We start from the raw sequence: 114,340 nt of genomic DNA, 5'->3' as shown, positions 1-114,340 counted from the left end.
AAAAAATCTGTAAAGCCAGCTAAATCAACTGAAAAGAAGAAAGAAATTAGAATTGCTATTGCTGGATTAGGTAACTGTGCAAGTTCTTTGGTTCAAGGTATTTATTATTACAAAGACATTAAAAATGATGATGAAGTGGTTCCAGGATTAATGCATAATGTTTTAGGAGGATACAAAATATCAGACATCAAGATAGTAGCTTGTTTTGATATTGATAAAAGAAAAGTTGGAAAAGATGTTGCTCAAGCTATTTTTGAAAAACCAAACTGTACTAAAACTTTTTGTCACGATGTTCCAAAAACAGGAGTCATTGTTAAAATGGGAAATATTTTAGATGGAGTTGCTACTCATATGAAAGACTATCCTGAAGATCAGACTTTTTTGCCTTCAGACAAAAAGGCAGTTGATGTAGTTGAAGAATTAAAAAAATCAAAAGCAGATGTTTTAGTTAACTATATGCCTGTTGGCTCACAGAAAGCAGTTGAATTCTATGCCCAAGCAGCTTTGGATGCTGGTGTAGCTCTTGTCAATTGTATGCCTGTATTTATTTGTTCTGATCCTAAATGGGAAAAGAAATTTAGAGACAAGGGAATTCCTTGTATTGGAGACGATATTAAATCACAAATCGGAGCAACTATTACTCACCGAGTTTTATCTCACTTATTTGCAGAAAGAGGAGTTACAATTGATCGTTCATATCAATTAAACGTTGGAGGAAATACAGACTTCTTAAATATGTATGGAGAAAGAGCTAGATTGAAAACTAAAAAGATTTCAAAGACCGAAGCAGTTGAATCTCAATTAGCTAAGAGATTGAGCTATGATAATTTACACGTTGGTCCATCAGACTGGGTTCCTTTCTTGAAGGATAACAAAGTTTGTTTCATTCGTATGGAAGGAAGGAAGTTTGGTAATGTGCCAGTAGAATTGGAGTTAAGATTATCAGTAGAAGATTCTCCTAACTCAGCTGGTTGTGTTATCGATGCTATCAGATTATTAAAGATTGGTTTGGATAGGGGAATTGGTGGAACACTATTATCTTCTTCTGCTTACTTCATGAAACACCCCATGACTCAATTCACTGATGAAAAAGCCAGAGAAATGATTGAAGAATTTATTGCTAATAAAAGAGAAAGGTAATATAATAAAATAAAAAACTATGGAACCAAACAAAAGATTCATCAATTCAGTTACTGAAGGCAATCTATGGACATTCATTCTTTCTTTAGGTAAGGAAGTTGAAGTTAAAGAAGAAGATGTTTCAAGATTGATTTTCGAGAAGTTCGGTTTTCTTCCTAATGAGTTAATGGTTAAAAGTGTTTTATTTAGATTAAAGAGTGATAAATATGTTAGTCGTGAAAGAAATGCTGGCAAGAAGGCCTACAAAACTACTGAAAAAGGATTGAAAGAATTAGAAGCAATGAAAGCCTATTCTTCAAATTTAATACAGAAACTATAACAGCTTTTTAGCTGTTTTAGTTTTAATAAATAATAAATAATTATTAAAAATATGTTAGATACAAAAAGACATTGGTTTAAAGATTTAGAAAAATTGGTTGGTAAGATTTTTGGTGCTTTACCATTGACTCCTAATCAATACACCTATCTTTCAGGAATTTTTGCTTTAGTTGGATTATGGTACATGATTAAGGAGAATCTAATTTGGGCAATTGTATTTTTCTTAGTTGCGGCTGGTTTGGATTTTATTGATGGAGCGGTAGCTAGAGCTAAAAATATGTCGAGTAAAGTTGGAGCATATTTGGATACTGTTTTTGATAGATATGTCGAAGGTATTATTTTCTTTGGAATGTTTTTCTTAGCTCTTCCAACATTTATAATCCCTGGACAGGCTTGGGTATATCTAGCAATCTTTGGTTCAGTGGTTACAACTTATGTTAAGGCAGCGGCTAAAGAAAAAGATTTAGTTAATCAGGAACTGAAAGGGGGATTATTATCAAGAGGGGAGAGATTAATTTTAATTTTCATTGCTTTGATTTTAGGAGTTATTTATCCTAACTATTTGTATATGACTTACGTTGTGGCGGTAATTGCCATTTTAGCAAACTTTACTGCGCTTCAAAGATTCCACTCAGCAATCTCGATAAATAAACAATAAAGAGAGCACCCTCGAAAGAGGGTGTTTTTTGTATAAAAAAAGAATGAACAAATAAAAGGCTGTTCATTCGAAGACCGAGAGATTGTTGAGGTCGACCAGAGTCGGACCACAAAATATTTCGGTATACGGGGCGGTTACTTGCTTGGTCAGCAATTTGATTGCCAACTCGGCAGCTTTTGCTCCTTGTTCGCGGGGATGCTGGATGAGAGCACAGATTATGTCTCTCGATCTGATGCCGGCTGCGGTCTCTGGGTTAAGATCCATGGCGACGATACCAAGGACTTTTTCAGGGAATTCCTTTTTTACTTTCTGGGCGAAGGAAGTTCCGACTGGACCGAGAGTGACGAAGACTGCAGATTCCATTGCTTGACAGATAACATGAGAATTTTTCTCATTGTTAATGTCAATTTCGCAGACAGTGATATTGACCGGCTTGGCTATATCCTTGATGCCCGCAATTCTCAGGTCGTATCCGTAGTGCATAGGCTTATCGCGTGGCACGTAAATGCAGCTGGGCTTTGAGTAGCGAGACAGTAACGCTTTTGCTGCCATTTTGCCAGCGTCGACTTCATTCATGCCTACGTATCCACGTAGGTTTTTGAGTCGCTCCTTTGCATTGATATCCGGAGGGACGTTTATTGCAACGATGAACCCTTCATATGCTTCGAGCATTTTGAGAAGTCGTTCTTCGTATTCTCCCTGCTGAGGGGTCAGAGGAAGAACCATCGCTCCTGGATTTTTTGCTTTTGATTTCGGTACCGTCTGTAGGTATTCCTCAATGTCGCTGTAATTCTCGTGAAGAGAGTGAATAAGACAGGAAATTGAAGAATTATACTCGACATAATTTCCAAATCCTTCGGCAATTTGCCTCCAGACTGAAGAATGTTTTTGGGCCGGATCAATTCGGCTGTGCGTAGTCAGTATGATCAAGTCTTCTCTGAGTTTCATGACTCACCTCAGCAAACTTTTAGTTGAAGGTTGCTGGTTATAATATGGTATAAATTGGGGATTACGTCAATATTGACAAATAGTATAGATATATTGTATAATAATATTATGTTTCTTAGCTAAATTACTAGGAAACGTAACAGTATTTTGAGATTACTATTGGAGTTGATTATGATGCAAAATGTCAACAACGCAAAGAAAAAGATTAAGATCGCGGTTATCGGAGTCGGAAACTGTTTTTCATCCCTTTTTCAGGGAATTCACTATTACAAAACAGTGAAAGATGATAGCCGAGTAGTGGATGGCTTGATGCACAACACCATTGGTGGATACACGATTTCAGACATTGAAGTTGTGACTGCCTTTGATGTAGACAAGAGAAAAGTCGGCAAAGATGTGAGTCAGGCTATTTTCGAAAAGCCTAACTGCACAAAAGTTTTTTGCCCGAATATTCCATTGTCAGGAGTAACCGTCAAAATGGGCCCAGTGCTCGATGGCGTTGCTCCTCATATGGTTAATTATCCACCGGACCAAACTTTCGTCGTCTCAGACGAAGAGTCGGTTGATGTGGCTGCAGAGCTTATCAAATCGGGTGCGCAAATATTGATTTGTTACCTCCCGGTTGGCAGTCAGAAAGCTGTCGAGTATTATGCGGAAGCCGCACTCAAGGCAAATTGTGCTTTCATCAACTGCATGCCTATATTCATTGTTTCTGACAATGTCTGGGAAAGCAGATTCAAGGAAGCCGGACTGCCTTGTATCGGTGACGATGTAAAATCCCAAGTGGGATCGACTATTGTCCACCGTTCTCTCGTCGATCTTTTTGTAAAGAGAGGGATTCGTATTACGGAGACCTATCAGGATAATATCGGTGGCAACACAGATTTCTTAAATATGTTGCTAAAAATAAGAAACATCACAAAGGTAATTTCCAAGGGAGAGGCCATTCAATGTCTCTTAAGAGAGAGGTTGTCTAAAAGCAAGTTTTATGCTGGACCAAGTGGATATAACTATGCTCTGAAGGACAACAAGATTGCCGATATCAGCATCAAGGGGAATCAATTCGGAGATGTTCCGATGAGCCTTGAACTCAAACTGTCGGTAGAAGACTCTCCTAATTCAGCCGGATGTATCATTGATGCTATCAGGATTCTGCGGATTGCTCTTGATCGAGGTCTGAGCGGAGCCATTTTGCCCGCCTGTTCCTACTTCATGAAGCATCCACCCCAGCAAGTGAATGATGACAAGGCTCGCGAAGAGATGGAGAAATTCATTTCCGATGGTTGCCGAAACATCATGATTGCTCCTTCCCGAACAAAAGACTTTGCCAATTCTGGCGAAGACTATTCCGAAGTATGGACTTCGATTTGTCAGGAAGCCAAGCAGCAAGCAAACGATGCGGGAATTCATCTGGAAGTAACATCTCTGGAAGACAGCTACGATGATACCAATGAGCTTATCAAACTCATCGAGAAGGCAACTGCCAGACTGCACAGCTTTGGTCCCGGATACGAGAAGAATCTATTCCTTTCCTTCTGTATAACAGAACGGAATTTCAAAGGAAAGATAATCAACATTCTCAAAGCTTACCCAGAGATCAATCTCTACGGAATCAATGTTCCTCCGGACAAGGAATACGCGTCTGCACTGCCCAACATTTGTGGCTATGTAGGAATGGACGAATTTGTTCTGGGCCAGGAACTTTTCCAGGAGTTGGTATCAAGAGTGGACATTTCCCGAGTGGTCGTTTTACGACAAAAGGAATCCCACTATGGATACGATTTGAGAATTGAGGGAATCAAAAAACTTGCTTGTCAGAAAGACATTGAAGTAGTGGTTTGCAAACACACGGATCATGAAACAATGAAGAAGGCAATTCTTTCAGGAAGCACCGGAGTAATTACTTTCGGTAACCGTGGAACAGAACAAGTTTTTGCTCTTGATATCAATGACATTATCGTTCCGGTAGTGACCGTTGATTCAAACAAGAAGATCAAAAAATCTTCAGTCAATAGCAATAAGCACATTCTAGCCAGCTATCTACAGGAAGGACTCTATGGTCATTTCCTTTGCGGAGAAAATTATACAATAAGTCCTATAAAATCAACAGCATAGGCAGGAGACACCAAGTTCTCCTTTTTTTATTGCCTTAAAATAAAACATAATGTATTATTGGAGTATAATATTAAAATTAAGAAAATGAACAAAGAAGATATAAAGGGAATAATATTTGATTTAGATGGTGTGTTGTTTGATAGTGAATACTATCAATGGCAAGGTTGGGTTGAACCATTAAGAGAATATGGGATAGAATTAACCAAAGAGATGTATTTTAAGTACGCAGGAAAGAATGGAAAACAGATTGATGAAGAATTAATCAAAGATTTTAATTTGAATATTGAAATTGGAACGCTTTTAAAGGCAAAACAACCTTTAATCGGAAAATGGTTTAGCGAAGCAGCTATGCCTTTAATGCCTTATGCCAAAGAGGCAGCTGAATATTTTGCAAACAATTCTCGATTTAAAGTCGCATTGTGTTCAGGAGGAGATACAGAAGAAATCATCACAAAACTAGAAAAGAATGATTTTATTAAGTATTTCTCAGTTATTGCTGCGGGAAGTGATGTCGCAAGAAGTAAGCCATGGCCCGATATTTATTTATATGCAGCAGAAAAGTTAGGATTGAAACCAGAAGAGTGTTTAGCCTTCGAAGATACTCAATATGGATTGCAATCTGCTAAATCAGCTGGCGTTAATTGTTTTGTTATCCCTAATGAATATTCAGAAAAACAAGACTTTTCAAAAGCCGATAAGGTTGTTTCTTCATTAAAAGAGGTGGTTGAATTTTTTAATAATTAAATTAATAAAAATATGCCAACATGGTTAATTTACGGCTTGATTAGTTCTCTTTTTTTTGGAACCTACGCCGTTATTTCAAAAGTAGTCACTTCAGAAAAATATTTAAAGATTCAACCTGCTAATGCTTCATTGTTAATGTTTGCGGGAATAATGTTGGTGTTTCTTTTATTTTTTTTAATTAAAACAGAAAATCTAAGTTTCTTAATGAAGACTGCTGGTTTTGTAATAATGGGAATTATAATCATTTACGTTATTTTAGCTTTAAAAGAAACAGGAGTTATGATTACTCCTGCAGTTTTAATATTAGGATTTTTATCGGGTGCCCTTTGGGCAATAGGCATGATTTTTACCTTTTTGGCTTTTTCTACTGGAGTAGAAGCAGCCAAATTAGTTCCTATTTATAATACAAATACATTGATTGCAGTCTTTTTGGGAATAGCAATATTGCATGAGCTTCCAGCTCCTGACGCAAGAATTAAGGTGGTCACTGGAGCGGCTTTAATTGTTATTGGTAGTATATTGGTGAGTAAATAATATCGGTATTGACGGAGAATAATCGAATATCACGTTTCTCAATAAAAAAAGAGCCGGATAATGGTTTATCCATGTCCGGTTTTTATGAAATACTTTCGAAAGCATCAAATGCTGGGATAAAAATGAGTAGCACTACCATAAATAAAAGAAGATAATTCTTTGTGGTGAGTCCTGTTATCGTCAATATCCCTGCTATGATTACTAATGGGATAAATATAGCATCTGAACGATCCATAACATTCCTCCTACATTTATTATAATAATATTTGGTAAAATGTCAAGGGTTAGTAGTTTGACAAAACACTATAATTGTTTATATTAGTCTTATTCTGGTTTAATGATTAATTGTAATCAGAACATTATTGTTGTTTGAAAAGGAGAATCATGATGAAAGAAGACATTATTGGTCTTATCGTTGACCTTGATGGTGTGCTCTTTGACAGTGAGTATTACCAATGGCAAGGATGGGTTATACCACTACGAGAGTTTGGTATTGAACTCACCAAGGAAATTTATTTCGGATACGCTGGTAAAAGCGGTAAACAAATCGATCAGGAATTGATCAGGGATTTCAATCTCAATGTTGAGATAGGATATCTCTGGGAGAAAAAGAAAAAGCTACTCGAAAAATGGTTTAGCGAAAAAGCTATGCCTCTACTGCCATATGCTCGGGAGATAGTCGAGCACTTTATTGCTAACCATCAGTTCAGGGTGATGCTTTGTTCGGGCGGAGACAGGGAAGAAGTCGCAATGAAATTAATGATGAACGACTTCTTAAAGTATTTCCCAAACTTCGTAGCTGGCAATGATGTTGCAAGAAGTAAGCCTTGGCCAGATACATATATTCTTGCCACAGAGAAGCTCGGGCTTAGGCCTGATCAATGCTGGGCAATTGAAGATACTGAGTACGGGTTAGAAGCAGCAAAGGGTGCTGGAATACATTGTTTCGCTATTCCGAACGAGTATTCAGTCAAACAAAACTTTTCCAAGGCCGATGGAATATTTTCTTCCTTAAAAGACGTTATCGACTTTTTCGATAATTAAATGATTCAAGGTAAATAAATGACGTAATCCGCACAGGGTTACGTCTATTTTTTTAGAATTCCTATTTTAGATAGTAAAGGAGTAATGATATAAATCAATGGAGATTTTTTCCCATTGATTTTTGTTTGCTTATTTAATATAGATTGCTTTAAATCTTCTTCTGTGGTTCCATTGAATTCAGTGTATGTATAGCCAATAGCTTTATAATAATGGGAATCACCGCCAGCAGTCATTCCTAGATTGTATTGTTTTGCAAATTCCATTGCTTTGGTGTCAGGACTAGTTCCTGGCTTTCTTCCGTTGAAGACTTCAATCGCATCAACCAAATCAAGATATTTAGTAATATCGTCTTTGAATCCTTCAGCTCCATGAAAAGGATGGGGAATAATTACTAATCCTCCTTGCTTCTTTATCTCTTCCATGACCCATCTTGGGTCTTTTTTGTATCCGTCAATTTGTTGTTTTAAGAATAATCCCAAAACATCTCCTTTGGTTGTTTTCATTTCTTCTCCAAGAATAATAAGGAAATTGTGTTTTTTTCCTAGTTTGATTGCTTCGGCCCAGCCTTTAGTGTTTTCATGGTCGGTAATCGCTATTCCATCAAGGCCGACTTCTTTAGCATAGGTGATTATTTTTTCTAAACTCGAAGAAGCATCGTAGGAATATTTAGTATGGCAGTGTAAATCTATTTTCATGGTTTTATTATACACAATATACTTATTTTGACAAAGAGTTTAAATTTAGATACGATGCTTTTATAACAGTTATTTTCAAACATTCTTGGGAGATCGTTTGATGACAAGAGATCAAGAAAAAAAGAAAGGAACTTTCTCCAAGCTGGTTTATCCAGATTGGGCATTTCGAGCACTGAAGGATGACCCCCTTTTCATTGAAATAGGAAGGAATCAAATCAAACATCGGTACAAACGTATTGAGGTTTGTTGCACGACTGCTGATCAGCAAGAAAGATTAATCACATTACTCGGAAAGAGTATCTCTTCCGAAACACTTAAGGAGGTGAGTCAGCTTGCTTCCTCCTGATCTCGTAGTAGATAATTTTCCTTTGGGCATGTATCAAAAAATGTCTAAAGACGAAGAGCGGTGTCTCAGAGACAACAGAGTGGAAATTTCATTCTGTGGAGATCATGTTCGATTCACTTTCCCGAATCAAGAAGTTCTTAATCGTTTCCGTCGGAGAAATCTTGAGATTTCTCCTTCTTTTTTTATATATTGCCCACTAATGCATAAAGTGATATTCTTTAAATATGCAAAAGAGAATATTCATCAGTATCGGATTACCAGAAAAAGTTAAAAATAAGCTTGTAGAATATCAAGAAGAGCTTGCCCATTCTTTTACTAATTTTAACGATTTTTGTCCGATTAAATGGAGTAAGAAGTACAATCTACATATTACTTTGTTTTTTATAGGATATATTGAAATAGAGGAATTGGTTCCGATGTTTAATACAATTGAAAAGATAGCTGAAAATCATGGTTCTTTCGTGGTTGACTTAAAGAGTATTTCTTATGGACCCAAAGAAGATTCTCCGAAAATGATTTGGGCAAGAGGAGAAAAATCAATAGAATTGGAAAATTTACAAGCCGATTTAGAAAAAGAATTATTTAATGTTAGAAAGCCAGAAAATGGATTTACTCCACACATCACTTTGGGCAAAGTAATCCAGTGGCAGTTTAATAGAATCGAACCAGAAGAGAGACCAGATATTTTTAAAGACATTTCCTTGTCTTTTCCTGTAAATTCAATTGAGATTATGGAAAGTAATTTAGGAAGAGGAGGAGCTGATTATGCAATATTAAAATCAATTCCATTAAAATAATATGAAAATACATTTTATTGGCATCGGAGGAATAGGAGTTTCTGCATTAGCACAATACTATTTGGAAAAAGGAAACGAGGTTTCTGGTTCTGACGTTGCTTCGTCTTCAATTACCGATGACCTTATCAAAAAAGGAGCAAAGATTGTTATTGGTCCCAACGTAGCAGAAAATATCAAAGAGTATGATTTGGTTATTCATAGTCCAGCTGTAAAAGAAAGCAATCCAGAAATAGTTGAGGCGGAATTAAAAGGGATTAAGATTTTAAGCTATCCTCAAGCCCTAGGAGAATTAACTAAAAATTATTTTACCATCGCTGTTTCTGGAACTCATGGAAAAAGCACTACGACCGCAATGATTGCGTTAATTTTGATTGAAGCCGGATTTGATCCGACTGTTGTTGTCGGAACTAAATTGAAAGAATTTGGAGATTCTAATTTCAGAATGGGCAAATCTAATTATTTAGTAATAGAGGCTTGCGAGCACGAAGAATCTTTTTTAAACTATTGGCCAAAGATAGCCGTTGTATTAAATATTGAAGAAGACCATCTTGATTACTATACGAATATAGAGAATATTAAAAAAGCTTTTAATGAATTTGTTTCTCACTTGGGTGATAATGGTATTTTAGTTAAGCAAAAAGAAACGGAAATACAATTTGATAAAAATACAATTGAATTTTCTTTAAAGGAAGAAAGATGTGTCAGAAAATTAAGAGAAATAATCAAGATTCCAGGCGATCACAATATATTAGATGCTTTAGCGGCTCTAAAGGTAGCTAGAATATTAAAAATACCAGACGAAATATCTTTTAGTGCTTTATCTAAATATATGGGTGCGTGGAGGAGATTTGAAGAAACACAGTTTCCTGGTTTTGTTTTGATTGATGACTATGGACACCATCCAACAGAGATACTAGCGACCCTAAAAGGAGCGAGACAGAAATATCCGAATAAAATTATCTATTGTGTTTTTCAACCGCATCAATATCAGAGAACCTTTTTACTATTCGATGATTTTGTTAAAGTTTTCAAAGAAATCATTAATACAAAACTAGTTGATAAGCTGTTCTTGATTGACATTTATGATGTAGCAGGAAGGGAAGGAGGTGATTTAAAAGAAAAGGTTAGTTCAGAGAAATTAGCAGCTGCTGTGCCGAATGCCATCTATACTTCTAATGAAGAATTATTTGATAAACTTAAAGGAGGAGAAGTAATAATATTTATGGGAGCAGGGAACATCTATGATTTAAGTCAGGACTTTAAGGATAAGAATAGAATTTGTTCTTAATATGGAATTAAATAGTATTAAAGAAAATCTTATCAGCGTCATATTAGAAGCAGGAGAAATCCTTAAAAAATATTTCTATTCTAATGATTTAGTTTCTTATCAAAAAGAAGGAGTTGATTTTACCACCGAAGCAGATAGGGAAGTGGATTCTTTTTTGATTAAGAAATTAAAAGAAATATATCCGCAAATAGAATTTTTAACAGAAGAAACTGCTCCGAATGATTATGTTTTATTCAAAAATAAAGATAATCTTTGGGTTATAGATCCCTTAGACGGGACAACTAATTTTTCCAGAAAAAATTCTAATTTTGCTATTTCAATAGCATTAGTAAGTAAAGGTCAGCCAGTATTAGGAGTTGTTTATCTTCCTATCTCAGATAAATTGTATTCTGCTCAAATAGACGAAGACGGAGCATTTTTAAATAAGAAACCTATTTCTGTTTCTTCTATTAGTAAGTTAAAAGAAGCAACGATTGCTTGTGATTGGTCTTGGGACTTAGAAAAAAGAAAAGATGTTGTTAAATGGTTAAACAATATTAATGCTTCTTTTAGACAAATCAAATCACTGGGTAGTGCTTCATCTGATTTAGCGAGCCTTGCGGAAGGAAAAATAGATGCCTATATTCATTCTGGAGTTAAGCCTTGGGATGTTACTGCTGTGGTTTTAATAATAGAAAAAGCCGGTGGGGTAATCACTGATGCTAAAGGAAACAAATGGAATATTTTTAATCCAGAAATAATTGCAACAAATAAAATTATACACGGAGAAGTTATTAAATTAATAAATAAGTAGTTTTCTCTTGAAAATAATGCCATATCAAGTATAATATATGTATATGGAAACACTTTGGACAATATTTATAGTTTTATCTGTTATTACACTTATTTTATGGTGTGTTTTAGGTGGAGACAAAGAAGAGTAATCTTCTTTTTATTTTATAAAAGGTAAAAAAGAAAAAAATGAAAAGGATTCTTATTATTGAGGACGAGAAAATTCTTTCTGACATGTATAAGTTCAAACTTAGCAAAGAGGGATTTGAAGTTATTTCAGCAATTGAGGTTGATGAAGCTATTGAATTGGCAAAAAAGCAAATACCAGACTTAGTTGTTTTAGATATGCTTCTACCCAAAGAAAGCGGAGTCAATTATTTAATTAAAATTAAAAAGATAGATAATTTAAAATTAATTCCCGTCTTAGTCCTTACTAATTTTGATGATAATCAGACTAGAGCTCAGGCTTTCGAAAATGGAGCTAAGGATTATTTAATAAAATCTAATCACGATCCCAAGGAAATAGTAACAAGAATAAAAGAATTGTTAAATCAATGATAGACACACCACTTTCAATATATTTAATTATTCCAAGTAGTATTTTTATTTTATTAGTTGGAACTTTTATATTTTTTAAAAATAGAGGAAAAGTAAATTTTTTATTCTTCCTTATGAGTTTAGCTCAATTTATGTGGGCTTTCGGAACTTTTATTGTTTGGCAGGGAAATGCTTGGGGTATAGTAAATCAAAGCGTATTATTAAATAAAGTATTTGTTTTGGCTGTATTTTTAATTCCAACTTTTTTGTATCATTTTACAATTGAATTTTGTAAAATAAAAAGTCAGAAGATTATATTGTATTTCTCTTATGCATTTTCTTTATTTTTAATCTTTGTAGTCGATGTTAATTCAGTTATTAATGGAGTATTTTTTTACAAATGGGGTAATTGGAGTATAGCGAGTATTATCCATTACGCCTTTTCTTTTTTTATAATTTTCTTGTTGTCGATGTCCTTGTATAATCTTTTTAAGGCTTGGCAAGATAGAACCGATGAAAGCATTAAAAAAGACACGATTCTCTATCTTCTTTTAGGGATTGCTATTTTTGGCCTTGTTTTTATTGACTTTCTTCCCATTTATGGAATTAATATCTATCCTTTATTTTATTTGACTATTCCTATTTATGCTCTTATAATGGCATATGTCCTGATAGAAAAGAATCCTCTAGCTTCAATGATTACAACCGATATATTAGTAGCAACACTTTTGACCTTACTTTCATCATTGTTAATTTTTCCAGATTTAGAGGTAACTTTTATTGAAAAGTCTGTTATTTTTATTTTAATTTGTGTTTTGTCTTTCCTTACTTTAAAGTATACTCATCAATTAAATGAGGAGAAGATTATTTTTAAAGAAACAATAGAAGATAGGACTAAGGAGTTAGAAAAGACCAATGCTCAATTAAGAGAAGCGAAAGAATCATCTGAAGAGGCTAATATTATCTTGGAAAGAAGAGTAAAAGAAAGAACGCGCGAATTGCAAGGACTAAACGATAGTTTGGAAAAAGTAGTAAGTGATAGAACTAGGGAATTAGAAAGAAAAACCAAGCAGTTAGAAGAAAAGTTAGTTGAATTAGAGCAGTTTAGCGATGTTTTTGTAAATAGAGAAAATAAAATGGTTGAATTAAAGGATAGAATAAGAGAATTAGAAGAAAAATTAAATAAATAAACATGGAAAGAGCTTTAATAGGAAAAATATCTGAATACGAGAATAAACAGGCGGTGATTAAGGGCCGAGTTTTTAATATTAGAAATCTAGGGAATATAGTATTTTTAATAGTTCAAGATTACACTGGAACAATACAGGTTGTTGTTGATAAAAGCATTGAAGTTAAAACAGGAGATGCGGTTGTAATTACAGGGTTAGTTAAAAAAGATGTTAGAGCTAAGAGTGGATTTGAAATTAAAGGAGAAAAATTAGAAGTTGTTTCTGAAAACATTGAAGATTTACCAATTGACTTGAGTAAAGAAGATATTAATTTAAACTTAACAACACTATTAGACTATCGTCCCTTGTCATTAAGGCACCCTAAAGTTCAAGCTATTTTTAAATTATATGATCTTTTATTAAAGAGTTATGAGAGAGTGATGAGAGAAGACGACTTTACCGAAATTAAAACTCCAAAAATATTAGGAACAGCCACCGAAGGAGGTGCTAATTTTTTTAAAGTAAAGTATTTTGATAAAGAAGCAACATTGGCTCAAAGTCCTCAATTTTATAAACAAATCATGGTTGGAGTACTAGAAAGAGTTTTTGAGGTTGGTTCTGTCTTTAGAGCTGAGCCTCACTTTACAACCAGACACGTTAATGAATATATCGGACTTGATGCTGAAATGGGTTTCATTTCCAACTTTTACGATGTTGCAAAAACATTGAATAAAGTTTTAAAACAAATGTTTTTGGAATTAGAAAAAGAAGGAAAGCCTTATTTAGATTTATACAATATTGAATTGTCAAAAGTTCCTGATGAAATTCCTTGTATTAAACTTTCAGAAATCAAGAAGATAATTAAAGAAGAATACGGGCATGAAGTTTCCGAAGGAACAGATATTGATCCTAAAGGCGAAGAATTGGCAGGGAAGTATGCTAAAGAAAAATTCAATTCAGATTTTATTTTTATAACTCACTATCCTTGGAGCGATCGACCTTTTTATACTATGCCTGACCCAATAAATCCAGAAGAGACTTGCGGTTTCGATTTACTTTATAAGGGACTTGAAATTGCGACAGGAGGGCAGAGAATACACAAATACGAGGATTTGATGGCTAATATGAAGAAGAAGGGCATTAAGCCCAAAGGAATGGAATTTTATTTAGATGTTTTTAAATATGCTATTCCTCCGCACGGAGGATGGGGAATGGGCTCAGAAAGAATTATAAAACAGATGTTAAATTTAGAAAGTATAAAAGAAGCCATTTTATTCCCTAGAGACGTTAAAAGATTAATTCCTTAAAGTGCATGAAGAGAGAAAATATATTCTTTTTATTAAGTCTTTTTTTTCTATTTTTATTGTTTTTTATAATCAATTATTATTCTAAAGATGTTTTGAACAAAACGTCTAATTTGTTTTTTTTAAAACAAACCGATAGTTCTTTATTGAGACCATTAAGTAAAGAAAAGATTGCTGATTTGTATTTGAATTCCAATAATTTTTTGTCAGTTTTTTTTAATTTAGATGAAAACAAAGAAATTGTTTTAGCAGAAAAGAAGAGTAGCGAAGTGATACCAATAGCTTCTTTAACTAAATTAATGACCGCGGTTGTTTCTTTAGAGAATTATAATTTAGATGATTTAGTAGATATCAGTTCTTTTGCTGTTTCAACTAATGGGACTATGGGGGGATTAAAGGTTAATGAAAAAATAACAGTTAGAGATTTATTATATGTTACCTTGATTGAATCAAGTAATGATGGGGCTGAGGCTTTAGCTGAAAAAATGGGTCGTACAGAATTTATTTACAGAATGAATAAAAAAGCCAGTGAGATAGGTATGACAAATACCAGATTTTATAATCCAACCGGACTAGATATCTTTACTGATGATTCAGCGAAGGAATTATTAGAAACCAATGTTTCAACCCCGGAAGATTTAGAGAAATTAGTCGTATATATTCTCAAGAATCAATCTTTGATACCTCAAATATTATCTTTATCGGAAAAAAAGATTGTTAGTAGTAGCGGAGTTGTTCATAACTTAGAAAACACCAATATTCTTTTGAAAGAAAATGCAGGATATCTTTGGGGTAAAACAGGATATACAAAAGAGGCTAACGGGTGTATTATATTAATATTGAACAACTATTCAGCTGTTAATTCGGGTTACATTATTAATGTAATTACTGGGGCAGATGATAGGTTTAAAGAAGCTAGAAAATTAGAAGAATGGCTTCATACTTCATTTATTTGGTAAACTATGTCTTTATTTACTTTTAATGCGATAAAAATAATGTCTCTAGCTTTCACGGCTTCGATTATTGCCGTAATCGTAGCTGGATTTTTGATTACTTTTTTATACAAAATAGAATTTTGGAAAAAGAAACCGAGAGAAAAAACAATTGATGGACAAGAGGCATCAGTTTTTTTAGCTTTTCACAAGGAAAAAGAAGTAAATACTCCTCGTGGGGGTGGAATAATCATTTGGGCAACAGTATTAATATTGTTAGGAATTGTTTTTTTAGCTGGTAAAATTTTTGATGTTTGGTGGATAGATAAATTTAATTTTTTGTCTCGTGAAGAAACTTGGATTCCTTTATTTGCTTTAGTTACTGCCTCTTTGATTGGATTAATAGATGATATCTCTGTTGTTTACGGAAAAGGAAAGTATATTGGTGGGGGATTAAAATTTAAGACAAGATTATTGTTAGTAACTATTATTGGTTTAGTGGGAGGATCTTGGATGTATTATAAGCTAGGATGGGACTTTATACATATTCCTTTATTGGGAGATTTTCCGCATGGATTTGATTGGCATATTGGTGTTTATTTTATTCTTTTGTACGTTATTGTCAGTTTGGCTTCTTGGGCTTCGGGAGTAGTTGATGGATTAGATGGATTAGCTGGAGGAGTTTATAGCTCTATTTTTGGAGCTTTTGCCGTTATTGCATTCTCTGAAGGTTTAGTTGATTTATCAGCCTTTTGTATGGTGATTCTCGGGACTTTATTTGCTTTTTTATGGTTTAATATTCCTCCGGCTAAATTCTATATGGGTGAAACTGGAATTTTAGGATTAGCTATGACTTTGACGGCGATTGCTTTTTTGACTGATTCGGTAGCTGTTTTGCCAATTATTTGTGGAGTATTAGTGATTGAAACGGGTTCAGTTATTATTCAGCTACTTTCTAAAAAATTTAGAGGAAAAAAGATTTGGCAATCAACGCCGATCCATCATCATTTGGAAGCAATTGGCTGGAAATCTTATCAAATTACGATGAGGTTTTGGATTATTAGTATTATTTGTGCAGTATTAGGAGTTTCAATTCAATTATTAAAATGACATTTAAAGAATTAAGAAAAAAATATCCAGAATTCGTATACGAAAGTTATGCTTGGGAATTAAGGGGAAATGATTTTCACCTTTCTTTTTGTTTTAAGAATGGAGAAATAGAATTTAATCCGTCAGTTGTTATTAAAGATATTTCAGTGAGGAAGATTGATAAGCATGTTTTGGATAATTTAGTTTTCAATTTGGGAATGATTGAAATGTTTTCCTATTGGAAAGCAACTTGTTCAAAAAAGATAATTGTTAAAGCTGGTAAGTTAGACAAAAAGCAGATTGATTGGTTTAAGGATATTTTATTAAATGGAATGGGTCAGTTTTTCTATGAAAACAAAATTGATTTTACTGTTCCTGATTTTATAGAAATTGTTTCCGAGGGAAAACTTTTAACCAAAAAAGGAAAGGTAACTAAGAATGGAATTTTGATTCCGATTGGGGGAGGTAAAGATTCAGCGGTAACTTTAGAATTAATGAAGAAATTTAAAAAAGAAGTTGATTGTTTTGCGTTGAATCCTAATTCTAATATTCAAGAAATGTTTAAGGCTTCTGGGTATAGCAAGATGATCGTTTGCGAAAGAAAGATTGAAGACAGACTATTGGAATTAAATAGGCAGGGATATTTGAATGGACACACTCCTTTTATAGCTTATTTGTCCTTTTTGACTGTTTTAGTTTCTGTTTTATTTAATAAAAAGTATATTGTTTTTTCCAATGAAGATAGTTCTAATGAAGGAAATGTTAAATGGCTGGGACGAGAGATAAATCATCAGTATTCTAAAACTTATGATTTTGAAAAGAAATTCAGGAAATATTATTCTGATTATTTAGTTGAGAGTTTGGAGTATTTCAGCATTTTAAGACTAATGTATGAGTTGCAGATTGCTCGCATCTTTTCATATATGAAGAATTACTTTCCAATATTTTTGAGTTGCAATGAATCGCAGAAAACATATTCAGGAACAAAAAAGAAAACAGGGAAGTGGTGCGGTGAGTGTTCTAAATGCTTGTTTGTCTATATGATTCTTTATCCTTTTCTTCCCGAAGAAGAATTACTTTCTATCTTCAATGAAGATTTGTTTGGAAAAAAAGAATTAATACCAATCTTAAAAGAATTAATAGGGGAAAAGGAGGTTAAGCCTTTTGAATGTGTGGGAACTAGAAAAGAAGCCTTGGTTGCAATGTATTTGGCATACAAAAAAAATCCTGAGAGACCAACCTTGTTGAAATATTTTGAAAAAGAAATTTTACCCAAACACAAAGACTGGGAGACTATGTCTTTAGAGGTAATGGATTATTGGAATAAAAAGAACTTTATTCCGGAGTATTTTAAAGATCAAACAGGTCTCTAGGTTGGAAATACGGGGATAATTGTATTTGACATATAGACAATAACATTGTATAGTATTAATATACATTGAAATTTTTTTGGGAGTCAGTTGTGGTTTAAATGACAAAAAGAAAGGCTGTTGTTATAGAGGGTTTTTCTGGAAGAAACATTGAAGATGTCGCCGGAAAGCTTTTTGCCAAACTCGAAGAGTTAAATCTTGAGGTGGTTCCTGTAGAGCATATGCCCTATAAAGGAATTGCCAAAAGATTATGGCATGCGCAGACAATTGAAAGATTTGCCGAACAAGCTTATTCAACAATCAAGACTCTTACTAATGAAGATTTTCTCATTCTGTACAGCATGGGGAATCTTGTTGGTAGATATGCCATCGAAAAGATTGGCATAAAAGGAAGTCCGACTGTTATTCTTGCCGGAGGTCCTCATCTTGGATGTAGTTGGAGATACGCGCCACTATTCATGGTGCCGTGCATTCGGCAAATGCTACCGGGAAGCTCATTTTTGAAGAAGATTGGTCTTCCAAAGAATGATTTTTATTACTACCTTGTTGCCACAAAAGACAAAAAGGTATCAGTAAAATCAGCTTGTCCAGTAGAGACGGACCGGGTTCGTCATTTTACTTGCGGTCATAGATTATTCGATCATCGTCCTTGTCTCGAGTACTTTGATGAGATCGTAGACTATGAAACAATTCAGATCGCAATAAAATAACAAACAGGTCTTTTTTTTATACTTTAAATATGTTAAATTATATCTAATGAAAATTAACTCTTTAGAAAAGAAAAAGGTTTTAATTTTAGGAATAGGCAGGGAAGGTGCCGATTCTTTTGTTTTTCTAAGGAAAAAGTTTCCTAAAAAGAAATTATTTGTTGCGGATAAGAAAAAGTGTGAAGAAATGGATTTGAAAACAAGGAAATTATTGAATGATAAAAATATTGAATTATTTTTGGGAGATGATTATTTAAAAAGTATTAAAGGTTTTGATATTATTTTAAAATCTCCAGGAATATCGTTATCTAGTATCAAGAAATATCTAAGTAAAAAAACTAAAGTAACGGGACAGACAGAATTATTTTTTGATAATTGTCCAGGGATGATTATCGGAGTAACTGGAACCAAAGGCAAAAGTACCACCTCTTCCTTAATATATTCAGTTTTAAAGGAGGCAGGATTCAAAGCTTATCTAGTGGGAAATATTGAAACTCCATCATTATCATTTCTTTTGAGTGCTAAAAAGAATGATATTTTTGTCTATGAATTATCTTCTCATCAGTTGCAGAACCTAGAAGCAAGTCCACATATAGCAGTATTTTTAAATATCTATCCTGAGCACTTAGATTATTATAAGAATTTTAAAGAATACTTTTTAGCAAAAACAAATATTGTTAAATACCAGAAGAAAAACGATTATTTTATTTTTAATTCTAAGATTAAGGAAATAAAAGATTTGTCTGCTAAAGCTAAATCAAAAAAGATTGAAATTAACCCAATTGATTTTTCTAAATTTTTAAAAGACAATCAAGGATTTTTAGAGATTACTCATATTGATAATTTGATAGCAGTTTTAAACGTAGCGAAAATATTAAAAATTAAAGAAGAAAAAATTATCAAGGCTTTTAAAAAGTTTAAAAGACCAGAACATAGATTAGAGTTTGTTTGTGAAAAGAAGGGAATTAGATTCTATGACGATTCGATTGCTACAATTCCTGAAGCAACAATTTTTGCTTTAGATTCTTTGGGATATGATGTTGAGACTTTAATTGTTGGAGGTTTTGATCGGGGAATTAAATTTGATAAATTAGCTGATAGGATTATCAAAAGTAATGTTAAGAATTTAATTTTACTTCCTGGTTCAGGAGAAAAGATTTTGAAAGAAATTAAAAAAAAGAAAAAAAAGGTAAGACATTTTATTTTCGATAACATGAAAGATGTGGTCAATAAATGTTTTCAAATAACATCTAAGAATAAGATATGTCTTTTATCTCCTGCTTCGCCTAGTTTCGGAATATTTAGAGATTACAAAGAAAGAGGAGATTTATTTAAAAAATACATTAAAGACTTTAAATGATAAAAGAAAAAAAGAAATTTGATTTAAGTCTTTTGGTGATAATAATCCTTTTGATTGTGATGGGAATTTTAGCTTTGGCTACCTCTTCGACTCCTTTGTCTTTAAAATTAACTAACAATCCCAATTTTTATTTATTTCACCAATTATTGTGGGGATTATTGCCAGGATTGATTCTGGCTTTTGTTGCTTTTAAGATTCCTCTATACGGAATTAAAAAATGGAGTTTTCTTATTTTTATCGTTTCTTTCATTTTAACGCTTTTAGTTTTTGTTCCAGGACTAAGCACAACTCAATTGGGTGCCACTAGATGGCTTAATTTGGGTTTTACGAGCATTCAACCATCAGAGTTAATGAAGTTAGCCTGTATAATCTACTTGGCCGTTATATTGAATAGTGAGAAGGCGAGAAATAAGTTTACTGCTTTTATTATTCTTTTGATTTTAGTTTGTGGAGTTTTATTTTTTCAAAAAGATATGGGAACCTTAATTGTTCTTTTTTCCACCATGATGATAATGTTTTTCTGTTCAAGAACTCCATTTAAGCAAACATTAATAATTGGTTTTAGTGCAATTTTAGGATTTATCGGTTTAATAATTTCTGAACCCTATAGATTGCAAAGAATTACATCTTTTCTCCATCCAGAAAATGATACATTAGGAGCAGGATATCATATTAACCAGGCTTTGATCTCGGTTGGTTCGGGGGGGATAACTGGTTCTGGTTTAGGATTAAGTGTCCAAAAATTTGGTTTTGTTCCTCAATCAATTTCTGATTCTATCTTTGCTATTTTTGCCGAAGAAACTGGTTTTATTGGTTGCGCTGTTTTAATTGCTTTATTTTTTGCTTTTTTTGTTGCTTCTTCTTCTTTAGGAAAAAAACTTAATGACGAATATTTAAGATTAATGGCAATTGGCATTGGATCGTGGTTTATAATCCAAACCTTACTTAATATTGGAGCAATGATAGGGGTAGTTCCTTTAACAGGGATTCCTTTACCATTTATTAGTTATGGTGGTTCTCATTTAATAATAGAATTAATAGCTTGTGGATTTTTGTTAAATATTTCTAAATACGTTAAGAATTAATTTTTGTTTTACAAAGAAACGCTAAATTGTTATAATAGTTTTATATAAAAATTAAAAGACCGATATATGCATAATAAAGATTCCGTTAAGATAGAGATCGCAACTGTTCCTAAAGTTTCAGAAATAGAAATTGTCAAAAAACCAAATCTTCCAGTTAGGTGTGATAGATATGAAAATTGTTCATGGCCTTATGTTTTATCTCTGCCATTCATGTGGCTCATTACTATCTATGTGATGATTAAGAAATGGGTTTATAAAATACTTGGACTTGGTTTGCCAAAAACAAATTCTATTTTCTTTGATGGATTAGGAAAGGAAAGTAGAAAAGTAAAAGATTATGCAACAACCTGGAGGGCAATGGATATAGTATACAATCATCCATTTACTCAAAAATGGACTTTCAGGGGTGCTATCGATGAGTTTTATTGGTTTGGATTGAACTGTCAGGGTCTTCGTAATAGGCTTAAGCTTATTAAAGACGAACTAAGAAAAGCTATTTTAAAAGTAGATGACGGTGGAGAGATAAGGCTTGTATCGTTAGCTTGCGGTTCAGCAGAATCAGTAATTGAAATTATAGCTGAAGCTAAAGCTAAAAATAAAATCATTAAAGCAAAATTTGTAGATATAGATGGTGACGCTCTTGAAAGAGCTAAAAACCTAGCTAAGCATTATGGAGTAGAAAACCAGATAGAAATGCACAAAGGAAGCATATACGACGTAATTGAATCATCTCGTGAATTTAAACCGCAAATAGTTGAAATGATGGGATTTTTAGATTATATTAGCCAAGAAGAAGCTATTTCTTTATTAACTAAAATTAGATCGATATTAGAGTTAAATGGTTATTTGATAACCTGTAATATCTGTCCGAATATAGAGCAACATTTCTTGAAATGGGTTATAAACTGGCCAATGGTCTACCGTAATCCAAAAGATTTGAGTGATATTGCCGAAAAATCAGGATTTAAAGATTATCGATTAATTTATGAACCGTTGAAAGTTCACGAGTTATTAATCGCTAAGAAAAATTAAACAATAAGTAAAAATGGTAAAGGTGTTATTTTATAAAATTAAAGAGATATGACTTTTTATGCCGTAGCAGCTTTAATTAATGCCATTACGAGTTTAACGCTCGGGTCTTTGATATTTTTCAAAAATCGTAAAAATATAACTAACTATACATTCGTTTTATTAAGTGGGGCCGTATTCTTTTGGTCAATTTTTTATTTTTTATGGCAGATATCAACTGATTATAATACCGCTTTACTCTATACAAGATTGCTTTCTGTTGGTTCAATATTTATTCCCGTGTTTTATTTGCACTGGGTTTTATCGTTTTTAGAGATTAAAGAACTCAAAGCTAAAATAGTTTTATGGTTTGGCTATGCAATAACTTTTGTATTTCTAGTTTTTTCTTTTTCTCCAATATTCATAAAAGATGTAGAAAAAATATTGGTTTTCAATTTTTGGCCTAAAGCTGGTTGGCTCTATACAGTATACCTTTTAGTTGCATATGGAGGATTGGTGGGTTATGGATTAATTGAACTAATCAGAAGTTATTCACGCTCAAATAGTCTTAGGCAATATCAAATAAAATATATAATAACGGGAACCATTATTGGTTTTTTGGGTGGAGCAACTAATTTTTTCCTTTGGTATGATGTAAAAATATTACCATTTGGAAACATCGTTACCTCTCTTTATGTTTTTATTTTATTTTATGCCATGATCAGATATCGTTTAATGGATATTAGAATTGTTATTCAGAAAATATTTATTTATTTCGTAGTTGCTGTTTTTACCTATATTGCTTTTTACGCTATTATTGGTTTTTATGGATATACTTTTGGCGGGGTTTTTAATGGTGCTTCATATGCTTTTGGTATTATATTGGCTCCATTATTTGCTTGGTTTTTTTATGCTGTAGATAGGGGAGTAAGAGTTTTTGCCAATAAATATCTTTTTGTTTCATTATATAATTATCAGGAAACAATAAATAAATTAATTGACGAATTAAATAATTACATTGATTTGGATAAGATTGTTGGGTTAATAGTAGATACTATTAAAAACACCATGCAACTAGATAGGGCTGGTGTTTTGTTGGTAAATAAAGAAACATTACCGATAAAATATCAAATTGCTAAGGTTATTGGATTTAACGAAAAAAATGGAATTTCTTTAGTGCAGGACAATTTTTTAACTAAGTATCTTACAAAAATTCAAAAACCATTAGTAAGCGATGAATTAATAATGCTTTCTAGTGAAATGGATGAAAAAAACAAAAAAAGTTTTCTTAGACTCTATGACCACATGGAAAAAATAGAAGCTGCATTGTGTCTGCCTCTTATGGCTAATAAAAAATTAATCGGTATTATTGTTCTCGGATCAAAGATTTCTGGTGATGCTTATACTAATGAAGATTTAAGGCTGTTGGATATTTTATCAAAACAAGCTGGTGTTGCGATAGAAAATGCTAGACAATACAAACAAATTCAAGAGTTTGGAGAGACATTAAAAAATAAAGTTGATGAACAAACAAAAGACATTGAAACAAAAAATGAATATTTGCAAGAGTTGCTCAATATGAAATCTGATTTTCTAAGAGTAGTTAATCATCAATTGAATACCCCGTTATCAATAATGAGAGGCTATTTTTCAATGATGAAAGATGGCGATTATACGCCAGAGAAAGCTCTTCCTGTTATTGAAACTGGATTAGATAGGATTATTAACACCGTATCTGCTTTTTGGGATGCTTACAAACTAGAGGGAGAGAAGATGAAAATGGAGCCGCAAAAAACCGATATTGCGGCTTTGATAGACAATATGGTAAAGGAAAAGAGGAAACTGAAAAATGCTAAAGACAGAAAATTAAAATTAGAAATTGAAAAGCCTAATTTTGAAATTCCTGAAGTTTGGTGTGATTTCCAAAAAATAACCCATGTTATTTCTAATCTTTTAGACAACGCTGTCAATTATACATACGAAGGCAAAATCACGGTTTCTTATGAACTAGATGATAATTTTTTAAAGATAAACGTAAAAGATACTGGATCTGGAATATCCGAAGAAGACCGTAATAAAGTTTTCCAGAAGTTTTCAAGAGGAGCTAACGCTTTAAAAATGAACCCTAATGGGTCAGGAATCGGATTATATATTGCTAAAAAGATTGTTGAGGGAAATGGAGGAGAATTGTCTTTTTACAGTGAAGGAGAAAATAAAGGAACTACTTTTAGCTTTACGATTCCAATACATGAAGACAAAACAAAGGTTGAAGAAGAATTGGTTAGTAAGCCAAATAAAATAGAAATATTTTAAAAATATGAACAAGATACTTTTTATCGATGACGAAAAAGCATTAATAGATATGTATCATTATATTTTTGAAAAAAATGGATATAAATTTATAACAACTTTTGATATACAGGAAGCTTTAAAGATGACTGAATTAGAAAAACCAGATATTATATTATTAGATATAATTATTCCAAAGTCAGGAAATGCTGTGGCGGAACAAGGATATGATTATTTGAAGAAAGTTAAAAGCAATTCAAAAACTAAAGATATTCCAGTTATAGTCTTTAGCAACCTTGACACTCCTCAAGATCGTAAAAGATATAAAGAAATGGGAGCGTTTGCTTTCATATTTAAACGTGATTGTAGTCCCAAAGAAGTTTTAGATTTTATAAATCAAATTTTAGGACAATTGAATAAAAAATAAAATAGCTAAAATTAGAATAGACAGGCACTTGTTAAAAAGTCCAAAAATGATATATTTAATGTATGAAAAGAATATTATTTACAGGCGGAGGGACAGGTGGACACATTTTTCCCATTATTGCTATTGCTGAAGAAATGAGGAAAAGAGGTTCTAATTTTAAATTGGAATATATTGGGCCATCTGATTTTACTTCTAAGACCTTTTTACCCCAAGCAAAGATTGAAGCACATTATATTTCTTCTGGAAAACTAAGAAGGTATTTTTCTATTAAGTCTTTTTTTTCTAATCTGTTTGATTTATTTATCGGTATTCCTTTTGGAATTTTTCAGGCTTTTATAATAATGTTTTTTATAGCTCCCGATGTTATTGTAAGCAAGGGAGGATTTGGTTCTATTCCTGTTGTTATTGCGGGATTTATTTTAAGAATTCCAATTTTTATGCACGAATCGGATGTTGTGGGTGGCTTAGCTAATAAAATAGGAGGTAAACTTTCAGAAAAAATATTTGTTTCTTTTCCTGCCTCAGAAATTGAAGATTTTCCTAAAGACAAAATGATTGAAAGTGGTAATCCCGTAAGGAGCACTTTAGTTCTTGGGAATAAAGAAGAGGCTAAAGTTAAATTCAATTTGATAGGTGAAAAACCAGTAGTGTTGATTTTGGGGGGATCGCAGGGAAGCGAAAAAATAAATGAAGTTATTTTGGGCGTTTTAGTTGATGTACTTCAGGATTTTGAAATTATTCATCAGACGGGGATGACAGGCTACAAAAGAGTAAAAAATGAAGCCATGGCAATGATTGATGAAAAATTATTGAAATATTATCATCCATATTTTTTTCTGGACGAGAGAGAGTTAGCTCTTGCATATGCTGTTTCTGAATGTGTGGTAGCAAGATCAGGAGCAGGAACAATTTTTGAAATAGCTTTATTAAAAAAACCTAGCATTTTAATACCTCTTCCTGGTTCAGCTCAAAATCATCAAGTTAGAAATGCCTATTCTTACGCTAAAAACGGAGCTTGCTTGGTTTTAGAAGAGGGAAATTTTACTCCTCATTTCTTTTTTGAAAAATTAAAAGAAGTTCTCAAAGAAGACAAAGAATTAATGTCAAAAGCAGCAGAATTATTTTCTAAACCATATGCGGCGGTTATTGTAGCTAGATATGTATTAGATTTCATAGAATAAGTATGATAGCTAAAAAAGAAGAAAAAAGAATAAGAACAAGATTTGCTCCGTCTCCAACTGGACATCTTCACATTGGAACAATTAGAACTGCTTTATTTCCTTTTCTTTTTGCAAGAAAAAATAAAGGAACATTTATTTTGAGAATAGAAGATACTGATTTAGAGAGGTCAAAAAAAGAATGGGAAGATGAATTATTAATGGGTCTAAATTGGATGGGAATTAATTGGGATGAGGGTCCAGTTGTTAATTCTTTAGATTACATTGGAGGGCATTCTCCATATAGACAGAGCGAAAGGACAAAGATATATAGAAAGTATTTAGAACAAATGTTGAAAGATGGTCACGCTTATTATTGTTTTTGTTCAAAAGAAGAAGTAGAGGCCCAAAAACAATATTTAATGTCTATTGGTGAATCTCCAGTTTACAGAGGAGCTTGTAGAGATTTACCTAAAGAAACAGTTGAAAAGTATTTAAAAGAAGGGAAACCATCAGTTATTCGTTTTAGAACTCCTGTCGACACTAAGGTTTCTTTTAATGATTTAATTAGAGGAGAAATTGAAGTGAGCACAGAAACGATGGGTGACTTTGTTTTAGCTAAAGATTTAGATACAGCTTTATTTAATTTTACCTGTGCGGTCGATGATGTTGAAATGGAAATTACTCATGTTATTCGTGGGGAAGACCATATTCCCAATACTCCTAAGCAGATTTTAATTATTCGTGCTTTAGGATTTGAAGAGCCTAAGTATGCCCACCTATCATTAATATTAGGAACAGATAAAAAGAAACTTTCTAAGAGAACTAGCAAAACGTCATTGATTGATTATAAAGATGATGGTTATTTACCAGAGGCGATATTAAATTTCATTGCTTTTCTAGGATGGAATCCAGGAACAGAAAAAGAAATTTATTCACTTAACGAATTGATTGCTGATTTTTCAATAGAAAAAATACAAAAGTCAGCTGCTATTTTTAATGTTGATAAGCTGGATTGGCTTAATGGTTTCTATATTCGCAAAAAGTCTCTTTACGACTTGACCAGAGAATGTATTCCTTATTTAATTAAAGCCAACTTAATCAAAGAAATTGCTGTTGAAAAGTATTTAGTTGTTGAAACTAATGAAGAGACACACCTTGAAGAAATTGAAAAGATGGTTGCTCTATATCATGAGAGACTTAAAAAACTTTCAGAAATTGTAGAATTAATCGATTTTTGTTTTTTAAAAGAATTAGATTATTCCGCTGAATTATTAAAATGGAAAGAAATGAGCAATCAAGAAATCATTGACTCATTAAATAAGTCAAAAGAAATTATTACTGCGCTTGAGTTTAATCAAGAAAATTTAGAAAAAGAACTAATGGAAGAGGCGAATAAGCTTACAAATAGGGGTAATTTATTGTGGCCATTAAGAGTGGCTCTATCTGGGAAAAATAATTCAGCTGGACCGATGGAAATAGCTTTTGTTTTGGGAAAAGAGAAGACAATTATGAGAATAGAACAAGCAATTAAAAAATTAAAATAATATGTTTAAAAGAATTTTTTCTCTTGTTTTAATAATATCTTTTTTTTCAATAGGATTTTGTTTTGCTTTTGATAAAGATTCAGTAAAGAATATTTGGAATGATTGTGTTCCTAAAATATCTGAATATTGGGGCATAACTTTAAATTGGATTAATAATGATATGGAACCGTGGGTAGAAAAAAATATTGGAGTAAAAACAAAAGAAGAATTTAAAAAAGAATTTAGCGAAGCAATAAAAGAGGTTCCTGCTACTATTAATGCTATTTGGAATAAAGCAAAAGAGCTGTTTTGATTATTTGCTCAAAAGCAAAGAGTGGTATATATTTAAACATATGATATCAGAAGAAGAAATAAGAAAAATTGCCAAACTTTCATACTTAGAAATAAAAGATGAAGAAATAGATGAAATCAGAGAAAAATTTTCTTCTATTTTAGAATACGTAAAAAAGCTTCAAGAGCTTGATGTTTCAGACATTACTGAAACCGCTAATCTTTCTAAAAATGAAAATGTATTTAGAGGAGACATTGCAAAAGAAAAAGATGTTGAAGACTTATTAAAAGCTTTATCAAGAAAGAAAGATAATTATATGCAAGTTAAGAAGATTCTTTATAATGAAGATTGATTTAACAAAACTAACAATAATAGAAGCGAGTAAGGGACTAAAGAATGGAGATTTTACTTCAGTTGAATTAACGAAGGCTTTTTTGAATAAAATTAAGGAGAAAAATGAGGAGGTTAAGGCTTTTATCACTATTACCGAAGAAATGGCCTTAAAACAAGCAGAAAAGGCTGATAAAATGATTAAGATTGGGGAAATATACCCCTTAACTGGCATTCCTTGCGCTATTAAAGATAATATTTTAATTAAAAATATTAAATGCACAGCAGGTTCTAAATTCTTAGAAGATTATATCGCAACATATAATGCTACGGTAATTGAAAAATTGGAAAAGATGGGCGTAGTGTTTTTAGGAAAAACCAATCTTGATGAATTTGCTATGGGTTCTTCTTGTGAGAATTCAGCGTTTTTTCCTACTAAAAATCCTCGTGACTTAGAAAGAGTTCCTGGAGGCTCTTCTGGTGGTTCGGCGGCGGCAGTAGCTGCTGATCTGTGTGTCTATGCTTTGGGCTCGGATACAGGTGGTTCAATCAGGCAACCAGCTTCTTTTTGTGGCATTACTGGGTTAAAACCAACTTACGGAACTGTTTCAAGATATGGATTAATTGCCTATGCCTCTTCTTTAGATCAAATCGGACCGCTAACCAAGAACGTTGATGACGCAAAAATTGTTTTTGATGCAATAAAAGGAAGTGATCCGATGGATTCAACTAGTATTAATTCAGATAAAGAAAATAATTTGGCTAAATTAAAAATTGGAGTTCCTAAAGAATATTTTGCTAAAGGATTAGATGGGGAAGTAGAGAAAGCAATTAAAGAAGCTATTGATATTTATAAAGAGTTGGGAGCGGAAATTATAGAGATTAGTTTACCGATGAGTGAATATGCTTTAGCCTGTTATTATATTATTGCTCCAGCAGAAGCTAGTGCAAACTTAGCTCGTTTTGATGGATTAAGATACGGAAAGACAATTAAAGATGAAGAAGCAGAAAAGATAATCGATATTTATTTAAAAAATAGGACTGAAGGATTTGGAAAGGAAGTTAAGAAAAGAATCATGCTTGGAACCTATACGTTATCTTCTGGATATTATGACGCCTATTACAAAAGAGCTTTAAAGGTTAGAACATTAATCAGACAAGATTTTGAAAAAGCTTTTGAAAAAGTTGATGCAATTATCGGACCAACATCTCCTTGTTTGCCCTTTAAAATAGGGGAAAAATCAGATGATCCAATGTCGATGTATTTAGCAGACATTTATACTGTTTCTGTTAATTTAGCTGGACTTCCAGCAATATCTATTCCTTGCGGAAAATCTCAGTCAGGATTACCAATAGGGATGCATTTAATTGGAGTTCCATTTCAAGAAGAAAAATTATTAAGCATTGCTTCGTTATTTGAGAAAAAATATGACAATAAATGATATTACTTTATTTTTTGAGTCAACAGATTTGTCACAATTCTTACTTCCTTTTAAGATAGTTGCCTTAACTCTTTCTGCTATTTTTATATATTTTATTGCATATTATAATATTAAAGATGGAACACTTATTAATGATACGAAAAGAAGGATGATGGATTTTTTAAGTTTTCAGAAATTTGCTCCGCCAAAATCATTTTCAAATAGAGCAAAAGAAATATCTGCTCTTTTGGATAATAAAAATTACAAGAGAGCTATTTTACAAACGGAAGTTTTATTCTACGAGTTATTAAAAAGATTTGGATATAAAGGAAAAAATCTTTTGGAAATGGTTGAAGACGAGGATACTCCCAATAGAGAAAGTCTAAAAAGATTAGCAGAAATAGCCGAAGAGGTAAGAAAAAAAACTAGATATGTGCCTGATATTGATGAATTGGATAGACTATATTCAACCTTTGAAGATTCTTTAATTAAATTAGGTGTTATAACCGAAGAGGTTGAGGATTAATTGACTAATATTTATTTTTTGCTAATATTCAACCACCACTATTATGTGGGAGGTGAATTGTGAATACGGTAATGGTAAAAAGGATTCCAAGCCATTTATCTTTTTCCGACGTTGGTCATGTCATCGTCGTTGATTATAATGTTTCGATTAAAGCTCTTTTGAAAAAAGGAAACTACACTCAAGTTCATCCAGAAATTAACGAGGAGAATTTTCCTACTCTAAAGGGAGGGAAAAAAGAAATCATTGTTAAAATTATCAAATTAAACCGGAGGCCAGAAATTGGCTATTCAGAATTTGAAAAGGAAATGGCTGTTATTTACGAAAACGGATACGAAGCTGTTAATTTACAGGAACTTCTTACTGCGTTTCGTTATATCGAAAACCGATCATCAATTTTAGCTCTCGGGTCAATAATCGATATTGACGACAGTCTAATGTCTCCATTCGTTAGAAAGGGGGGATATCAAGGAAATATTATTGGACTTGAACCAGTCTAAAATTTTTTAAACCGAAAAGTATTTTACTGAATAGGTTTTTTTATTTTGCTTCCTCTTGATTTTATCCTACTTTTTGGTAGTATACTTTATATAGCGGTTTAGAGGAGTAGTACCTCGCCAGTCTCATAAGCTGGAGACCCTAGTGCAATTCTAGGAACCGCAACATTTTTGTTTGAAACGCATGGAGCCAGGCCAGAGTAGCTCAGTGGTAGAGCACTCGTTTCATAAGCGAGTTGTCATGGGTTCGATCCCCATCCCTGGCACAAAAATAAATATATGGGCCCGTAGCGAAATTGGTTATCGCGCCTCCCTGTCACGGAGGAGACTGCCGGTTCGAGTCCGGTCGAGCCCGCAAATTTAACTTTATTTTTAAGGTTCGAATCCTATCACCCGAGCAAATTCAAGACCGACTTTTGTCGGTTTTTCGTTTGCATGATATAATAAATTTAATAAAATAATATTTTAAAATATGAAAATAAAAGAGCCAAGATTTTTAATATTAGGATTAGTATCTTTTGCAACCGGTGCTTTTGTTATGCATATTATAGAAACTTTTTTTCGCTAGAGTCTAAAAATAAAAAGGTTCCAAGTTCGTTCCACCTCCCGAGCTGTTATGAAACCGACTTTTGTCGGTTTTTTGTTTTGTGGTATAATCTTTTTAAGATAGATAAATAACAAAATATGAATAATTTTGAGACAATACCCGACTTTGAAAACTTAGACTCAAATGGTAATCCTTTAAAGGAAAATATTGAAGATAAAAAAGAAACGATTGAGAGGGCGTCGGAAGAAAAAACAGATACGAAAAAAGAAAATAGTGATTATTTAGAAAAGAGAGAAAACCTACAGGAAGGACGTGCTTATGAAAAACGGGCACTTGATTTGTCTTTCTTCCACTCTACACATTTTCCTAATTTTTTAAAAATTTTAGATAAAGGTGCCATTTCTTCTGGCTATAGTTTAATAAAGGAGGGATTAAAGCCTGGAAGTGATTTTGAAGCAAAAACAGGTGGAATGTCTGGCGCATTAGAGAAATTAAAAAAAGATGATAAAGAGATTTCTTATAATGGGATTTTTTTTGCCGTGGGAGGAATACCCGAAGAAGGATCAGGTCTTTATTATTCGGACGCTTGTCCTGTTAGCTTTCTTCTTGATCGTAAAGGTCTAAAGCATTATGCTTTCGGGACAACCCATGAGGGAGCTGGCGATGCTATTATTAGCAACAAAAATCCGGAACGACCCACAAAAATTAATTTGTCGCATCTGTCAGCCGTGTTTCTTCCTGAAGATGTTTATTTTAATAATGAAGGAAAAATAATTAAACCGCCTTCGGAAAGATTTTCGCACATATCTTTTGCAGAAAATTTTAATAATAATTTTAAAAGAATTGAAAAAGATGTGGAAAAATATCAAGATCTTGTTAAAAAAATTAAAGATTTAGGATTTAAAAAAGACGTCGAAGATGAAATAAAAAATATTTATCTTACTGCTTTAAAAAATGCTCATCATACTTTAGATGAGGAATTATTAAAATATAACGATTCTAGTACTTCGACATCACAAGATGTTAAGTCTCTAGAACGTTATAAAAATCAGATAGAATGGGGAGGATTTTCTGGACTTTTATCTTTAGATAGTAGCTCTATCCAAGCAATTAATAGACACGATCAACATAGATTATCATCCGATGGAATTAATGCCAATCTTGGTAACTGGATTATATTATTAGAGGATATGCAAAAATATGCAAAGTTACAAAATCGAAAAATTGTCGCAAAAGATTTTGCTGTAACTTTAATTGAAAACCTTCCTTCTCTATTGGTTGGTTTTTGTAAAGAGGACCAAGATAGAAGTAAAAGATATTATGAGCAAAATAAAGAAAAAGTTAACGCGCTAGTGGAAGATATTAATAAACGTTTAAATCTTAAGGGCTCTGATGCAATAAATCCTTTAGATTTCGAAACTATTAAAGGAAGATTTTTTTATTCTGGACGAAGCGGTTTGTATGATTTTATAGATCGACAGAATGATTGGGAGGAATATGAAAAAAAAGGAAAAGATAACGGATATCAAACTTCTAGAGATTTTATAATTAATCTTATTTCAAAAAAAGGAGGAATTATTAAGGAAAATAATGGAGAATTGTTAATAGATAATTATGAAAAAGAAAATCTTCCTCCCAAAATAGTATTTTTTAGCGGCGATTTAGCAGACACGGTCAATAAATATACTTCTGATAATTATAGGTTAAAACTTCCAAGTCATAAATTACCATACGATGAGAGTCCAACTTCAAGCAACAAAACCAGAATAGATGCAGCCAAAGCTATAAATAAAATGTTAGAAAATTTGACCAAAAAGGAACGGGCTAATTATCACTATATTGGTAATGTTCCTACAACATTTTGGAATACAGAAGTTTATTCACGCACTATTGGTCATTCAAAACTAAAAAAGATTCATAAAAATAGACAAGGATAATTAATGGTAGTTATGTTTAAAAAGGTTCCAAGTTCGTTCCACTTACCGATGAAATGGCTAAAAATAGAAAAAAGATATATTCTAATTCAAGGTTTTGGTTCCAATTCTATCTAGAGTCAAATATTTGAATAAAAAAAGATGTTAATTTAATATAACATCATCAGCCTTTTAGGCCTTCAAAACGAGCAGTACAATTACCTGAATGCTTTGGTCGGAAGATTGCAATATATCCAAAGGTTTGTCCATAACCAGCTGTATGTGGCACCAGAGACACGTATTCCATGTCTGGGTGCTCTGTGATAATCGTAGAGATGCTTTGCGCTACATACAACTCATCATCAAAAGAAGACCCGAAAGATACATAAGAATGGATTACAAAAACTCCATTTCCAACCTCAACCACCTCTCCGTTAGAACTTTCAGCCGCCTGTACACAGACTGTAATTGAAATAATTACAAGCATGCAAATTAATATAGCTCTGGCATTAATTTTCAAAGAGTATCCCTCCTGGGATTAAGAATAACGTATAATAACATAAGGATTATGTCAAATAAATTCTAGACTTAAAAAGGTTTCAAGTTCGTCCCACTTACCGAGCAAATTTTTTATATTTTAATTAGATTTTTTGGTTAAAATTTTAAATTTGACAATTTTCAATACTAGATATATCTTTTAAGAAATCGCCATATCTGGCGAGAAAGAACCTTTAATTTTAAATATGTGAGGAGAGTTTAATGAAAAAGACAGATTTATTTGAAGAGGACATGGAAAGATTTATGACCATTGACCAGATAAGAGATCTGACTGGTTACGATATCACAGCAATTACTAATGGTATGCCTGAATCATTATACAAAAACCCAAAAGGAGATGTCGTAGTAGTTCAACTGTGCGAGCTTAAAAATTATCTACTTAATATCAAAAGAATTGCAGATAATCTTTTAGGATTTTCTCCTCCAAGGGATAAACCTAAAGGTACACGTTATGATGGTTGGTTTAACGCAAAAGAGGCTGCAAAATTATTGAATTGCGACGATTGGAGAGCTGTCGTTGATTTGGTTAAGAAAAAGAAAATCAACGGAATATTATCTGGAAGGGGTTGTTACGTCGATCCCAAAAGTATCGGAGAATTTTTAACCAAAAAATCGACAGAAACAATACCCGATATTGGTGTGTCGATTTCTCCGCCCGTCATTGCTTTTCAAAACAAAGGTGGAAACGATGAAGCTAAAAAAACACATCTAATTGTCAAAAATGATGAAGTTAAGAACAATTTGATTAATGATGAAAATCCCATTGAAACATCTAACAATCTACCAGTAGAAGTATTCGAAAAACCTGCGCAACAGGCCGAAACCGAAATCAGAACTTCTCTTGAAGAACCTAATCCCTCGATAAGTCGTGAAACCGTAACGATAAAAAAGAAACGCGAGGGATGCCTTATTGGCGATGTAGCAGAAGCTCTGAAGGTAAGTCCGATTACCGTAAGGAAATGGATTACAGACACTAAGAATACTGGATTAAAATGTGTACACATAGAAAGAGATGATTTTATTTCTCCCGAAAGCTTATCGGCCTTCCTACTTAAACAAAGAAATACAACAGTACTTTATGAAGAAAAAAGATTACCGAATGCGAATCGCATCAAGTCTCCGGTATAATTAAAAAAGGATATATCCTTTTTTTATTTATGTTTATATTTAAGAAATAATAATATTTTCTTGTTTGTTCCGTAGTTTCTGTTAAATTATTGGCACTTTTTGTTTTTAGAAGTATAATAAAAACATGAAAGAATGGATAAAAATATTAATCATTATGGTCTGTCTTATTACTGGACCATTTCTATTTTCTTTGTTGATTGAAGAAGAACCAAAAGTTGTGTCTGTTAATAATGGTCTAGTTGCCAAAATAAAAAGAACCATTGATACTTCTAATTGGGGAGAATACATTAATGCTCAGTTGGGATTTTCAATAAAAATTCCTCCCGAAACTCAATGCATTGATAGATGCGGAGGTAGTAAAGATCCACTTGTTCCTGTTAAAGTTTTTCAAGACAATAATAACAACGCGGTATATATTACACCCGAATATTATTATGATTACAGAAAAGAAAAATGTGAAAAAATAGAAGCATCTCTTGCCTCGTTGCAAGCTCAAGGCAAAACCGTTAAACCTTTCCTTGCTTGGAAAATCGATGTAATAAAAGTGGATAATCTTGAGGATATTAAAAAATTCATTAAAGATTATTATCCAGAAAATTGTATTTTCGGAGATCAAAAAATAAACGATAACGGTACTTACGATATTAGTATTATTGGAAATGATTGGGCGAACGGTGAAATAGTCAATTCAACCTGTCCCTATGAAATGCATTATAAAATATTATATTCTCCTGAAAAGAAAAAACTAATATCAGTAAAACTTCCTATCGATTATGATTTTTTCATATACAATGATTCTCCTGGAGGTTTAGATGACTATGGTCAAGAAATGATAAAAAGTCTAAAATTCGAATAATTATATTTTAATATATACAAGTATGATGTTAATAAAAAAAGAAGAAGCAAATAAGAAAAAAAACTCTAATCTTTGCACTGTTTGGGAGTATGAATATCCTGATAAAAACTCTAGTTTTGCTACAGCATTAATAAATGGACGCTATCCTGAAGAAAAAAGATCAGTTAACTTGAAATGCGATCAAGTTTATTATGTTATCTCTGGCAACGGAACAATTCACTCGGAGGGAGGAGATTTTAATATTAATCCAGGAGATTTATATTATTTTGATAAAGGAGAAAAATACTGGATTCAAGGAACAAATCTTTTTGTAGTTATATCTAATACGCCTAAGTGGGAGTATGAACAATATGCAACTGTTGATTAATTTATTTTAAAATATTTTTATGAAAAGTAAAAAAATTTTGATAAGTATTTTATTCGTTCTAGTCGTTATAGTCTGTTATTTTTTTTATCAATTTTATTTTTTACCAAAAACGATAAAATCAGCGGTTCCTACCGAGATACCTTTTTATAATATTTATTATGTTTATTCAATTAATTCTAAGTCGCCAGTTAGTGTTTTGTGGGGGACAAAAGAATTAGGAGCATCAAGTCTTGGCCCTGAAATTGTCAAAGACATGAAAAAAATTAAAGAAATGGGGTTTGACGGAGTAAAAATTTCCTATCATTTTAAAGAAAATAACTATATTTCCGATAGAATTGTTTTAAAGATTACTGAACAAGGACTTCAGCCAATCGGTATTCTAATGGGCCATAACACTAAACCAACCGATAGAGCCTTTACTTATGAAGAAATGGAAGAATGGGAAACATTTGTTCAAGAAACAGTGAGAAATAATAAAGATAGGGTTTATTATTGGGAAGTTTGGAATGAACCTGATATTGATATGTTCCGTTATGGCACACCAGAAGAATACCTGAATCTTCTCAAAACAACATATACTATTATTAAAAAAGAAAATCCTCAAGCTAAGATTATAGCCACTCTAGATGCTGTCGGTCTTGACCAAAGTGTTGGTGATTTTACAGAAAAATTATTAGCTTTGGGAGGAGGTGATTATTTTGATATTATGAGTTTTTATCCATATAATGGTAATCCTTATATAAAAGAAGATCTTTTTTATAATAGAATTCAAAAACAAAAAGAATTAGTGGGTAGATATAATAATCGTTGGCCATTAATGATTTCGGAAATTGGTCAGCCAGCTAGTCAGGTTAGCGAAGAAGAGCAGTCGAGACTTGCTAAAATTGTTTTTGAAGAATGTTCCAAAGATAAAATTCCTCTTGTCTGGCTTTATTATTCGGATGCTCTACTATTTAAAGGAGCTCAGCTGGGCGATGGTTCTGGGTGGGGATTAATCAGAGATGATGATACGATTCGTCCTATATTTGATACCATAACCAATCTTATAAAATAGGCACTAACGAAGTTTTAAAAAACAAAAAATTCCTTGCCTTTTGTTAATATTTTTGGTATTAAATATATATCACGTCCTCGTAGCTCAATAGGACAGAGCGACAGACTTCTAATCTGTAGGTTGTGCGTTCGATTCGCACCGAGGACACACATTTTCAGTGGTATGGGTAGCAATGGACTCCATATGGGCCCGCACATTGACATTATCAATATTCCGATTTAAAATAAATTAATGCCAATTGTCCAATGTAAAATTTGTAAAAAAGATTTTTACTCAAAACCAAACTGGTTAAAACGCGGATGGGGTAAATTTTGCTCTCCTGAGTGTCAACACGAAGCACAACGAAAAGGAGAATTTGTTCATTGTGAAATTTGTGGAAAAGAGGTTTGGAGAAAGCCACAAAAAATTAAACATTCTAAGAGCGGAAAATATTTTTGTTGTAAGGCGCATCAAACTCTTTGGAGAAATCAGTTATTTTCAGGAGAAAAGCATTGGAATTGGAAAAATGGAGAAAACATAAAATACAAATCGTTATTAATAAAAAATGGAGTAAAACCTATTTGTGAAATATGTAAATGTGAAGATGTGAGAATACTCGCAGTTCATCATTTAGATAAAAATCATAAAAATAATAATTTTGATAATCTGGTATTTCTATGCCACAATTGTCATCATTTGGTTCATCATCATAAAGTTAAGATTCCGTAATATTTCATGGTGGCTATGGTGTAATAGTAGCACAACATCCTGTGGAGATGTTTGCACGGGTGCAAATCCCGTTAGTCACCCACTAAATTAGTAATCAAATGTTGTTGCTTTTTCTTCTATTTTAAGGTAAAATAAGACATATAAAAGATAGGTTTTTCTATACAAAAAACATGGCAAAAGAAAAAGAAAGCTCATATAGCGCTAAAGATATTTACGTTTTAGAGGGACTTGATCCAGTAAGAAAAAGACCAGGAATGTATATCGGGTCAACTGGTCCGCAGGGTCTTCATCATTTAATCTACGAAGTTGTAGATAATTCTTTGGATGAAGCAATGGGAGGATATTGTAATAAAATCGAAGTCTATCTTTTACCGAATAACCAAGTTAAGGTTATTGATAATGGAAGAGGTATTCCGGTTGATATTCATGAAAAGACTAAGAAATCAGCTCTAGAAACCATTATGACTACTTTGCATGCCGGAGGTAAGTTTGGAGGAGACGCTTACAAGATTTCTGGAGGTTTGCACGGAGTAGGTGTTTCTGTGGTTTGTGCTTTATCAATTAAGATGCGTGCTGAAGTTTGTCGTGAAGGAAAAAAATATGCTCAAGATTACAAACAAGGAAAACCAGTTGTTGCAGTCAAGAAAATTGGTGACTGCAGAAAGAATGGAACAACAATTATCTTTGAACCAGATCCAGAAATATTCAAAGAAATTGTTTTTGATAGGAAAAAACTATTAGCTCACTTTAGACAGCAAGCATATTTGACTAAAGGAATTAGAATTGATTTTTATGATGAAAGGGAAAAGGATAATCCTTTTGAATACCACTTCTTTTTTGAGGGAGGAATTGTTTCTTATTTGAAATACATGAATAAGGGAACAAAAGCTGTTCATGCAAATCCCTTTTATGGCTCAGGAGAAAAAGAAGGAGTCGCAGTGGAAGCATCTTTTCAATATTCTGATGATTACGAAATCAAAGAAGAGAGTTTTGCTAATAATATATTTACGACAGAAGGAGGAACTCATTTAACTGGTTTTAGGGCAGCTCTAACAAGATTAATAAATGATTATGCTAGAAAAGGAGGTTTTTTAAAAGAGTCTGAACCTAATTTAAGTGGAGATGATATTAGAGAAGGATTAACAGCCGTTGTTTCTGTTAAAATTCGTGAGACTCAATTTGAAGGACAAACCAAGACTAAATTAGGCAATCCTGAAGGAAGAACTGCTACCGAAGCAGTTGTGGCTGAAGCTTTACAAGATTATTTAGAGAGATATCCTCAAGATGCAAAAATTATTATTGAAAAAGCTGTTTTGTCGTTTAAGGCTAGAAAAGCAGCCAAAGCAGCTAAAGAGACTATTTTAAGAAAAGGTGTTTTAGATGGAATGTCATTGCCAGGAAAATTATCTGATTGTACTTCTAGGAATCCTGAAGAATCAGAAATATATATTGTCGAGGGAGAATCTGCTGGAGGTTCATCCCGACAAGCTAGAAACAGAAAGAATCAAGCCATTCTTCCATTGAGAGGAAAGATTTTGAATATTGAGAGAGTAAGATTAGATAAAATGTTAGCTTCAGAAGAAGTTAAAAATTTGATTATTGCTCTAGGAACTGCTATTGCTGATGATTTTGATATTGAAAAATTAAGATATCACCGTATTATTCTTATGTGTGATGCTGATTCTGATGGAAATCACATCAATACTCTTTTGATGACTTTGTTTTTCAGACACTTCAGACCAATTATTGATCGAGGATTTTTGTATTTAGCTCAACCTCCTTTATTTAAAATACAAATAGGAAAGGAGTCTAAATATTATTATACCGATGAAGACAAAGAGGATGCATTGAAGAAGTTAAAACCAGATACAAAATATAGTATTCAAAGATATAAAGGTTTGGGAGAAATGAATCCAGAACAGTTATGGGAAACAACTATGGATCCAGAAAAGAGAATATTATTAAGGATAACTATAGAAGATGCTGTTGAGGCAGATAGAACCTTTGATATGTTAATGGGTAAAGAAGTTGCTCCAAGAAAGAGATTCATCCAAACTTCAGCTAGGAGTGTGAAAAACTTAGATGTATAATTAAAAGCAGGGCATTGTCCCTGTTTTTGGTTATATTGACATTCTATTATTTTGTATTATATTCATTATTGGAGTAAAAATGTCATCGATAGTTGGTTTGCTTATTTCGTTAACAATTGGAATTGTGCTTGCATTCATTGGATCAGCCGTGATGGCATTAAGTTTAATTACTGACCATCCTGTAAAATCCATTGGAGAAATTGTGACAAGAGCCATAGTATTTGTCTTCGGACTTGCTATTACCTTAATTGGAGTTCTTGCCATTCTTGTTCATTGATCCTGAACGACCCACCAAGCGGTCGTTTTTTATACTCTAATTGACAATTATGTCTCTTTTTGGTAATCTAACCATATATGAAATCTGAAAATAAAGTATCAAATTTCTTTGGTAGTACTTGGTCTGAAACGAAAAAAATTACTTGGCCAACCAGACAAGAAACTATTAAATACACAATAACAGTTATCGGTATTTGTATAATCGTAGCTGGATTTTTGGGTTTGTGCGATTTATTATACATCTATTTAATGGAGCATTTCATATTTTAATATATTATGTCAAAACAACAAATTACAAATGAAAGAAGATGGTATGTCTTGCATACATATTCTGGATATGAAGATGCAGTGGCAAAAAGCTTGACCCAGAGAATAGAATCTTTAGGAATGGAAGAAAAGATTTTTAATGTCATGGTTCCTAAAGAAAAGAAAATTAAGATTAGGAATGGAAAAAAGAAAACCGTAGAAGAAAAAATTTATCCTGGATATGTACTAGTTGAAATGATCGTTACGGATGATTCATGGTACGTAGTCAGAAATACACCTAATGTAACTGGTTTCGTTGGCTCAGGAACTGTTCCATTGCCAGTATCGTTAGATGAGATGTTATCTTTGAAAAAAAGAGTTGAAGTTGAAGAACCTAAATACAAGATTGATTTCAAGAAAGGTGATGCAGTCAAAATTATTGACGGACCATTCAAAGATTCTGACGGAAAGGTTTCAGGGATAGATAAAGAAAAGGGAAAGGTTAAAGTGTTAATTAATATGTTCGGCAGAGATACTCCGCTAGAACTAGAATCATTACAAATTAAAAAGATTTAAGTATATGGCAAAGAAAGTTAAAGCTATCGTAAAATTACATATTCAGGCTGGAAAAGCCACTCCTGCGCCTCCAGTAGGTCCAGCTTTGGCATCTCAAGGCGTAAACATCGGTGAATTTTGTTCTAAATTTAATGAGGCAACCAGAGATAAAGGAAACTTCAAGATTCCAGTAGACATTACTGTTTATGAAGACAGAACTTATTCCATGATCATGAAACAGCCTCCAGCTCCACAGCTAATTAAAGCTAAGATTGGATTGGAGAAAGGATCTGGCGAAGCTAATAAGAAAAAAGTTGGTAAGATTACCAGAGCTCAATTGGTAGAGGTTGCTCAACAGAAAATGCAAGACATGAATACTAATGATATTGATCAAGCTGTAAAGACACTAACTGGTACAGCTAAATCATTAGGAATAGAAGTTATTGATTAAACAATAAATGATTTTATCAGATAGAGACATTAAAAAACTGATAGAAGAAAATAAGATTCAGATTACCCCGAAGCCAAACCTTGAAGAGCAATTAGGTTCGGCTTCTTTGGATTTGCGCCTTGGTGATGAATTTGCTGTTTTTGAACACACCAAAAAAGCCTTCATTGATACTAAAGATCCAGAAAGTTTTAAAGGGATGACTCGACCAGTTAAGATTCCAGAAGGGGAAGCCTTTGTTTTTCATCCAGGCGAATTTGTTTTAGGAGTAACCATGGAAGAAGTATTTTTACCTGATGAGGTAGCAGCTAGAATTGATGGCCGATCATCTTTAGGAAGATTAGGTATTGTCATTCACTCAACTGCTGGACACATTGATCCGGGATTTAAAGGAAAGATTGTTCTGGAAATGGAAAACATTGGTATGATTCCCGTATTACTATATCCTGGAACAAGAATTTGTCAATTAGTATTTGAACCATTATCTTCTCCAACCACTAATCCATATCACTTAAAAAAGAATGCTAAATATGTTAATGCCCAGCATCCTCAAGAAAGTAAACTAGAAACAACTTAAATAAATTAAATGGAAACAAAAGGAAAATTTATCGTAATAGAAGGAATTGAGGGCTGCGGAAAAGGAACTCAGACAAAATTTTTGTCTGATTTTTTATCGCAAAAAGGATACGATATAATATACAAGAAATATCCTGAATACGGTTTTCCAATTGGTGATTTGCTTGATCAGTGGCTCCACAAGAAATTTGAATTGAATGTTGAAAGTCAGGTTCTTCTTTTTATCGCTGACTTTATGAAAGATAAACAGCTTTTGGAAAATAGTTTAAAAAGTGGTAAGATAGTAATTGCTGATAGATATTTTGCTGGAACTCTTATTTATCAGCACATTAATGGTTTTAATTGTAAAAAAACCTTAGAATTATTTAAATTTTTTGATCTTAAAAAGCCAGATTTAGTTATTTATATTAAAATATCACCAGAAGAATCATTTAAGAGAAAGATAAAGCAGAAAGGAATAGATAATTTGGACAGGCATGAAAAAGATAAAGAATTTTTGAATTCTCTTTATCAAAAATACGAACAATTCAGTAAGAATAATGTTTTTTGCGAGTGGACAGTAATTGATGGAGAGAAAAAACCTGAAGAAGTTTTTAAAAATATACTAGAGGTAATAAATAAAAAGTTGGGAATATGAAAATAAATCAATATATTGATCATACTAATATCAGAAAAGAATCTAAAAAAGAAGATATTATTAAAACTTGTAATGAAGCGAAAGAATATCAATTTCGTGGAGTTTGTATTAGGCCTAATTTTGTTAAATTGGTAGCTAATGAATTAAGTGGAACAGGAATTAAAACAGTAGTCTTGATTGATGATCCAATTGGAGACAGCACTCATGAAGAAAGATTGAAGATTGCTAAAAAGGCTGTTTTAGATGGAGTTGATGATTTAGATATTGTAATTAACGTTGTTGATGTAAAACATGAGAAATGGGGAAAGATTGAAAAAGATTTGAAAGTTATTTGTAAATTACACGACACTAAGGTAATTATTGCTTCAGGCATGTTAACTGATAAAGAAATTGCTAAAGTTTCTTCAATTGTTAAAAAAGCAGGAGCGATCTGCGTTAAAACAGCCACTGACAAAGATCCACTAGAAAACAGGGAAATATCTGAGAAGGCTAGACACTTAAAGATAATGAGAGAGAATGCTCCAGGATTATTAATTAAGGCCTCGGGTAACATTAAAACATTAAAGGACGTTAAGGAGATGATAAAAGCAGGAGCTGATATTATCGGTTCTTCTAGTGGAGTTTCAATAATGAAAGAATTAAAAAAGTAATATGTACAAAACAACGATTGGATTAGAAATACATTTTGAATCAAAGACAAAATCAAAAATGTTTTGTTCTTGTGCTAATAATCCTGATGAAAAAATTCCTAATAAGAATATTTGTCCTATTTGTATGGGCCATCCAGGAACATTGCCGGTAATTAATGAAGAAGCAATTAATAATATTATTTTAACTGGTTTAGCTTTGCATTGTGAAATACAAAATCATTCCAAGTTTGATAGAAAGAGCTATTTCTATCCTGATTTACCAAAAGGTTATCAAATATCTCAATTTGATTTACCAATATGTAAAAATGGATACTTAGATATTTATTTAGATAACGGAAGCACTAAAAGAATTAGAATTAATAGGGTTCACATGGAAGAAGATACAGGAAGGCTCAACCATGCAGCAGATGGTTCAAGCTTGGTTGATTTTAATCGTGCTGGGGTTCCTTTGATGGAATTAGTAACTGAGCCTGATATTAATTCCGCTGAAGAAGCCAAGAAATTTGCTCAAGAACTACAATTGATTCTAAGATATATTAATGTTTCTGATGCTGATATGGAGAAAGGACAGATGAGATGCGAAGTAAATATTTCTATTAGTAAAACTGAACAATTAGGAACTAAAGTAGAAATTAAAAATCTTAATTCTTTTAAAGTAGTTGAAAAATCAATTGAATTTGAAATTAAAAGACAAGCTGAATTACTGAATGAGGGAAAGAAGGTTGTTCAAGAAACAAGAGGATGGCACGATACTAAACAAATTACTATGGAGCAAAGAGGTAAAGAAGATGCTTTTGAGTATAGGTATTTTCCAGAACCAGATTTGCCACCTTTGAATATTTCTTCTGAAATGATTGATAGGATAGAGGGAAGATTGCCAGAGTTACCAGAGGGAAAAAGAATTAGATTTAGAGAAGAATACTGTTTGGATGATAAATCAATTGAGTTTTATATTAGAGATGAATCAATTTCTCATTATTTTGAAAAAGTTGTTTCTGAATTAAAAACCTGGAGAGAAGACAGAAAATGTAAAAGTGATTTTATCAATTCAGTTAAAATTTGTTCTAACTATATTTCAACTGATTTCCAAGCCATTATTAAGAATGATTTAATGATGAAGGAATACGATTCCGTTAAATTAGAGAAAAAGATTACTGCAGAAAACTTTGCTGAATTAATTTGCATGATTACAGAAGGTGATATTTCAAGTAGTATCGCCAAAATATTGCTATTAGAGATGTATAATACTCAAGGAGATCCATCTGATATACTAGAAAAGAAAGGATTAAAACAAATAAATGATTTTGGAGAAATAGATACTATTATTTCTAATGTTTTATCTAAAAATACTAAAGCGGTTGAAGATTATAAAAAAGGAAAACAAAATAGTTTTACATTTTTAATTGGTCAGATTATGGCTATGTCAAAAGGAAAGGCAAATCCGCAGACGGTAGGGGACATATTAAAAAAGAAATTAGATGATTAGTTCGAATCCTTTTGCCCCTACAAATTAGGAAGCCTTATTCTGTAAGGCTTTTTATTGTGACCGCGACAGGACACAGGAACTTTTTATATATTTCTATGGTTTTTAAAAAACCGTCGTATGTGTGTGCACATTACCACATGCCATTGACTAAATACAATTATTATTGTATTATATAAACATCTCAAAAGAAATTTTATTCTTATTGATCATTGACAATGGAGGATTCTCTATGAAAAAAGTACCTGTAATCTTCGCTGTTTGTACCGAATGTGGAAAAAACAGATTGATTTTCAGTATAGAATCTGGAAAACCAATTTGCAAAACTTGTTACCGAAAAAATCGAAAGGAGGCTTGCTCTGAATGTGGAAAAATAAAACTAGTTGCTCTTCGCACAGAAGACAACAAGCCAGTTTGTCTTAATTGTTGTATGGATTTAGAAAAAACCTATCTTGACTATTGCTCCGAGTGCGGGAAAATAGGCAGAATAGTAAATCGTAAGGACGGTAAATCAATTTGTACCTCTTGCCACAGTAAACATCGTTATCACGACCTCTCTCTACATGAAGTTTGCTCTGAGTGCGGGAGAAAAAGGCCGGTAGCTGCTCGTGATAATGATAGCAAGCCGATTTGTGGAAATTGCTTCCACAAAAATCACTCTAATCGTGAAATCTGCTCTGAGTGCGGGAGAAAAAGGCCGGTAGCCTATCGCGACAAATCTGGTTTAATTCTTTGCAGTATTTGTTACGGAAAAAAACACCGACACGACACTTCCAAACATAAAATCTGTTCTGAATGTGGAAGAACAAGATTGGTAGTTGCCTATAATAATCTTGGCGAACCGATCTGTGATTGTTGCTATTCGAAAAACCGCGAAAATGACTCTTCTAAATACGAAGTTTGTTCTAATTGCGGAAAATTAAAAAGCGTACACGCTCGAACTAGCGACAATAGGCCAATTTGTAAAAACTGCGATGCCAAGAACAGATACCGACATAGAAAATCATTAGCCCAATCCGCTTAATTACATTTTTACTTATGCGGATTTTTATATATAATTCAACCTTAAAAAGATTCCAAGTTCGTCCCAGCGCCCCTGTATTTGACAGAATATTTAATATTTTACATAATTAAAAAGGTCAAAATGGAAATCACTGATGGGCCAAACAAAGAAAGCCTTTTAAAGGCTTTCGGGGAACGCCAGCGAATTATCGTAATGCTGGAAGGAAAAAACCAACCATTAATCATTAATCGGTTGGAATACGAAGATGGAAGCGGAAACTCTTTCAACTTCGTAACAAAAAGGGGAGCTACTGGGAACTACAATACCCAAACCAAACAGGGTACATTTAGTCCTCCCAAAAACTAGTTGTCTATTTAGAAAAAAATAAATAGACATGAACAAAGGGGTTGATATTTTATCCTAAGGATAGCTTATCGCCCCGTCTTTTTTTATATATAATTTAACATTACAATGGTTCTAACGTCCTCCACGAGCCCCTGCAAAATTAAACCGACTCTTTTGTCGGTTTTTTCTTTATATGATATGATATTTTTAAGATTAATAAATCAATAAACATGAATATAAATCAAAAAGGATTTGCTCCTATTATAATTGCTTTAATAATTTTAATTTTAGTTGGAATCGGAGGAACTGGTTATTATTTAATAAATAAACAATTAACAAAACAAACAGCTTGCACCGAAGAAACAAAAATTTGTTCCGATGGATCATTAGTTGAGCGATCCGGTCCTAATTGTGAATTCGCAAATTGTCCAGAAGCAAAAGCAGATGAAATGATAAATTGGAAAACATACACAAAAAACGAATACGGTTTTGAGATAAAATATCCTTCTGACTGGGAATCTCCATTTAAAGGATGGGATAGTGTAGATTTTGGAGCTGGAAAATCAGTAGATAGTAATAATTACTGTGCAGTAAGTATAATTAGCCAATCAGGATCTAATGAATCTGAAATAGCAGATTTATTAAAAAGAGGATATGTAAAAACTCACATAGAAATAGATGGTGTGGATAGTGTTAGATTAACTAGGAATCCATCAGGAGCAGGATTAACAGAAGCGGTATATTTTGAGTCTAATGATAAAAGTTTTCGTATCGGTCGCAATAGGGGACTTGGCAATACAATAGAACAAGATTGTATTAAAAATTTTAATCAAATACTTTTTACTTTTAAATTTATCTCTACATCCTCTAATAGTGTTATTTATAAAAAAGACTTTAATGGTTCTGATTTAACTGGAAGGTTATATAAATCTGAAGATAATGGAAAGACCTGGAAAGAAATACTAAAACAATATAAGGGAGAAATTATCTATGCGGTTGACCCTAAAGATTCTAACATTATCTATGCAGGTGATGTTTCGGGCAATATGATGGCAGATGATATGGATATTGATTTATTAAAATCAACGGATGCCGGTGAAAATTGGATAGATATTTCAAAAGGAATTATTAATCAAGTAGATATTCTTTTTGGAATAAAGTCTTTGTCAATTGATCCTAATAATTCAAATATTATTAATGTACTAATAGAAACAAATAATACTAATAAAGTAAATTTTAAATCTTTAGATGGAGGGAATACTTGGACTAAATAAAACAGATTTAATTGTTTAATCTTTTCTTTTTTCTTTTTTATTGTTAAAATAGATTTAATAAAAAATTAAAATAATGAATAGAAAAGCTTTCACATTAATCGAAGTATTAGTCGTAATAGCAATTATTGGAATTCTTTCCAGTATTGTTATCGTTAACTTGAATTGGGCTATTGATTCAGCCAATGACACTAAAAGAAAAGTAGACATTGATACGGTAAGAAAGGCTATCGTTTATTACAAAACTCAAAACTCTACTGGGGAGTATCCTATTCAAGAAGATGAATGCAATATTGGTCCAGTTGGTACCACCAATAGATGTACGGTTCTCGCCTCAGCTCTTGCTCCGATACTTCCTAATCTTCCTGTCGATACTGTCTCTGGAGGATATTATACTTATATTTCAGACGGAACTGATTTTACTGTTAATTCGACTTTGTCTAATTCAACAACTTATTCGTATACTGCTTCAACTGGATTTAGCATAGAGGCTTCTTCGTATGAAAGTACTTGTGCGGCAGCTAGTAACGCTGATGTAACTTGTACAGAAGGGATAATCAGTTCTACTGAGGCATACTGCAAATGTGTTTTGACTGGAACAACAACGGGAACAACTTCTTGGACTGTTCCTAGCGGAGTTACTTCAGTTAGATATCTTGTAGTTGGTGGTGGAGGAGGAGGCGGTTACTACCTTGGCGGAGGTGGTGGTGGCGGCGGTTTTCTCACAGGCAATATTTCAGTCTCTGGTTCAGCTTCTATAATTGTTGGAGCCGGTGGTACCTCTGATAATAACGGAGAAAGTTCCACATTTTCAAGTATTACGGCAAGTGGTGGTGGTGCTGGTGGAGCTAATTCTGATGATGGAAGTATTGGTGGTTCTGGTGGTGGCGGAGGTTCTGATGGAGACACTCAAAGGTATGCTGGTGATGCTATCTCTGGACAAGGATATGCAGGAGGAGACGGAGAAGTAACTTGGGGTGGTAGTGAACAAGCTGGAGGAGGAGGTGGTGGTGCTGGTGGAGTAGGATCTGCTGGAGATTATGAAAGTGGAGGTGATGGTGGAATAGGACTACAATCTGATATAACTGGATCCTCAATTTATTATGCTGGCGGCGGTGGCGGAATGGTTGGTTTCAATGCTATCCATATTGCAGTGGGTGGAAATGGTGGTGGGGCTAATGGAACAATAACTTATAATAACGGTTTAAATGGAACAGATGGTTTTGGTGGGGGTGGTGGTGGAGGTGCTGGTCCTGGATATATTGGAGGAACTGGTGGCTCTGGTGTTGTTATTTTCCGATATACGCACCCATAAAATTGATAATAAAGATATATGAATAAAAATTTTATTGTTTGTATGATGTGTCTAGGGATGTTATTATCTATCACGGGTTTTGTTTTAGCGACAGATAGTACTAATTATCCAGTTCTTTCTTGCACTAACGGAGTTAATGGTTGTAATGCACAAATTTTAGTTGGTGATAGGTTTTCTATTTCTCTGGATGGCAATGCAAGCACTGGATATCAATGGAATTTAAGTTACGATACATCATTTCTTAATCTCGATTCTTCCAACTCAGTATCGCTTTGTCCTCCAGTATCTAGTGAAGGTATTGATATGATAGGGGTTGGATGCGGACAGACAACAAGTTATAATTTTAGTGCTCTAAAAACAGGAACAGTTAAAATTACTGCAACCTACAGTAGACCGTGGGAGTCAATCCAACCTGCACAAATAAATTATTATAATATTAATATTTCTGCAGTTTCTATTAATGGTGTCTGTGGTTCTGCTAATGGAATGACTTTTTCCAGTATTCCGACAATCAATCTTTGTTTGACTGGAACAGCTTCAAATATTACTGGTTCTGGTCCTTGGTTTTGGAGTTGTACTGGATCCATGACTTCAAGTTGTTCTGCTTTAGCGCAACCAAATAATAATTTAAAAATTGGATCATTGACTCTGGATAAACCATTAAGTCAGATGAATAGAAATGAACTACTTATAGTTTTAATTAGATTTTTACAGACGCTATATGGAAGTATTAATATAGCAAAATAGTTATTAAATTTTGTAACAATTTTCGTTTACACTTTTTACTTTTCCATATATAATATACTTAACAAAAGGTCGTTAATTAAATTTAATTCAAAAATATGATTATTGGAATTATCATTGTAATTATCGGTTTGGCCTTTTTATTACAAAGTTTAGGCATTATTACTATAAGTGTTTGGCAATTTGTTTGGCCATGTCTTTTAATAGCTGTCGGACTAGGAATTATTTGTAAAGAAAGAGGGAAGTGCTGCTGTGGAGAAAATCACGAAAAACCACAAAAATAAAATTAAAATGAGCCTTAGGGCTCTTTTTAAATTGTGGCTGGGAGGCAACTCTCAAGAAGGTTTTTCCAAATGCTATACCCATTTAATATTTTTATCTTTTTTAAACCAGGTCATTTGTCTTTTAGCAAACTTAATGGTGTTTGTTTTTATTTTTTCAATAGTATTTTCAAGACTTTCTTTTTTATTAAAATAATCTTCCCACTCACGATAACCAATAGTTTGCATAGAAGGGATACTGAAACTATATTTTTTAAATAATTTCTTTACTTCTTTTTCTAGTCCTTGTTTAATCATTTTATCAACTCTTTTTCTAGTCCTCTTCTCTAGTTCTTTCTTATCAATTCTAATTCCGATTTGAAGAATGTCATATGCGGACTCTTTTTTTCTTTCCTTAAAGAAAGATTCTTTTAAAAATAAAGAAACTTCGATAGCTCTGATTAATCTTCTTTTATTATTACTATCTATTTTTTTTACTCCCTCTTTGTCTAAATCTTTATACATTTCAAATAATTCTTCGGTAGTTTTCTTTTCTAATCTTTTTCTTAATTTTTCGTCAGCTTTAATTTGTGGAAATTCAAGGTTTTCAACTATCGATTTAATATATAATCCAGTTCCGCCAACCAAAATGGGAAGTTTTCCTCTTTCTATAATCTCATCAATCTTTTTAATAGCTTCTTGTTTAAATAGAGCAGCATTAAAATCTTCATTAGGAGAAATAATATCAATTAAGTGATGAGGAATTCCTTTTAAATCTTTCGGCTTAGCTGTTCCAATATCCATTCCTTTATATATTGTTCTTGAATCAGCATTAACTATTTCTCCATTAAATTTTTTAGCTAAATTAATCGCTAAATCTGTTTTTCCGCTTGCAGTAGGACCCAAGACAACAACTAATTTTGGTTTAATTAAAATTCCTTCAAAATTCCAAGCCGTAGCTTTTATTATTTTAACTTTAACAAATTTCCCTGATAAATCTTCATTTGATTTAAATCTTATCGCTTTGTTTTGATCGGTCCTGCCATTACAATAATCACTCTCTTTTTCTAGAACTAAAACATCCACTTCTTTGTTTAATAATTTTTGATTATTTTTTAAAGCAGTCTCTTTCAATATTTTATTTAAAGACAAAGCTCTTCTTGTCTTATCTTTCTTTAAAACGTTATCTTTTAATTTTTCGCAAGAAAAAGATTGAGGACGTGGAGAATATTTAGAAATAAAAGCTAAATCAAATTGAACTTCTCTCATTAATTTTTCACTGTTTTTAAATTGCTTTTCTGTTTCATCAGGAAAGCCAACAATGATGTCGGTTGAAATACTAATATTGTTATTGAAAACTTTCTTTATTTTTTTAATCAAAGCTAAATACTTTTCTCTGGTATATGGTCGATTCATCTTTTTTAAGATAGTATTGTCTCCTGATTGAACTGGCAAATTAAGATAGGGAACAAACTTACTGCTTTTTTTTAAAGTCTTAATCAGTTCATCGGAAAAATCTTTAGGGTGAGGACTGGTAAAACGCAACCAAAACTTTTCCGGAATTTTATCAATTTCTTTTATCAATTTACTAAAATTAACTCCCTTGGAATTATAACTATTGACATTTTCTCCTAAAAGCCAAATTTCCTTATATCCTTTAGTAACTAAATTATTAACTTCTTTTAATATATCTTTGTAATTTCTGGAAATAAGCCTTCCACGAGTAAAGGGAACAGCACAGTAAGTACAAAAGTTATCACAACCATTAGAAATTGGAACAAGGGCCTGTATTTTATTTGTATACTTGGGAATTATTTTCAAGTAATCAGATTTTTTCACTTCTATTTCTTTTTCTTTTAGCAATTCTGGCCATTTGTCTAGGTATTCTTTGTCTAATATAAAATCAAAAATCTCAGCTAATTTGGTTCGTTCTGGTTTCAAAATACAGCCAGTCAGAATGGTTTTAAAGCCCTTATTCTTCGTTTTAAGGGCAGTAAATTGAGGAATTAGTCCGTAAACTCGATCAACCGCAGGTTGCCTTACAGAACACATGTTTATTACAACCAAATCAGCCTCTTTCAGATTAAAGGTTTCTTCGTAATTCAAGCCTTCTAAGACAGAAGCTATTCTTTCTGAATCAGATCTATTCATTTGGCAACCAAAAGTAATAATATGATATTTCATATGTAAATACTACACAAGTTTAGGTTTTTGTTCAATATTATTTTATATACTCTGTTCCACATTCTTTATTGTAGAATTTCCATTCATCACACTCTTTCCCTTCACCAAAAATACAAACCCCGTATTGACTTCCATCATCGTTACTTCTCATCTCTAATGTATATCCTTGCTGTGTACAAAAAACTGAAGCGGGATTGGCAACTTCGCTTGTCTCTTTTTGACATTCTCCTTTATATTTAATGTTTACTCCCGCTGCCTTACTAAAACATTCATTACTGTATGTTTTTTTATTTACTCCGCAAACTGGATCCCAAAGTGCAGTACAGACAACCTTCTCATTATCTTGATTGCTTGTTTCGCAAGATTTTTGACAAATATTTTGGCCACTCTTAGAACAAACCTTATATTCAGGACAGCATGTTTTTCCTTCAGTAAGAACCTTTCCTTCCATAATACAAGTTCCACATTTTCCTTTATAGGCAACATCTACTCCAACTTTTTTTGCTTCACAAATATTACCATAATCTTTATTATCTTTCCCACAGACTGGATTAACAACATCAAGACAGGTTATACCGCCTTCGCTATATCTATTTGCTATTTGCGATTGTATGTCATCAACTATTTTTTTGGCATCTGAAGAAATATTTAAAGAAAATAGACCATTCAATATTCCGTTGTAATCAATATTATCGTTATTTAATATACTTTTTCCATATTCTATCAATTTAGCCTTGTCTTCTTCAGAAATATTGCCTAAACTATTAAAAATGTCTTGGTTATCGGCAACTAATTTTTGAACATATTCTTCAGATATTAAATCTTTGTATTCAATTTTTGTTTGTAACTCTGAAAGATAATCATTTAATTTATTTTTATCGTCTTCACTTAAACTGGTATCGCTCAACCTCTTTTGTATAATTTTATTCTGTACCTCAATTATTGATTTTTTAGCTTGTTCTGGCACGATGCTTTCCACTCTTTTTAACACTTCGAGAACGTTTGTAGTTCCTGATTTGTCATTATTAAAAGCTTCTTCTAGGGCATCTTTGAATTTTCCTAAAGAACCTAACTCCAAAGAAGTCTTAGTTAAACTATTAAGAGCTTTTTCTTTTGTTTCAAAAACTTTTTGAGATGAATCTGTTTGTTTTTCCGTTATTTGATCTAGAAATTTTTGTTGATTAAAAGTTTGAATAGTTACTTTTTTTAAAAAAAGATTACTACTCTCGCTATCTTGTTTTAAGGTTGCAACATAGTCTTTTAAATCGTTAAGTGAATTAGTATAGTTAGATAGGGCATTATCTAAATTTTCTTTATCGGCTGATAGTTTATCAGCTTCAATTAATTTCTCACTGGCAATTTTTAATTTTAATTCAGCTTTTTTGGTTGGGTTGAAAGTTATTAAAAGTTGAACTCCTCTTCCTAGTTCTTTTAAGAAATAAAGAGGACTTGTTGGAAGAACGGTTGGCTCAGCAACATTTAAATCCTTAGCTGTAATAGTTGTTTCTTCGGCCAAAACAGCAGAAAAAAAAGAAAAAGTTATAATTATTGTAAGAAGTAAAAATACTATTTTTTTCATACTTTATTATTTACTTAATTAAATTAATTATTAAGTTTTTTAATAAATTCTTCAATTGATATTTCTCCTAAATCTATTTTCCCACGCTGTCTTACGCTAATAGTATTATTTCCTTTTTCTACATCTCCGACAACTAAAACGTAGGGAACTTTTTCCATTTCTGCATTTCTTATCTTTTTTCCGATAGTTTCATTATTGTCGTCTATCTTTATTCTGTATTCTTTTAGTTTTTCTGCAACGGCTTTAGCATATTCACGGTGAGATTCTCCAACGGGAAGAATTTTAATCTGAACAGGAGCTAACCAAAAGGGGAATGCTCCAGCATAATGTTCAATCAAAATACCCATAAATCTTTCGAAAGAACCCATGATTGTTCTATGAATCAAAACTGGATTTTTTTCGTTTCCATCTGAATCTGCATATACGCAATTAAACTTTAAGGGCATTTGAAAATCTAATTGAATGGTAGCGCATTGCCATGTTCTTCCTAAACAATCTTTCAGCTGAAAATCAATTTTAGGGCCGTAAAAAGCTCCGTCTTTTTCTTTAAGACCGTAGTTATTTTTTCCATAGACATCGTTTAGAATTTTCTTTAAATCATTTTCTGCTTTTTCCCAAATATTAGGATCACCCATAAAGCTATCGGGACGAGTAGAGAGAAAAGCTTTATATTCTAATCCGAATTTATTATATATTTTATTAACTAAAGCGATAACATTCTTTATTTCTTCTTCAATTTGATCTTCTCTAATAAAAATATGCGCATCATCTTGAACAAATTGTTGAACGCGGAATAGTCCTCCCAGCTGACCCGACTTTTCACGCCTAGTTATTAACCCAGGTTCAGCATATCTTAAGGGGAAGTCTCTATATGACTTAGGAGAATTATTATAAATAATAATTGCCCCAGGACAATCCATTGGACGAAGAGCGTATTGTGTTTGGTCTCCTTCAGTATGAGTAAAATACATATCGTCCTTATAGTGATCCCAATGGCCTGATTTTTTCCAAATAGAAACATCCATCATTGATGGACAAATAACCATTTCGTAATCAAATTCTTTCTGAGAATCTATCCATAATTTTTTAAGTTCATTGTAAACAATGGTACCTTTTGGATGGAAAAATGGCATACCAGGAGCAACCTCATGAAAAGAAAATAAATCTAACTCTCTGCCTAATTTCCTGTGGTCTCTTTTTTCTGCTTCTTCAAGCATCTTTAGGTATTCATTTAATTTTTCTTCAGTTTCAAAAGCTAAACCATATATTCTAGTTAACATATTGTTTTTTTCGTCGCCTCTCCAATAAGCTCCTGCTAATTTTTGCAATTTAAATGCTTTAGTATTAATCTCTTTAGTTGACTTAATATGAGGTCCCTTACATAAATCAATAAAATCTCCTGAAGTATAAATAGAAACTTTTTCTTCTGGAATTTCTTCAATCAATTCTAATTTGTAGGACTGGTCTTTAAATAATTCCTTAGCTTCTTTTTTAGTAATATCTTTTTTAATAAAAGAAATATCCTTTTTAATAATCTCTTTCATTTTCTTTTCTATCTTCGGCAAATCTTCCTCCTTAAAATTAGCTTCGATGTCATAATAAAAACCATTTTCTATGGCTGGACCAATACCAAATTTAGCATTAGGGAATAACTCTTTAACGCTAGCGGCTAAGATGTGCGATAATGAATGTTTTATTTTTTCTAATTCCATATATTTATAATTATGCTTCTAATATTTCTTCAACTTCATTGGCAATTACTTTGGGCATTCCGTCTTTCGTATCCGTTTTACCCGTAATTGACACTATTTTATTTTCTACAAAGGCGTAGGGATTTTTTTCTATCATTGAAGGAAAGACCACTACTTCAATCGTATCCGTCAAGTCTTGCACCTTAATGAACATCATCGGATCTCCTTTTTTCGTCATTATTTTTTTAATACTCGAAATGATTCCTCCAATCGTGACCGTTTCTCCGTTAATGATATATTTTTCAAATGGATTTCGGCTACCTGCTGCCGTACCATTAAGATCTCCAATAATTTTTCTAATTGACGTCGTTTGTTGTTCTAGTAATCCTCTGTACTTTTCTAGTGGATGGCCAGAAATATATAATCCTAATAATTCTTTTTCCCACATCAATTTTTCATATTCATTAGCTGGTTCTACATTATCTAATGTTATTCCGTTTGAAAAACTAACGGAGGTTGTATTATCAAACAAACCTCTCTGTCCACTCTCCTTTATCTTTTGGTTTTTCTTGGACCAGTCTAATAGTTTTTCTAAATTAGAAAGAATTTGATTTCTTTCTTTTAAAGTATCAAAAGCTCCGGCTCTAGTTAAACTTTCCAATGATTTTTTATTTAAAACTTTGGCATCAACTCTGGAAATAAAATCTTCAATTGTTTTAAAGTGTCCGTTATTTTTTCTTTCATTAACAATTAATTCTACGATATTATAGCCCACATTTTTAACGGCTGATAATCCGAATCTAATTTGGTTCTTTTCTGGAACCACACTGAAATTGCTAAAACTTTCATTAATGTCTGGAGGCAAAACTTCAATCTTCATTTTTTTACATTCTTCAATTAGAATTGAAATTCTATCCAAATCAGAACTTTCTGAAGTCAGCAAAGCAGCCATATATTCAACAGGATAATTAGCTTTCAAGTAAGCTGTTTGATAAGCAATAATGGCATAACAAGCAGCGTGGGATTTATTAAAAGAATATCTAGCAAAAGGTTCAATCCAATGCCACAACTCAACCGCAATTCTTTCATCGATATTATTCTTCTTCATTCCATTAACAAACTTGTCTTTTTGCTCCATTAAAAGCTTTTCAATCTTTTTACCAATAGCTTTTCTCAAAATATCTGCTTCAGCTAAAGTAAAACCAGCTAAATCTTGAGCGATACGCATAATTTGTTCTTGATATACGGGAATACCATAAGTATTTTCAAGAATCGGTTTCAATAATGGATGCATGTATTTAACTTCCTTCCTTTGGTGTTTACCGTTAATATATTCAGGAATATGTTGCATCGGACCAGGACGATACAAAGCAACTAAAGCAATGATGTCTTCAATTTCGGTTGGTTTTAATTGTTTAACGTATCTACGCATTCCATCAGATTCTAATTGAAACACTCCAATACAGTCTCCATCTTGCAATAATTTAAAAGTTTTAGGATCGTCTAATGGAATTCTATCCATATCAACATTAATTCCGCGGACAGCGTAAATTCTTTTTAAAGTTTCCTCAATGATGGTTAAGTTTTTTAATCCCAAAAAATCCATTTTTAATAGTCCCATTGATTCAACAGAGTGCATTTCATATTGAGTGACAATCGATTCTCCGCCTTGAGTTGGATGTTGAGTCGGCACCGAATCGTCTAGGGGATTTCTGGCAATTACAACTCCACAAGCATGAGTTGAAGCATGTCTGGCGCAGCCTTCAATTTTTAATGCCAAATCAATTAGTCTTTCAGCTTCAGTATCTGATTCATATAAAGATTTAAATTCATCTATTTTTTCTAATGAATCCTTCAAATCAAAACCTAAAGGAATCATTTTTGCGATTTTATCGCAATAAGAATATTGATAGCCTAAAGCTCTGCCCACATCTCTAATTGAAGCTTTAGCAGCCATAGTTCCAAAGGTAATAATTTGTGCAACTCTATTTCGTCCATATTTTTCAGCAACGTAATTAATAACTTCATCTCTTCTTTTGTCAGTAAAATCTAAATCGATATCAGGAGGAGAAATTCTGTCTGGATTTAAAAACCTTTGGAAGTACAAGTTATACTTTAATGGATCAACGTTGGTAATATTGGAAAGATAGGCGACAATTGAACCTCCAGCTGAGCCTCTACCTGGCCCAACGACAATTCTATTATTCTTAGCCCAGTTAACAAAATCCTGAACAATTAAAAAATATCCTGAAAAGCCAGTTCGGTTAATAACCGACAACTCATATTCCATTCTCTCGATTACTTCTTTTAGTTTATCATCTTTAATATCTTCAATCTTTATTTCTTTTCCTTTTAAAACTTTTTCAATAATATCTTTTAATTCGGGAGAATGAATATCGTACTTTTTTTCAATTCCCAAATAACATAATTCTTTTAAATAACTTTCTGTATTTTTTCCTTCTGGAACATCAAAAGAGGGAAGTTTGAATTCTCCTAATTTTAATTCCAGATTACAAGCCTCAACTATTTTTTGAGTATTACTAATTGCTTCAGGAACATCTTTAAAAGCTTCTACCATTTCATCAGTGCTTCTGATTGAAAAATCATCTCCAAGCATGGATAGTCTTTCTTTGTCATTAATATCAGCTCCAGTATTAATCAACATTAAAATATCTTGAGCTTCAGCATCATCTCTGTTGACATAGTGGGAATCATTGGTGGCAATAAAAGGAATTCCTGTTTTTTTGCTCAACTCTATTATCATTTGATTAGCCCTTGCTTGTTCAGGAATGCCGGGATGATATTGAAGTTCTAAATAGAAATTACCTTTGCCAAATATCTTTTCATATTTTAAAGCCATTTCTTCAGCCTCTTCCTTTTTATTAGAAAGTAATAGTTGAGGAATTCTACCCTGCAAACATGCAGATGTCGCTAAAAGACCATCAGAATACCTTTCTAATAATTCCAAGTCTACACGAGGTTTATAATAAAAACCTCTTAAGTGAGCTTCGGTTACTATTTTTACTAAATTTTTATATCCTTGTTCATTTCTTACTAAGAGAATCAAATGAAAACGTTTACCATCTAGATTAGGAGTCCTATCTTCCATGTCTCTAATTGATTCATAAACTTCGCAACCAATAATAGGCTTAATTCCTTTAGCTTTAGCTTTTTCATAGAATTCAATTGCTCCATACATTGTTCCATGGTCAGTTAAAGCAACTGAATCCATGCCAAGTTCTTTGACCTTATCAATAATGTCATCTATTTTCGCTAATCCATCCAAAAGAGAATAATGCGAATGCAAGTGCAAATGTGTAAACTTCTTATTCATTTATCTTTAATTCATTAAATAATCTTTTTTCCTCCTATCCTTGTCTTTGTCGTATCAATGGAATCTCTGTTACTTTTCGTTCCCGTTAAAACAAGATTACTTCCAATATTAGCTTCTTCTAAGTCAATCATTCCTTCAGTTTTCATTTTTCCTAAATTAAGATTTCCTCCAACGTTAGCAGTATCAAAAAAAGCATCTCCTCTTACCATCATGTCATCATAATTAGCTGAGGCAATTTCTGCATTTTCTAAAATTACATCTCCAAATATTTCTGTCTTGGTTAATGATAGAAAACCAGCAGTGATTAGCCCTCTAGCATTAATATTTCCTCCAATTTTAGCACCAACTAAATTTATAGCGCCATTAATTTGAGTATTTTCAAAAATTAAATCATTTTTTATATCTGCTTTGCCTAGATACAAAGAGCCATTAATTACTGCTCCTTTTAAATTAAGATCTCCAATGATAACTACCTCACCCAAAAAGACTGGACCAAGTATTTTTGCATTTTCTAAGTTTAATCCAAATTTAATCTTGTTAATGATAAGATTGAAATCAGCTAAGGTTTTGTTACTAAAATCGACTGGCCTATTTTCTCTTTCGGCTATATTAATCTCATTAATTATTTCTAATTGACCGATAACTTCTTGATTATTGTTTTTGCTATTTAATATAACCATATGTTAATATATATAATATATCTTAATAATATCCCATATTTGATTATGATTCAAGAAGAAAAGAGGTTATGGAAAAAGGGGTATAAATATATAGTGGGAATCGATGAGGCTGGAAGAGGACCTTTGGCTGGTCCAGTTGTATCTGGAGCCGTTTTAATTCTCTCAAAAAACTTTAAAGAGGTAAAGAAAATCAAATCAGTAAAAGATTCAAAAAAGTTAACTGAAAAAAAGAGGGGGGAGGTTTACACTAATTTAATTAATAATTCTAAGTTAAAATGGGGAATCGGGATTGTTTCTGAAAAGGTAATTGACAAGATTAATATTTTAGAGGCTACTAAGCTTTCAATGATTAAGGCAATTAAAAATTTAGAAAAGAAGAATAAAATTAAAATTGATTATATTATTCTTGATGGAAAGATAAAAATTAACTTAAGTGTTGCTCAAGAATCAATTATTAAAGCTGACGATAAGATATTTTTAGTTTCAGCTGCTAGTATTATTGCAAAGGTAACCAGAGATAGATTAATGATTAAGTATGATGCATTATATCCTGCGTACAATTTTAAAAAACATAAAGGGTATGGAACAAAGGAACACTTGAAAAATATTAAAAATAATGGAGCCTGCAAGATACATAGAAAAAGCTTTGCTCCGATTAATCAAATAAAGTAGATAGAAAAAACTCAATGGTTCGAATCCTTTCTCCCCTGCAAATTTAGGAAGCCTTATTCTATAAGGCTTTTTAGATAACCGCAAAATCACTTTAGAACCTTTTGGTTAGTTTCTTGAACTCGCCAGCCGCTACTATTGACATAATAAATATACTATGTTATAGTATTAATATGGTAGACACAGAGGGAGTGATGACCTATGCAGAAATGCAGAAGGTTGCAGATGAGAGACTGGAAAAAATTCTTGGCTCGTTAGAGGAACCTCTGACAACCGAGAAGATTGATGCCGCTATGAAAGCAGCTGGCATCGACTGGATCGCACACAGGACCTTTGAGGTCGGTGATCCCGAGGACATGATTATCATGTCCAAAGACTGCTTTGTGGGCTATCGTGCCCACATCGAAAATCCAGGAGGTTATTATTACCTCCCGGTCGAGAGAAATGATCTCTCGTGCGTGCATGAACTTGATGAAAACAAGTTCTGCATAAAGTGCTCTCGGGCACTCTGGAACTGAAGCTCTATAGCTTCCGGAGAAAATGAGGACTCCGACATCAAAGCCTCTTTTTTCATACCCAATTTAACCTCAAAAATGTTCCAAGTTCGTCCCATCACTACTTAATTGTAACATATTCTCCTGAATTTTGGTTCTAACGTCCTCCACGAGCCCCTACGTTTTTAAAACCTTTATTGGCTTTTCTGTTTTGAAGAGATATAATGATTTCAAGATAATATATTTATAATAAATAATGAATATAACTATTGCCCTAATGATTTCTCTCTTTTTGTTGTTTATTTTTTATTATCTTTTTAAGAAAACTAGCTGGGTGGATTGGTTTATCACATTCTTAATAATCTTCTTAATCGGTCTGGCATTAGTTGATATGTTTTGGATTAATTATTTTTTACTTATAACATATGTTATTCTTTTTAAAATGGTACTAGATATCATTAAGTTTTTTATAAAAAAAGATGAAAACAGTAGAAGCATTATTAAAAAACATATTCTAATAAATTTTACTTTCATATTTATTTTTTTAACTCTTTCACTATTCCAGCCTAAAATTTCTAATCCGGCTGAAAACACTAGAAATCATACTTTATTTAATCCGATAAAATAATTCTTATTGTCTAATTATAGTTCTAACGTCCTCCACGAGCCCCTACAAATAAATTTTAAATAATGTTTTTATATAAAACAACGCGCATAATAAATTGTATTTGCGCGTTACAAGAGATGATGAATGGGAGGCGATATAGTTGGAGCAGCTTCCGATCGCTTCTCATCATAAATCTCAGGGTGCCGCCATAAGGCAGCAATAATGTTGTTCTCACTATGTTTGACGTCGTGGTATGCCGCTTTTGGAGGCAAGTCTTAAGTGTCTTTCACAGCTTCCTCTTTGAGCAAATTTGGTTTACCAGTCCGTACCTCTAGTCGCTGCTTGCCTATCCTTCCGAGCGTAGCTCGTAGCTTTTTGCCATGTTGCACCTTTCCGGGTGAACTTTTGTGCGAGAAACCATCATTTTAAATTCCGGTAACCCGCTCCAGGAACATTGAAACGTGTTGCTAGAGCGAGCTACAAGAGAATATAAAGAACCGTGCCCTTATTTTATATAATACACTTTAATTTGTCAAATAATATAAATTATGATTCAAGATTAGCTTTTTTATACATAATTTAATACCAAACTGGTTCTAACGTCCTCCACGAGCCCCTGCAAAATTAAACCGACACTTTTGTCGGTTTTTTGTTTGTGGTATAATTGCTTCAAGTAAACATATGAATAAAAACAAAAAGATAATTTTTATAATAGTTATTTTATTATTAGTAATTAGTAGTTGTGGCTATTATTTTTATAATAAAAATCAACAATTAATAAAAAAAGAAAACAATAATATTACTGATCAAGTAAAAAAAATAAATCTAGAAGATTGGGAGATTAAAAATATTCTATCTGATAATAATACAGAAAAACTAATATTAATTAATAGATCTACTGGTGATCAAAAAATTCTCTTCGATCATGTTTATAATCTTAGAAAAGCTGTCTGTGAAAAATTTAATGATATTGGTAATCTTTTGTGTAGTGATGGAGTAATCGGTCTTACGGGCTATCCCGATAAAGGAACAGAAATATACTTCTATTTAAGTTATGAATATGGCGGACCAATATTTGCTATAGATATTAATTCTATGGAAATAAGGAAAATAAAAGAAAGCAGTATGCGTTTACATTTTGCGCCAACCGGAGATAAAGCGGTTTATACCGAATCAATTAATCAAATCCGTAACTTTGGAAATATTATTTCTTTAGTTTGTTTTAATAATGACACAACAAAACAGTTAATTATATTAAAAAATGGAGAAATTCTTAATGAATTTCCTCCAGAACTAGAAGACGGCGTTAATATTAATTGGCTTAATGAAGGCGAGATAGAGTATAATGTTTATAATCTAAACTCGGAACAAAAATTAGATACCTTCCTAGATAATAACTTTAATAGAATTGAGAAGTTAGTTGTTCCTGATTGTTAAGTATAGTTAATTTAACCTCAAAAATGTTCCGACAACATCCCAGCGCCCCTGCAAATCCCTAGCGCCTTATTGGCGCTTTTTATTTTTAGAGATATAATAAAAATATGGATATAAGAATAAAAAAAGTTGAGACCAATAAAGAAATTATAGATGCTCAAGAAGTGCGACGTAAGGTTTTTATAGAAGAACAAGGAATAGATTCTGAATTAGATATTGATGGAAAGGATGAATCATCTGAACATATCATCATTTATTTAAACAATGAACCAATAGCAACGCTCAGAATTAGATATTTAGATGAGAAAATAGCAAAAATAGAAAGAACATCTGTGTTAAAAAAATGCAGAGGAATTGGTTTTGGTAAAAAAATAATGGATTTTACTCTTTCTTATTTGCAAGAAAAAAAGCAAAAAGAAATAAAACTTTATTCACAAGAAAATGCTAGTGGATTTTATGAAAAGCTAGGATTTAAAAAAAGAGGAGAAATCTTTGAAGAGGTTGGAATACCACACATTGAAATGTTTTTATATATTAAAGATTTTGACGGATGGAATGCAAAGAAAAAAGAATTAGATAAGAAAAATAAATCTTTGTACTATTATGAAAGAGAAATCTGGTGGTGTTCCTTAGGAATAAATATTGGATACGAAACAGATGGTAAAAATGACGAGTTCGAAAGGCCTGTTTTAATATTAAAAACTTTTGGTAATGGAACGTTTTGGATGCTACCTTTAACAAGCAAAATTAAGGAAAATCCCTATTATTATAAATGCACACTAGAGGGAAAAGAAGAAACATCTTGCGTGGTTCTGTCTCAAGTTAAATTAATAAGTGAAAAAAGACTTATAAGGAAAATGACTATGTTACCTAAGGAAGATTTTCAAAAAATAAAAGAAGAAATAATAAGATTTTTATAAAGAAAACGACCCACCACTAGGGAGGGTCTCGGAGGCCTAAGCCTTTTATGAATTAATAATATTCTATATTACCGATATTGTCAATAGTTTATATAACATAGTTACCTATAAAGCTATATAAAGAATGGCTAAAGACAAGATTGTAAAGCAAGGTAATTGATATAGTCTAAAAAATATAATTATTAAAAACAAACATGATATTTAATTCATTTAAATCTGTAATTGCTAATTTTCCATCTAATCTTTTATTTTTTATTGGTTTAGTTTTTTTATTAGCTGGGATATGCGCAACTATACTATTTATGAATGGCTATCTTGGTATAGCATTTGCGCTGATAGCAGATAGTATTTTTAGTCTTGGAGATCCTGCTGGTCAGGGATATTTACTTTATTCTTTGTTATACATTTTCACAATGATTATTTCTTATGGATTATCTATAATTTCATTAATAACAGTTTTTGTTTTAATGAATTCATCTAAAAAAAGTTTTGAAAAAGAATCTATTCTTAATAATATTATTTATTTTTTAAGTTTTTTTATAGTTATATTGTTATCGTGTTTTTTAATTTTTATTATCTACAGGTTATTTTTAGTGTAAAAAATATTATCAAAAAAGGTTCTGATAACGTCCTAGCGCTACTGATAACATTTTTAATTCCAAAAGATATATACTAATAGTGATTTTAGTTCGAATCCTATCTGAACGCAATCATGGACACAATTTCTCAAAAGGTATACTATTTTTCTGGAAGAGCAAAAGCTCTTTACCAACCTAATGGTGACTGATTATGATAAAGGAAAGGATTATTGACTGCATCAAAAAAAGTACCGATGAAAAACTGCACCACATCGACAAAAAATTCATCGGAACTATTTATTACAGCGATGTAATGGATATCGTTTTGTTCTACCTTAGTCTTTATCTCAAAGACAAAGGTATTAAACGAATGAGCACTTCTGACTTCTATAACATGTCGGAAGTAATCTGGAACAAGTGGAGCAGGGAAAAGAAAAACAAAAGGTTTTCCCATCTCTGCGGAGCATACTGTGCTGGCCCAGGACCAATGGGAGGAACAGCTAGTTCAGCAGAAATGTATCTTCGCTATTACACCAAGTTCATCTGTTTTGAAGATATTCAAGAATTCTTCAGTTGCTCGAAGGAGACTCACTGCGGGTGGAACCATTACCGGGATAATCAAGTAATCCCGAAAACGCTACCTAAATGGAGAAGATTGAATAACTTCAAAAAGATTAGCCAAGTTTTTGAACTCGCAGAAATAATCTGCCGAGAGATTGAAAACTATGAAGCGGAGAAATAACCTCCTCTTTTTTTATATATTTTGACAAAAATATTTAAAAATGTATAATAGCTATATAGATTTAAAGATAAGAATATGGCAGTACCAAAACAAAGACACAATTCATCAAGGAAAAATAGAAGAAGGGGGAATATTTTCATTAAAGCCCCTGTTTTAGTTAAATGTCCTAAATGTGGAAAACCTGTTTTACCTCACACTCTTTGCGGTTATTGCGGATACTACAAGGGAACTGAACTTGTAAACGTAATGGCTAAATTAGAGAAAAAAGAACAAAAAAAGAGACAAAAGGAAATAGGAGAAACTAAAGCCTCAGAATCTAAAAAAGAAGAAAAGAAATAATATGGCCTCAAGGCACCTGTCAAGATCTGTTGCAATGCAAAGCTTGTATGAATGGGACTTTCATGGAAAGGTTAATAATGATTTGGAAAAAATAACCGAAAAGAACATTGAAGAATTCGGTAAGGGCCTTGAAAGCTATGATTTTATTTGGACTTTAGTTAATGGAGTCAAAGAAAACCTTGAAGTTATTGATAAAATTATTGAAAAAACTGCTCCAGAATGGCCGATTAATCAAATAAACATTCTCGATAGAAATGTTTTAAGAATCGGCATTTTTGAACTTCTTTATGAAAATAAGGATGAGGTTCCTCCCAAGGTTGCTATCAATGAATCAATTGAATTAGCTAAGAATTTCGGAGGAGAAAATTCTAGAAAATTCATTAATGGAGTTTTGGGAACAGTATATAGAGAAATCGTTGGAGAAGAGGAAGAAAATAAAGGAGAAAACGACAATGAAGAAGAATAACATGAAAGATTTTTCTGTTCTGGAAAAATCATTAAACTTTTCTTTTAAGAATAAAGATTTATTAATTCAGGCTTTTTGTCATCGATCATACTTAAACGAAAATCCTGATTTTTATTTATCTCACAATGAAAGATTGGAATTTTTAGGAGATGCGGTCTTAGAATTAATAACCACTGACTATCTTTTTAGAAGCTATCCTGATAAGCCAGAAGGTGAAATGACGGGTTGGAGAGCTTCTCTAGTTAATGCAAACATCCTCTCGGATACAGCTAAGGAAATAGGATTTGAAAATTTTCTTTTGCTGTCATCGGGAGAAGAAAAAGAAAAAGGCAAAGCCAGAAAGTATATTTTAAGCGATACCTTTGAGGCCTTTATCGGTGCTCTTTATTTAGACCAGGGATATGAAGCGACTAAGCTTTTCATTGAAAAAAACTTAATAGACAGAAAACTTCCCGAAATAATTGAAAAAAAATTATTCAAAGATCCTAAATCTCTTTTTCAGGAAAAAGCTCAGGAAATTGTTGCTATTACTCCAGTTTACCAAGTCTTGGAAGAAAGCGGTCCCGACCATATGAGATTCTTTATCGTTGGAGTATTCTTAGGAGATGAATTAGTCGCCAAGGGAGACGGTTCTTCAAAGCATGAAGCAGAATTAAAAGCGGCTGACGAAGCTTTGAAAGTTAAAGATTGGTAATGATTAGGGGTTGAAAATAATTAAGTAATAGTGTAAGATATTTTTGTAATTAATAATAACCGAATATGTTAGTAATCAGATTATTTAGAACAGGAAAGAAAAAACAGCCTTCATACAAGGTTGTCGTTACCGACAGAAACAATCCACCTCAGGGAGGAAAGTTTGTCGAGCAAGTTGGATTTTATAATCCTCTAACCAAAGAGAAAACCTTGCACGCAGAAAGGATTCAATACTGGATGGGTGTAGGAGCAATACCTTCAGACACAGTTTATAACATCCTTATTAACGAAAGTATTGTAAAAGGAGAAAAAAAGAAAATTGTTTTCAAAAAGAAAAAAAAGGCAGTTGCCGAACCAGCACCAGTTGCTACTCCTACTCCTAAAGTAGAAGAAGCTCCAAAAACAGAAGAAACAGCTCCCGTAGCAGAAGAAGCTCAACAGGCAGAATAGTTTTAATCTATTCTTGCTTTTTTATACCTTAACATTGGAAAAGGGTAGCAAGTAATATAATGATAAAAGGAAAGGTCGAACTACCCGGTGAAAAGTATTTAGAAATAAAACGAACTAGCATGGCAGAAGCAAAAGATATCGAATTTCTTGAGTTTATCGTTAAAACACTAGTTGATCATCCAACTGATGTCAAAGTAGAAAGAAAAGTTGACGAAATGGGTGTTCTTTTAACAGTAAAAGTAAACCCAGAAGACATGGGTCAGTTAATCGGAAGAGAAGGTTCAACAGCTAGGGCAATTAGAAACCTAGTTAGAATCATTGGTCTTAAGAATCACGCCAGAGTTAACCTAAAGATTGAAGAACCTGAAGGTGGCTCTAGAAGAAAGCCTCAAGAAGCTGCACCCGCAGCCGAAGCTCCTTCAACAAATATTACTGAAGACTTCGAGGATTTCAAGATTTAATTGTTTATACAATACAAAGAGTCCCGTAAGGGGCTTTTTTGTTTACTCCTCTTGACATAATTTATTAATAATGTATGATGGAAGTAAGAAAAAACACAACCTCCATCATACATTATGGATAATGCAATCACAAAACTATATAAAACCTCTAAAAAAGTCTTGACTAATAAAGATTTGTCTTTAATTTGGGAGGAAAAAGACACAAAAAAACTTAAATCTAAAATAGCTTATTATGTAAAACAAGGGAATTTAATTAAAATATCTAGAGGAATTTTTAGTAAGGATAAAAATTATGATCCTAAAGAATTAGCTACTAGCATTTATTCTCCTTCATACATTAGTTTTGAAACCGTGCTAAGAGAGACTGGCATTATTTTTCAATATTACGAAACAATATTCATTGCAGCTAAGTGGCCTCAAAAAAAAGAAATTGATGGCAAGTCTTTTACAATAAGACGATTAAAAAATTCTGTTTTATATAATCCAGAAGGAATTATTCAAAATGACAATTATAGTATTGCTACCCCCGAGAGAGCTTTCCTAGATACGATATATCTTTTCCCTAGTTACTATTTTGACAATTTAAAACCGTTAAATTGGGAAAAATGTTTTAAATTAGTCAAAATATATAACAACAAACAGTTAGTAGAAAGATTAATTAAATATCAAAAAAATGTTGAATAAAGAGAAGCACCAACTAATAATGGGACAGATATTAAAAGATATTTATACAGATATTTCCATTGCCTCGCTTTTAGGATTTAAGGGTGGAACCTGTGCATATTTTTTTTATAATTTGCCTCGCTTTTCTGTAGACCTTGATTTTGATATATTTTCTTATGATGAAAATGATCAAACGGAAGTTTTTGAAAAAGTTGTTAAAATTTTAGAAAAATATGGAACAGTAAAAGATAAGCACATTAAAAAATTTACTATTTTCGTCCTGCTTTCTTATGGCGAAGCTGATCTTAATATTAAAATCGAGATAAACACAAGACGATTAATTGAAAATGTTAAAGATAAATACGAATTAAAGGAATATCTTGGTATTTCAATGTTGGTAGCAAAAAAAGAGTATTTGTTTGCTGGAAAACTTTCTGCTTTAACATTAAGAACTACTACAGCGATGAGAGATGTTTATGATATCTATTATTTTACTAAAAATAATTGGGACATAGACAATGAAATCGTAAAGTCAATAACCGGAGTAGAAACAAAAAAGCAGTTAAAGAATTGTTTAGATATTATTGAAAAAATAAAAAGTAATGAAATAATGACTGGATTGGGGGAATTAGTTAATGAAAAAGAAAAAAAATGGATTAAGAGTAGTCTGAAAAATGAAACCATTTTCATGTTAAAAAATTATATTGCTTCTATAAAATAACATGCAATTTAATATTATCACAATTTTCCCCAATCTTTTTGATTCATACTTAAATGAATCATTTATCAAGAAAGCCTCGGACAAAGGCATTCTTAAGATTAATGTTCATGATTTGAGAAAATGGACTGACAATGAAAGAAAAACAGTCGATGACCGGCCATACGGCGGGGGACTGGGAATGGTTTTAAAAGTTGAACCGATATTCAAAGCAGTTGAAGAAATACTAAAAAAGAATAAAAAGAAAAGTAGAGTAATCTTGTTTACTCCAAGAGGAAAGACCTTTAATCAGAAGAAAGCTTTTCAATTGAGTAAATACGATAATCTTATTTTTATCTGTGGTCGATATGAAGGAGTGGATGAAAGAGTGGCTAAATATATTGCTGATGAAGAAATATCAATCGGAGAATATGATTTAATGGGTGGGGAATTACCAGCAATGATTGTGATTGAAACAATTTCTCGTTTAGTTCCTAATGTTTTGGGAAAGCCATCTTTTTTAAAAGAAAGAATGACTAAAAAGGGCGGCTTTATCGAATATCCTGAATATACCAGACCGGAAGTATTTATTCCTCAAAAAGGAAAAAAATGGAAAGTTCCTCCAATTCTTTTGTCAGGTCATCAAAAGAAAATACAAGAATGGAAAGAGCAAAGAATGAAGGTTATTGAAAAATAATCAACATTTTGCTATCATTGTTTCATTGGGCGATTACCAAAGTAGTCAAACGGGTCTGACTGTAAATCAGATGGCTTCGGCCTTCGGGGGTGCAAGTCCCTCATCGCCCACCAAGCCGTGGAAGGGAAAGTGCCGATGTAGTTCAGTGGTAGAACATTCCCTTGGTAAGGGAAAGGTCGTGGGTCCGATTCTCACCATCGGCTCAGAGAGAATATATAAATAAAAAATATGGCAACAAAAAAGAAAAAAAGAACAAAGGTTGTTTGTACCGCTTGCAAGAAAACGTCTTACTTTACTAATAAGACAAAACAAGTTGAAGATAAATTAGAAATGAGTAAGTTTTGCAAAGAGTGCAAAAAGCACACAACTTTTAAAGAAGTAAAGAGATAAGAGGGAAGTGCTCCCTTTTGTTTTAGGGGCGTAAGCTCAACGGCAAACTGTCTCTCTCCAAAAGAGATCTTGAGGGTTCGAATCCTTCCGCCCCTGCCATTGACTAAGTACAGTTATTATTGTATCGTATATACATCTCGAAAGAGATGTTTTACTGTTATTGAACATTAAAAATGGGGGTAAAAAATGGAGCAAAGCAACGCCCGAAAAATCATGGGGCTTAACTATTTTGGCATCGAAGAAGCGATTGAGCATTTCGGAGTTATTCCGACAGAAGAGGAACTCGCCAATCTCGCAAATGTTCCTTTCTCTTGGGCATCACTGAGAAGGCTAAAAAAGACGCACATCCTTGTTGCCGTATTTCCTTTATCAATTATCGAAATCCGTGCCAGGGTAAGGGAAAATCTTTTTTTCAAGTGCTGGGATGATTACAGCGGAGCCTTTCTCGAAGAAAAAGAAACAGCCCGTTGGCGATTAGTTCGTAAAAACCAGGTTACTGGTTCATTCATGAAATCTCAGTCAAAACAAGAGAAGTTGCTGAACGAAAAAGAAGAAATGCCAACCGCGAGAGTGTTGGTTTACACAATTATCGGACAATGCCTCGCGCATGATGAATTCTTATTTGACTGGGGCTGGGCTCGCACATCTTCTGTGAAAAACGGCTACAGTGTAAGCATCGGTGATTTTCATCACCTGGACGGCATCTTGTATCAATTTTCAGGCGGACTAAGTTTCAGACTCGATGATTGCGATAGTGGAATAGGCAATTTAGGCATTTCGTCCGCCATTAAACCATAATAATCACTGGAGGTAAGTTGATGAAACTAGAATTAGATCCAAGTGACTTAAGCTCTGAGTATCAAAAAGGAACACCCCAAGACGTTGATCAGAATTGTTCTACGTCTCAGGTAACATTTGATAAACTTAACCTAAAAGCTCAGGCTACTGTTCGCGCGGCAGGAAAAGCCATTTTCTTTTCTTGGGATCGGCAAACATATAATGCCGTTTATCCCCCAAAAGAATGATGCTTAAAAGAAAACGTCTGGAACCTATTAAAACAATCCATTGAGATTGAGACGTAAGGTTTCTTTTTTTTATACATAATTTAATCTAAAAAAGGTTCCAAGTTCGTCCCACCGCCTCTGCAAAATAAGATCGACTATTGAAAGCGAGAATTCTTTGCCATCTTCACAAATTGCAATTAATCTTTAAGGAATTGGTTCCTAATTAAATGGAGGGCTTATTAATTATTAAATTTAACCCTCTTTTTTTATATATAATTTTTAACATCAAAATATTTCTAATATTATCTACTAACAACTGCAAAATATTTTTATTTAAAAATTCGAATCATATCTAATAAATATATAATCAACTGTTAGTTAATACTCTTTTATGATAAAATGTTAAATAATGAAATTCAAAAAAAATACAATTACAATTAATAATAGAAAATTTTTCTATTTAGATAATAATGTTCCTAAAAGAGTTATAATTTTATTACACGGTTTTCCTGGCAATCATCTAGGATTGGTCGAATTGGCAAATTATATAGGTGGTAATAACTATAGATTAATAATACCTGACTTGCCAGCTTGCGGATCTTCAGATCCTTTAGAAAAAAAACATAATCTTAAAAATTATAGTGATTGGTTGAACGATTTTTTAAAAAATCTATCTATAAACGAAGCTATCATTATTGGCCATTCTTTTGGTTCAAGAATAGCTTTAGTCTTTACTAATTATTATCCTAAAAAAGTTGAAAGACTTGTTCTTATTACGCCAGTTTTAAAAGTAGATGGATTACTTAATAGAATTATTTCAATCTACTATGGAATTACTGGCATATTGCCTGAATATTTACAGAAAATAATGCTTTCTAACGGATTCGGTAAAAAAGTAGGCGATAAGATTATTTTTAAATCAGCTAATCCTAAGATACATGAAAAAATAATAAATAGAGATATTAAAGAAATTAAAAAAATAAAACCTCGGGTGAGTATTGAAATATTTAATGAATTTTATAAATTTAGTTTAATTTCAACAGGTAAAGAAATTAAAAAACATTCTTTGATTATTGCTGGTGAATCAGATAGAATCTCTCCATTGGGTCCAATCAGAGAATTAGTTAGTCAATTATCTAATGTTAAATTAGAAATTATGAAAAATTGTGGACATCTTGTACCATTAGAAAAGCCAAAAAATACAGCAAATATTATTAAAAAATGGCTAAAGAAAAATGAAATTATGATTAAGTAAATAAACTGTTATATGCAAAAAATAGATAAAAAGAGGGTGGGGAAACAGAATATTTTTGAACTCCTTAAATCATATATACTATTAGTTATACTCTTGATTTTTCTTACTCTAATTGCTAATGGATTGAATCTTTTTGTCCCAAAAATTATCTCTACTGCTATAGACACCTACTCAAAGAGTGGTTTTATTATAAGTAATATTATTATTGAATTCTTTTTAGTAATTTTGGCTATTTTTATTTTTTCTTATCTCCAAAGCCTGGTCCAAATATATGCCTCTGAACGAGTTGCTCGCGACATTCGTAAACAGTTTGTTGATAAAGTGTCCGTTCAAGAATATTCGTATATAAATAAAATAACTCCAGAAAAACTACTAACTAATTTAACCTCAGATATTGATGCTATAAAAATATTTGTTTCTCAGGCACTAGTTTCTATAATCTCATCTGTCTTTTTAATTATCGGCGCCAGCATTATGCTCCTCTTAATAGATTGGAAATTAGCACTTGCTGTTCTTGCTATTATGCCCCTTATTGCTATTACTTTCTTTTTTATTTCTACAAAGGTAACCAAACTATTTAAAAGATCTCAAGAAGCTATTGATTGGCTAAATAAAATAATTCATGAAAGCATTTTCGGAGCATCTTTGATTCGCATTTTAAATGCTGAACAAATTGAAGCTGAAAAATTTCTTGCTGCTAATACTGAAGCAAAAAGTGTTAGTATGAGCATCTTGCGTCTTTTCTCGAGCTTAATGCCAATTATTAGCTTTCTTGCCAATATTGCAACATTAATAGTTGTTTCTCTCGGTGGCTACTTTGTTATTAATGGAGCAATGACTCTTGGAAACTTCACTGCCTTCAATAGCTATATTTCTATTCTTATTTTTCCAATAATTCTTTTAGGCTTCATGAGTAGTGCCATTGCTCAATCAAATGCCTCTTACAATCGTATTCTTGAGGTATTAAACGCTCCGAAAGAAAAAGATAACGGAACTTTAATTACGAACATAAAAGGAGATATTAATGTTAATAATATTTCTGTACGCTTTGGAGAAAAAGAAGTTGTTAAAAATGTTTCCTTTAATATAAAGGCAGGAAGCAAAACTGCAATTATAGGACCGACTGCTGCCGGTAAAACTCAACTCTTATATGTTTTAACTGGATTATTGAAACCGACTTCTGGGAACATTCAATATGACGATAAAGATATAAATAATTATGAAAAGTCATCATTTCATGGCCAAGTTGGTTTTGTCTTCCAAGACAGTATTGTTTTTAATATGACTTTGAGAGAAAATATTGCTTTTAGTAATACTGTAGATGATGAATCTCTTAAAAAAGCTATTGATACGTCTGAACTTAATGACTTCATAGAAGCTCTTCCTAATAAATTAGATACAATCGTCTCAGAAAGAGGAACTAGTCTTTCCGGAGGACAAAAACAACGCATTATGCTTGCTCGTGCCCTTGCTTTAAATCCAAAAGTTCTTTTTCTTGATGATTTTACTGCCAGAGTTGATACGATGACAGAACAAAAGATAATCGAAAATATTGATAAAAATTATCCTAACTTAACTCTCATTTCCATTGCTCAGAAAATTGCTTCAGTTGATAATTATGACAAAATTATTCTTTTGATGGAGGGAGAACTTTTAGCAATGGGAACTCATGAAAAATTAATGAAAACTTCACCAGAATATGTTCAAATATATAAATCGCAACGTAGCATAAACACATATGAATTACAAGCTTAAAATCGACAATAATGAACAAATAGGAGTTTTCCGCACGGCTTTTGAAAGGTTAACGCCTCTATTGGTTAACGAAAAGAAAAATTTAATCATTGCTTTAACAGCTGTTTTAATTAGTTCAGCTACCACTCTTTATGCTCCTATTCTCATCAGCGACATTATTGATAAATATATTCAAAACGGTAATCTTAAAGGAGTATTAATGTTTTCGGCCATTCTTCTCTTAATGTATCTTTTTAATCTTTTTTCAACCTATACCCAAATGGCAACAATGGGGGGAGTAGGACGAAGAATGCTTTTTAATCTTCGCAACGCCTTATTCAACAAGCTCCAAGAATTGCCAGTAGCATTTTTTGACCAAAATAAAACTGGAGATCTTATCTCTCGTATTAATAATGATACTGATAAATTAAACCAATTCTTTTCTCAAGCTCTAATGCAGTTTGTTAACAACATAATGATAATCATTGGAGCGGGAATATTTCTTTTAGTACTAAATATTCGTCTCGGTTTTAGTGCCTTAATTCCTGCTTTGGGCGTATTAATACTAACACAATTACTTTCTAATTGGGTACGTAAGGCTAATTTAAAAAGCTTGCAAGCATTAGGAACCATGAGTGCTGAAATACAGGAAAGTTTCAATAACTTTAAAGTAATTGTTGCTTTTAATCGTCTTGATTATTTTCGCAATAAGTTCAAACAAGTTAATGATGATAATTATAAAGCATCAATAAGTTCCGGCATTGCTAGTAATATTTTTTTACCCATTTATACTTTAGCTGGAAATATCGCTCAACTTATTATTTTGTCTTTTGGCATCTATCTTATCACTCAAGGCAATCTTACTGTTGGTCTACTAATAGCTTTCTTGCTTTATGTCAATAATTTCTACAATCCTCTAAGACAAATGGCTGCAGTCTGGTCATCTTTACAATTAGCTTTGGCTGGAATTGATCGTATTTCAGAAATCCTTGAATTAGAATCAGATATGCCAATAATAATCTCAGAAAGTTTTGATAAAAAATCTATATTGGAATTCAGAAATGTTTCTTTTTCATACCCTAATGGAAGTGAAGTCTTGCATAATATCAACTTTAGCCTAGAAAGAGGAAAGACCTATGCTATTGTTGGTCCGACTGGGGGTGGTAAAACAACCACTGCTTCACTTATGGCCAGACTATACGATCCGACAAAAGGAATAGTTTTGCTTGACGGATTAGATATCCGTTCATATAAACATAGCGAACGCACACAAAAAATAGGATTTATTCTTCAAGAACCATTCCTTTTTGCTGGAACTATTATGGATAATATTATTTGTGGAAATGAAAAATATATTAATTATTCAAAAAAGCAACTAATAGAAGCTTTGAAAGAACTAAACCTTTTTAATCTTCTTGACCATTTCGAAAAGGGAATTGATACAAAAATACTCTCAAGTGGAGATACTATGAGCTTGGGACAGAAACAATTAATTGCTTTTATTAGGGCAATTCTACGTAATCCAGAAGTATTAATTCTTGACGAAGCAACAGCTAATGTTGATACACTGACAGAACAATTACTTGAAGAAATATTAAGAAAATTGCCAAAATCGACAACTAAAATTATTATTGCCCATCGTTTAAATACAATTGAAAATGCTGATCAGATATTCTTTGTTAATGCAGGCGATATTACTCTTGCGGGATCAATGAAAGAAGCAGTTGGTATGTTAATGCACGGAAAAAGAGAAAGTTAATTTATAATAAAAATAATTTTTATTTTTAAAAATGTTAACAATTTGAGTTGACCGATTTAGTATTGAATGCTACCATTATTTAGTAAGATAGTTACTTAATAGTAATTTAGTCGAGATTATTCAAGGAGCTAAGCTTTAGGGTAAAACCTTAAAAATTAATCAAATAACTTTTAAATCATGGAAGGAACAATTAAAAACCTTACAGACAAAGGATTCGGCTTCATCACAGTTGATGGAGAAGAAAAAGATTTATTTTTTCACAGTAATGAACTTAAGGGCGTAAGCTACGACGAGTTGAAAACTGGTGACAGAGTATCTTTTGAAAAAGGTGAATCTCCAAAAGGACCTAACGCAGTAAACGTTAGCCGTATCTAAGGAAATCAAACAGAACCAAGCTCTTCTAGGGCTTGGTTTTTTGTTTACATTAAAAATAGGACTGGTATAATAAATATATGGAAAATCTACAACAAAGAATAATAAAAGGGGTAAATATATTCAAAAACAAAAATTTACTTTTTATTACTATTTGTTTAATTTCATCAATTATATCAATTTTTGCTATCCCTTTGTTTATTAAAGGTTCTTTTAGCGAACAAGAAATTAACGAAGGAATAAAACAAGTTGGTGCAACCTATGGGGGAGCACTAACTTTTTCAGCTAGTGAAATGATAGCTTCAATGATTTTAATGTTTCAGCTTTCAATTATTTCAACACTTTTAGTAATAGTCGCCTATATTGTCAAACAAATGATAGATAAAAAAATGTTCCGTATGAATAAATGGAGAGATTGGAGATTCTTTCTTTACATTTCAGCAATATCATTGATCATTGTTGATTTTTTCCAAAAAATAATATTTGCTATTGGAAACGATTTTATAACCAATCTAATGCTAACAATTATATCTTGCTTTATAACAGTCATCTTTTCTTCGATAATCTTACCCGAAGAAATACCAGAGATAAAAATGCAATAAAAAAAGTCTACGCGTAAGATTTCCTTGAAGGAAAATTTTCGTAGACAGCATTAGGATTAGCAGCAAGCCTCCTGTTTCTTTTCACCTGCTCGTTTGTTGGAGCAGGAGATCTATTCCCATTAATACAATCCTTGATTAATCTGTTCCTTTGACCCATAGGGGTTCCTGGTTTAAAAATGGGCATAAAAGTACCTTCGCCATAATAACATAATTATAATATTTGTCAATCTGAAAGCATTTTGATATAATTAATACATGGAAAAGATAATTTTTAGAGAACCAGCAATAAGTGATGTAAAATCAGCCCTCGAAATGATTAATTCTTTGGTGAAAGAAAAAGCATATATATTAGCTCAAGAAAAACTAACATTAAATGAAGAGAAAAAATTCTTTAAGAAATTATTAAAAGAAATAGAAACAAAGACAAGGGTTACTTTAATAATAGATGTTAGTGAAAAGTGCTGTGGTATTGGTGATATTTCGTTGATTGATAAAGGAGTAAGAAAACATGTTGGTGAATTAGGAATATTATTAAAAAAAGAAATAAGGGGAAGGGGATTAGGAGAAAAATTATTAAAAAAAGTTATAGAAAAAGCTCATAAGGAATTGAAAGTTAAAATAGTAACTCTTTATGCCTATTCAAAGAACAAGGTCGCCATCAATTTATATAAAAAGATGGGGTTCAAAAAATTAGGCACCATTAAAAAGGGAGCAAGCCATTACGGAAAATTAATGGATAAAGATATAATGGTTAAATATATATAAATATGACAAAAACAAAAACAATAATGACAATTTATCTCTATGTAGTTTCCTTGATTAGCTTGATATTCTTTGCTGTAGGAACAGGCACACTAATCAACACTGCTCTTAAAGCCTACGTTTTTCCTGAGGTAGAGAAAAGAGACTATGGTATGTGTATTAATCAACCATATTTTTATTCAGCAGTTGATGCTGAAAAATTAAAACAAAGCTCAGCCTTAACTGTAGATGAAAAAACCCAAATAGATAATATGATTAGAGATTATGAAAACTGGAAGGCCACAAACACTGGAGATGCCTGTATTAAATCAGAAAGACAGAAAAGAATGTTAGATGCTATAACAATGATACTGATTGCTTTCCCATTGTATATAATTCATTGGAAAATGGCTAGGAAAGAAAGACAAGAAGCTGATAGCTAATATGTGGAAGAGGGCAGTTGCCCTCTTTTTTGTTTCATAGTAGAATATATTTAGAGTTATTTAACAAATTTAAGAGGTTAAAACTATGGATGTGGTTATCAAAGAACTAATGAACGTAACTCATATTGTTTTAAAGAAAAAACATATTGAGTTTCATGAACTTGAAGTGCTATTAGAAAAACTCTTGGAAGTTGATGAGATAGAAATAAAGGGAAGGAATCGCAACGATGGCACAATATATTCAATTAAACTTCCTAATGAGTATAAAAGTCTTCCCCGACTTAAATATATTTTAAAAAAATGGATTAAAGAAAGATCCTCTGGCAAAGAAGAAAAGACTAACTATGTCTTAGGAGAAGAAAGCGATAAAACTTCTCAATTCGATAACAAAATAACCTACATATCATCAAAGCCCTAATCGGCTCTCTTTTTTTATAAAAAAATATGATACAATACTTACATATGAAAAAAGCTATTATTATTGTTGCTTCAAAAGATTTCCGTGATGAAGAATATTTTGTCACCAAAGAGGTTCTTGAAAATAATGGAATTTCTGTTAAGACAGCTTGCGACAAAAATAGGGCTATTGGAAAATTCGGAGGCGAAGCAATCGCTGATATTTTAATTAATGATTTAAATGTTGACGATTTTGACGCCATTATTTTCGCAGGAGGGCAAGGAGCAGTAAAACTTTTAGACAACGAACTTACATATACGATTATAAGGAGGGCAGTAGCTATAAAAAAGATACTAGCCGCCATTTGTATTACTCCAACAATCTTAGCCAAGGCTGGGGTATTAAAAGGAAAAAAAGCAACTGTCTGGTCTACTGATATGGATAAGACAGGAATTAAGATTGTCCAATTAAATGATGGAATATATCAAAGAAGCTCTATAGTTAAAGATGGTAATATTATAACCGCAGAAAATGCTGAGTTTGCACAGGAGTTTGGTGAGGCTATTGCCGAAGAGTTGACAAAAATATAAAAATAGATATAATAGCAGTATAAATAAATAATTCCACAGAAAATAGGCATTTATAAGTCCTATTGAGGAAAAAACAATAGCAATATTGTGTTGGTCGTCTGTGGAATCACAGATTTTTTAATTATATGGCATTAACAAGAGAACAAAAACAAAAAATCATTACTGATCTTGAAACCAAGATTGAAAAGCAAAAATCAATAGTTTTCATGGACTTCAGCAAAATCAAGGTTAAAGAATTGGCTAAGTTAAGAGAAAACTTAAAAAAAGAAGGTAGTGAAATGAAGGTGGCCAAGAAGAGTTTAATGGAAATAGCTCTTAAAAATAAAAATGTAGAACTTGGTTTAAAAAAATTAGAAGGAGAAGTAGCAATAGTATTCGGTTACGAAGACGAAATTGCTCCAAGTAAAATAGTATATCAATTCTCTAAAGAGAATAAAAACGCTAAAATATTAGGAGGATTTCTAGAAAACAAGTTTTGCGAAATGGCCGATGTTATCAAATTAGCCGAATTACCAAGCAAAGAACAGTTATTGGGAATGCTTGTTGGAACATTATCCGCTCCAGCAACAAACTTAGTAGGAGTTCTTTCTGGAAATATGAGGAAATTGGTATTAGCCCTTTCCCAAATAAGAGATCAAAAAGCATAATAAATAATAAAATATAAAAATATGGCAGAAGAAACAACAATCGAAGTTCCTGAAAAGTTCAAAAAGCTAGTTGAAGAAATAGAAAAAATGTCTGTTTTGGATCTAGCTGAATTAGTAAAGGTATTAGAAAAGAAGTTTGGTGTATCAGCCGCTCCTCAGATGATGGCAGCAGCCGCAGCTCCAGCAGCCGCCGGTGCAGCCGTAGAAGAAAAATCTTCTTTCAATGTAGTATTAACATCGGCTGGTGACAAAAAGATTGAGGTCATCAAAGTTGTAAGAGACTTGACTCAAAAAGGATTAAAAGAAGCCAAGGACTTAGTTGACGCTATTGCTACCGCTCCTCAAACAATAAAGGAGGATGCTAAGAAGGAAGAAGCTGAAGAAATGAAAAAGAAATTTACAGAAGCAGGTGCAACTGTAGAACTAAAATAAGGATAACAAAATGACTCCGTGAAAGCGGAGTTTTTTGTTTAGAAAAAGGAATGCCGCGTAAACAATATTTTGCTTACGCGGCCGGTGTTTGAAACAAGAAGATTAATTGGGGAGAGGGCTTTCGGGATTATCAAGTCTACTTGAATTAAATTCTTTCGATCTGTTGATCCTTCCCTTTGGATGCCCTTACCTTGTAGTTGTTTGTAGCAACTACTTCACTTTATTAGTGTGGTTCCTAGTTAGCTGTTTAGCTTTTTAGCAATTCTCCCTTTTGTATTGCTAATTTTTGTTCGTAGATCGCGGAGAGGGACGAGAAAAAGCTGATCTTCCAGGAGTGTGAGCGGGTATCGATGTCGCTAAACAATGTGAGAGCAGAAACGCTTCTCTGAGATAACGGCTCTAACGCTCCTATGATGAGCTATAACCATTTGGACTCGTCGCCTTACACAATAAGTGAAGAATAACATCCTCACTATCCAGCGGCGCTAAACGCGCCGAATTGTCAAAGATTTTTTATCATTGAAGTCCTCCTTGCGAGGGGTCCGGGCAGGCCAGGATTACGTCGGGAAGATCTCGTTCATCACATGAGTGTTGATTCTTATTACAATCATATTCCCACCACCTCCGTAGGGGAAATTTGACATTCCACAGTGCTATACTTGCCACATTTGGTGGCTGTTTTTAAAGATGATAGTCTCTAAAAACAACCACCAAAATCAATCTTCTTATTTAATATAAAATGAACTATTTAACTTACAAATACATTATAAATATTTTATTAATTTTGTCAAGAGAAGGTGGAGAAAACAAAAACACCCTTTCGGGTGCCTTGTAAATTACTTACAAATACTAGCTGGTTGATTTCCTGTAGCAAGACAGATAATATTCTTTAAAGATGTTTTTTCTGACTCTTCTCCAGCTGATTCACCTGATCCTACTCTATAATACTTACAACCAATTACTAAGGTAGGAACTCCTCCCGTACTGTATTTTGAAAAAACATCATAGTCTGTTTCAGAATCAATATTTTCGTGATAAGAAATAGTGTCTCCAAATTGATCAATCACACTCTTAAGTATTGGTTCTTCCCATTGACAATGAGGACAGCTTGACGAACCAAAAAAATATACTATTGGTTTTTCATTTTCAGTACAAACCTCTGTATCTTTTGCTTCGCTAAAACCTCCATCTAGTTGAGTTCCGGTACTTTCCACTGTTCCAGTTGTGTCAGTTGTTGCTGTCGTGTCTGTTGTTTTGTCCATATCAAATGGTTCACTAGCAAAAAGATACCTTCCATCAACACTCACATATGAACCAAATTGATTCCCAGAAACATCAAGAGTTATTTTTCTTAAATTTCCTATTTGTTCCTTATCAACGCTAATCAATTTTGCTGTTGTACCAGCAGCCACCAAGTTTTTGTTAATATATTCTATTGCCTTTTCTGCTGCTTTCTTAGGAGAACCAATCATTGTTTGAGAAAGTAGACCTGCTAAAACGATAGAAACAACTGCAAGAATTATGGTGGCAATTTTCCACCTATCTAACTTCATTTTCATGACGTATTTTTTTTATTATTATATTTCTAATTATATCACCCAAGAATAAAAAAGCAATATACAAGCCCCGCACTCGCGGGGCTATTGATTAAAAAATTATTCTTCTTCGTCTGCATCATCATCGTCAAGTTCTTCGTCAATATCGTCATCATCATCGTCATCAATATCGTCATCGTCATCAGCCTCAGCTTCGTCATCATCGTCAAAAAAATCATCTTCATTGTCATATTCGCAGGTGACTTTTTCTGTTTTTTCTTCAGCTTCACAAGACTCATCTTCTCCTAATACTGACTCAACTTCTTCGTTTATTTTTTCTTCAAAAATCATAAATTTTATTAAAGGTTAATTGTGAACACTTTATCTTTTTTAAAAAAGATAAAAATTATTATTTTTTGTTATAAAGTGCCGACCTTTTTCTATTGATGATATCCATTATAATTATGGAAAAATTATTGTCAAGTATTAAATTATGGACATTTTAATAGTAAGCAGTTATAATCAATACAACGACATAAAAATCGCCAAAAAGAATGAATATTTTTATCAAATATCTATACTGGCAACTAGTACTCACACCAAAAAAAGTTTTATCTATTTTAAAAAACTATCTTATTTTTGGGCTCGACTTCTTTTCTATAAATGAAACGTTACACTCTCTTTTTTCACCCTGGAGAAGATACATGTGGGATTATGGTCGAGGATTTGATATTGGCAGATATATTGAAACGTTTGCATCAAACATTATTACTAGAGTAATTGGATTTGTAATGAGACTTTTCTTGATTACTTTGTTTTTAATCTACGAAGTTATTGTTTTAATAATAGGAACTATCTTATTCTTTACTTCTATTATTTATCCATTCCTATTTATCATAGCTATAATATACGGCTTTAAATACTTATGATTAATTTAGAAAAAACAGAAATATACGAAGTAACACAGATGGAGCCATTCTTTTGGTGTCTTAAATTAATTCAAAAGCTTTCTTTGTTAATTTTTGGAATCTTTTTATTATTTTATCTCTACAACACTTTTAAAAGTAATGACACAAATCAATTATTTGGTTCAATAATTATTTTTTTCTCGCTTTTTATTTTAACAAAAAACTTAAATTCATTTTTTGATGAATATCTTAAAAAGCCGAAGAAAAAAATATCTCTTGAGCAAGCTCTAACTGATAAAAAAGAAAATCTAGCTCAGTTTCTTAATCTGAAATCAGCCAAATACTTGGATGAAGCAATTAAAGACTCTAAAAAAAATGGATTGCATTATCCTAATTATGAAACCATCCTTAAAGCTTTTTTAGACATTAAGAACCAAAGAATAATTTTTATCTTCTCAAGATTATTAATTGATCTAAATGGATTAAAAAAAGAATTAGAATCAAAAAACTGCTTAACACAAATAACAAGAGAAGAATTTGAAGCTGTTTTTGAAGAAGCCGGAAAAATATCATTAAAAAGAGAAGGAAAAGAAATAAAGGAAGGGGATATTATTGCTGCCTTAGTTAAGGTAGAGCCAAACTTAAAACAAATAATTATAGAATCAGATCTTGAAGAAGAATATTTTGAAGAAATAAATGATTGGCTGGAAAGAATTTATCTAAAGATGAAGAAGAATAAACAGTTCTGGTCTTATGAAAATCTACTTAAATTTGGATCACTCGGAAAAGATTGGACCGCTGGTTATACGCCCACGCTAGATAGCTACTCAATTGATTGGACAGATATTGTAAAAAGAAGGGGATTTGAAGATATTGTCGGACACAAAGATAAAATATCGCAATTGGAAAGAATCTTATCAAAAAAAGACGCTGGCAATGCTTTAATTATTGGAGAGCCTGGAGTGGGAAGAAAAAATATTATTCATGGATTAATTAAAAAAAGTTTAATTGGCCAGTCTTTACCGAATGTAAATAATAATCGCTTTATAGAATTGGACATAGTGTTACTTTCTTCAACAACAACTTCCTTTGAACAAATGGAAAAAACACTAGAACAGTGCTTCAGAGAGGTTACTAACGCTGGTAATGTTATTTTGATAATTAATGACTTTCACGATTTCTTAGGAGGAAAACAAAAAGCAGGAATAGTTGATGTTTCGGGAATTATTGGACCATATTTGAATTCTCCAAACTTTAAAACTATTTGTTTAACCTCTTATAAGGGATTGCATCAATACATAGAAGATAAACCATCTCTTTTGGCTCAATTCCAAAAAATAGAAGTAGAAGAAATGGAACCTGAGGAAACTTTAAAAGTTTTAGAAAATCAAGTTTTTATATTAGAAACTAAACATCAAAAATTTATTCCTTTTAATTCTTTAAAAGAAACTATTACTTTATGCGAAAAATATATTTCTAATTATCCTTTTCCGCAAAAAGCAATTAATCTTTTAGAAGAGGCGGTAATATATAGCGGAAGAGATACTGAAACAAATATTGTCTTACCAGAACATATTGATATGATGCTTTCCGAAAAAACAAAAATACCAGTAGGAAAAATAAGGAGCAAAGAAAAAGAAATACTATTAGGCCTTGAAGATATTCTGCACAAAAGAGTGGTTGGACAGCAAGAAGCTATTAGCGAGATATCTTCAGCCTTAAGAAGGGCTAGAACAGGCGTGCAGACAAGAAAAGGACCAATGGGAAGCTTTTTATTCTTAGGACCAACTGGTGTGGGAAAAACAGAAACTGCTAAAGCTTTAACAGAAACATATTTTGGCTCAGAAGAAAAAATGATAAGAATTGACATGTCTGAATTCCAAAGAATTGATGATATCCCAAGACTTCTTGGCTCAGAAAAACAGCCAGGCATCTTAACTTCTCAAGTTTTAGAAAATCCATTCTCTTTGGTATTACTAGATGAAGTAGAAAAAGCTCATCCAGACATTCTTAATGTTTTTCTTCAGGTTTTAGACGAAGGATACGTTAACGATAATTTAGGAAGGAAAATCAGCTTTACTAACACAATCATCATTGCAACATCAAATGCCGGCTACCAAACGATATTAAAGGCAATAGCAGAGAATAAAGAGATGCCAGAGATTAAAAAAGATCTTATTGCTGCTATTTTTGAAAAAGGAACATTCAGGCCAGAATTTATAAACAGATTTGATGGAACAATAATCTTTAGATCTTTAACTAAAGAAGATTTACTAACAATTGCCCAGATACAGCTAAATAAATTAAATAGTAATTTAAAAACGAAAAAGATAGAACTGATCATTACTGAAGAATTAAAAAATAAAATAGTTGAGTTGAGTTATGATCCAGTCTTCGGAGCAAGAGAGATGAAAAGGGTTATTCAAGATAAGGTTGAAAATACTGTTGCGAGAGCCTTATTAAATGATGCGATTCCTCAGGGAAGTAAAATCCAAATGGATCCTAATACTTTCGCAATAAATATCTCTTAATTCAGAATTAAATTGTGGACAATTAACACCTAAAACGGTGTTTTTTGTTTGCCTGTGGATAACTCGGATAAACCTTTTAAAATAAAGGGATTTTGATGTGTTGATGAGTGGTTGACAAGTTTTTTCGAGTGGTGTAAAATGGTCTTACAGTGTTAATAAGTGGGGAAAAGTGTGGAAAACATAAAAACGTAGTGGATAACCATCTTTATGATCATCGGTCAATACAATTACAATTTGGATCCAAAGAAGAGATTAACAATCCCTACTAAATTTAGAAGTGTTTTAGGTGAAGGCGCTGTCATAACCAGAGGTATTGACGGATGCCTTTTTTTATACCCACAAAAACAATGGAACGAACTAGCTGATAAATTAAGTAAACTTCCTTTATCACAATCAAATGCCAGGAGCTTTGCAAGAGTAATGTTAGCTGGCGCGATGGATGTTAAAGTTGACAGCTTAGGAAGAATCCTTATCCCTGATTATTTAAAAGAATATGCAAAATTAAACAAAAGCGTAGTAATCGCCGGTTTATACGACAGAATCGAAATTTGGGATGAAGAAGCTTGGAAGAAATACGGACAAACAACTAACACTCAAGTTGAGGGCATGGCTGAAGGATTAAAAGAATTAGGAATATAAGATGCACATACCAGTATTATTAAAAGAAGTTATTGAATATTTAGATGTTAAGCCAAATGGAAATTATATTGACTGTACACTAAATGGCGGAGGACACACCAGAGAGATATTGAAAAAAAATGGTCCAGACGGAAAAGTATTAGGAATAGAGATAGATAAAGAGATATTTGAAAAAATAGAAAAAGAAAAAATAGAAAGATTAATTCCAGTAAATGATTCATACGTTAACGTTAAAAAGATAACAGAAGAGAAAGAATTCAGTAGTGTTAAAGGAATATTGTTTGATATCGGAATGTCTTCTTACCACGTTGACGAAGCAGAAAGGGGATTCAGCTTTAACAAAGACGAACCGCTGATAATGAATTACTCAACTGGATTAACCGCCGAAAAAATACTAAACGAATGGAGCGAAGATGAAATTGAAAAAATATTAAGAGAATACGGAGAAGAAAAGTTTAGCAAAAAGATAGCGAAAAAGATTGTTGAAACAAGAAAAAGAGAAAAGATAAAAAGTACCTTACAGTTAGTGAATATTATAAAGGAAGCGACCCCCGGATGGTATCACCACGGTAAAACAAACCTTGCAACGAGAACCTTTCAAGCGCTTCGTATCAAAGTCAATAATGAGCTAGATAACTTCCGTAAAGCGCTTCCAGAGGCTTTAAGCCTATTAGAAAAAGATGGAGTATTAGTAGTTATTTCCTTTCACTCTTTAGAAGATAGGGTAATTAAGGAATTTTTGAAAGAAAAAGAAAAAAACGGAGAATTAAAAATATTAACTAAAAAACCGATTGTTCCTGAGGATCAAGAAAAACAACTTAATCCAAGAAGCAGATCGTCTAAATTAAGAGCAGCAATAAAAATATGACTATAGCAAAAAACAATTCACAAAGATTCTTCATGATGATAACACTAGCTTCTTTAGCCTTAGTTTGCTTTTATGTTTTTCAAGTAGTAAAATTAACAGAATCAGGTTATATTAAAGGAGAAAGGGAAGTAACTATCAAAGAATTAAGAAAAGAAGTATCTTTGTTAAAGGTTTCGGTTTCAAAAGATAGAAATCTCGTTAATATTGAAGAAAAGGTTTTGGAAGAAGGATTCGAAAAAATGAGTGAGTTAAGTTACATCGTTGTTCCTGAAGCATCTGTTGCTTCCAAATAGTTTCTTATGTCTAATCTAAGAATAAACATCGTAATGGTCATCGTCTTTTTAATAGGAGGGATAGTTTTATCCCGCTTATTTTATTTACAAATAGATCAAGGGGAATACTACAAAGCGATGGCTCAAGGCCAACAAACCTCTTTGTCTGAAACTCAAGGAGAAAGGGGAGAAGTAACATTTAAAAACGGTGAGATGCTAGCAATGACTGAAAAAGAACCGTATCTTTTTATTTCTCCAGAAGAAATAAAAGAAAAAGAATCTACTGCTCAAATATTAGCAGAAAAAATAGGCAAAGATGCATCCTCTCTTTTAAGTTTAATGAGTAAAGAGGGAAGTTATTACGAAATATTGGAAGAAAACATAGATAAAACCAAATCCGATGAAATTTCTGAATTAGGTTTGGATGGGGTTCATATTGGATATAAAACTAAAAGATATTATCCCCAAGAAGAAACAGCTTCTCAAATCATAGGCTTTATCAACCAAGAAGGATTAGGCCAATATGGATTAGAAAGCTATTACGACAAACAAATAAAAGGAGAATCTACTATTTCAAAGACAGAAAAAAATCCTTGGAGCTTTCTTTTTAAACTTTCTGAAAAAGAATCTCTTGATGGAGCTTCTTTAGAATTAACTATCGATTACAATATTCAATATATGGCTGAAAAATTGTTGAATGAAGGCGTTAAAAAATATGATGCCGAAGGAGGTGAAATTATTGTCATGGATCCCAACACAGGAGCAATCATTGCTATGGCTCAAAATCCTAATTTTAATCCCAATAATTATGAAAGGGCAACAATGGAATCTTTTCAAAACTCTTGTATTCAAAAATTATTTGAGCCAGGCTCTATTTTTAAACCAATAACTATGTCTATGGCTATCAATGAAAAAGTTGTAACTCCTGATACTGTTTTTGACGATAAATTAGGTTATGCCCTATATGGAAAATACAAAGTATACAATTATTCAGAAAAAGCTTGGGGAAAAGTAACTATGACTGAGGTTCTGCAAAACTCTATTAATACTGGAGTAATGTATGCGGAAAGTCTAATAGGAAATACTAAATTTTATAATTATTTAAAATCATTTGGATTTTTCGAAGGTACTGGCATTGACTTAAGTGGAGAAATATCTTCAAAAAATAATCAACTATCAGAAGCATTAAAAAATAATAATTCGAATAATACCAGCTTCCCAAACACTGCTTTTGGACAGGGAATAGGAATAACTCCTCTACAAATGATTAGAGCTTTTTCTGCCGCTATCAACGGAGGAATATTATATAAACCATATGTCGTTGAAACAATAACAACGGCCAATGGAACAAAAAAAATAGAACCAACCGTTTTAAAAGAAAATGTTATATCACCAGAAACTAGTACCACACTAAAAAGCATGCTTACTAATGTGGTTGAAAAGGGATTTGGACACTTGGCTAAAGTTCCTGGTTATTGGATTGGAGGAAAAACAGGAACATCACAGGTTCCTTACACTTCTTTGGGGATAAATAAAGCAGGGTATTCAGATCATACTTGGCAGACATTTATGGGTTTTGCTCCAGCCTTTGATCCTAAATTTATTATTCTCGTAAAATTAAATAATCCAACAGCTACAAAAACTTCGGAGTATTCAGCAGTACCTATTTTTCACGATTTAGCAAAGTACATATTTGATTACTGGCAAATTCCACCTGAACGCGACTTGGACAAATAACATCATATATGTTATTTAGATAATGTATTGGTCCTATCGTCTAGAGGCCTAGGACATTAGATTCTCAATCTAAGAACACCGGTTCGAATCCGGTTAGGACCGCCAATTCATCTTTTTTCTTTATGGTTCGAATCCTTTCTCCCCTACAGGTTGTACTATTGACAATATATAGTAATATATTGTATAATATATATGCTACAATTGTAGCCTTTTGACTATGAAAGATTCATAGTAAGTATGGAGGAAAACATGAACGAAAACGAAAAAGGGGAAATCGCCCTGAAGCTATTGAGAAACGAAAAGAGAAAGCAAGGTATTAATCTGAATCCCTCAACCATGAAAAGGGGATTAGGAAATCTTGCAAAAGAGACAGGAATTCCATTGAATAAATTAATGGAGTTTGCTCAGTCAGAAGCTCAAAGAATGCTTGATGATTGTTTCGTTCTAAAAATAGAATAGGCCGTGTGTTGAGTCTTAGACTCGTAAAAGGGTAATTGCAACTCCTCTAAAGAGATTAGGGCAGAACAAGAACCTAGCTCCGCCTATATATGTGCAGCTATTTGAAAAAATAATAAAAAGGAGGTAAACAATGAACAAGAAATGTCTTGGATGGGTATTATTATTGGCTATATTCGTAGCCATATCCGTATTTTTTTTAACCTTTTTAATCGAAGAAAAGACTTCGGAAGTTGTTTTCAGTGGACGGGTTATTATAGACCCATTCGGCACAGCTATTAATCCCAAATCGTATCCCTACGAAGTTAAAATTTTCACGAATTCTTCGGATTACGAGCCGTCAGGGAACTTTACTTTGAGTAAACCAAGAAACGACGGATGGGACAACATCTCATACAGTAAGGACATTAGGGGCAGTATGAACAATAGCCTTATCATTAGTCCTTCCACGTATGGATATTGGGTAGTTATTCTGACCGAAGGCAACTCCCAAATCAGGCAATGGCCCAATGGAGATTTATGGCTTACGGGGAAGCCTGGATCTAAATTTGTCTTCGAATATCTGTCTTGGAGCAAAAATCAAAAAAAATATATCCCCACGCACAGATTTATTAAGTTGTGGGTAGTCGAATAATTCAACACTCCTCACATATATAGCCATGTCATATTGACCTCTGGCTCTTTTTTTATACATAATTCAACCTCAAGCTGGTTCTAACGTCCTCCACGAGCCCCTGCAAATTTAAGAAGTCTTATTCTATAAGGCTTTTTATGATGACCGCGAAAGGACGCTGGAACCTTTTCTCCAAGTATTACAGATTTAGTATCAGTTGTTTGACATAATCCTAAATAGTTAATATGCTATATTTAGCAAAACAAAGAGGAGGCACAAAATGCTTGATCTTTTAATTAAAAAAGATGTTGAGCTGATGGAAAAATACGAAAAAGGACGAAGTCTAGACGAACAAGACAGGAAAGATGTCGAAAGGCTTTGCCGCATCGGATGGATGAAAATGGGAGTAATCTTGGAGGGAAAAATTACGACAACTAAAACAATCGAACTGGGCTTAAAAATCTTAAACGATGCCCGGTCTTTTTTTACGTATAATTTAACCTCAAAAAGGTTCCAAGTTCGTCCCATCGCCCCTGCAAAACTAAGAAGCCTTATTCTGTAAGGCTTTTTATATTAACCGCAATATAACTTTAGAACCCTTACTTTAAAATATTGACAATATCGTTAATGTGGTACATATTTTTACTTGGAGGTAAAAATGCCACTTGTTCTTGTAAAGAGGAATCCCAAAGTCATAACAGATGACATATTAAGAGGTAGAATTATTGATTTTTTACCCAATTTCGTTGCAAGCTCATTAACGTGCGATAATCGATATGGAAAACTTACGCCCAACGATATTGAAATTATCGTTAGTGATTTTGGTCCATTCGACAAAATCGAACACGATCTGATGATTATTGTCTGGGCCAATTCTTATCCAGAAAGATTGAAAAATCTTAAAGCTCGGAAACGAATGCTCCGCAAACAATTAGAATCCGTTCTTTCTCCTCTTATAAAGGGGTACGTATGGATTCTTTTGCAGGATGGATCATTTGGAGAATTCTGGGACCATCGAGGTGGGTAGATTATGTAAAATACATTTCTACTCTTTTTTTATCCATAATTTAATCTTAAAAAGGTTCCAAGTTCGTCCCATCGCCCCTGCAAACGCAATTTTAAGTCAAAAAACTATATACTAATTAGCTATTTTCGGTTCGAATCCTTTCAGAGTTCTTTTTTAAAAAATATTGACATTTAATTTAGTTAATATATTCTTAAGCTAGAGGAGGAATTCATGGTGAACAAACTACTGTTCAAAATGATTGCCATAATGGCTCTGCTACTTTTAATAGTAGTAACAGTTGTGAATGTCGAATGCCTATATGGAGCTATCGCATTGATTGTTCTTTTCACAATTACATATGGTGGGGAAGTAGCAATCGGCAGATGGCAAAAAAAGAAGTTCTTAAATTTACTATTACTGTTGCAATCTGCACTGATATCTGGCTTGTTATCATGACGATATTCAAGCAAGCTAACGTACCGACTACCGCGGCAATAGGATTTACCCTAGGAATCATCCTAATGGGTTCGGCGATTAAAGCCTGGTTCATTCAAGAAGAACCACAGCAATAGTCGCTTTTTTTATACATAACCTAACCTCAAAAAGGTTCCGATAACGTCCCAGCGCCCCTGTAAAATTTTAATTATTTTATAATAAAAAGAAAGGGGTGCTGACCCTTTCAATAAAAAATGATTTCCGTGATTAGTGAGGCGGAGCCTTACTGGGGGACGGAAATTTTTCCGGGACCGAACAATATGCTGGATTACAGTTGCAGGACGTATGCAAGATACTGTCAGGGTGTGTTGCATCTTGTCCAAGTTCGGTGTAGTTGTTCTTCTGGCTGATGATCGTCACAGTGACATCTGTTACTTCACATGGCGGACCAGTGCTAGACCCCATGTGAAAATCAGCGTCATGCGGTATGCCTTCTCTTCTGCCCGTAATGTTGCATGCGGGTGCTACAAGAATCGTTGTATCCGTAGAAACCCTTGTCTCCGTAGTGACTGCAGACATGGGCACAGAAGAGAAAACAAGCATTATGATGGCAAGAACCATCAGTGCAAGTCTTCGCATAAGTTCTCAGCTCGTTTCCTGACTCTAATTTAGAAGAGCCATTTTTATTATATTATTTTTATAAAAAAAGTAAAGATTCTCGTTGTAAAAATATGATTCAGTTTTAAAAATTCTAATAGTGTCCCATGGCTATAAAATAAATACATTCTCTTGAATCCTAGTTCTAACTTCCTCCACAAGCCCCTGCAAACTTAGAAATAACTTTCTCTATTTTTTTGTTTATGATATTATATATACACTAAATATTTTAGTTTATAAAATATGAAAAAAATTATAAAAATATTCTTTTTTGCATGTAGTATATTATTTTTTCTTATTAGTTCTTATTGTGTTGTTTTAAGTATATATACCGCCATTGAGGGTAGTAAATTAGGCAGTTATGAAAATTGGTCTGGCCTTTTTGTTTTTATGTATGGCTATACTGCCTTAATGTGGTTTGCACTATCAAGTATTTTTTTCTTTTGGTTTTCTCTTCTTAAAAAATTAACATGGGAAAAAATAAATCAATTCTCTGTTGTTAAAAAATTTTCTTTAGTTTTTAGTATAGTTTTAACTATATTGATATTCTTTATTATTATAATAAACTACGTTTTTCCAATTTTTAAATCATATGTAGAGCAAAAAACCGAAGAGTCGCAAAAAGAAAAAACTTTTACGGTTTTAATAGATGCTCTTAAAAATTATAGTAAAGAAAATAATGGATTATATCCAACTGAAAGCAAATTCTGCACAATAGGTAAAGATTGTTTTAATTTCGTTAACCTTATCTCTCCATATTTAAATAATTTTCCATTAAATCAAAACTTAGGTATTTACTATCAATCTTTTGACGGTTCCGATTGTACACTTCAAAATGCTATAGGTACTTTTAAATACGGCTATTCTTGTAATTTAGATCGAGTTGTTTCTGATACATACCTATTCAGAGGAAGACATACCGAGTCTGAATGTTTTGCTATTCCTGGTGCAGGCTCTGTCATTGGTAATCCTTTTGGTGTTTGTAATTTAAGTAAAGGTTCAGTTTTCCCTCAAGGATGGACAGAAAATCAATTTTATACAAAGTTTAGTCCTGAAGGATATTAATGTTTATTAAGTTCATTCAGCTTTAGAAAGACTCCAACTCCGTCCCATTGCCACTTAACTGCAGTATATTCTCCTGAATCCTAGTTCTAACGTCCTCTACGAGCCCCTGCCATTTACAGAATACAATGAATATGTTATTTTATTATCAATATCTTGCGCCAATATGCGAAGATACTATGAGGATGATAAGCTTTGACAAAAGAAACTGAATTGGATCAACTCAGGAAGATACGCATAAACGATCTTCAAATTGGCAGCCGAATTCTCTTGGGAATATCCAAACTGCTGGAAAAAAATGAAAACGTTGGGATAAGGCTCGGAATGTATGATGGGGGAACATCTCTTTTTCCACCGTCTGGATTTAAACCAAAAGGTGGAAAAATATCCGCAACAGTATACATGACCGATCGTTGCGTAGATGTCTACCCGCCCGGCACTACCTGCCAAATAGATTTAGCATATATCGGTATCTCGAATGACGGAATACTGAGTGTGGAAATGAGAAGATTCAGCCCTCATTGGAAACACTGTCCAATGTTCGATAAAATCAGCCAATATAATGGACCTGAACGCCAAGGAAGAATATCCCTAGGCGAAGTCGAAAAAATATTCTCAGAAATTCAGAATGACATTCAAGAGGCATTCAACCTCAAACGGTAAGATTACCATGTAATTCTACCGCTTTTTTTATACCCAATTTAATCTTAATCTGATTCCTTACTAACCCTTACAAAAAACCGACACTTCTGCCGATTTTTGTTTTGTGATATAATATCTTCAAGATTAATAAATTAATAAACATGAATAAATATCAAAAAGGATTCGCTCCTATTATAGTTGCTTTGATAGTTTTATTTCTAATTGGAACTGTTGCAATAGGTTACTCGTATAAATTAAAAACAGAATCTAAAAAATTAGAAGAAACTACTTTAAATTATAAAAACTGTACTTACACTATTGAAGAAAAAAATATTACACTAAAAAATGGTTACTCTGAAGAAGAAATAACTCCTGATTCTGCTTCAAAAATAATTACACAATATTTCGGAAATGAAGTATCTAATGATTTAAATGGAGATGGTCTATCTGATACTGCTTTTATTCTTACACAAAATACAGGTGGAAGTGGTACTTTTTACTACATAGCAGTTGCTCTGGGAAATAATGATGGATGCAAAGGCACTAATGCTATTTTGTTGGGCGATAGAATTGCACCACAAAACATAGAAATACAAGATAGAAAAATTATTGTAAATTATGCTGATAGAAAAATAGATGAAGCAATGACTATTCAGCCTTCTATTGGAATCACTAAACAGTTTACAATAGAAGGTACAACATTAAAAGATATTACCACCGAAGAAATTAAAAAAGAACAATCTTGTTTGATTTCAGGAGGAAAAATTGAAACATTAATGTGTTGCACTTCGGTATCTGATTTTCCAAATCTTTGCCTTATCGGCGCCTGCGGTTGTTCTTCAACTAATAGTCATCAAATAAAAACTTGTAATTGTGGGGAAAATAAATGTTTTAACGGAAAGGAATGTGTTGTTGTAATGCCTTAAGCTATCTCTATGGAATACAAAAAAGCAATTGATATTTTGTTAAAAATAATGAAAAAATATTCACTCGATTCTGAAGAAAAGGAGGCAATTCTAACTGCAATCGGTACTCTTGATTGTGGCTCTTTAATTGACAATAGGTTAAAAAGAATGATTAAAAACCAGAAAGACAAACGAGATAAAAATGCTTTGTAATGTAGTATTTATTGAAATTGTTTATAAAAGTAATATAATAACTATAATATGCAAGCATGGTTAATCTATTCAATCCTTTCTGCTTTAATGGCATCCCTTGTTGCTATTTTTGGTAAACTTGGATTAAAAAATATAGACTCAACGCTAGCAACAACAATTCGTTCAATTGTAATGGCTTTGTTTTTGATTATTACTAGTTTTACTTTAAAAAAGTTTAATGGATTTTCATTTCACTCAATCATTTTAAAGGACTGGATTTTAATCATTCTCGCGGGAATAGCGGGAGCAATATCTTGGCTTTTTTATTTCTTAGCTTTGAAATCGGGAGATGCGACGAAAATTGTAGCAATTGATAGATTAAGCCTAGTCTTTGTAGCAATTCTTGCCTTTATCTTCCTTGGTGAAACATTAAACTGGCAAGAAATGTTAGGTGTTACTATGATGGTTGGTGGAGCAATAATAGTTTCTGTATTTTAATTTCACATATAATAATTTAAATAAATGATAACCTTAATTTACATTCTTGTTTTTCTTGTCTCATGTTTTGCTTTTTATTTATCAGGAGAATTAATAGTTAAAAGTTTAATAAAGATAGCTAAGTTTCTTGGTTGGAAAGAATTCGTCGTTTCTTTTTTGGTTATGGCCGTTGTCGGTTCATTACCTAATTTATTTGTCGGTATTTCTGCGGCCCTACATAATGTTCCACAATTATCTTTTGGGGACGTAATCGGAGGAAATGTAGTTGATTTAACTCTATCTATTGCTTTAGCTGCCTTTTTCGCTAAAAAAGGAATCCCTGCTAAAAGTAAAACTATCCATACTACTTTAATATTTACTGTAATTGCAGCTATTTTACCAATACTTCTTATTTGGGATAATAATCTTTCAAGGATTGATGGTATTATTATGATTTCTTTCTTCTTTGTATATGTTGCTTGGCTATTTTCTAAAAAGGAAAGATTTAGTAAAACCTGCGAAGATAATACAACTCCTACAGAAAGCTTTAAAGCTTCTTTTAGTGGAATATTTAAAATTCTGTTAAGCTTAACAATCTTTGCTATTGCTTCGGAAGGGATTGTTAGGTCAGCTCAATACTTTGCCACTACCTTTAATTGGCCAATTGTTCTAATCGGTTTATTTATTGTTGGGTTAGGGAACTGTGCACCAGAAATATTCTTTGCCATATCTTCTGCTAAAAAAAATATGGAATGGATGATCCTAGGAGACTTAATGGGAACAATCGTTGCCCCAGCCACTCTTGTTTTGGGAATCGTAGCTTTAATAAATCCAATATATATCTCTGATTTTTCTCCTTTCGGAGTAGCTAGAATCTTCTTAATGATAGCAATAATCTTCTTCTTTTTCTTTATCAAAAACGATAGCCAAATTACTAAAAAAGAGGCCGTCTTTCTACTCTTTATATATATCACTTTCATTTTAACCGAAGTTTTTATCAGAATGTAAGCGATTATTGACTATCTAACGATAAAATGATATAAACAAAAAGTATTAATTAAGCAAAAAAACATGTTAGCAGTAATAAAAACAGGAGGAAAACAATACAGAGTTTCCCCAAAAGACAAATTAAAGATTGAAAAGCTTGTAGCCGAAGAGGGCACTGAAGTTGTATTTGACAACGTTCTTTTGGTTGAAAATGGAAAAGATTTAACTATTGGAGAACCATTGATTAAAGGAGCTACTGTAACGGCTAAAGTTTTAAAACAAGCTAAAGCTGATAAAGTAATGACCTTTAAATACAAATCAAAGAAAAGATATAAGGTTAAAAAAGGGCATAGACAGCTCTATACCGAAGTTGAAATTACAGATATTAAGAATTAATTAAATATTTTAAAAACCTGTTTCACTCTGAAGCAGGTTTTTATTTACTAATATCCAATGTCTCCCTCAAAAGCATCTCGGCCTGTTTCAATATTTCTAAAACAAGCTCTTTGTTTATCAAAGAATAACTCCACTCTTCCAATTGGACCATTTCTGTGCTTAGCAATAATAATATCAGCAATTCCTTTTCTAGGACTTTCTTCTTGATAAACATCTTCACGATAAATAAATAAAACAACGTCAGCATCTTGCTCAATTGAACCTGAATCTCTTAAATCTGAAAGTCTAGGAATTTTAGGTGTTCTTTGTTCAACTGCTCTTGATAATTGAGATAAAGCTAAAACAGGAACATTTAATTCTCTAGCTAATCCCTTTAGCTGTCTTGAAATTTCTGTAATTTGCTGGACACTATTCATTATCTTGTTATTTGGTTCGATTAATTGTAAATAGTCAACAACAATTAATCCTAATCCATGACTGGCCTGTAATCTTCTAGCCATCGCTCTCATTTGTAACACGCTACAGCTAGAAGCATCATCGATGAATATCGGAGCCTCAGAAAGAGTACCTAAGGCATGTTGAATACAAACAAAATCATTTTGGTCTCCATCAGTTGAAAGCATTCCTTGCCTAAGTTTCCATGAATCAATGTTTGATTCTGAACTAATAAGCCTATCAATTAATTGATCCTTACTCATCTCTAGAGAAAACAAACCAACTGGCTTCTTTTCTCTTAAAGCAACATTCTTAGCAATATCTAACGCTAAACTTGATTTTCCCATTGATGGTCTCGCTGCTAGAATAATTAAATCCGAATTTTGTAAACCAGAAAGAATAGAATCTAAACCATTAAATCCAGTTGATATTCCTCTTAAAGCTCCTTTTTGTTTTGATATTCTTTCTATTCTTTCAAAAGCTTCCTCTAAGAAAGGTTTAATAGGTAAGAATGATTGAGTTAAATTCTTTTGAGTAATACTAAAGATTCTTCTTTCAGCTGAGTCTAATAAATCATCTGATTCGTTCTCTTCTTCATAGCCCATTAAAGAAATTTCTGTTCCAGCGGTAATTAAATCTCTTAAAATTCTTTTCTTCTGGACAATCTTGGCATAAGTCATGACATGGCTGGCAGTGGGAACAGTATTAATCAGTTCGGTTAAATAGGCTGTTCCTCCTATATTTTCTAATTGATTTTTTTCTTTAAGTCTTGAAGAAACAGAAATCAAATCAATTGGTTCGCCACGAGTAAACAAATCCTCAATTACCTGATAGATGTACTGATTGTTTCTTTTGTAGAAGTCTTCTGAATGCAAAATATCGGCAACTTTAGTAATTGCTTCCTTGTCAAGCATTAAAGAGCCTAAAAGACTTTTTTCGGCCTCAATGTCTTGGGGAGGTAATTTAATATTTGTATTTTCACTACTCATTAAGTATAATGTAGCAAACAACAAATTAAACGTCAATTATGAAAATAGGCTTTATTTCTTTCCATTCCTTCAGTAATCCAGGAGGGGTAAAAAACCACATTTTAGGACTATCTAAAGAATTTGAGAAAAGAGGCATAGAAACTAAGATAATTGTGCCCAGAAGAAAGCTCAAAGAAAACTATGGTAAAAATGTTATTCTCTTGGGAACGTCAATTCCCTTAAACATTGCAGGAACGCAAGGGGATTTAGTTTGCAATTTTAATCCTTTATCTATCAAAAGAATGCTTAATAAAGAAAAGTTTGATATTTTGCATTTCCATAATTTTATTATTCCTTCAGCTTCACAAATATTAGAAAGATCTGACGCAACTAATATTATTACTTTTCACGCCAATACTGAAGCAGCGCCAATTGTAGATGCAATGATAAATAATTTAAGTGGATTGATTAATCATAAGGTTAAGGGAGTTATCGGAGTAGCTTCTTTCAATCTTGAACCCTTCAAAAAATTCAATGGATTAAAAAAAGTAATTCCCAATGGTATTGATTTAAATGAATTTAATCCAGAAATTAAAAAATTGAATAAATTTGATAACAGTAAAATTAATATTTTATTCTTAGGAAGAATTGAAGAAAGAAAGGGACTAATATATTTGCTCAAGGCCTATAAAATTTTACAAGAAAAAAATAATAATTTAAGACTAATAATCGTTGGAGATGGTCCTCTCAAGGAAGAATGCGAAATATATGCTAAAGAAAACAATCTTAAAGAGATTTATTGGGAAGGAGCCCAGAGCGGAGGCATTGTTCCTCAATATTTTTCAACCTGTGATATCTACTGCAGCCCAGCGATATTCGGAGAAAGCTTCGGTATTGTTTTATTAGAAGCAATGGCCCTCGGAAAACCAGTTTGTGGTTTTAGTAATATGGGATACAAAGAGCTTCTTCAGGATACAAAAGGAGAAGAATTCTTAGCTGAGCCAAAAAATGAAATCGAATTGGCAAAAAAATTAGAAAAATTAATTGATAATGAAAATTTAAGAAAAGAAATGGGGGAGTGGGGATTAAAAGAAGTTCAAAAATATTCTTGGGAGAAAGTGGCTGATAAAGTTTTAGAATTTTATAAAGAATGTGAAGAGAAAAATTAAAATTCTGAAGTTTTTTCACTAGAAAATCTAACAAACTCCTTGACGTCTTTTATTGTTTAAAGATATAATAAAAACATAATTTAAAAAACAATAAAAAAAATATGCCAACAAAAAAGAATACGAAATTAAATATGAAAATAGAATGGAAAAAAGTTACTTGGTATTCAATAACTTTTGCCGTAGTTTTATATATTAGTATTTTTTATCTTGGTTTTTGTTTTGGTGAAAAAATGACTACGCTAAAAATGACGATTGAACAAATACCTACTAATACATTTATTAAAAAATCTGCAAATAATACAAATACTATTACTGCAGCAACTTTTAATTGTAAGAATGATAAAATTATTAATGCTATCTTTTTTGACGACAAAGTAGAATTAAATTTAAGCGATGGTGATAGTTTGTTACTTTTACAAACCATATCTGCTTCTGGAGCACGCTACACAAATACTGGAGAATCTTTTGTGTTCTGGAATAAAGGCGATGCAGCATTCCTACAACAGGGCAACAATACCATCTATGAAGACTGCGTACTTGCTACAACAAAATAAATAAATTAAATAATTTCTTTATTTAAAAACCCTGCAACTTTGCAGGGCTTTTATTATTTCTTTTTGATTACTGTTTTCTCTCCCGAATCTTCGACTTGCCATCCTTTTTTGTCTATTTCTTTTCTTGCCTCGTCAGCTTTGTCCCATTTTTTATTTTTCCTAGCCTCATCTCTTGCTTCGACAAGTTTCATTATGTCCTCAGGAACAATACTAATATCGCTAGTCCAAACAGGAATACCATCTTTTTCTATCTTTATAATGTATTTTGATTCAGAAAGATCTTCTGATTTAACTGAGGATAATTTTAATCCAAAAACATTATCGAAATCGATTAATAAATCGTATTTTTCTGAATTCGTAATATTATTATCTTTTATCATGTCCCAAGTTAAGGCTAAGGCAGAAGGGATGTTTAAGTCGTCATTAATAAACTCAAGGAATTTTTTCTGATATTCTTCATACTTCTTTGAATGTTTTGTTTTATCACTTCTTGATAATTCAACTGTTTTTTCGTAAAGCTTGTTTAAACTTGTTTCAGCGAAATCGAGACTTTCATCACTAAAAACAAGTTTGCTTCTGTAGTGAGTATTTAAACAAAGGTAGCGATAGGCAAGGGGACTAATTCCTTTTTCTTTTAATGTACTAAGGGTAACAATGTTACCAGAAGACTTAGACATCTTTCCGTCTTTTAGATTAAGGAATTCTCCATGCATCCAATAATTAGCCATTGGCTTATTGTATACTGCTTCAGCTTGAGCAATTTCATTGGTATGGTGAATGAAGACATGATCAATTCCTCCACAATGGATATCAAAAGGTATTCCTAAATTATTTACACTCATAATCACGCATTCAGTATGCCAGCCAGGGAAACCAACCCCCCAAGGAGATTCCCACTCCATTTGTCTCTTTTCATTCTTAGGACTGAACTTCCACAGAGCAAAATCAGCTTTATTTCTTTTCTCTTTTACTTCTTCAATTCTTCCTTTCATTTCTTTTCTTTCATTTTCTCCCCAAAGCCTTCCATACTTTTCTAGTTTTGAAGTATCAAAATATACTCCATCACTGATAATGTAGGTAAAACCTTTCTTTTCCATTTTTTTAATCAAATCTATTTGTTCCTGAATAGTATCGGTAGCTTTTACCCAAATAGTTGGGTCAACAACATTTAAAGACTTTAAATCGTTTTTAAAAAAGTCTGAGTAGAATTGAGCAATCTCCCAAACAGTTTTTCTTTCTTTTTTAGCGCCTTTTTCTAGCTTATCTTCTCCGGAATCAGAATCAGAAGTTAAGTGTCCGACATCAGTTAAATTCATTACATGTTTAACCTTGTATCCGTTATACATTAAAACTCTCTTTAAAAAATCTTCAAAGAGATAGGTTCTCATATTTCCAATGTGAGCAAACCAATAGACAGTCGGTCCACAGGTATATATTCCAACTTCTTTATCTTTAATTGGCTTAAATTCCTCTTTCTTTTTAGTTAGAGTATTGTATAATTTCATATTTCTATTATATCTTAATCTTTTCTATATTTAAAGATACCTCTCTCCGCGGTCAGGAAAGACAGTAACAATGACTGATTCAGGATGTTCTTTCTGTATTTCACGACAAATATACATAGCTGCCCCTGAACTAGGCCCAACTAGAATTCCTTTTTGAGCAAGATCATCTTTTGTCTCTAAAGCTTTTTCAGCTTCGAGATCGTAAATCTCATTAATTAAATCAAAATCGATAATTGTCGGAACAAATCCATCCTTAAGAGATCTTAATCCTTCGATTGTTTGGTTTTGAACTGGTTGGACTCCGATAATTTTAATATTTGGATATTTTTCTTTTAGTTTTTTTCCAATTCCTGTAATTGTTCCTCCAGTACCCATTCCTGCAATAAAGTAATCTATTTGTTTATCTTCCATCTGTTTTAATATTTCTTCGGCTGTTCCATAATAGTGTGATTCTGGATTAGCTAAATTTTCATATTGATTTAGAAATATTAATCTTTCTCCTTTTTTAGCCATGTCTTTAACATCATTAATCGCAAACTTTCTATATCTTAAATTTTCCATCAATATTGCTTCTCCACCGAATATCTTTATCATCTTTATTTTTTCTTTACTAGTGCTTTCGGGCATAATCACTTTAACTTTATATCCCTTCATCGCAGCGACCATGGCTAAGCCAACTCCAGTATTACCACTGGTTGGTTCAATCAAGGTATCTCCCGGTTTTATATATCCTGACTTTTCAGCCTCATTAATCATGTTTAGGGCAATCCTGTCTTTAATCGAACCTCCAGGATTAAATCCTTCCAACTTCGCGAATATATTATTTTCTATTTTTACTAACGGCGTATTGCCGATATAGTCTAAAATTGTTTTCATATCTTATTATTAACAAAAAATCTCTTTAAAGAGATTAGTTTTTATATTCCTTATTATTAAAAACAAACCAATCTCTTAGTCTAGTGGAGGGCAACAACAGCAGCAGATTTGTTTGTTTATATTTTTCATATGTTTTTATTCTAGCAAAAGAGATTATATTGTCAAGAATTGACAAAAAATAATTCAAAAGATATTATATTTATAGAACGTTTCCAGAATCGTTCAAAACTAAAGACTTAAAAGGGTCTTTTTAAATTGAAACGATATTAATAAGAAGAGTTTAATGGATAAATCGCGATAATTCCTTAAAAACTCTTCTCCCTTATTGTGGGGACCAAACAGGTCTTTTTTTGTTTGACAAATTATAGGAATAGGTTAAATATATAATTGTTGGTACATACCCAGTACCGACAACCTTAATGAAAGCGGATCGCTTTCAAAAGGGGGAGGAAGAATGATTTACAAAATCAACTTCTTCCTCCCCACCTCAATATAATTTTAAACCGAACCCGCAAGGGTTTTTTGTTTGACAAATATTTTAGATGCTTTATGATTTAATCGTAGCGACAGCAACCCGGGCTATGGAGTCTGTAACTATAGCACCTTAACAACTTTTGCTGAATGAACTACGGGTCAACTCCTTTGGAATTTCCTCCAAAAATCTTATACACGAACCATAATCTTATGGTTCACTTTTTATTTATTGACAAAATATTTAAAACAACTATGATAGAGAAAGTAAAAAAGCAACACAAAATCCTCTGATGAATTAATTTCAAATGAAGAAGCGGTTATGCAAAAAGAATAAATTCCATATGGAGGTTTTAGCATGTGCTGCTAAAAATATAAAGAAATAGTGGGGGAATTGTTCCTCTGGGTTGAAAGCGTTCTTCATTAAATTTTCCCCCACATTTCGTAATTTCTCATACTTTAAGCCTAGGGCTTTTTTTGTTTATAACTGTTATTGACAAAATATTATAAAGAGTTACAATTAATACAGAACCTAAACAATCTGTATATTATATTTTCCTCTGTTTATTTAAACCGAGGAGTCTGATACTTTATCAGAATATAATATACGATGGTGTTTCAAAGCACCATAATCAAATTGATTATCGATTTATATTTTTATCTCTATAAAATATTCATCTATATATCAATCGTGGAGAGCCATTTTATACAGCTCTCCTTTCTCTTTTTATTAAGAACAACTGTTCTTTTTTTTTATTTGCTTTTTAGAGGAAAAAATAATAGAATATGGTATATGTCAAACTTAGTCCTATATCGTAAATACAGACCACAAACGTTTAAAGAATTCATCGGTCAGAAACATGTGGTTACAACTATAACCAATGAAATAGTTTCAGGCATGATTTCTCACGCCTATATGTTTTCTGGGCACAGAGGAACAGGAAAGACTACATTGGCTAGATTATTTGCCAAAGCAATTAATTGTCAAAACTTAAAAGGATCTGAGCCATGCAATAAATGTCCTTCTTGTTTAGAGATTAATGGAGGCAAAGCAGTTGATATTATTGAAATCGATGCTGCTTCAAATAGGGGAATTGATGAAATTAGAAGTATTAGAGAAGGAATTAAATTTGCTCCTAACTTTTTAAAATACAAAGTTTTGATATTAGATGAAGCTCACCAATTATCAAAAGATGCTGCCAATGCACTTTTGAAAATATTAGAAGAACCACCTTCATATGCAGTTTTCATCTTAGCAACTACCGAAGCGCACAAAATGATTCCGACTATCGCTTCTAGGTGCCAGAGATTTGATTTCTACAAACTTTCTTTTGATGAAGTTGTAGAAAAACTTTCTTTCATTTGTAAAAAAGAAGGAATAGACATCGAGAAAGAAGCTTTAGGATTAATTGCTTCCGCTTCCGAAGGTTCAATGCGTGATGCCGAAGGAACACTGAATCAAGTTTTAAATTTCTTGCCAAACACTAAAATTAAAGCAGAGGATGTTCAAATGCTTTTAGGATTAGTAGATATTAATTTAGTAGTTGAATTAACTGATTATTTAATCAAAAAAGATAAAGCAGGGGCTTTAAAGTTTTTAAATGATAATATTGAGAAAGGAATAGATATTCCTGAATTTACTAAAACCCTTATTGACTATTTACGAAAATTGCTTATCCTAAAGATTGATTCAAATTTAATCAATTCAGTGATGCCTGGAGAAACCAAAGAAGTGGGGGAAAGAGCTAAAAAACAAGCCGAAGGGTTAGCAGAAGAAAATCTAAAAAAAACCCTTAATCTACTTTTAGACGCTGATAATAAAAGTAAGTATGCTTCGATACAGCAGTTACCGTTAGAATTGGCTCTAATTGAATCGATTGGAATTGAATAGAACCTTTACATAATAAAACTAGGATGATATTATTAAATAAACAATAATCCTAGTTCATATGATATCAAAAATTAAAGAAAAAGAGGAAGCAATTAAGTTTAGAAAAAATGGCTTCTCTTATTCGGAAATTTTAAAACAAATACCTATATCTAGGTCCACCTTATCTTTATGGCTGAGAAGTGTAGGATTAGCCAAAGCTCAATTTCAAAGAACTACCCAAAAAAGAATTGAGGGGGGATTACGTGGCGCAGCGGCTAGAAGAAGAAATAGAATAAAAATCACAGAAGAAATAAAAAGTAAAGCAATAAAAGAGGTAAAAAATATTGATATAAAAAATTTGTGGTTAATAGGAATAGCGTTATATTGGGCTGAAGGATCAAAGGAAAAAGAAAGTGGAACAAACTCAGGAGTGAAATTTAGCAACTCTGACCATAGAATGATTTTACTTTTTATAAAATGGTTAAAAAATAGCTTTTTGATAAATAGTTCTGACTTAATATACGAACTATATATTCACGAAACAGCTGATATAAAAAAAGCTCAAATATATTGGTCTAACATTCTTTCAATATCAACGGAAAAAATTAGGACCTACTTGAAGAAAAGTAAAATAAAGACTATAAGGAAAAACACTTGTAGTGACTATCATGGATTAATACGAGTTACAGTTAATAAAAGTACTAACCTTAATAGAATGATTACTGGTTGGATAGAGGGTATTTGCAAAAAATCACTATAACATTGCGGGATCGTCTAACGGTAGGACTGGCGACTTTGACTCGCCCAATCTAGGTCCGAATCCTAGTCCCGCAGCCGTCTTATGCTAAGTCAGGTAACTGAGAGCATACATGAAAATCACTGATCTATGCGGTGATTTTTGTTTTCAGGTACTATGTATTGACATATTATGGATATATGTTATATAATATATTCAGGAGATCAGTGATTTGTATGGCAACTAATTTAGATGATCGTATTTGGGATTTCATCTACAAATGGGGCGGACCCGCAATTGTTATCGCAATCATTGCGGTAGTTATTACGTACCTACTCAACGTGGCTGTAAATTTCCTTGTATCCACCGTAAACGCCTTGCAGGCAGTTGGTGGAGGTATCGCAGTAGGAATTATTATCGGTGTAGGTAGCCTTTATGGTTACTTAAAATGGCGGCACATTCTATGAGTGGCCCCATCTTTTTTTACAAAAAAATTTACAAAAGATCATAAAAATTATATAATATTTTTAATAATGCTAATAAAAAACATGGAAAAATTTGAATATCAGCCAAAAGAGACAAATAATAAGGAAAATTTTGAAAAAAAAGAATCTATTAAAAAAATAGAAAAATCTTCTCTTTCGCCAGATAATAAAATTGATTTAATACTACTTTTTTTAAACAAAAAGAGGGCAGCATTTTTAGGAGATTTTGATATTGCCGAATCAGAAGAACATAAAGAAAAACTAATAAAAGAGTTCAACGAAGAATTAAATAGCATTGGATTACTTTTAAACAGCATTAATCTTCCTTACGAAATAACCAGAAAAATAGAAGATGATAATGATGTTATCGGGTTCTCTTTTACAATTGCTGGAAATCAAGACGATTTAAATAAAATAAAAGAGGCTGAAAAAAATAAAGACGACAGAACTATGGGATTATTGTTGGGTTATCCAGAAACAGCCGTATCTGCCTATTGTACTAAAGATGCTTTAGATATACATACAGAAATACCCAAAGAAGAATACGATGCTTTAAGGAAAGAGGGAATGTTGCCATTTTTAGAATTCTCACCGTCAAAATTACATTGGAAAGAAGAACTTGATTGGGCTAGAAATAATAAAAAAATTATTGAAGAAAATTCTCCAAATACTTTTAAAGAAGCTATTGAAGATACCGAAAAATACATAAATAATATTAAAAATGGTAGAAAATAAAAGAAAAATATCGTCACTTGCTCCGTATAAAGTCAAAAATGGCTTAGTTTTTATTTTTCTTCAAAAAAGGGATAAAAATGCCAGCAGACATCCTGGTTTTTTTGGATTTTTTGGCGGAGGAGCAGATAACAATGAAACACCAACAGATACACTACTAAGAGAAATAAAAGAAGAACTTGATTTTATTCCTGAAAGCTTTAATCATTTCGGTAGATATGATTTACCTGAAATAATTATGGACCTATTTATAACAAAAGTAGGAAGTGATTTTGAAGAAAACATAAAAATATTGGAAGGAGAATATGGAAAATGGTTTAGCGAAGAAGATTTTGAAAAAGAAAGGCAATTTATTACTGGTGACTTAAGAATCTTAGAAGAGTTATATGAAAAAATTTCAAAATATGAATAATTGGCAAGAATTACTTAAAATAGCATACGAAAAAGCTCAAAAAAGCACAAATATATCCACGCAAAACGCGGCTGTTTTAATTGATAACAATCAAAACATCATCCTTTCTGAAGTAAACAGTTTTCCTAATGGAGTAAATGAAACCAAAGAAAGACAAGCTGATAAGGTTGTGAGATTTAAATATAGTGTTCACGCAGAAAGAAATGTTATTTATTCTGCAGCAAAAAAAGGAATTAAAACAGAAGGACTAATTATGGTTTGCCCTTGGGCAACTTGTAGCGAATGTGCACAAGCCATAATCCAAGCAGGAATTAAAAAAATAGTAGTACATAAACAAGCTTTAGATAGAAATGGACACTGGCAGGATGATATAGATTTCGCTTTTAATATGCTTCGCGAAGCTGGAGTAGAAATTGTCATCTTTGACGGCAAGATAGAAGTAGGTAAAATTTTAAGAAGTGGAGAATACTGGGAACCATAAGAACTATTATTAATTACAACAAATTACTTTTATTAAAAACTTAACCGACTATTCGTCGGTTTTTATTTATTACTCTTAATTTACTAACAGACACTTTAAGAGTATACTAAGGTAAAGATTATAATTTATATAAAAATATGAATAAAAATCCTATACTCATTCTTCTTATAGTAATTATTATTGCAGGAGCGGGAATATGGTATATCTATGATAAGGTAAATAAAAATCCTTCACCATCTCCCATAGCTCAAGTTACATATATTTGCAATGACAATAAAACAATATATGCTGCCTTCTATAAAGGAGAGGTTAAAATAGTAAAACCAGGCGAAATGCCAATTCCTTCAGGAAGTGTAAAGATTGTTTTAAGTGATGGAAGAAACCTTGATTTAACTCAGACTATTTCTGCTGATGGATCACGTTATGCCAATAGTGATGAATCATTAGTTTTTTGGAGTAAAGGCAATGGAGCTCTTGTATTAGAAAATAACGTTGAAAAAAATTATATAGGATGTATTGTTATCGCTAAAGATCCTGGAGGATTACCTAATACTTACTCAGACAGTACAACGGGTTTTTCAATCCGCTATCCAGTTGATTATTTAATGAATGCTTCTTATAAATATCAGGCGCTTGGTCCAGGTAAAGATATTAACGGTGTAAAATTTACTATTCCGTCTACTCTTGCTCCCAATACTAATTTATCAAGTTTTGATACTGGTGTTTCAGTAGAAATCATTCCCGCAACTCAAGACTGTAATGCTAGTCTTTTCTTAGACGATAGTACCGACCTTCAGACTGTAACCGATAATGGTCGTGATTATTCTTTCGCATCAACAAATGGAGCTGCTGCTGGTAATCGTTATGAAGAAAAAGTTTGGGCGATTCCAGGAACTAATCCCTGTATTGCCATACGTTATTTCATACACTCGACTACTGTTGCAAATTATCCTGAAGGTACTGTCTCAGAATTTAATTATAATAGTCTCGTAGGCCAATTCGACAAAATTCGTCAATCTCTAATCACACTGTAACGCCTTAATACTCAAAAAATTTATTCTCGCATAATCACCAATTATTTTAAAAAATCGCTAAATTGGTGATTTTTTGATAGAATAAAAATATGGAAATTGAAAGATTTGAACAATTAGTAAATGAAGGAATAAAAGATATTCCTCAAAAATTCTTAGACAAGCTTAACAATGTCGGAATTGTTGTTGAAGATGATCCGACTCCAGAACAATTAAAAAAATTAAAGATTAGGAAAAATTATGTCCTCTTCGGATTATATGAAGGAATTCCTAAGATTAAAAGATGGGGATATGCAGATGTCTTACCAGACAAGATTACTATCTTTAAAAATCCGATTGAAAAATCTGCCCAATCAGAAAAAGAAATAAAAAGGATAGTCAAAGAAACTGTTTGGCACGAGATTGCTCATCACTTCGGAATGAATGAAAAAGAAGTAAGAGAAGCTGAATTAAGGAAAAAATCAAAATGACAAGAAATGAAGTTATAAAAGAAATAGGAGAAGATATTAAGAATGGAAAGATTGGAGTAATTCCGACTGATACTATTTATGGAATAGTCTGTTCAGCCATGGAAAAGAAAAGCGTTGAAAAAATTTATAAAATCAGGAAGAGAAATTCTAAAAAGCCGATGATTATTCTTATTTCTTCTGTTAAAGATTTGGATTTATTCAACGTCAAAATAGATAAGAAAATCACTAAAAAATATTGGCCAGGAAAAGTAAGCATTATTGTTCCAATTAAAAAATTTGAATATCTGCATCGTGGTAAAAACAGCCTAGCTTTCAGGCTACCCGATAATAAAGAACTAATTAAGTTATTGAAAATATCCGGGCCGATAGTCGCTCCCAGCGCCAACACAGAAGGAAACGAACCGGCTCAGACAATTGACGAAGCAAAAGAATATTTTAAGGATAAAGTAGACTTCTACGTTGATTGCGGAAAGTTAAAATCTAAACCATCAAAAATAATTTCTCTATTAAATAACAATATTGAGATTATTAGGAAATAATAGTAATATATTAATATGAATAAATTAATAATCATTAGACACGGAGAAAGTGTTTGGAATAAGGAAAATATCTTTACGGGCTGGATTGACGCTCCCTTATCAGAAGAAGGAATCAGTCAAGCTAAAAAAGCTGGACAATTTCTAAAAGAGAAAGGTTTCTCTTTTGACATAGCTTTTACTTCGGTATTAAAAAGAGCTTACGATACTCTTAATTTGATTTTAGAAGAAATGAATCTTAATGTTCCCATAGAAAAATCATGGCGACTCAATGAAAGACATTACGGCGGATTGCAAGGAATGAATAAGGACGAGGCAAGAGAAAAGTTCGGCGAAGAACGAGTTGAAATATGGAGAAGAAGCTATGATGTCAAACCACCAGCCAATGAAGAGAATAAAGAATTCAAATATAAAGAAATAAAAGAAGGGGAGTTGCCGCTAACTGAAAGCTTGAAAGACACCGAAGAAAGGCTTATTCCTTATTGGAAAGAGACCATAGCTCCGCAAATAATGTCTGGTAAAAAAGTGATTATCGCTGCCCATGGAAATAGCATCAGAGCCTTAATCAAAAACATTGAAGAGCTTTCTGGAGAAGAAATAACTAATGTGGAAATACCAATAGGAATCCCTTTGGTTTACGAATTGGATGATAATCTAAAACCAATTAATAAATACTATTTGTCAGTCCAAGTTCTTGACTGATAAAATACATATGGTATATTAAATCCATATGTTAAGCGAAAGACAAGAACAGATAATAAAAAGCTTGGTTAGAGAATATATTAAAACTGCCGAGCCAGTCAGCTCTAAGTTTTTAGCCGAAAAACACGATTTCGGCCTTTGTCCTTCCGCGATAAGAATTGAATTGCAAGCATTAATCAGGGAAGGCTTCTTAGAACAACCCCACACTTCAGCGGGAAGGATTCCCACTGATAAAGCTTACAGATTTTTCGTTGATCACTTAAAGGAAAAAAGGGAAGAAAAAATCGAAGAAGAATTAGAGGAAATAATTAGGGGAGTAGAAGACAAATTTAGAATGGCTTCAGAAATAGCTAAGTTCATTGCCGATAATTCATCAAGCTTTGTTAATTTGTATTTCGCTAAAGAAGGATTAAATTTAAAAGAAGGATTAGATGAAATATTTAAAGAACCAGAATCTAGAGATGAAGATTTCATCAATAGTTTTGTTAATTTTTTAACAAATTTTGAAAAGAATGTTGATAAATTACAAACTAATTCAAAAACACAAATATTTATTGGAAAAGAAAATCCGATTGCTAAATCTAAAGATATGACTATGATTTGCTCAGAATGTAATCTTCCTTCTCAAAAAGTAATCATTACTATTATGGGACCGAGAAGAATGGACTATGAAAAAAATATTAAATTAATTAATTCATTAAATAAGGTATTAGAAGAACTAATATGAAAGAAGAACAAACAACAGAAGAACCAAATAAGGAGCTGGAAGAATTGAAACAAAAAAAAGAAGAATACTTTGCCGGATGGCAAAGAGAGAAGGCTGATTTCCTTAATTACAAAAAACAAGAATTCGAAAGATTAAAAGGAACACTTTGTATTGCCAAGGAAAGCGTCTTTGAAGATATTATTCCTGTTTTAGATAGTTTTAGATTAGCCGAAAAAGCTATTTCTGAAGAGGATAAAAGCAATAAAAGCGTAATCGGATTGTTAATGATTAAAAAACAATTACAAGATGCTTTAAAAGCCTTAGGATTGGAAGAGATTGAAAGCATTGGCAAGAAGTTTGATCCTAATATTCATGAAGCCATAGAAGAGATAGAAGGGGAAGAGCCAGGAATGATAATTGAAGAATTAGACAAAGGCTATTCATATAATGGAAAAGTTATAAGGCCGTCAAAAGTCAAAGTGAGCAAATAATTTATTATCACTCTTGACATTAGAGTGATAATTTAATAATATTAAGATATAAGAATAAAAAAATATAAGAACTATGTCAAAAATTTTAGGAATAGACCTAGGTACAGCCATTACAAAATCAGCTTCGATTGTAAATGGAGAACCTAAGGCATTAGAAAATAGAGAAGGTTCGATTTTAACTCCTTCTATTGTCGCTCAGACCAAGGGAGGGGAAAGAGTGGTTGGAATTCTTGCTCAAAGACAAGCCATTACCAATCCAAAAAATACTATCTCTGCAGTAAAAAGATTTATCGGCAGAAGATTTTCTGACCCCGAAGTACAAAAAGAATTGAAACTTCTTCCATATGAAACAAGAGAAAAATCAGACGGTGGAGTTGAAGTTAAAATGGGAGACAAATGGTACAACCCAATTGAAATCTCTTCAATGATTTTACAGAAAATTAAAGCTGACGCTAAAGACAAGCTAGGAGAAGATATTAAGAATGTTGTTATCACTTGTCCGGCTAACTTTGATGATTCTCAAAGAAAAGCAACTATTGCTGCTGGAGAAATTGCTGGTTTTAATGTTTTGAGAGTAATCAATGAACCAACTGCAGCTGCTTTAGCTTACGGTTTCGGTAAAAAAGATGCTCAAAAAATATTAGTATATGATTTTGGAGGAGGTACGTTTGACGTAACTATCCTTGATGTTTCTCCCGATGTAGTTGAAGTATTAGCTACCGGTGGAGAAGCTCATTTAGGAGGAAATGATTTCGATCAAAGAATAATCGATTGGATTTTAACTGAATTTAAAAAAGAACAGGGAATTGATTTATTAAAAGATGCTTTAGCCCTACAGAGACTAAAAGAAGCGGCTGAAAAAGCCAAGACTGAATTATCTAGCGCAATGGAGACAAATATCAATCTTCCTTTTATTACTTCTGACGCTGATGGTCCTAAACACTTAGAATACAAACTATCTAGATCTCAATTCGATTCAATGACTAATGATTTAATCACTAGATCAGTTGATAGGGTTAAAAAAACCTTAGAAGAAATTAAGATGGACAAGAATGAAATCAATGAAGTTATTCTTGTCGGAGGAACAACATTGATTCCTGCTGCCAGAGATGCAGTTAAGAATTTCTTCGGCAAAGAACCGAATAAATCAATTAATCCCGAAGAAGTAGTTGCTATTGGTGCTGCAATTGAAGCAGAAATATTAACGGCTAAAGAAGAAGGCAGAACTCCCGAAGGAGATATTAAAAGCGTCTTATTGCTTGATGTCTTGCCATTATCACTAGGAATAGAAACCCTAGGAGGCGTTTCAACTCCAATGATTATGAAAAACACTACCATTCCTACTACTGGTTCACAGGTTTTTTCAACTGCAGTAGACAACCAACCTTCAGTTGAAATAAATGTCTTGCAGGGAGAAAGATCAATGGCTTCTGATAATCGCTCTCTAGGCAAGTTTGTTTTAGATGGTATTCCTCCAGCACCAAGGGGTATTCCTCAGGTGGAAGTTAAATTCGATATTGATGCTAGCGGAATTTTGACTGTAACCGCAATTGATAAAGCTTCGAATAAATCTCAATCAATTAAGGTTGAGGGCTCAATTGGAATATCCAAAGAAGATATTGAAAAAATGAAAAAGGATGCTGAAGTCCATGCTGCCGAAGACCAAAAGAAAAAAGAATCGATTGAGGTAAAAAATATCGCTGACAACTTAATCTACCAATCAGAAAAAACAATCAAAGATGCTGGAGATAAAGTTACAGCCGAAGCTAAAAAAGAAGTAGAGGACAAGATTTCTGAATTGAAAAAAGTTAAGGATGGTGATAATATAGAGGATATAAAGAAAAAAACAGAAGAACTATCCCAAGCCATTCAGAAAGTCGGTGCCGCTATGTATCAAGCGACTCAAAATCAGGAACCAAAGAAAGAAGAAGGTCCTGAGAATGCACCCGAAGCTGAAACTGAAAAAGAATAATTTAAAAAATTATGAGAATGGCAAAATGAATAATTTTGCCTTTCTTATTTATTGCCATGTCAAAAGACTATTACAATATTTTAGGAGTAGAAAAGAATGCCTCACCTGAGGATATAAAGAAGGCTTATTACAAATTAGCTCATCAGTATCATCCTGATAAAAAAGGGGGAGATGAAGCTAAGTTCAAAGAAATTAATGAAGCCTATCAAACCTTGTCTGATAAAGACAAAAGATCTCAGTATGATCGCTTTGGAAAAACATTCAATGGCGCTCAAGGAGGCTTTAATCAGCAAAATGTTAACTGGGAAGATATCATGGGTGGCATGGGAGGTGATTTTGGCAATATTGAAGATATCTTCAATATGTTTAGTGGAGGCTTTAGTACGGGAAGAAGAAAACAAAAAGACACTAGAAAAGGTAATAATCTGGAAATGATTTTAGAGCTTGACCTAGAATCAATTCTTCGTAACCAAGAAAAAGAAATCTTTATCACTAAAAAATCTACTTGTGAAAGATGCGGGGGCAGTGGCGCTGAACCAGGAACCTCAGTAAAAGAATGTTTCACCTGTAGAGGAACAGGAAGAGTCCAAGAAATTAGAAAAACATTTTTAGGAACTATCAGTCAATATGTCATTTGCCCTGATTGTCATGGAGAAGGAGTAAAACCAGAAAAACCTTGTAATGTTTGTCATGGAGAAGGAAGGATTAAAAAAGAAGAAAAAATAAAGATAAATATACCAGCTGGTGTTGACAATAACCAGATAATTAAGGTAAAAGGAAAAGGTGAAGCTGGAAAAAGAGGAGGCGAAGCAGGAGACCTATATATCAGGATATCCATTAAGCCTCACAAGATTTTCGAAAGAAATGGAGATGATATTTACTTAAAGCAAGATATTACTTTTTCTGAAGCAACACTTGGAGGAAAAATAAAAATACCCACCCTAGAAGGAGAAAAAATAATTGTTAAAATTCCAAACGGAACTGAATCAGGAAAAATACTCAAAATTTCTAAAAGGGGTATTCCTCATTTTTCAGGTATTGGTAGAGGAAATCTGTATTTACAATTAAATATCGATACTCCAGAAAAATTAACCAAGAGACAGAAAGAATTATTAGAAGAATTGAAAAAAGAGGGACTTTAATCCCTCATTACGCCCCAATAGCTCAGTTGGTAGAGCAACATCCTTTTAAGATGAAGGTCACAGGTTCGAGTCCTGTTTGGGGCACAAGATAAATTAAAGCTCGAATCCCGTTGTCCAAACTCTTAATAAAGCCTATATTATCGGTTTTCTTATTTATGGTATAATTTAAAAATGGAATAATTTTATGAAAAATAAAAACGTGATAATTGATTTAATTAGCTCTGTATTCTTATTTATTTCTTCTTTTTCTGCAATCATTGTTTGGCTAATTTTGCCATCAGGCCAAGGGTTTAAAAAAAGTGGATATTCTCTATTTTTGAACTTATCTCGTCATGATTGGTCAGATATACACATCGCATCTTCTTTAATTTTTTTGGGATTTATTATTATTCATTTAATTTTACACTGGCAAATTATTAAAAGTTTATTTTTAAATAAAAAATAAAATAATAAAAATATGCAAATTATTAAAGCTGTGTTTTTGGTTCTAGGTGCAATTTTTTTGTTATTAATCATAGCTGCTATTACTTTAATTATTATAAAGCCATATGGAATAGATGTTACAAAATTAATTCCTGTGTTATTTAATAATAATCCTACAAGCACATATGATCATCCATATTTAACGACTCAACAAGAAGCAATTTTTGAATCAATTGGAATAGACCCTAAAGACATCCCTACAGAAATTAGTGATTCACAGAAAAAATGTGCTATTTCTATACTGGGAGAAGATAGGGCAAATGAAATTGTTGCTGGCGCAATACCTTCTATTAAAGAAATTGTTAAATTAAAAGATTGTTTAGATAAATAAGATAGCTGATATAGACGCATTTGTATTGATGCTGTATAATAAATAAAGGTTTAGGATTATTAACAATAATTAATAAAAAATGAACATAAAACTTTTTGCACTAATTTTAATAGCAAGTACATGTGTCGCTTTAAATGTAGGGGCCATAGGATCTAATAATGCTGGAACTCCAACCCAACAACAATTACAGGACGGTACAGGTACTGGCAATCAAGTACAAACCCAGCAACAATTACAGGACGGTACAGGTACTGGCAATCAAGTACAAA

General features: G+C 32.5%; 125 protein-coding genes, 7 tRNA genes and 1 pseudogene (1 of these 133 running past the window's edge). 119 read left to right on the top strand and 14 right to left on the bottom strand.

The annotated features are described in order from the left end of the window. The 3 genes in view from PLD14_03130 to PLD14_03120 are tightly spaced (at most 51 nt apart) and all read left to right on the top strand, a layout consistent with a single transcriptional unit that may run on beyond the window. A protein-coding gene (locus PLD14_03130) for an inositol-3-phosphate synthase (GenBank protein HPR80190.1) crosses the window boundary here: on the top strand, positions 1 to 1,140 show its 3' portion. It extends 6 nt beyond the left edge of the window; the window shows 1,140 of its 1,146 coding nt (coding positions 7-1,146); its start codon lies off the left edge, out of view; the stop codon is at positions 1,138 to 1,140. A 19-nt stretch (positions 1,141 to 1,159) separates the two neighbouring features. Beyond that, positions 1,160 to 1,459, top strand: a complete 300-nt coding sequence (locus PLD14_03125) for a hypothetical protein (protein ID HPR80189.1) — start codon at positions 1,160 to 1,162, stop codon at positions 1,457 to 1,459. A gap of 51 nt (positions 1,460 to 1,510) precedes the next feature. Continuing rightward, positions 1,511 to 2,116 (top strand): CDP-alcohol phosphatidyltransferase family protein, encoded by a 606-nt coding sequence (locus tag PLD14_03120; protein HPR80188.1) that lies wholly within the window; start codon positions 1,511 to 1,513, stop codon positions 2,114 to 2,116. Between the two features lie 63 nt (positions 2,117 to 2,179). On the opposite strand, the gene PLD14_03115 is transcribed toward PLD14_03120, so the two are convergent. Further along, positions 2,180 to 3,064, bottom strand: coding sequence for a substrate-binding domain-containing protein (locus PLD14_03115; GenBank protein HPR80187.1), 885 nt, complete (start codon positions 3,062 to 3,064; stop codon positions 2,180 to 2,182). Positions 3,065 to 3,235: 171 nt separating this feature from the next. Here PLD14_03115 and PLD14_03110 point away from each other — a divergent pair. From PLD14_03110 to PLD14_03095, 4 genes and pseudogenes are all read left to right on the top strand, one after another. Then, positions 3,236 to 4,342, top strand: a pseudogene (locus tag PLD14_03110) (inositol-3-phosphate synthase). Between the two features lie 921 nt (positions 4,343 to 5,263). Further along, positions 5,264 to 5,923, top strand: a complete 660-nt coding sequence (locus PLD14_03105) for an HAD family phosphatase (GenBank protein HPR80186.1) — start codon at positions 5,264 to 5,266, stop codon at positions 5,921 to 5,923. A gap of 12 nt (positions 5,924 to 5,935) precedes the next feature. Further along, positions 5,936 to 6,457, top strand: a complete 522-nt coding sequence (locus tag PLD14_03100) for a GRP family sugar transporter (protein HPR80185.1) — start codon at positions 5,936 to 5,938, stop codon at positions 6,455 to 6,457. Between the two features lie 384 nt (positions 6,458 to 6,841). Further along, positions 6,842 to 7,501 carry an HAD family phosphatase gene (locus PLD14_03095; GenBank protein ID HPR80184.1) on the top strand — a complete coding sequence of 220 codons (660 nt, stop codon included), beginning with the start codon at positions 6,842 to 6,844 and terminating at the stop codon, positions 7,499 to 7,501. Between the two features lie 44 nt (positions 7,502 to 7,545). Here PLD14_03095 and PLD14_03090 read toward each other — a convergent pair whose 3' ends face one another. Continuing rightward, entirely contained in the window at positions 7,546 to 8,196 is a 651-nt protein-coding gene (locus PLD14_03090; GenBank protein ID HPR80183.1) for a PHP domain-containing protein, read from the bottom strand. Positions 8,197 to 8,766: 570 nt separating this feature from the next. Between PLD14_03090 and thpR the strand changes: the two genes are divergently transcribed. The 25 genes from thpR (at position 8,767) to PLD14_02965 (ending at position 32,905) form a co-directional block, all read left to right on the top strand. Further along, the gene (thpR, locus tag PLD14_03085) at positions 8,767 to 9,339 is read left to right on the top strand and encodes an RNA 2',3'-cyclic phosphodiesterase (GenBank protein ID HPR80182.1); all 573 of its coding nucleotides are present in this window, start codon (positions 8,767 to 8,769) and stop codon (positions 9,337 to 9,339) included. A 1-nt stretch (position 9,340) separates the two neighbouring features. Beyond that, positions 9,341 to 10,627 carry a Mur ligase domain-containing protein gene (locus PLD14_03080; GenBank protein HPR80181.1) on the top strand — a complete coding sequence of 429 codons (1,287 nt, stop codon included), beginning with the start codon at positions 9,341 to 9,343 and terminating at the stop codon, positions 10,625 to 10,627. A 1-nt stretch (position 10,628) separates the two neighbouring features. After that, on the top strand, positions 10,629 to 11,420 hold the full coding sequence (locus PLD14_03075; protein HPR80180.1) for an inositol monophosphatase family protein: 792 nt from the start codon (positions 10,629 to 10,631) through the stop codon (positions 11,418 to 11,420). Positions 11,421 to 11,587: 167 nt separating this feature from the next. Further along, positions 11,588 to 11,956 (top strand): response regulator transcription factor, encoded by a 369-nt coding sequence (locus tag PLD14_03070; protein ID HPR80179.1) that lies wholly within the window; start codon positions 11,588 to 11,590, stop codon positions 11,954 to 11,956. Beyond that, a complete protein-coding gene (locus tag PLD14_03065; GenBank protein HPR80178.1) occupies positions 11,953 to 13,125 on the top strand; it encodes a hypothetical protein in 1,173 nt (390 codons plus the stop codon). The genes PLD14_03070 and PLD14_03065 overlap by 4 nt, the downstream gene beginning before the upstream one ends. 2 nt (positions 13,126 to 13,127) lie before the next feature. Next, complete coding sequence (aspS, locus tag PLD14_03060) at positions 13,128 to 14,411, top strand: aspartate--tRNA(Asn) ligase (GenBank protein HPR80177.1); 1,284 nt, start codon at positions 13,128 to 13,130, stop codon at positions 14,409 to 14,411. A 5-nt stretch (positions 14,412 to 14,416) separates the two neighbouring features. Further along, positions 14,417 to 15,367, top strand: coding sequence for a serine hydrolase (locus PLD14_03055; GenBank protein HPR80176.1), 951 nt, complete (start codon positions 14,417 to 14,419; stop codon positions 15,365 to 15,367). 3 nt (positions 15,368 to 15,370) lie between these two features. Further along, positions 15,371 to 16,450 (top strand): hypothetical protein, encoded by a 1,080-nt coding sequence (locus tag PLD14_03050; protein ID HPR80175.1) that lies wholly within the window; start codon positions 15,371 to 15,373, stop codon positions 16,448 to 16,450. Next, positions 16,447 to 17,802: a hypothetical protein gene (locus tag PLD14_03045; GenBank protein ID HPR80174.1), complete on the top strand. Its 1,356-nt coding sequence runs from the start codon at positions 16,447 to 16,449 to the stop codon at positions 17,800 to 17,802. The genes PLD14_03050 and PLD14_03045 overlap by 4 nt, the downstream gene beginning before the upstream one ends. Before the next feature lie 98 nt (positions 17,803 to 17,900). Next, the gene (locus tag PLD14_03040; GenBank protein ID HPR80173.1) at positions 17,901 to 18,509 is read left to right on the top strand and encodes a hypothetical protein; all 609 of its coding nucleotides are present in this window, start codon (positions 17,901 to 17,903) and stop codon (positions 18,507 to 18,509) included. Positions 18,510 to 18,555: 46 nt separating this feature from the next. Continuing rightward, a complete protein-coding gene (murD, locus tag PLD14_03035; protein ID HPR80172.1) occupies positions 18,556 to 19,866 on the top strand; it encodes a UDP-N-acetylmuramoyl-L-alanine--D-glutamate ligase in 1,311 nt (436 codons plus the stop codon). Continuing rightward, the gene (locus PLD14_03030; GenBank protein HPR80171.1) at positions 19,863 to 20,951 is read left to right on the top strand and encodes a putative peptidoglycan glycosyltransferase FtsW; all 1,089 of its coding nucleotides are present in this window, start codon (positions 19,863 to 19,865) and stop codon (positions 20,949 to 20,951) included. The genes murD and PLD14_03030 overlap by 4 nt, the downstream gene beginning before the upstream one ends. A gap of 66 nt (positions 20,952 to 21,017) precedes the next feature. Then, a complete protein-coding gene (locus PLD14_03025) occupies positions 21,018 to 21,983 on the top strand; it encodes a class I SAM-dependent methyltransferase family protein (GenBank protein ID HPR80170.1) in 966 nt (321 codons plus the stop codon). Between the two features lie 48 nt (positions 21,984 to 22,031). Then, positions 22,032 to 24,272 carry an ATP-binding protein gene (locus PLD14_03020; GenBank protein ID HPR80169.1) on the top strand — a complete coding sequence of 747 codons (2,241 nt, stop codon included), beginning with the start codon at positions 22,032 to 22,034 and terminating at the stop codon, positions 24,270 to 24,272. 4 nt (positions 24,273 to 24,276) lie between these two features. Next, entirely contained in the window at positions 24,277 to 24,675 is a 399-nt protein-coding gene (locus tag PLD14_03015; protein HPR80168.1) for a response regulator, read from the top strand. Positions 24,676 to 24,737: 62 nt separating this feature from the next. Then, complete coding sequence (locus PLD14_03010) at positions 24,738 to 25,856, top strand: UDP-N-acetylglucosamine--N-acetylmuramyl-(pentapeptide) pyrophosphoryl-undecaprenol N-acetylglucosamine transferase (protein HPR80167.1); 1,119 nt, start codon at positions 24,738 to 24,740, stop codon at positions 25,854 to 25,856. Between the two features lie 2 nt (positions 25,857 to 25,858). Continuing rightward, positions 25,859 to 27,379, top strand: coding sequence for a glutamate--tRNA ligase (gltX, locus tag PLD14_03005; GenBank protein ID HPR80166.1), 1,521 nt, complete (start codon positions 25,859 to 25,861; stop codon positions 27,377 to 27,379). 1 nt (position 27,380) lies between these two features. Continuing rightward, positions 27,381 to 27,671: a hypothetical protein gene (locus PLD14_03000; protein ID HPR80165.1), complete on the top strand. Its 291-nt coding sequence runs from the start codon at positions 27,381 to 27,383 to the stop codon at positions 27,669 to 27,671. A gap of 40 nt (positions 27,672 to 27,711) precedes the next feature. Continuing rightward, positions 27,712 to 28,002, top strand: coding sequence for an Asp-tRNA(Asn)/Glu-tRNA(Gln) amidotransferase subunit GatC (gatC, locus tag PLD14_02995; protein HPR80164.1), 291 nt, complete (start codon positions 27,712 to 27,714; stop codon positions 28,000 to 28,002). Then, complete coding sequence (gene gatA / locus PLD14_02990; GenBank protein ID HPR80163.1) at positions 27,998 to 29,422, top strand: Asp-tRNA(Asn)/Glu-tRNA(Gln) amidotransferase subunit GatA; 1,425 nt, start codon at positions 27,998 to 28,000, stop codon at positions 29,420 to 29,422. Before gatC ends, gatA begins: the two co-directional genes overlap by 5 nt. After that, positions 29,409 to 29,927 carry a hypothetical protein gene (locus PLD14_02985; GenBank protein ID HPR80162.1) on the top strand — a complete coding sequence of 173 codons (519 nt, stop codon included), beginning with the start codon at positions 29,409 to 29,411 and terminating at the stop codon, positions 29,925 to 29,927. Before gatA ends, PLD14_02985 begins: the two co-directional genes overlap by 14 nt. A 71-nt stretch (positions 29,928 to 29,998) precedes the next feature. Further along, the gene (locus PLD14_02980; GenBank protein HPR80161.1) at positions 29,999 to 30,424 is read left to right on the top strand and encodes a hypothetical protein; all 426 of its coding nucleotides are present in this window, start codon (positions 29,999 to 30,001) and stop codon (positions 30,422 to 30,424) included. Positions 30,425 to 30,615: 191 nt separating this feature from the next. Next, positions 30,616 to 30,687: transfer RNA gene (locus PLD14_02975), tRNA-Met, on the top strand. 15 nt (positions 30,688 to 30,702) lie between these two features. Beyond that, positions 30,703 to 30,776: transfer RNA gene (locus tag PLD14_02970), tRNA-Asp, on the top strand. Between the two features lie 329 nt (positions 30,777 to 31,105). Further along, complete coding sequence (locus PLD14_02965; protein HPR80160.1) at positions 31,106 to 32,905, top strand: hypothetical protein; 1,800 nt, start codon at positions 31,106 to 31,108, stop codon at positions 32,903 to 32,905. Between the two features lie 160 nt (positions 32,906 to 33,065). Here PLD14_02965 and PLD14_02960 read toward each other — a convergent pair whose 3' ends face one another. Next, entirely contained in the window at positions 33,066 to 33,368 is a 303-nt protein-coding gene (locus PLD14_02960) for a hypothetical protein (GenBank protein HPR80159.1), read from the bottom strand. 272 nt (positions 33,369 to 33,640) lie between these two features. Between PLD14_02960 and PLD14_02955 the strand changes: the two genes are divergently transcribed. The 7 genes from PLD14_02955 (at position 33,641) to gyrB (ending at position 39,642) form a co-directional block, all read left to right on the top strand. Then, positions 33,641 to 34,567 (top strand): hypothetical protein, encoded by a 927-nt coding sequence (locus tag PLD14_02955; GenBank protein ID HPR80158.1) that lies wholly within the window; start codon positions 33,641 to 33,643, stop codon positions 34,565 to 34,567. Between the two features lie 124 nt (positions 34,568 to 34,691). Further along, the gene (locus PLD14_02950; GenBank protein ID HPR80157.1) at positions 34,692 to 35,423 is read left to right on the top strand and encodes a hypothetical protein; all 732 of its coding nucleotides are present in this window, start codon (positions 34,692 to 34,694) and stop codon (positions 35,421 to 35,423) included. 22 nt (positions 35,424 to 35,445) lie between these two features. Further along, the gene (locus tag PLD14_02945; GenBank protein ID HPR80156.1) at positions 35,446 to 35,790 is read left to right on the top strand and encodes a hypothetical protein; all 345 of its coding nucleotides are present in this window, start codon (positions 35,446 to 35,448) and stop codon (positions 35,788 to 35,790) included. A 19-nt stretch (positions 35,791 to 35,809) separates the two neighbouring features. Next, positions 35,810 to 36,844: a hypothetical protein gene (locus PLD14_02940; GenBank protein HPR80155.1), complete on the top strand. Its 1,035-nt coding sequence runs from the start codon at positions 35,810 to 35,812 to the stop codon at positions 36,842 to 36,844. A 73-nt stretch (positions 36,845 to 36,917) separates the two neighbouring features. Further along, positions 36,918 to 36,991, top strand: a tRNA-Arg gene (locus PLD14_02935). An 84-nt stretch (positions 36,992 to 37,075) separates the two neighbouring features. Continuing rightward, positions 37,076 to 37,552 (top strand): hypothetical protein, encoded by a 477-nt coding sequence (locus PLD14_02930; protein HPR80154.1) that lies wholly within the window; start codon positions 37,076 to 37,078, stop codon positions 37,550 to 37,552. Positions 37,553 to 37,722: 170 nt separating this feature from the next. Then, the gene (gyrB, locus tag PLD14_02925; GenBank protein HPR80153.1) at positions 37,723 to 39,642 is read left to right on the top strand and encodes a DNA topoisomerase (ATP-hydrolyzing) subunit B; all 1,920 of its coding nucleotides are present in this window, start codon (positions 37,723 to 37,725) and stop codon (positions 39,640 to 39,642) included. A 30-nt stretch (positions 39,643 to 39,672) separates the two neighbouring features. Here the strand turns inward: gyrB and PLD14_02920 are convergent, their stop codons facing one another. Next, a complete protein-coding gene (locus PLD14_02920) occupies positions 39,673 to 39,906 on the bottom strand; it encodes a hypothetical protein (GenBank protein HPR80152.1) in 234 nt (77 codons plus the stop codon). Between the two features lie 90 nt (positions 39,907 to 39,996). Here PLD14_02920 and secE point away from each other — a divergent pair, with 90 nt between their 5' ends. From secE to PLD14_02865, 11 genes are all read left to right on the top strand, one after another. Continuing rightward, positions 39,997 to 40,188 carry a preprotein translocase subunit SecE gene (gene secE / locus PLD14_02915; protein HPR80151.1) on the top strand — a complete coding sequence of 64 codons (192 nt, stop codon included), beginning with the start codon at positions 39,997 to 39,999 and terminating at the stop codon, positions 40,186 to 40,188. Positions 40,189 to 40,194: 6 nt separating this feature from the next. Beyond that, the gene (nusG, locus tag PLD14_02910) at positions 40,195 to 40,740 is read left to right on the top strand and encodes a transcription termination/antitermination protein NusG (GenBank protein ID HPR80150.1); all 546 of its coding nucleotides are present in this window, start codon (positions 40,195 to 40,197) and stop codon (positions 40,738 to 40,740) included. A 4-nt stretch (positions 40,741 to 40,744) separates the two neighbouring features. Then, positions 40,745 to 41,170: a 50S ribosomal protein L11 gene (gene rplK / locus PLD14_02905; protein HPR80149.1), complete on the top strand. Its 426-nt coding sequence runs from the start codon at positions 40,745 to 40,747 to the stop codon at positions 41,168 to 41,170. Between the two features lie 7 nt (positions 41,171 to 41,177). Further along, the gene (gene dcd / locus PLD14_02900; protein ID HPR80148.1) at positions 41,178 to 41,744 is read left to right on the top strand and encodes a dCTP deaminase; all 567 of its coding nucleotides are present in this window, start codon (positions 41,178 to 41,180) and stop codon (positions 41,742 to 41,744) included. A gap of 9 nt (positions 41,745 to 41,753) precedes the next feature. Next, positions 41,754 to 42,380 carry a dTMP kinase gene (tmk, locus tag PLD14_02895; GenBank protein HPR80147.1) on the top strand — a complete coding sequence of 209 codons (627 nt, stop codon included), beginning with the start codon at positions 41,754 to 41,756 and terminating at the stop codon, positions 42,378 to 42,380. Then, positions 42,377 to 43,030, top strand: a complete 654-nt coding sequence (gene deoC / locus PLD14_02890) for a deoxyribose-phosphate aldolase (GenBank protein ID HPR80146.1) — start codon at positions 42,377 to 42,379, stop codon at positions 43,028 to 43,030. Before tmk ends, deoC begins: the two co-directional genes overlap by 4 nt. Position 43,031: 1 nt before the next feature. Continuing rightward, positions 43,032 to 44,516: an Asp-tRNA(Asn)/Glu-tRNA(Gln) amidotransferase subunit GatB gene (gene gatB, locus PLD14_02885; GenBank protein ID HPR80145.1), complete on the top strand. Its 1,485-nt coding sequence runs from the start codon at positions 43,032 to 43,034 to the stop codon at positions 44,514 to 44,516. 1,575 nt (positions 44,517 to 46,091) lie between these two features. After that, entirely contained in the window at positions 46,092 to 47,135 is a 1,044-nt protein-coding gene (locus tag PLD14_02880) for a hypothetical protein (GenBank protein ID HPR80144.1), read from the top strand. Between the two features lie 73 nt (positions 47,136 to 47,208). Then, on the top strand, positions 47,209 to 48,447 hold the full coding sequence (locus tag PLD14_02875) for a prepilin-type N-terminal cleavage/methylation domain-containing protein (protein HPR80143.1): 1,239 nt from the start codon (positions 47,209 to 47,211) through the stop codon (positions 48,445 to 48,447). A gap of 18 nt (positions 48,448 to 48,465) precedes the next feature. Further along, positions 48,466 to 49,194 (top strand): protease inhibitor I42 family protein, encoded by a 729-nt coding sequence (locus PLD14_02870; protein HPR80142.1) that lies wholly within the window; start codon positions 48,466 to 48,468, stop codon positions 49,192 to 49,194. 95 nt (positions 49,195 to 49,289) lie between these two features. Continuing rightward, positions 49,290 to 49,475 carry a DUF5668 domain-containing protein gene (locus tag PLD14_02865; GenBank protein ID HPR80141.1) on the top strand — a complete coding sequence of 62 codons (186 nt, stop codon included), beginning with the start codon at positions 49,290 to 49,292 and terminating at the stop codon, positions 49,473 to 49,475. 72 nt (positions 49,476 to 49,547) lie between these two features. Here the strand turns inward: PLD14_02865 and miaB are convergent, their stop codons facing one another. Genes miaB through PLD14_02840 form a run of 5 tightly spaced genes read right to left on the bottom strand, consistent with a single transcriptional unit; the run spans position 49,548 to position 58,919 of the window. Then, entirely contained in the window at positions 49,548 to 51,635 is a 2,088-nt protein-coding gene (gene miaB, locus PLD14_02860) for a tRNA (N6-isopentenyl adenosine(37)-C2)-methylthiotransferase MiaB (protein ID HPR80140.1), read from the bottom strand. A 37-nt stretch (positions 51,636 to 51,672) separates the two neighbouring features. Continuing rightward, the gene (locus PLD14_02855) at positions 51,673 to 53,214 is read right to left on the bottom strand and encodes a DUF333 domain-containing protein (protein HPR80139.1); all 1,542 of its coding nucleotides are present in this window, start codon (positions 53,212 to 53,214) and stop codon (positions 51,673 to 51,675) included. A 23-nt stretch (positions 53,215 to 53,237) separates the two neighbouring features. Further along, on the bottom strand, positions 53,238 to 54,926 hold the full coding sequence (gene thrS, locus PLD14_02850; protein ID HPR80138.1) for a threonine--tRNA ligase: 1,689 nt from the start codon (positions 54,924 to 54,926) through the stop codon (positions 53,238 to 53,240). Positions 54,927 to 54,936: 10 nt separating this feature from the next. Next, positions 54,937 to 58,239, bottom strand: a complete 3,303-nt coding sequence (locus PLD14_02845; GenBank protein HPR80137.1) for a DNA polymerase III subunit alpha — start codon at positions 58,237 to 58,239, stop codon at positions 54,937 to 54,939. Between the two features lie 14 nt (positions 58,240 to 58,253). Continuing rightward, entirely contained in the window at positions 58,254 to 58,919 is a 666-nt protein-coding gene (locus PLD14_02840) for a hypothetical protein (GenBank protein HPR80136.1), read from the bottom strand. On the opposite strand from PLD14_02840, the gene PLD14_02835 reads away from it, so the two are divergent. From PLD14_02835 to rplL, 30 genes are all read left to right on the top strand, one after another. Continuing rightward, complete coding sequence (locus tag PLD14_02835) at positions 58,920 to 59,591, top strand: ribonuclease HII (protein HPR80135.1); 672 nt, start codon at positions 58,920 to 58,922, stop codon at positions 59,589 to 59,591. A 170-nt stretch (positions 59,592 to 59,761) separates the two neighbouring features. Next, the gene (locus PLD14_02830) at positions 59,762 to 60,106 is read left to right on the top strand and encodes a hypothetical protein (protein ID HPR80134.1); all 345 of its coding nucleotides are present in this window, start codon (positions 59,762 to 59,764) and stop codon (positions 60,104 to 60,106) included. A 1,264-nt stretch (positions 60,107 to 61,370) separates the two neighbouring features. Next, entirely contained in the window at positions 61,371 to 62,126 is a 756-nt protein-coding gene (locus PLD14_02825; GenBank protein ID HPR80133.1) for a hypothetical protein, read from the top strand. 104 nt (positions 62,127 to 62,230) lie between these two features. Then, positions 62,231 to 63,043, top strand: coding sequence for a GNAT family N-acetyltransferase (locus PLD14_02820; protein ID HPR80132.1), 813 nt, complete (start codon positions 62,231 to 62,233; stop codon positions 63,041 to 63,043). A 194-nt stretch (positions 63,044 to 63,237) separates the two neighbouring features. Continuing rightward, complete coding sequence (locus PLD14_02815) at positions 63,238 to 63,642, top strand: hypothetical protein (GenBank protein HPR80131.1); 405 nt, start codon at positions 63,238 to 63,240, stop codon at positions 63,640 to 63,642. 190 nt (positions 63,643 to 63,832) lie between these two features. Next, the gene (locus PLD14_02810; protein ID HPR80130.1) at positions 63,833 to 64,363 is read left to right on the top strand and encodes a hypothetical protein; all 531 of its coding nucleotides are present in this window, start codon (positions 63,833 to 63,835) and stop codon (positions 64,361 to 64,363) included. A gap of 75 nt (positions 64,364 to 64,438) precedes the next feature. Then, positions 64,439 to 64,702 carry a 50S ribosomal protein L32 gene (rpmF, locus tag PLD14_02805; GenBank protein ID HPR80129.1) on the top strand — a complete coding sequence of 88 codons (264 nt, stop codon included), beginning with the start codon at positions 64,439 to 64,441 and terminating at the stop codon, positions 64,700 to 64,702. Position 64,703: 1 nt separating this feature from the next. Further along, a complete protein-coding gene (nusB, locus tag PLD14_02800; protein ID HPR80128.1) occupies positions 64,704 to 65,168 on the top strand; it encodes a transcription antitermination factor NusB in 465 nt (154 codons plus the stop codon). Next, on the top strand, positions 65,155 to 65,862 hold the full coding sequence (rnc, locus tag PLD14_02795; GenBank protein ID HPR80127.1) for a ribonuclease III: 708 nt from the start codon (positions 65,155 to 65,157) through the stop codon (positions 65,860 to 65,862). Before nusB ends, rnc begins: the two co-directional genes overlap by 14 nt. Positions 65,863 to 65,927: 65 nt before the next feature. Beyond that, entirely contained in the window at positions 65,928 to 66,311 is a 384-nt protein-coding gene (gene rpsP, locus PLD14_02790) for a 30S ribosomal protein S16 (protein HPR80126.1), read from the top strand. A 59-nt stretch (positions 66,312 to 66,370) separates the two neighbouring features. Continuing rightward, positions 66,371 to 66,772 (top strand): KH domain-containing protein, encoded by a 402-nt coding sequence (locus PLD14_02785; protein HPR80125.1) that lies wholly within the window; start codon positions 66,371 to 66,373, stop codon positions 66,770 to 66,772. A 114-nt stretch (positions 66,773 to 66,886) separates the two neighbouring features. Beyond that, positions 66,887 to 67,456, top strand: coding sequence for a hypothetical protein (locus PLD14_02780; GenBank protein HPR80124.1), 570 nt, complete (start codon positions 66,887 to 66,889; stop codon positions 67,454 to 67,456). Further along, entirely contained in the window at positions 67,446 to 68,156 is a 711-nt protein-coding gene (locus tag PLD14_02775) for a nucleotidyl transferase AbiEii/AbiGii toxin family protein (protein ID HPR80123.1), read from the top strand. Before PLD14_02780 ends, PLD14_02775 begins: the two co-directional genes overlap by 11 nt. Before the next feature lies 1 nt (position 68,157). Next, positions 68,158 to 68,829 (top strand): tRNA (guanosine(37)-N1)-methyltransferase TrmD, encoded by a 672-nt coding sequence (gene trmD / locus PLD14_02770; protein HPR80122.1) that lies wholly within the window; start codon positions 68,158 to 68,160, stop codon positions 68,827 to 68,829. A gap of 131 nt (positions 68,830 to 68,960) precedes the next feature. After that, positions 68,961 to 69,032, top strand: a tRNA-Thr gene (locus PLD14_02765). Between the two features lie 25 nt (positions 69,033 to 69,057). Further along, entirely contained in the window at positions 69,058 to 69,219 is a 162-nt protein-coding gene (gene rpmG / locus PLD14_02760) for a 50S ribosomal protein L33 (protein HPR80121.1), read from the top strand. Between the two features lie 24 nt (positions 69,220 to 69,243). Next, positions 69,244 to 69,318: transfer RNA gene (locus PLD14_02755), tRNA-Trp, on the top strand. Positions 69,319 to 69,405: 87 nt separating this feature from the next. After that, a complete protein-coding gene (locus PLD14_02750) occupies positions 69,406 to 70,017 on the top strand; it encodes a hypothetical protein (GenBank protein HPR80120.1) in 612 nt (203 codons plus the stop codon). Positions 70,018 to 70,037: 20 nt separating this feature from the next. Beyond that, on the top strand, positions 70,038 to 70,244 hold the full coding sequence (locus tag PLD14_02745; protein ID HPR80119.1) for a hypothetical protein: 207 nt from the start codon (positions 70,038 to 70,040) through the stop codon (positions 70,242 to 70,244). Positions 70,245 to 70,632: 388 nt separating this feature from the next. Then, positions 70,633 to 71,478 carry an alpha/beta hydrolase gene (locus PLD14_02740; protein ID HPR80118.1) on the top strand — a complete coding sequence of 282 codons (846 nt, stop codon included), beginning with the start codon at positions 70,633 to 70,635 and terminating at the stop codon, positions 71,476 to 71,478. A gap of 12 nt (positions 71,479 to 71,490) precedes the next feature. Next, the gene (locus tag PLD14_02735) at positions 71,491 to 73,233 is read left to right on the top strand and encodes an ABC transporter ATP-binding protein (GenBank protein HPR80117.1); all 1,743 of its coding nucleotides are present in this window, start codon (positions 71,491 to 71,493) and stop codon (positions 73,231 to 73,233) included. Then, the gene (locus PLD14_02730) at positions 73,217 to 74,971 is read left to right on the top strand and encodes an ABC transporter ATP-binding protein (GenBank protein ID HPR80116.1); all 1,755 of its coding nucleotides are present in this window, start codon (positions 73,217 to 73,219) and stop codon (positions 74,969 to 74,971) included. Before PLD14_02735 ends, PLD14_02730 begins: the two co-directional genes overlap by 17 nt. A gap of 174 nt (positions 74,972 to 75,145) precedes the next feature. Continuing rightward, positions 75,146 to 75,346: a cold shock domain-containing protein gene (locus PLD14_02725; GenBank protein ID HPR80115.1), complete on the top strand. Its 201-nt coding sequence runs from the start codon at positions 75,146 to 75,148 to the stop codon at positions 75,344 to 75,346. A gap of 77 nt (positions 75,347 to 75,423) precedes the next feature. Continuing rightward, complete coding sequence (locus PLD14_02720; GenBank protein HPR80114.1) at positions 75,424 to 75,945, top strand: hypothetical protein; 522 nt, start codon at positions 75,424 to 75,426, stop codon at positions 75,943 to 75,945. A 255-nt stretch (positions 75,946 to 76,200) separates the two neighbouring features. Continuing rightward, positions 76,201 to 76,710: a GNAT family protein gene (locus tag PLD14_02715; protein ID HPR80113.1), complete on the top strand. Its 510-nt coding sequence runs from the start codon at positions 76,201 to 76,203 to the stop codon at positions 76,708 to 76,710. A gap of 2 nt (positions 76,711 to 76,712) precedes the next feature. Further along, positions 76,713 to 77,129 carry a hypothetical protein gene (locus PLD14_02710; protein HPR80112.1) on the top strand — a complete coding sequence of 139 codons (417 nt, stop codon included), beginning with the start codon at positions 76,713 to 76,715 and terminating at the stop codon, positions 77,127 to 77,129. Between the two features lie 85 nt (positions 77,130 to 77,214). Beyond that, on the top strand, positions 77,215 to 77,547 hold the full coding sequence (locus PLD14_02705; GenBank protein HPR80111.1) for a hypothetical protein: 333 nt from the start codon (positions 77,215 to 77,217) through the stop codon (positions 77,545 to 77,547). A 26-nt stretch (positions 77,548 to 77,573) separates the two neighbouring features. Further along, on the top strand, positions 77,574 to 78,116 hold the full coding sequence (locus PLD14_02700; GenBank protein HPR80110.1) for a DJ-1/PfpI family protein: 543 nt from the start codon (positions 77,574 to 77,576) through the stop codon (positions 78,114 to 78,116). A gap of 125 nt (positions 78,117 to 78,241) precedes the next feature. Continuing rightward, positions 78,242 to 78,763, top strand: a complete 522-nt coding sequence (rplJ, locus tag PLD14_02695; GenBank protein ID HPR80109.1) for a 50S ribosomal protein L10 — start codon at positions 78,242 to 78,244, stop codon at positions 78,761 to 78,763. Between the two features lie 21 nt (positions 78,764 to 78,784). After that, positions 78,785 to 79,195, top strand: a complete 411-nt coding sequence (gene rplL / locus PLD14_02690) for a 50S ribosomal protein L7/L12 (GenBank protein HPR80108.1) — start codon at positions 78,785 to 78,787, stop codon at positions 79,193 to 79,195. Between the two features lie 836 nt (positions 79,196 to 80,031). Here the strand turns inward: rplL and PLD14_02685 are convergent. After that, on the bottom strand, positions 80,032 to 80,754 hold the full coding sequence (locus tag PLD14_02685; protein ID HPR80107.1) for a thioredoxin family protein: 723 nt from the start codon (positions 80,752 to 80,754) through the stop codon (positions 80,032 to 80,034). A gap of 96 nt (positions 80,755 to 80,850) precedes the next feature. Then, positions 80,851 to 81,081 carry a hypothetical protein gene (locus tag PLD14_02680; protein HPR80106.1) on the bottom strand — a complete coding sequence of 77 codons (231 nt, stop codon included), beginning with the start codon at positions 81,079 to 81,081 and terminating at the stop codon, positions 80,851 to 80,853. 353 nt (positions 81,082 to 81,434) lie between these two features. Between PLD14_02680 and PLD14_02675 the strand changes: the two genes are divergently transcribed. The 19 genes from PLD14_02675 (at position 81,435) to rplU (ending at position 95,513) form a co-directional block, all read left to right on the top strand. After that, on the top strand, positions 81,435 to 81,659 hold the full coding sequence (locus PLD14_02675) for a hypothetical protein (GenBank protein HPR80105.1): 225 nt from the start codon (positions 81,435 to 81,437) through the stop codon (positions 81,657 to 81,659). Next, positions 81,656 to 84,169 carry an ATP-dependent Clp protease ATP-binding subunit gene (locus PLD14_02670; protein HPR80104.1) on the top strand — a complete coding sequence of 838 codons (2,514 nt, stop codon included), beginning with the start codon at positions 81,656 to 81,658 and terminating at the stop codon, positions 84,167 to 84,169. Before PLD14_02675 ends, PLD14_02670 begins: the two co-directional genes overlap by 4 nt. Positions 84,170 to 84,376: 207 nt before the next feature. Continuing rightward, on the top strand, positions 84,377 to 84,808 hold the full coding sequence (mraZ, locus tag PLD14_02665; GenBank protein HPR80103.1) for a division/cell wall cluster transcriptional repressor MraZ: 432 nt from the start codon (positions 84,377 to 84,379) through the stop codon (positions 84,806 to 84,808). A gap of 1 nt (position 84,809) precedes the next feature. Further along, a complete protein-coding gene (rsmH, locus tag PLD14_02660) occupies positions 84,810 to 85,676 on the top strand; it encodes a 16S rRNA (cytosine(1402)-N(4))-methyltransferase RsmH (protein ID HPR80102.1) in 867 nt (288 codons plus the stop codon). Beyond that, positions 85,673 to 85,969, top strand: a complete 297-nt coding sequence (locus PLD14_02655; protein HPR80101.1) for a hypothetical protein — start codon at positions 85,673 to 85,675, stop codon at positions 85,967 to 85,969. The genes rsmH and PLD14_02655 overlap by 4 nt, the downstream gene beginning before the upstream one ends. Before the next feature lie 6 nt (positions 85,970 to 85,975). Continuing rightward, positions 85,976 to 87,685, top strand: a complete 1,710-nt coding sequence (locus PLD14_02650) for a penicillin-binding protein 2 (protein ID HPR80100.1) — start codon at positions 85,976 to 85,978, stop codon at positions 87,683 to 87,685. A gap of 29 nt (positions 87,686 to 87,714) precedes the next feature. Then, positions 87,715 to 87,790, top strand: a tRNA-Glu gene (locus PLD14_02645). A gap of 144 nt (positions 87,791 to 87,934) precedes the next feature. Next, positions 87,935 to 88,144 (top strand): hypothetical protein, encoded by a 210-nt coding sequence (locus PLD14_02640; protein ID HPR80099.1) that lies wholly within the window; start codon positions 87,935 to 87,937, stop codon positions 88,142 to 88,144. Between the two features lie 130 nt (positions 88,145 to 88,274). Beyond that, the gene (locus tag PLD14_02635) at positions 88,275 to 88,775 is read left to right on the top strand and encodes a hypothetical protein (GenBank protein ID HPR80098.1); all 501 of its coding nucleotides are present in this window, start codon (positions 88,275 to 88,277) and stop codon (positions 88,773 to 88,775) included. Between the two features lie 259 nt (positions 88,776 to 89,034). Further along, positions 89,035 to 89,316, top strand: a complete 282-nt coding sequence (locus tag PLD14_02630) for a hypothetical protein (GenBank protein HPR80097.1) — start codon at positions 89,035 to 89,037, stop codon at positions 89,314 to 89,316. Between the two features lie 96 nt (positions 89,317 to 89,412). Further along, complete coding sequence (locus PLD14_02625; protein ID HPR80096.1) at positions 89,413 to 89,781, top strand: hypothetical protein; 369 nt, start codon at positions 89,413 to 89,415, stop codon at positions 89,779 to 89,781. A gap of 362 nt (positions 89,782 to 90,143) precedes the next feature. Next, positions 90,144 to 90,332, top strand: coding sequence for a hypothetical protein (locus tag PLD14_02620; GenBank protein ID HPR80095.1), 189 nt, complete (start codon positions 90,144 to 90,146; stop codon positions 90,330 to 90,332). Between the two features lie 763 nt (positions 90,333 to 91,095). Next, the gene (locus PLD14_02615) at positions 91,096 to 91,917 is read left to right on the top strand and encodes a hypothetical protein (GenBank protein HPR80094.1); all 822 of its coding nucleotides are present in this window, start codon (positions 91,096 to 91,098) and stop codon (positions 91,915 to 91,917) included. Between the two features lie 192 nt (positions 91,918 to 92,109). Continuing rightward, positions 92,110 to 92,577 (top strand): hypothetical protein, encoded by a 468-nt coding sequence (locus PLD14_02610; protein ID HPR80093.1) that lies wholly within the window; start codon positions 92,110 to 92,112, stop codon positions 92,575 to 92,577. A gap of 140 nt (positions 92,578 to 92,717) precedes the next feature. Beyond that, positions 92,718 to 93,482, top strand: coding sequence for a hypothetical protein (locus tag PLD14_02605; GenBank protein ID HPR80092.1), 765 nt, complete (start codon positions 92,718 to 92,720; stop codon positions 93,480 to 93,482). A 9-nt stretch (positions 93,483 to 93,491) separates the two neighbouring features. Beyond that, positions 93,492 to 93,674 carry a hypothetical protein gene (locus PLD14_02600; GenBank protein ID HPR80091.1) on the top strand — a complete coding sequence of 61 codons (183 nt, stop codon included), beginning with the start codon at positions 93,492 to 93,494 and terminating at the stop codon, positions 93,672 to 93,674. A gap of 48 nt (positions 93,675 to 93,722) precedes the next feature. Then, a complete protein-coding gene (locus PLD14_02595; GenBank protein HPR80090.1) occupies positions 93,723 to 94,151 on the top strand; it encodes an EamA family transporter in 429 nt (142 codons plus the stop codon). 24 nt (positions 94,152 to 94,175) lie between these two features. Then, positions 94,176 to 95,138: a hypothetical protein gene (locus PLD14_02590; protein ID HPR80089.1), complete on the top strand. Its 963-nt coding sequence runs from the start codon at positions 94,176 to 94,178 to the stop codon at positions 95,136 to 95,138. Between the two features lie 63 nt (positions 95,139 to 95,201). Continuing rightward, a complete protein-coding gene (gene rplU, locus PLD14_02585) occupies positions 95,202 to 95,513 on the top strand; it encodes a 50S ribosomal protein L21 (GenBank protein ID HPR80088.1) in 312 nt (103 codons plus the stop codon). Between the two features lie 47 nt (positions 95,514 to 95,560). Here rplU and dnaB read toward each other — a convergent pair whose 3' ends face one another. Beyond that, complete coding sequence (dnaB, locus tag PLD14_02580; protein ID HPR80087.1) at positions 95,561 to 96,937, bottom strand: replicative DNA helicase; 1,377 nt, start codon at positions 96,935 to 96,937, stop codon at positions 95,561 to 95,563. A 38-nt stretch (positions 96,938 to 96,975) separates the two neighbouring features. Here dnaB and PLD14_02575 point away from each other — a divergent pair, with 38 nt between their 5' ends. Together PLD14_02575 and PLD14_02570 are read left to right on the top strand one after the other, a co-directional pair. Then, positions 96,976 to 98,085 (top strand): glycosyltransferase family 4 protein, encoded by a 1,110-nt coding sequence (locus PLD14_02575; GenBank protein HPR80086.1) that lies wholly within the window; start codon positions 96,976 to 96,978, stop codon positions 98,083 to 98,085. A 101-nt stretch (positions 98,086 to 98,186) separates the two neighbouring features. Continuing rightward, complete coding sequence (locus PLD14_02570; GenBank protein ID HPR80085.1) at positions 98,187 to 98,639, top strand: MliC family protein; 453 nt, start codon at positions 98,187 to 98,189, stop codon at positions 98,637 to 98,639. Between the two features lie 53 nt (positions 98,640 to 98,692). Here PLD14_02570 and cysS read toward each other — a convergent pair whose 3' ends face one another. Beyond that, positions 98,693 to 100,144 carry a cysteine--tRNA ligase gene (cysS, locus tag PLD14_02565; GenBank protein HPR80084.1) on the bottom strand — a complete coding sequence of 484 codons (1,452 nt, stop codon included), beginning with the start codon at positions 100,142 to 100,144 and terminating at the stop codon, positions 98,693 to 98,695. A gap of 30 nt (positions 100,145 to 100,174) precedes the next feature. Further along, positions 100,175 to 101,020, bottom strand: a complete 846-nt coding sequence (locus PLD14_02560; GenBank protein ID HPR80083.1) for a cysteine synthase family protein — start codon at positions 101,018 to 101,020, stop codon at positions 100,175 to 100,177. Positions 101,021 to 102,284: 1,264 nt separating this feature from the next. Between PLD14_02560 and dnaX the strand changes: the two genes are divergently transcribed. The 18 genes from dnaX to PLD14_02470 all read left to right on the top strand — a co-directional run. Then, positions 102,285 to 103,382 (top strand): DNA polymerase III subunit gamma/tau, encoded by a 1,098-nt coding sequence (gene dnaX / locus PLD14_02555; GenBank protein HPR80082.1) that lies wholly within the window; start codon positions 102,285 to 102,287, stop codon positions 103,380 to 103,382. A gap of 58 nt (positions 103,383 to 103,440) precedes the next feature. Then, positions 103,441 to 104,121 carry a hypothetical protein gene (locus PLD14_02550; GenBank protein HPR80081.1) on the top strand — a complete coding sequence of 227 codons (681 nt, stop codon included), beginning with the start codon at positions 103,441 to 103,443 and terminating at the stop codon, positions 104,119 to 104,121. Between the two features lie 212 nt (positions 104,122 to 104,333). Continuing rightward, complete coding sequence (locus PLD14_02545) at positions 104,334 to 104,564, top strand: hypothetical protein (protein ID HPR80080.1); 231 nt, start codon at positions 104,334 to 104,336, stop codon at positions 104,562 to 104,564. 81 nt (positions 104,565 to 104,645) lie between these two features. Beyond that, entirely contained in the window at positions 104,646 to 105,317 is a 672-nt protein-coding gene (locus PLD14_02540; protein ID HPR80079.1) for a hypothetical protein, read from the top strand. Next, positions 105,304 to 105,726, top strand: a complete 423-nt coding sequence (locus PLD14_02535; protein HPR80078.1) for an NUDIX domain-containing protein — start codon at positions 105,304 to 105,306, stop codon at positions 105,724 to 105,726. Before PLD14_02540 ends, PLD14_02535 begins: the two co-directional genes overlap by 14 nt. Beyond that, positions 105,719 to 106,207: a deaminase gene (locus tag PLD14_02530; protein ID HPR80077.1), complete on the top strand. Its 489-nt coding sequence runs from the start codon at positions 105,719 to 105,721 to the stop codon at positions 106,205 to 106,207. Before PLD14_02535 ends, PLD14_02530 begins: the two co-directional genes overlap by 8 nt. Before the next feature lie 137 nt (positions 106,208 to 106,344). Beyond that, the gene (locus tag PLD14_02525; protein ID HPR80076.1) at positions 106,345 to 107,241 is read left to right on the top strand and encodes an MliC family protein; all 897 of its coding nucleotides are present in this window, start codon (positions 106,345 to 106,347) and stop codon (positions 107,239 to 107,241) included. 89 nt (positions 107,242 to 107,330) lie between these two features. Next, positions 107,331 to 107,708: a metallopeptidase family protein gene (locus PLD14_02520; protein HPR80075.1), complete on the top strand. Its 378-nt coding sequence runs from the start codon at positions 107,331 to 107,333 to the stop codon at positions 107,706 to 107,708. Next, the gene (locus PLD14_02515; protein ID HPR80074.1) at positions 107,705 to 108,247 is read left to right on the top strand and encodes an L-threonylcarbamoyladenylate synthase; all 543 of its coding nucleotides are present in this window, start codon (positions 107,705 to 107,707) and stop codon (positions 108,245 to 108,247) included. Before PLD14_02520 ends, PLD14_02515 begins: the two co-directional genes overlap by 4 nt. A gap of 15 nt (positions 108,248 to 108,262) precedes the next feature. Further along, a complete protein-coding gene (gene gpmA, locus PLD14_02510; GenBank protein ID HPR80073.1) occupies positions 108,263 to 108,946 on the top strand; it encodes a 2,3-diphosphoglycerate-dependent phosphoglycerate mutase in 684 nt (227 codons plus the stop codon). A gap of 28 nt (positions 108,947 to 108,974) precedes the next feature. Further along, on the top strand, positions 108,975 to 109,673 hold the full coding sequence (locus PLD14_02505) for a hypothetical protein (protein ID HPR80072.1): 699 nt from the start codon (positions 108,975 to 108,977) through the stop codon (positions 109,671 to 109,673). Next, complete coding sequence (locus PLD14_02500) at positions 109,670 to 110,143, top strand: nucleotide exchange factor GrpE (protein ID HPR80071.1); 474 nt, start codon at positions 109,670 to 109,672, stop codon at positions 110,141 to 110,143. The genes PLD14_02505 and PLD14_02500 overlap by 4 nt, the downstream gene beginning before the upstream one ends. A 73-nt stretch (positions 110,144 to 110,216) precedes the next feature. Then, positions 110,217 to 112,115, top strand: a complete 1,899-nt coding sequence (gene dnaK / locus PLD14_02495) for a molecular chaperone DnaK (protein ID HPR80070.1) — start codon at positions 110,217 to 110,219, stop codon at positions 112,113 to 112,115. A gap of 56 nt (positions 112,116 to 112,171) precedes the next feature. Then, positions 112,172 to 113,257, top strand: a complete 1,086-nt coding sequence (gene dnaJ / locus PLD14_02490) for a molecular chaperone DnaJ (protein ID HPR80069.1) — start codon at positions 112,172 to 112,174, stop codon at positions 113,255 to 113,257. Between the two features lie 11 nt (positions 113,258 to 113,268). After that, positions 113,269 to 113,341: transfer RNA gene (locus PLD14_02485), tRNA-Lys, on the top strand. 100 nt (positions 113,342 to 113,441) lie between these two features. Continuing rightward, positions 113,442 to 113,702 (top strand): DUF4405 domain-containing protein, encoded by a 261-nt coding sequence (locus PLD14_02480; GenBank protein ID HPR80068.1) that lies wholly within the window; start codon positions 113,442 to 113,444, stop codon positions 113,700 to 113,702. Positions 113,703 to 113,714: 12 nt separating this feature from the next. Beyond that, positions 113,715 to 114,071 (top strand): hypothetical protein, encoded by a 357-nt coding sequence (locus tag PLD14_02475; protein ID HPR80067.1) that lies wholly within the window; start codon positions 113,715 to 113,717, stop codon positions 114,069 to 114,071. Positions 114,072 to 114,150: 79 nt separating this feature from the next. Further along, a partial coding sequence (locus tag PLD14_02470; protein ID HPR80066.1) for a hypothetical protein occupies positions 114,151 to 114,340 on the top strand: 190 nt, incomplete at its 3' end.

The sequence above is a fragment of the Candidatus Pacearchaeota archaeon genome (assembly GCA_035404185.1).
Lineage (GTDB): Bacteria > Patescibacteriota > Minisyncoccia > Minisyncoccales > Minisyncoccaceae > UBA2211.
Note: the sequence above shows the minus strand (reverse complement) of the source record. Positions and strands in the feature narration are given on the sequence as shown.

What these genes read in the sequence shown, in the direction of transcription:
- PLD14_02745 (HPR80119.1), top strand. Translation starts at nt 70,038, where the DNA reads ATGAAACTAGAATTAGATCCAAGTGACTTAAGCTCTGAGTATCAAAAA.
- PLD14_03010 (HPR80167.1), top strand. Translation starts at nt 24,738, where the DNA reads ATGAAAAGAATATTATTTACAGGCGGAGGGACAGGTGGACACATTTTT.
- PLD14_02650 (HPR80100.1), top strand. Translation starts at nt 85,976, where the DNA reads ATGTCTAATCTAAGAATAAACATCGTAATGGTCATCGTCTTTTTAATA.
- PLD14_02930 (HPR80154.1), top strand. Translation starts at nt 37,076, where the DNA reads ATGCCAATTGTCCAATGTAAAATTTGTAAAAAAGATTTTTACTCAAAA.
- PLD14_02515 (HPR80074.1), top strand. Translation starts at nt 107,705, where the DNA reads ATGACAAGAAATGAAGTTATAAAAGAAATAGGAGAAGATATTAAGAAT.
- PLD14_03030 (HPR80171.1), top strand. Translation starts at nt 19,863, where the DNA reads ATGATAAAAGAAAAAAAGAAATTTGATTTAAGTCTTTTGGTGATAATA.
- PLD14_02985 (HPR80162.1), top strand. Translation starts at nt 29,409, where the DNA reads ATGACAATAAATGATATTACTTTATTTTTTGAGTCAACAGATTTGTCA.
- deoC (HPR80146.1), top strand. Translation starts at nt 42,377, where the DNA reads ATGAAAATAAATCAATATATTGATCATACTAATATCAGAAAAGAATCT.
- PLD14_02620 (HPR80095.1), top strand. Translation starts at nt 90,144, where the DNA reads ATGGCAAAAAAAGAAGTTCTTAAATTTACTATTACTGTTGCAATCTGC.
- PLD14_02500 (HPR80071.1), top strand. Translation starts at nt 109,670, where the DNA reads ATGAAAGAAGAACAAACAACAGAAGAACCAAATAAGGAGCTGGAAGAA.
- rpmF (HPR80129.1), top strand. Translation starts at nt 64,439, where the DNA reads ATGGCAGTACCAAAACAAAGACACAATTCATCAAGGAAAAATAGAAGA.
- PLD14_02575 (HPR80086.1), top strand. Translation starts at nt 96,976, where the DNA reads ATGAAAATAGGCTTTATTTCTTTCCATTCCTTCAGTAATCCAGGAGGG.
- PLD14_02845 (HPR80137.1), bottom strand. Translation starts at nt 58,239, where the DNA reads ATGAATAAGAAGTTTACACATTTGCACTTGCATTCGCATTATTCTCTT.
- PLD14_02530 (HPR80077.1), top strand. Translation starts at nt 105,719, where the DNA reads ATGAATAATTGGCAAGAATTACTTAAAATAGCATACGAAAAAGCTCAA.
- PLD14_02710 (HPR80112.1), top strand. Translation starts at nt 76,713, where the DNA reads ATGACAAAAACAAAAACAATAATGACAATTTATCTCTATGTAGTTTCC.
- PLD14_02545 (HPR80080.1), top strand. Translation starts at nt 104,334, where the DNA reads ATGGCAACTAATTTAGATGATCGTATTTGGGATTTCATCTACAAATGG.
- PLD14_02920 (HPR80152.1), bottom strand. Translation starts at nt 39,906, where the DNA reads ATGGCAAGAACTCCAATTAAGGTAATAGCAAGTCCGAAGACAAATACT.
- PLD14_02685 (HPR80107.1), bottom strand. Translation starts at nt 80,754, where the DNA reads ATGAAAATGAAGTTAGATAGGTGGAAAATTGCCACCATAATTCTTGCA.
- rsmH (HPR80102.1), top strand. Translation starts at nt 84,810, where the DNA reads ATGCACATACCAGTATTATTAAAAGAAGTTATTGAATATTTAGATGTT.
- thrS (HPR80138.1), bottom strand. Translation starts at nt 54,926, where the DNA reads ATGGAATTAGAAAAAATAAAACATTCATTATCGCACATCTTAGCCGCT.
- PLD14_03020 (HPR80169.1), top strand. Translation starts at nt 22,032, where the DNA reads ATGACTTTTTATGCCGTAGCAGCTTTAATTAATGCCATTACGAGTTTA.
- rnc (HPR80127.1), top strand. Translation starts at nt 65,155, where the DNA reads ATGAAGAAGAATAACATGAAAGATTTTTCTGTTCTGGAAAAATCATTA.
- dnaX (HPR80082.1), top strand. Translation starts at nt 102,285, where the DNA reads ATGTCAAACTTAGTCCTATATCGTAAATACAGACCACAAACGTTTAAA.
- PLD14_03065 (HPR80178.1), top strand. Translation starts at nt 11,953, where the DNA reads ATGATAGACACACCACTTTCAATATATTTAATTATTCCAAGTAGTATT.
- rplU (HPR80088.1), top strand. Translation starts at nt 95,202, where the DNA reads ATGTTAGCAGTAATAAAAACAGGAGGAAAACAATACAGAGTTTCCCCA.
- PLD14_02820 (HPR80132.1), top strand. Translation starts at nt 62,231, where the DNA reads ATGGATATAAGAATAAAAAAAGTTGAGACCAATAAAGAAATTATAGAT.
- PLD14_02705 (HPR80111.1), top strand. Translation starts at nt 77,215, where the DNA reads ATGGATGTGGTTATCAAAGAACTAATGAACGTAACTCATATTGTTTTA.
- PLD14_02965 (HPR80160.1), top strand. Translation starts at nt 31,106, where the DNA reads ATGAATAATTTTGAGACAATACCCGACTTTGAAAACTTAGACTCAAAT.
- PLD14_02715 (HPR80113.1), top strand. Translation starts at nt 76,201, where the DNA reads ATGGAAAAGATAATTTTTAGAGAACCAGCAATAAGTGATGTAAAATCA.
- tmk (HPR80147.1), top strand. Translation starts at nt 41,754, where the DNA reads ATGGAAACAAAAGGAAAATTTATCGTAATAGAAGGAATTGAGGGCTGC.
- cysS (HPR80084.1), bottom strand. Translation starts at nt 100,144, where the DNA reads ATGAAATTATACAATACTCTAACTAAAAAGAAAGAGGAATTTAAGCCA.
- PLD14_02735 (HPR80117.1), top strand. Translation starts at nt 71,491, where the DNA reads ATGCAAAAAATAGATAAAAAGAGGGTGGGGAAACAGAATATTTTTGAA.
- PLD14_02815 (HPR80131.1), top strand. Translation starts at nt 63,238, where the DNA reads ATGATATTTAATTCATTTAAATCTGTAATTGCTAATTTTCCATCTAAT.
- PLD14_02750 (HPR80120.1), top strand. Translation starts at nt 69,406, where the DNA reads ATGGAGCAAAGCAACGCCCGAAAAATCATGGGGCTTAACTATTTTGGC.
- PLD14_02830 (HPR80134.1), top strand. Translation starts at nt 59,762, where the DNA reads ATGGTAGACACAGAGGGAGTGATGACCTATGCAGAAATGCAGAAGGTT.
- PLD14_03115 (HPR80187.1), bottom strand. Translation starts at nt 3,064, where the DNA reads ATGAAACTCAGAGAAGACTTGATCATACTGACTACGCACAGCCGAATT.
- PLD14_02780 (HPR80124.1), top strand. Translation starts at nt 66,887, where the DNA reads ATGGATAATGCAATCACAAAACTATATAAAACCTCTAAAAAAGTCTTG.
- PLD14_02720 (HPR80114.1), top strand. Translation starts at nt 75,424, where the DNA reads ATGGAAAATCTACAACAAAGAATAATAAAAGGGGTAAATATATTCAAA.
- dnaJ (HPR80069.1), top strand. Translation starts at nt 112,172, where the DNA reads ATGTCAAAAGACTATTACAATATTTTAGGAGTAGAAAAGAATGCCTCA.
- PLD14_02535 (HPR80078.1), top strand. Translation starts at nt 105,304, where the DNA reads ATGGTAGAAAATAAAAGAAAAATATCGTCACTTGCTCCGTATAAAGTC.
- gatB (HPR80145.1), top strand. Translation starts at nt 43,032, where the DNA reads ATGTACAAAACAACGATTGGATTAGAAATACATTTTGAATCAAAGACA.
- gltX (HPR80166.1), top strand. Translation starts at nt 25,859, where the DNA reads ATGATAGCTAAAAAAGAAGAAAAAAGAATAAGAACAAGATTTGCTCCG.
- rplL (HPR80108.1), top strand. Translation starts at nt 78,785, where the DNA reads ATGGCAGAAGAAACAACAATCGAAGTTCCTGAAAAGTTCAAAAAGCTA.
- nusB (HPR80128.1), top strand. Translation starts at nt 64,704, where the DNA reads ATGGCCTCAAGGCACCTGTCAAGATCTGTTGCAATGCAAAGCTTGTAT.
- rplJ (HPR80109.1), top strand. Translation starts at nt 78,242, where the DNA reads ATGGCATTAACAAGAGAACAAAAACAAAAAATCATTACTGATCTTGAA.
- PLD14_03000 (HPR80165.1), top strand. Translation starts at nt 27,381, where the DNA reads ATGTTTAAAAGAATTTTTTCTCTTGTTTTAATAATATCTTTTTTTTCA.
- dnaK (HPR80070.1), top strand. Translation starts at nt 110,217, where the DNA reads ATGTCAAAAATTTTAGGAATAGACCTAGGTACAGCCATTACAAAATCA.
- PLD14_02540 (HPR80079.1), top strand. Translation starts at nt 104,646, where the DNA reads ATGGAAAAATTTGAATATCAGCCAAAAGAGACAAATAATAAGGAAAAT.
- PLD14_02960 (HPR80159.1), bottom strand. Translation starts at nt 33,368, where the DNA reads ATGCTTGTAATTATTTCAATTACAGTCTGTGTACAGGCGGCTGAAAGT.
- miaB (HPR80140.1), bottom strand. Translation starts at nt 51,635, where the DNA reads ATGAAATATCATATTATTACTTTTGGTTGCCAAATGAATAGATCTGAT.
- PLD14_03120 (HPR80188.1), top strand. Translation starts at nt 1,511, where the DNA reads ATGTTAGATACAAAAAGACATTGGTTTAAAGATTTAGAAAAATTGGTT.
- murD (HPR80172.1), top strand. Translation starts at nt 18,556, where the DNA reads ATGAAAATTAACTCTTTAGAAAAGAAAAAGGTTTTAATTTTAGGAATA.
- PLD14_02505 (HPR80072.1), top strand. Translation starts at nt 108,975, where the DNA reads ATGTTAAGCGAAAGACAAGAACAGATAATAAAAAGCTTGGTTAGAGAA.
- PLD14_02605 (HPR80092.1), top strand. Translation starts at nt 92,718, where the DNA reads ATGAATAAATATCAAAAAGGATTCGCTCCTATTATAGTTGCTTTGATA.
- PLD14_02655 (HPR80101.1), top strand. Translation starts at nt 85,673, where the DNA reads ATGACTATAGCAAAAAACAATTCACAAAGATTCTTCATGATGATAACA.
- thpR (HPR80182.1), top strand. Translation starts at nt 8,767, where the DNA reads ATGCAAAAGAGAATATTCATCAGTATCGGATTACCAGAAAAAGTTAAA.
- PLD14_03050 (HPR80175.1), top strand. Translation starts at nt 15,371, where the DNA reads ATGTCTTTATTTACTTTTAATGCGATAAAAATAATGTCTCTAGCTTTC.
- PLD14_02940 (HPR80155.1), top strand. Translation starts at nt 35,810, where the DNA reads ATGAAAAGTAAAAAAATTTTGATAAGTATTTTATTCGTTCTAGTCGTT.
- PLD14_02635 (HPR80098.1), top strand. Translation starts at nt 88,275, where the DNA reads ATGAACAAGAAATGTCTTGGATGGGTATTATTATTGGCTATATTCGTA.
- trmD (HPR80122.1), top strand. Translation starts at nt 68,158, where the DNA reads ATGCAATTTAATATTATCACAATTTTCCCCAATCTTTTTGATTCATAC.
- PLD14_03095 (HPR80184.1), top strand. Translation starts at nt 6,842, where the DNA reads ATGATGAAAGAAGACATTATTGGTCTTATCGTTGACCTTGATGGTGTG.
- PLD14_02855 (HPR80139.1), bottom strand. Translation starts at nt 53,214, where the DNA reads ATGAAAAAAATAGTATTTTTACTTCTTACAATAATTATAACTTTTTCT.
- PLD14_02835 (HPR80135.1), top strand. Translation starts at nt 58,920, where the DNA reads ATGTTAATATATATAATATATCTTAATAATATCCCATATTTGATTATG.
- PLD14_02630 (HPR80097.1), top strand. Translation starts at nt 89,035, where the DNA reads ATGCTTGATCTTTTAATTAAAAAAGATGTTGAGCTGATGGAAAAATAC.
- PLD14_03040 (HPR80173.1), top strand. Translation starts at nt 17,901, where the DNA reads ATGACAAAAAGAAAGGCTGTTGTTATAGAGGGTTTTTCTGGAAGAAAC.
- PLD14_02595 (HPR80090.1), top strand. Translation starts at nt 93,723, where the DNA reads ATGCAAGCATGGTTAATCTATTCAATCCTTTCTGCTTTAATGGCATCC.
- PLD14_02880 (HPR80144.1), top strand. Translation starts at nt 46,092, where the DNA reads ATGAATATAAATCAAAAAGGATTTGCTCCTATTATAATTGCTTTAATA.
- PLD14_03080 (HPR80181.1), top strand. Translation starts at nt 9,341, where the DNA reads ATGAAAATACATTTTATTGGCATCGGAGGAATAGGAGTTTCTGCATTA.
- PLD14_03105 (HPR80186.1), top strand. Translation starts at nt 5,264, where the DNA reads ATGAACAAAGAAGATATAAAGGGAATAATATTTGATTTAGATGGTGTG.
- PLD14_03055 (HPR80176.1), top strand. Translation starts at nt 14,417, where the DNA reads ATGAAGAGAGAAAATATATTCTTTTTATTAAGTCTTTTTTTTCTATTT.
- PLD14_02675 (HPR80105.1), top strand. Translation starts at nt 81,435, where the DNA reads ATGTGGGATTATGGTCGAGGATTTGATATTGGCAGATATATTGAAACG.
- mraZ (HPR80103.1), top strand. Translation starts at nt 84,377, where the DNA reads ATGATCATCGGTCAATACAATTACAATTTGGATCCAAAGAAGAGATTA.
- PLD14_02785 (HPR80125.1), top strand. Translation starts at nt 66,371, where the DNA reads ATGATAAAAGGAAAGGTCGAACTACCCGGTGAAAAGTATTTAGAAATA.
- PLD14_02865 (HPR80141.1), top strand. Translation starts at nt 49,290, where the DNA reads ATGATTATTGGAATTATCATTGTAATTATCGGTTTGGCCTTTTTATTA.
- secE (HPR80151.1), top strand. Translation starts at nt 39,997, where the DNA reads ATGAAATCTGAAAATAAAGTATCAAATTTCTTTGGTAGTACTTGGTCT.
- PLD14_03025 (HPR80170.1), top strand. Translation starts at nt 21,018, where the DNA reads ATGCATAATAAAGATTCCGTTAAGATAGAGATCGCAACTGTTCCTAAA.
- rplK (HPR80149.1), top strand. Translation starts at nt 40,745, where the DNA reads ATGGCAAAGAAAGTTAAAGCTATCGTAAAATTACATATTCAGGCTGGA.
- PLD14_02730 (HPR80116.1), top strand. Translation starts at nt 73,217, where the DNA reads ATGAATTACAAGCTTAAAATCGACAATAATGAACAAATAGGAGTTTTC.
- nusG (HPR80150.1), top strand. Translation starts at nt 40,195, where the DNA reads ATGTCAAAACAACAAATTACAAATGAAAGAAGATGGTATGTCTTGCAT.
- gyrB (HPR80153.1), top strand. Translation starts at nt 37,723, where the DNA reads ATGGCAAAAGAAAAAGAAAGCTCATATAGCGCTAAAGATATTTACGTT.
- PLD14_02875 (HPR80143.1), top strand. Translation starts at nt 47,209, where the DNA reads ATGAATAGAAAAGCTTTCACATTAATCGAAGTATTAGTCGTAATAGCA.
- PLD14_02825 (HPR80133.1), top strand. Translation starts at nt 61,371, where the DNA reads ATGAATAAAAACAAAAAGATAATTTTTATAATAGTTATTTTATTATTA.
- PLD14_02950 (HPR80157.1), top strand. Translation starts at nt 34,692, where the DNA reads ATGAAAGAATGGATAAAAATATTAATCATTATGGTCTGTCTTATTACT.
- PLD14_03100 (HPR80185.1), top strand. Translation starts at nt 5,936, where the DNA reads ATGCCAACATGGTTAATTTACGGCTTGATTAGTTCTCTTTTTTTTGGA.
- PLD14_03015 (HPR80168.1), top strand. Translation starts at nt 24,277, where the DNA reads ATGAACAAGATACTTTTTATCGATGACGAAAAAGCATTAATAGATATG.
- PLD14_02955 (HPR80158.1), top strand. Translation starts at nt 33,641, where the DNA reads ATGAAAAAGACAGATTTATTTGAAGAGGACATGGAAAGATTTATGACC.
- PLD14_02475 (HPR80067.1), top strand. Translation starts at nt 113,715, where the DNA reads ATGCAAATTATTAAAGCTGTGTTTTTGGTTCTAGGTGCAATTTTTTTG.
- PLD14_02640 (HPR80099.1), top strand. Translation starts at nt 87,935, where the DNA reads ATGAACGAAAACGAAAAAGGGGAAATCGCCCTGAAGCTATTGAGAAAC.
- gpmA (HPR80073.1), top strand. Translation starts at nt 108,263, where the DNA reads ATGAATAAATTAATAATCATTAGACACGGAGAAAGTGTTTGGAATAAG.
- PLD14_02525 (HPR80076.1), top strand. Translation starts at nt 106,345, where the DNA reads ATGAATAAAAATCCTATACTCATTCTTCTTATAGTAATTATTATTGCA.
- PLD14_03125 (HPR80189.1), top strand. Translation starts at nt 1,160, where the DNA reads ATGGAACCAAACAAAAGATTCATCAATTCAGTTACTGAAGGCAATCTA.
- PLD14_02680 (HPR80106.1), bottom strand. Translation starts at nt 81,081, where the DNA reads ATGATTTTTGAAGAAAAAATAAACGAAGAAGTTGAGTCAGTATTAGGA.
- PLD14_02700 (HPR80110.1), top strand. Translation starts at nt 77,574, where the DNA reads ATGATACAATACTTACATATGAAAAAAGCTATTATTATTGTTGCTTCA.
- PLD14_02570 (HPR80085.1), top strand. Translation starts at nt 98,187, where the DNA reads ATGCCAACAAAAAAGAATACGAAATTAAATATGAAAATAGAATGGAAA.
- PLD14_02945 (HPR80156.1), top strand. Translation starts at nt 35,446, where the DNA reads ATGATGTTAATAAAAAAAGAAGAAGCAAATAAGAAAAAAAACTCTAAT.
- PLD14_02625 (HPR80096.1), top strand. Translation starts at nt 89,413, where the DNA reads ATGCCACTTGTTCTTGTAAAGAGGAATCCCAAAGTCATAACAGATGAC.
- PLD14_02550 (HPR80081.1), top strand. Translation starts at nt 103,441, where the DNA reads ATGATATCAAAAATTAAAGAAAAAGAGGAAGCAATTAAGTTTAGAAAA.
- PLD14_02980 (HPR80161.1), top strand. Translation starts at nt 29,999, where the DNA reads ATGGTAAAAAGGATTCCAAGCCATTTATCTTTTTCCGACGTTGGTCAT.
- PLD14_03070 (HPR80179.1), top strand. Translation starts at nt 11,588, where the DNA reads ATGAAAAGGATTCTTATTATTGAGGACGAGAAAATTCTTTCTGACATG.
- PLD14_02560 (HPR80083.1), bottom strand. Translation starts at nt 101,020, where the DNA reads ATGAAAACAATTTTAGACTATATCGGCAATACGCCGTTAGTAAAAATA.
- PLD14_02480 (HPR80068.1), top strand. Translation starts at nt 113,442, where the DNA reads ATGAAAAATAAAAACGTGATAATTGATTTAATTAGCTCTGTATTCTTA.
- rpmG (HPR80121.1), top strand. Translation starts at nt 69,058, where the DNA reads ATGGCAACAAAAAAGAAAAAAAGAACAAAGGTTGTTTGTACCGCTTGC.
- PLD14_02740 (HPR80118.1), top strand. Translation starts at nt 70,633, where the DNA reads ATGAAATTCAAAAAAAATACAATTACAATTAATAATAGAAAATTTTTC.
- PLD14_03045 (HPR80174.1), top strand. Translation starts at nt 16,447, where the DNA reads ATGACATTTAAAGAATTAAGAAAAAAATATCCAGAATTCGTATACGAA.
- PLD14_02810 (HPR80130.1), top strand. Translation starts at nt 63,833, where the DNA reads ATGATAAAGGAAAGGATTATTGACTGCATCAAAAAAAGTACCGATGAA.
- PLD14_02775 (HPR80123.1), top strand. Translation starts at nt 67,446, where the DNA reads ATGTTGAATAAAGAGAAGCACCAACTAATAATGGGACAGATATTAAAA.
- dcd (HPR80148.1), top strand. Translation starts at nt 41,178, where the DNA reads ATGATTTTATCAGATAGAGACATTAAAAAACTGATAGAAGAAAATAAG.
- gatC (HPR80164.1), top strand. Translation starts at nt 27,712, where the DNA reads ATGATATCAGAAGAAGAAATAAGAAAAATTGCCAAACTTTCATACTTA.
- PLD14_03075 (HPR80180.1), top strand. Translation starts at nt 10,629, where the DNA reads ATGGAATTAAATAGTATTAAAGAAAATCTTATCAGCGTCATATTAGAA.
- PLD14_02615 (HPR80094.1), top strand. Translation starts at nt 91,096, where the DNA reads ATGAAAAAAATTATAAAAATATTCTTTTTTGCATGTAGTATATTATTT.
- PLD14_02520 (HPR80075.1), top strand. Translation starts at nt 107,331, where the DNA reads ATGGAAATTGAAAGATTTGAACAATTAGTAAATGAAGGAATAAAAGAT.
- PLD14_02840 (HPR80136.1), bottom strand. Translation starts at nt 58,919, where the DNA reads ATGGTTATATTAAATAGCAAAAACAATAATCAAGAAGTTATCGGTCAA.
- PLD14_02870 (HPR80142.1), top strand. Translation starts at nt 48,466, where the DNA reads ATGAATAAAAATTTTATTGTTTGTATGATGTGTCTAGGGATGTTATTA.
- aspS (HPR80177.1), top strand. Translation starts at nt 13,128, where the DNA reads ATGGAAAGAGCTTTAATAGGAAAAATATCTGAATACGAGAATAAACAG.
- PLD14_02590 (HPR80089.1), top strand. Translation starts at nt 94,176, where the DNA reads ATGATAACCTTAATTTACATTCTTGTTTTTCTTGTCTCATGTTTTGCT.
- PLD14_03090 (HPR80183.1), bottom strand. Translation starts at nt 8,196, where the DNA reads ATGAAAATAGATTTACACTGCCATACTAAATATTCCTACGATGCTTCT.
- PLD14_02670 (HPR80104.1), top strand. Translation starts at nt 81,656, where the DNA reads ATGATTAATTTAGAAAAAACAGAAATATACGAAGTAACACAGATGGAG.
- PLD14_02600 (HPR80091.1), top strand. Translation starts at nt 93,492, where the DNA reads ATGGAATACAAAAAAGCAATTGATATTTTGTTAAAAATAATGAAAAAA.
- dnaB (HPR80087.1), bottom strand. Translation starts at nt 96,937, where the DNA reads ATGAGTAGTGAAAATACAAATATTAAATTACCTCCCCAAGACATTGAG.
- rpsP (HPR80126.1), top strand. Translation starts at nt 65,928, where the DNA reads ATGTTAGTAATCAGATTATTTAGAACAGGAAAGAAAAAACAGCCTTCA.